The sequence below is a fragment of the Mycobacterium sp. TKK-01-0059 genome (assembly GCF_000709305.1).
Lineage (GTDB): Bacteria > Actinomycetota > Actinomycetes > Mycobacteriales > Mycobacteriaceae > Mycobacterium > Mycobacterium intracellulare.
In genome coordinates, this window is the sequence record NZ_KL446994.1 from 330,149 (window position 1) to 443,855 (window position 113,707).

Sequence of the window (113,707 nt, forward strand, 5' to 3'; positions counted from 1 at the left end):
CCGCCGGTCGGGCCGCCGGGGACGCTGCCGCCGCCGCCACCGGGACCGCCGCCGCCGGTCGGGCCGCCGGGGACGCTGCCGCCGCCGCCACCGGGGCCACCGCCCCCGGTCGGGCCGCCGGGCACGTTGCCGCCACCGCCACCGGGACCGCCACCGCCCTCACCGGGCGCAGTGGAGGGCGCGACGCTCGACGAGGGCGTGGTCGTCGGGGTGGTGGTGCTGCTCGGGCCCTCTTTATGACCGCCGCCGCAGCCGACCGCCAGTACGAGCATGGCCGCGCCGCCGAAAAGGGCGACCGTTGTCCTCGGTCCAGATCCCATCAGATCCCCCAATCTCCACTTGCGCCACACCGCGGCGCCCACTGTTTCTTACCCAGGGGCGTCGGCGCGCAAACTACTTCCGGCGCCGAGATTGCGACGGGAAAAGGATGGCCGTCACGCGGGTGGGCGTGGCCGGCCGGGAAAGTGGAGCGTGCGCGATCCCGTGGGCGTAGCCGCAGCGGCACAAGGGAATCTGGCGAACGCGGGAACATGACCATCGAGGCCTTTAAAAGCCGATGGCCCATCTCGGGCCTATGGACCATCGGCGAAACAAATCGTATCCGGGTGCGGGCCTTCCCGTGGGCGAAATGTCTGACTCGTAAATTAGAAAATTCCTTATATTCACTAAGTAGACCGTCCTCCGATCGGGCGCGGGCGGCCGCGCAAGCCCGTGACCAGGGCCGCAGCCGAAACCGCGGCTACCCCTCCTTGGTGATCAGCTTGCGCAGCGCCACACGGTCGGGCTTGAGCAGTTCGGCGATGCGGGGCTGATTCACCTCGGCGACGATGATCTCGCCGACCTCCTGGTAGACCTCGCTGAAGATGCCGTGGGATTTCATCTTCGAGGTCTGATAGAGGTTGTCCTCGGTCGGCGTCACATAGATCACCCCGTCGGCCTTGAAGCGGTGCACCAGCCAGAGGTGGATCAAGGTCATCAGCCGCTTCTGCCGGAGCTTCTCCGCGAAGGTGTTCTGGTCGCGCACCTGAAGGATGCTGCGGCCGTGCCGGTCCTTGATCGGGTCGACGACCACGTTGGCCAGCTGCTCGTCGTCGTTGCCGTAGATGCCGAGTTCGAGCACGTCCGAGCCGGCCCGGCGGGGCCGCAGTTGCACCCGCAGTTTCTCGCCGAGGTCGTAGTTCTCGCTCCACATCGCCAGCCACTCCTCGAGTAGCTTCTTCGGCACCTCGGTCTGCACCAGGTGCTGGTGCTGGGTCGAGCCTTCGCCCATCGACTTGGTGGTGGCGGTGCGGCCCGAGGAGGCCGTGAGCGCGGCGTCGCTGCGCGGTCCCCCGACGAGGGTTTGCGGTGTGCGGTAAGGAGATTCGACCAGGCGCATCTTGCGCTGCAGGCGGGCCAGCGCCAACATGCCGTCCTGTTGCAGCGAGGTGGCGAACTCCTCGGCGGCGACGCCGTCGATCTGGTGTCCGCCGTAGGTGATGAAGTTGAAGACGAAACCCATCTTGCCCAGTTCCTCGGGGAACTGCTTCATCTGCTCGTCGGTCATGCCGGTGGTGTCCCAGTTGAACGACGGGGACAGGTTGTAGGCCAGCATCTGGTCGGGGAACTTGGCGTGGATGGCGTCGGCGAACTGCCGGGCGTCGTCCAGGTCGGCGGTCTTGGTCTCCATCCACAAGAGGTCGGCGAACGGCGCGGCCGCCAGCGATTTGGCGATGGCGTACGGGATGCCGCCGCGGATCTGGTAGTAGCCCTCGGGCGTCTTCGAGAGTTCGCAGTCCCAACCGGGGTCGACGCCCAACTCCTTCGCCTTGGCCCTGGCCGAGTAGAGCGAGGCGGTCGCGGCGAACTCCCGCCACTCCTCGGCGCTCATATCGGCCGGTTCGCCCTCGCTGGCGGCGAACGCGAGCACATCGGCGACGGCCTCGCCGTAGGTCATCAGGCCGGCGTCGTCCTCCCAGGCCGCCACGAACCGCGACTCGACTTGGTCGAACAGGTCGTCGATCGACTGTTGACCGTCCTCCCGCCAGGCGTTGACGGCGTCGGAGACCAGGCCCTGGATCCCTTGGCGCTCAAGCCAAGCTGTGGCCTCGGCGTACTCCCCTTCGGGCAGCGCGTACAGCAGGTGGCCGTTGAGGTCTTTGACGCCCAGCTCGTAGAACCGACGCACCAACGCCAGGAAGCACGACTTGTACGACGGGATCTTGAGGTTGGTGGCTCCGAGCAGGAACGGCTGGTCACGCTCGTCGGCCCGGCTGTCCAGCAGGTTGGCGGCCTCGGCGTCGGTGCGCGCGACGATGATGCCCGGCACCTTCATGATGTCGAGCTGGAAGCGCGCGGTGTTGAGCCGTTTGATCTGTTCGTCGGACGGCACCAACACCTTGCCGCCCTGATGGCCGCACTTCTTGGTGCCGGGGCGCTGGTCCTCGATGTGGTAGCCGGGCACGCCGACCTCGACGAACCGGCGGATCAGGTTGCGCACGTGCGGGTCACCGCCGTGGCCGGTGTCCGCGTCGGCGATGATGAACGGCCGGTAGTCGTAGACCGGGGCCGCGGCGCGCTGCTTCTCGCTCATCTGCAGGCGCTGGTATTGCTGGTTGCGGTCGGCGGTCAGCAGGGCGCGCACCAGCACCGCGGCGTCGTCGGGCACCTGGCTCAGCGGGTAGCTGGCGAGGTCGGGTCCGGGATCTTCGGTGGTGGACCCCTTGGCCGAGGTGGCCCAGCCGCCCAGATAGATCCCCTCGATGCCCATCCGCTTCATCGCGACCGCCTGGCCGGGCGAGTACGGGCCGAACGTCGTGATGCTCTTCTTCTGGGCGAACAGCTCGCGCAACCGCTCGTAGAAGGCCGCCGCCGCGTTTCGTGCCACGGTGTAGTCGGTCGGGATGGTGCCGCGCTGCTCGGCCACCTGGCGGGCGGTGTACAGGCGGGTGATCCGGGAAAAGCGCGGATCGTCGAAGTATTGCTGCGTGGCAGCGACCTCGTCGTCGAACGATGGCCGGACTTGTGTGTCCTTGTCGATGATCGCCATGTCTTACGCCCCTCTCCGGCACGACTCCACTGAACGTGAGTCTATCCCCGCGAAGGGCGGTTCAATCAGGAGTCGAAAGACTCGGCTGAAACGGTCGAAAAACCACTGGGGCGCAGCGCATTTCGATGGTCCACCGATCACGGGACGCCTCCGCGCCGGGCAAGCCAGTCCCGCTGACGGGCCACGAATGCGGCGTCGACGACCTTGCCGTGGCCCGGGACGTAGATGGCGTCGGGTCCGCCGACAGCGAGCAGTCGCCCGAGGGTAGCCGGCCAGGCCGCCAGGTCGGAATCGGCGTCGATCGCCGGGTCGGCGGACTCCTCGACCAGGTCACCTGTGAACACCACCATCCTGTCGCCGGCGTTGGTCGCGGGCGCGATCACCACCAGGTCGGAGGCGGTGTGGCCGCGCCCGAGGTGCGTGATCGTCACCGTCCGGTCCCCCAGATCGACGCTGGCGTCGTAGACCCCGCGGCGCGGAGGGCGTAACGCGGCGATCGCCGCGTCCACCTCGGTGGCGTCGGCGCCGTACCGCAGCGCCTCGGCGCGGATCTGGTCGGTCGCCGAGCTGAGGTGCCCGACGACCTCGGGCGCGCAGTAGATCTTCGCGCGGCCGAAGAACGATGAGCCCAGGACGTGGTCGAAGTGCTTGTGCGTCAACACGATATGGCTCACCGGCCGCCTGGCAAGCCGTCGGACGTCGGCGTCGATGGCGGCGGCCTCGGCCAGCGTGGTACCCGAGTCGACGAGCAGCGTTCCGGTGCGGCCGCGCACCAGGCCGATTGTGACGTCGCAGAACGCGAGCCGGCAGCGGTGCACGCCGCTGGCCAGCGTTTCCCAGCCGAAATGCACACCAGCAACGTAGCGGCCACGCGTGGGCTGCGCCGGGCGGTGCGCCGGGACAATGTGTCGGAAATAGTTGACATGTCGGGATTGTCCGACATATGTTGTCGATCGTGACTGGCGTCGATCGCGTCTTTCTCGCCTTGGCCAACCCGGTGCGGCGTGAACTGCTGGAGATCCTGTTCCGGCAACCATTGTCGGCCGGGGAACTCAGCGAGCGGTTCGAACTCAGCCGGCCCGCGGTCGCCGAGCATCTCAAGGTGTTGCGTGACGCGAAGCTGGTGGCCGACGAGCCGCGGGGGCGCCATCGGATCTATCACCTGACCGCGGAGCCCCTGGCGGAGCTGGGTGAGTGGCTTCATCCGTTCGAGAAGTTCTGGCGTGCCCGGCTTGCCCGGCTCGCCGAGGTGGCAGAGGAGCTGGAATGACCGCAACGTCACGGTTCGCGACAATCCGGGTGGATCAATTCGTCGCGGCGCCACCGGAGAAGGTGTGGCGGTTGCTCACCGAACCCGCACTGATGAAACTCTGGTGGGCCGAGGGGCAGGTGGCCGCGGTGGTGGGACACACGTTCACGCTCGACATGCCGGGCTATGGCCAGCAGCCGTGCACGGTGCTCGAGGTCGACGCGCCGCACCGCTTCGTCTACACGTTCACCGCGGCCTGGACGCTGACCTGGCGGCTGGAAGCCGAAGGCGCCGGCACGCGAGTGTTCTTGGAGCACAGCGGCTTTGACCTCGACGACGGCCGTATGGCGCAGGCCTTCGAACGCATGGGACCCGGCTGGCGCGACGTGGTCCTCCCCCGGCTCACGCGGGCTGTCGCTCACGTGCGCCCCTAGGGTTTCGAGCGACGTCGCACCGGCTATCTCCCCGAGATGGCTATCACCGATTCCCGCGAAGTCGTCATCGAAGCGACGCCCGACGAAATCCTGGATGTGCTGTTCGACCTCGAGTCGTTGACCGAGTGGTCGTCGGCGCACAAAAAGGTCGAGGTGCTCGAGCGGGACGACCAAAACCACCCGACCAGATCCAGACAGGTGGTCAAACTCGTCGGCGTCAGCGACGAACAGGAGCTCGCCTACACCGTTCACGACGATGGCGTCGGCTGGACCCTGATCAGCTCCAAACAGCAACGCGCTCAGGAGGGCCGGTACACGTTGACTCCCGAGGGGGACTCGACCCGGGTCCGCTTCGACCTCACCGTCGACCTGGTGGCGCCCGTTCCCGGATTCCTGGTCAAGAGGGGTGCCAAAGCCCTCATGGACACGGCCACCGAGGGATTGCGCAAGCGGGTGCTGGAAGTCGAGAAGCGCGCCAAGTAGCCGCGGCCTCGCCCCGAAACGGGTGCTTTCGCGGCGCGCCCGCGCGGGTCAGACTGTTTTCATGGACTCGTCTTTCATGGACTCGTCGCACGTGTTTCGCCGAACCGCAGCGCTCATCGGAGCAGCGGTGCTGCTGGGGCCGCTGACCGGCTGCGGCGGAACTGGGGATAGCCACCCGACGTCGTCTCCGGCGCCGAACGTCACGACGCTGGGCAAGACGGCGCCCAAGGCGCCCGCCGGAGGCCCATTGACGATCAGCAGCCCGGCCTTCGACGACGGTGCGCCGATTCCGGTGCAGTACACCTGCAAGGGCGCCGACGTCGCACCGCCGTTGGTGTGGTCGGCGCCGCTGGGTGCGGCCCTCGTCGTCGACGACCCCGACGCCCCGGCCGGGTTGTACGTCCACTGGGTGGTGATCGGAATCGCCCCCGGACCCGGCAGCACGGCCGAGGGCCAAACTCCCGCCGGCGCAACCACTCTGCCGAACACGGCCGGCCAGTCGGCGTATCAGGGTCCCTGTCCCCCGAACGGAACAGGCACGCATCGTTACCGGTTCACCCTCTATCAGCTTCCCAATGACTACCAGCTGCCCGGCGGCCTGGCGGGTGTGCAGGCCGCGCAGACGATCGCCGGCGCCGCGACCGCACAGGCGCAGCTCGTCGGGGCGTTCGGCGGCTGATCGGCTCGCCTCAGGACGCGTCGTCGAGCACCTGGTAGCCGGCGTTGTACCCGGGGGTGAAGGTGATGCCCGGTCCGCCATGGCAGCCGGCGCCGGCGAGGTAGAGACCGTCGATCGGAATGGGTAGATCGAGGAAGCCGCGCGGTCCGGGTCGGTTGGGCCCCATCAGGTCTGGGTGCAAAAGCCCGTGGCAGAAGTCGCCGTCGGGCGCACCGAACATGGTGTTCATGTGGTAAGGCGCGAACGTGATGTGGCGTATCACGATGTCCTTGAAGTTCGGTGCCAACCTGGTGATCTTGTCGATAACCCGTTGCGCCATCTCATTTTTGAGGCGCCCGTGCTGACCGCGCTCGGATTCGACCGGAAACGCGTAGGCGAACGCGCTCGCCGCGTGCTTGCCCGGCGGCGCCATGGCGGGGTCGTGGACCGACGGGATCTGCATGCCCATCGACGGATTGTCCGGGACGATGCCCCGCCGGCAGTTCTCCCAGTGCAGCTGTTGGGATTCGGGCGACCCGAAGATGCCGATGGACTGTTGCATGCCGTCGTCGTTGAGAAACTCGTACGGCGGGGCGAATTCGGGCAGCCCGTCCAGGGCGAAATGGATCTGCACGAACGAGGCGCGGTGGTCGCGGCCGGATACCCGCGAGACGAGCTCCGCGGGAACGTGTTCTGGTGCGATGAGGTCGGTGAGGGTGACATCGGGTGACAGGTTGGACACCACGATCGGCGCCGAGATCGTCGACCCGTCGCGCAGCCGCACGCCGGTCACCTTCTGCCGGTCGACGAGGATCTGCTCGGCCTTGGTGCGAAAGCGGATCTCGCCGCCGTGGGAGACGAAGAGCTCGCGCAGGTGCTCGGTGAGGGCGCCGATGCCGCCCTTGAGCTTGGTCATCATCGCGGTGCTGCCGTCGGGCACCGCCAGCGCGAACGCCAAACATGTTGCGCTGCCGGGTGTATACGGACCGCGGTAGGTCGAGTTGACGGCCAGGAACGCCAGCATCCCGCGCATGACCGCGTGCTTTTCCCGGTCGGGCAGATAGCGGTCGATCACGTCCATCGCCGAGCCGAAGAGCATGTCGTGAATGGCACGGCGTTCGGCGTCGTTGGTCGCGCAGGCATACATTTCGTCCAGGGTCTTCGGCCGTTGGCGGACGTCGAAGCGGCCGAGCGCCCTCGCCGGTGCCTGGCTCCAGCCGATCAGTTCAGCCATGCCCGTGACGGCCTCGACTCCGTGTTTCTCGCCCAGATGCGTCATCAGTCGCATCGGGTCGCGATAGAAGATCATCGGCTCTTCGCCATGGTCGCCGATGTTTGTCGACATCACCTCGGGCTCCACCGCCGGCAGCGTGTCGAGGCCGAGGTCTTTGGTGAGCTGGCTTGCCATCGGGAACTGCACCGACCCGGCGATCTCGTATCGGAAGCCGTCGATCAATTCGACCGTCGCGGCCATGCCGCCCGCATAGGTGTTGGCCTCCAGGCACACGGTGCGCAGTCCCGCGCGTTGCAGGATCGCCGCCGCGGTCAGCCCGTTGTGTCCCGCCCCCACCACGATCGCGTCGTAATGATTTGTGCTCATGGTTCTCGCCTCCGTCGGGTACCCCGTGCAGAATATGTCAGTACTGACATAATTGGAAGATGTCAGTAGTGACCACTTCGGCTGGGATACCATCTCCCCTGAGATGACCGCCCCGGGCAACCGTCATGAACAACGACGACGATCGACGCATGAGGCCCTACGTCGCGCGGCGTTGAAGAGCTTCGCGCGCAAGGGCTTTGCGAATGTCACCGTCACCGAGTTGGCGCGCGAGGCCGGCGTCACCGAGCGCACCTTCTTCCGGCACTTCCCCACCAAGGAAGCCGTCCTGTTCCAGGATTACGAGACGCAGCTGGAATGGCTGGCCGAGGCGCTCGCGCAACGCCCGTCGTCGGAGTCGTTGTTCGATGCGGTGCTGGCGAGTGTTTCGGCGTTCCCGCACGACCTCGAGGTGGTTCGCCAGGCGGCGACGGCGCGCGCGGAGCTGATCAGCGCCGAGCGGATCGCGGGCCACCTGCGAGTGGTGCAGTCCTCGTTCGCCGGCGTGCTCGCCGACTTCGTCAGGAAGCGCAATCCGGATACGGCGGACATCGACCTGGCGGCCGAGGTCGCGGGTTCTGCGCTGGCCGCGGCCTTGGTTGCGGCAGTGGAGAATTGGGGCCGCAAGGGTTGTGCGGGCGACCTCGGCGCAGACGTGGCCGCAAGCCTGGATCTGGTGCGCTCCGGTCTGGCGCGGCTCGCCTGAGCGACCTTAGCAGTTCCCGCGCGCTATTCCCCGCCTCGACAAAGCGCGGCACGGCGTAGTGACCGCTTCGAAGACGCGAGTTCATGAGCGATGTGTCGCAGCACGCATCTCACGAGGGATTTCCGCGGGCCTACCGTCTGTTGGAGTAGACATCGAGATCCACGATCCACTCCGGCGATGGAGGACACATGCCGCTGTTGTACATCGACCTGATCGAGGGCCGCTCGCCGTCGGAGGTTCGCGCGCTGCTGGACGCGATCCACGAGACCGTGGTCGAAGCGTTCGGTGTTCCCGAGCGTGATCGCTATCAGGTGGTCCGCACTCATCCGGCCCACGAGGTCATCGCGCTGGACACCGGTCTAGGCATCGACCGCTCGGCGCGGCAGGTCATCCTGCACGTGGTCAGCAGGCGACGTCCGCGCGAACTCAAGCAGAAGTTCTACGAACTGCTGGCGTCCCGCCTCGCCGACCGGTGCGGACTCGACCCGGCGGACTTGATCGTCTCGGTCACCGAAAACAACGATGAGGACTGGTCTTTCGGCCACGGCCGCGCACAATTCCTCACCGGTGAGCTGAAGTGAGCGACACCGTGCCGTTGCGGACCCGCCTGACGGAATTCTTCGGTATCGAGCAGCCCGTCCTGCTCGCGCCGATGGCCCTGGTCTCCGGGGGTCGGCTCGCGGCGGCGGTGACCGGGGCGGGCGGCCTGGGCCTGCTCGGCGGGGGCTACGGCGATCCCGAATGGCTGCAGCGCGAATTCGACAACGCCCACAGCGCCCGGATCGGATGCGGGTTCATCACCTGGAGCCTGGCCGGCAACCCGCGGGCGCTCGACATCGCGCTCGCCCACCAAGCCGCGGCGATCATGTTGTCTTTCGGCGACTTACGGCCGTTCGCCGATCGCATCCACGCGGCCGGCGTCCCGCTCATCGCTCAGGTGCAAAACCTCGACCAGGCGCGCCGGGCCGTGGACGCCGGGGCGGAGGTCATCGTCGCGCAGGGCAGCGAAGCCGGCGGACATGGAATGAGCGGGCGGACGACGTTCACGTTGGTGCCCGAGGTGGTCGATTTCGTGGCCGAGCGCTCACCCAACACGCTGGTGGCGGCCGCCGGAGGCGTCGTCGACGGCCGCGGATTGGCGGCCGCGCTGGCGCTGGGCGCTGACGGCGCGGTCGTGGGTAGCAGGTTGTGGGCGTCGCCGGAGGCATTGGTGTCACCGCGTGCGCAGCGGCGGGCCGTTGCGGCCTGTGGCGACGACACCGTGCGCACCCGGGTCTATGACGTTGTGCGCCGCCTCGATTGGCCCGCCGGATACGACGCGCGGGCGCTGGGCAACGCGTTCCTCGACACCTGGCACGGTCGCGAACCCGAGCTGTCGGCCCAGCTGCCCCAAGCCGTCGCCGACTACGAAAAAGCCGTTGCCGCAGAGGATTTCGATACGGCAGCGATCCTGACCGGCGAAGGTGTGGGACGCGTTCGCGACGTCCGTCCCGCCGCTGACATCGTCGCCGACATGGTCGCCGAGGCCGCACACATCCTCAATCGGCGGGCGAGGGCCTAGACAGCCGAGCTCGGGGTCTGGTTTGCTCAGCTCGATACCTCAACTTCACGTCGCGATGATGGGCCGCACCTTTAACCACCCCCGCCGACACATCTAAGGATCCCATGGACATCGCCACCGTCGACGAACTGCTGAGCACCACCCGGTCGGTGCGTAAACGGCTCGACCTCACCCGGCCGGTCGGTCGCGACGTGATCCTGGAGTGCATCCAGCTGGCGATGCAGGCGCCGACGGCGAGCAACACGCAGGACTGGCGCTGGCTGGTGATCACGGACCCCGACAAACGCGCGGCAATCGCCGAGATCTACCGCAGCATCGGCGCGCGGTACCTGGCGTACGCGGCCGACAACGCGACGGATCCGCAGACGCAGCGGGTGTACCGGAGCGCGATGGGCTTGACCGAAACGCTCGGGCAAGTCCCGGTGCACGTCATCCCCTGCCTCAACCAGCGCATCGACACCGCGGAACCGGGCATCGCTGCCGCGGCGTGGGCGTCGATCATCCCGGCCGGCTGGAGCTTTCTGCTGGCGCTCCGCTCGCGCGGGCTGGGATCGGTGTGGACGACGATGCACCTGTTCAAGGAGCGCGAGGTGGCCGAGCTGCTGGGCATCCCACCCACCGTCACGCAGGCCGCGCTGTTCCCCGTCGCGTACACGATCGGCACCGACTTCCGGCCGGCCGCACGCCCGCCGGCGGCGACCATCACGTTCTGGGATGGCTGGGGAGAAGGCTGATGCAGTCCTACACCGTGCGATTCCACATCGACGCTCCGCCGCGGAAGGTCTGGCGGGCGCTGCATCCACCGGCCCCGCCGAACGCCCCGCGCCCCCGGGTGCTCGAGTGGCCGACCGGCAGCATGGAAATCCTCAACGAGGGCAACGAGGCCGGTGAGGGCCTGGTCCGCACATGCGTCTTCGAAGTGCCCAAATACCTGCTCACCGGCGGCCGGGCGCGTTCCTGGGAAACCGTGACCGAAGCCGAGATCGACAAGCTGTCGCGTTACGTGGCCGTCGGCGCACCGCTGTGGTCGCGCGCCGAGGGGTATCACCAGCTCGAGGAGCAGCCCGACGGCACCACCGTGCTGACGTTCCACGAGACGTATCGCGCCTACAACCCCGTGCTGCGCTTCCTCCTCGAACGCCTGGTTTACGCGAAGATTTCCCGTGACAACCTCGAGGCGTACCAGCATGCGCTCGCCCGCGCGGGCCGGGTCCGGCGTCTCGTCTAGCCGTTCTTTGCTGCCGGGTTCATTTCACAACGACATGAATTAGGTACTTGGCCCCGGTACCCTCGATTTCTATGGGTGGAGTAGCTACTGCGGCGCGACTGGCCGCCGCGGGTTTGATGGTCGCGGGGTTGGCCACTTCGACGGTCGTTGCCAGCGCCGATCCGGACGAGACACGGGGGCCCGCCCCGGGCCCGGCCGCGTCGCCGGCACCGGCACCAGCGCCTTCGGCGGCACCCGCACCGGCCGCGTCGCCGGCACCGGCACCAGCGCCTTCGGCAGCACCCGCACCGGCCGCGTCGCCCGGGGCTTCGCCGGCACCCGCCCCGCCGGGGCCGAAGACCAGCATCGACAAGGACGGCATCTACGCCGTGGGGACCGACATCGTCCCGGGCATCTACAGCTCCGGTGGCCCCGTCGGCAACGGCACGTGCTACTGGAAACGGACCGGAAACCCCGACGGCGCGCTCATCGACAACGCCATGACCAAGAAGGCGCAGGTCGTGCAGATCGACCCGGGTGACAAAGCCTTCAAGACCTCGGGCTGCCAACCCTGGCAGCTGACCCCGGACGCCGTTCCGCCGTCACAAACGCCGCCCGCGGGCGTGCAGGGTACGCTCGGCATCCTCAACGGTCTGTTGGGCGGAAACGCACAGCGGCCCCCGCAACCGTCGCCCGCTCCGCAAGCGCCCGCACCTGCACCGGCGCCGGCCTCGCAAGCGCCGGCGGCCCCGCAAGCCCCGGCGGCCGCGCCCGCAACTCCGGTAGCCCCACAAGCCGCGCATTCCTGATCGGCCCGCCGGCGCCGTGGCCAGTACGCACCAGATCGTCGTGGTAGGGGCTGGCGTCAGCGGGTTGACGTCGGCCATCTGCCTGGCCGAGGCGGGCTGGCCGGTGCGGGTCTGGGCGGACACGATGCCCAAGCGAACGACTTCGGCGGTTGCGGGCGCCGTGTGGGCGCCCCCGCGGCCCGCGGAACGCGCCGGCGCGACGCTGCGTTGGACCGAGCACTCTCTAGAGGTGTTCCGTGATCTCGCCCGCGATCCCGACTCGGGTGTGTTGCTGGCGCCGGCGCTGGCCGTCGGCGAGCTGACCGCGACCGAGGCGATGTCATCGGCGGCCGCGCTGATCCCCGACCTGCGGCCCGCCGACCCGGCCGACGTTCCGCCGGGTTTCGGCACCGGATTTCGCGCCACCGTGCCGATGATCGACATGCCGCACTACCTCGACTATCTGACCCGACGGCTCGCGGCGGCCGGCTGCGAGATCGAAGAACACCCCGTTCGATCCCTGGCCGAGGCCGCCGACACCGCTGACATCGTCGTCAACTGCACTGGTCTCGCCGCGGGCGCGCTCGTCGACGACCACACCGTGCGGCCGCTCTTCGGCCAGCACGTGGTGCTGACCAATCCCGGTCTGCAGCAACTGTTTCTGGAATTGAACGACGGCCCAGAGTGGACCTGTTTCTTCCCGCATCCACAACGGGTGGTGTGCGGTGGAATCAGCATCCCCGGTCGCTGGGACACGACCGCGGAACCCGACGTGACGGAACGCATCCTGCAGCGCTGCCGACGAATCGAGCCGCGACTGGGTGACGCCGAGGTGATCGAGGTCATCACCGGACTGCGCCCCGACCGTCCCTCGGTGCGCGTGGAGGCCGAACCGCTTGGGCGGGCGCGTTGCATCCACAACTACGGTCACAGCAGCAACGGCGTCACCCTGTCCTGGGGCTGCGCGCGCGACGTGGTGGCCCTGGCCGGCGGCCGCTGATCTCAGGCGCCGGTGCGGCGAATTATCAAGGACAGCAACCAACTGACGATCGACAAGACGATCGCCGCCCAGATGGCGGTCCACCAAAAGTGGTCGATCTGCAGCCCCCAGTGCGTGGTGTGCTCGGTGATCCACGCCGTGATCCAGAGCATCAACGCATTGATGACGACATGGAACAGACCGAGCGTCACGATGTAGAGCGGGATCGACAGGATCTGGACTATCGGCTTGATGAATGCGTTGACCAGACCGAAGATCACGGCGACGACGAAGATGATGCCGACCCGTTCCAGCCTCGTGCTGCCGCCCACGAAACTCAGGCCGTGCACGAAAAGGGTGACGATCCACAACGCAAAGCCGGTCAGCGCGGCGCGCACCAAAAATGGGCCCATGCGCCTAGATCCTGCCATCCGATCGGCCGGGAAGGTAAGCAAATCGGCGCGGGTGAGTTCTGACCGGGTGACCGGCTTCGTCCGTCGGCTCTCGCGCATACACGCGGGCGCGGTTTCGGATATCGGAAACGGATATTGAAATCCCTTGTGTCACTGTGGTTTCAGTGGTCACAATGCGGGGTTTTGTGTCGGTGGCGCTTCGTAATGTCTGCGGTATGAGTTCGGGCGGCATCATCGATCGGGACGCGATCAGCGCGGCCTTCGACGCGCTTGATGCCGCCATCGAGGGCGTGGCGGGGCTCAGTTTTGATGCGCTGACTCCGCGGGAATGCCTGGCGCTGTTGGAGCGCTGCGAAACCGTGCGCCGCCGATTGCCCGTGCCTGAGCATGCGTTGATCAACCACCTGGCCCGCCAAGCCGGCATCCAAGAGCTCGGCGCCAAACTCGACCAGGCGATCGCCGACCGCCTGCGGATCAGCCACACCGAGGCCGGCCGGCGCATCAAAGACGCCGCCGATCTGGGCCCGCGCCACGGCCTGACCGGTGAACCGTTGCCCCCGGCGTTGGCGGCCACCGCCGCCGCCCAGGCCCGCGGTGAACTCGGTGCTGCCCATGTGGCGGTGATCCGCCGATTCTTTCGCCGGCTGCCCGGCTGGATCGACCCGGTCACCCGCGAGCGCGTCGAAGCCGACCTGGCCGGTCACGCCGCGTATCACCGGCCCGACGAACTCGACGGCCTGGCCCACGTCCTGGAAGATTGCCTCAATCCCGACGGTCTCTTCACCGATGAGGACCGGGCCCGTAGCCGCGGGGTGACCCTGGGGCGCCAACGACCCGACGGCATGTCGGAGTTGCGGGGCCTGATCACCCCCGAACTACGCGCCACCTTCGAGGCCGTGGAGGCCAAACTCGGTGCCCCGGGCATGTGCAACCCGCTTGATGAGATGCCGTGTGTGGATGGCGCGCCCAGCCAGGCCGCTATCGACGGTGATACGCGCTCGGCTGCTCAGCGCAACCACGACGCCCTGCTTGCGGCGCTTCGTGGGCTGTTGGCCTCCGGGGAGTTGGGTCAGCACAACGGGTTACCGGCCTCCATCATCGTCACCACGACCCTGCAAGAGTTGGAGGCCGCCGCCGGGCGAGCCCTGACCGGCGGGGGCGCCATCCTGCCGATGAGTGAGGTGATTCGCCTGAGCCGCCACGCGCATCATTACCTGGCCATCTTCGATAAGGGCAAGGCCCTGGCGTTGTATCACACCAAGCGGCTGGCTTCCCCGGGGCAGCGAATCGTGTTGTACGGCAAGGACCGCGGCTGCACCGCCCCGGGCTGCACGGTGTCGGGCTACTACTGCGAGGTCCACCACGTCACCGACTACAGCAAGTGTCACAGCACCGACGTCAACGACCTCACCTTCGCCTGCGGCCCGCATCACCGCATGCTCGACCCCAGCGGCTGGACCACCCGCAAGAACACGCGCGGCGACACCGAATGGAAATCCCCACCCCACCTCGAACGCGGCCAACCCCGCACCAACACCTACCACCACCCCGAAAAACTCCTCCACCACGAACACGACGACGACGAAGAAGCCGACAATCCAGGCGCGGCATAACACTTTTTGCGGTCGCCGCTAGAACCGATGGCGCCGACCCGCCTCGCCCGGCTGCGCCCCGCTCGCGATCGCCGCTAGAACCGATGGCGCCGATCCGCCTCGCCCGGCTGCGCCGCGCTCGCGATCGCCGCTAGTTCAGGTTGTAGAAGCGCTGCGCGTTGCGCCCGCCGATCTTCTCGCGGGCCTCCTCGCTGATATCGGCGCGAGTGCGCAGGTGCTTGGTGCTTTCCGGCCACTCGCCGTCCCAGTGCGGATAGTCGCTGGCGAACATGATGAAATCGGCGCCCAGCACGTCGATCACCCCGGGCAGAATCGGCTCCTCCGGTTCACACGTCACCCAGATGTTTCCGGCGGCCAGATACTCGTGCGGATCGCGACGCCAGCCGCGCTCCACCCAGTCGCCACGCTTCTCGTAATGCTCGTGCAGCCGATCGATAAAAAACGGAACCCAGCCCGCACCCGCCTCGAGGAAGGCCACCCGCAACTCCGGATGACGCTCGAAGACGCCGCCGGAAACCATCGCGGTCATCGCCGTCATCTGGTCGAACGGGAAGCTGATGCAGTGCACCTGAATGTAATTCGTGAAACGGTCTACCCCGATCTTGGGCAGATGAATGCCGGGCGCCCCATGCACCCCCAGCGGCATCCCGAGTTCGACGGCGGCGGCATAGAACGGGTCGAGGTCGGGGTGGTCGAGGTTGCGTGTCTTGAGCGCCGGCGGCACCAGAGTCGCCACCAGCCCAAGGTCTTTGGCTTCGGTCATGACATCGATCGCCAGCCGGCCATGTTCTATCGGAGCCACCGCGACGCCGCGGAGCCGCCCACCCGAAGCGGCGCAGTAATCGGCGATCCACTCGTTGTAGAGGCGAGCGAATCCGGCCGCGAATTCGGGGTCCTCGATACTCGGCGCGCACAGGCCAAGGCTGGGATAGAGCACCATCGTGTCGATGTGATCGCGGTCGGCGTCACCCAGCACGCCTTCGGCCGACCGGCAGTTGATATCGGCCGCGCTACTGATCCCGTGTTCGGGCGGGCAGCCCGCGCCCGGGCCGCGGTCCTCGGGGTAGTTGCGTCCTTCAAGGGTCAAGCCGAGCCGCCCATGCCTGCCGGGTCTGACGTGCTCCGGCCACCGCTGCATCGCTTCGACTGCCAGTGACGAATTTTCGGCGACATGGCCGTCGGCGTCGATGATCCGCATGCATCCGGAACTTACTCCCGCACGACGGGCGGCGAAACAGGTCGCGCCGAAGCCCTCGGTACGCCACGATGCTGACGTGACCACACAGAGCCCTCGACAGAAGTTGACCGCCGACCAGCGAAATTCCTTCATCGCCGCCCTGTTGGGCTGGACGATGGACGCCTTCGACTACTTCATCGTGGTGCTCGTCTACGCCGACATCGCAAAGACGTTCCACCACAGCAAGGCCGAGGTCGCGTTCGTCACCACCGCCACCCTGATCATGCGTCCCGTCGGCGCATTGCTGTTCGGGCTGTGGGCCGACCGCGTCGGCCGGCGGCTCCCCCTGATGGTCGACGTCATGTTCTACTCCGTGGTCGGGTTCCTGTGCGCCTTCGCACCCAACTTCACCGTGCTGGTGATCCTGCGCCTGCTGTACGGCATCGGCATGGGCGGGGAATGGGGGCTCGGTGCCGCGCTGGCCATGGAGAAGGTTCCGGTCCAGCGACGCGGGTTCTTCTCCGGGCTGCTGCAGGAGGGTTACGCGTTCGGCTACCTGCTGGCCAGCGTCGCCGCCCTGGTGGTCATGGATTGGCTCGAGCTCTCGTGGCGCTGGTTGTTCGGCCTGAGCATCGTTCCCGCACTGATCAGCTTGATCATTCGCTACCGGGTGGAGGAATCCGAGGTGTGGGAGGCCGCCCAAGACCGGATGAGGCTAACCAGCACCAGAATCCGCGACGTGCTGCGCAGCGGCGCGATCATCCGGCGCTTCATCTACCTCGCGTTGCTGATGACGGCATTCAACTGGATGAGCCACGGCACGCAGGACGTCTACCCCACCTTCCTCGGCGCGCACGCCAACCGAGGCGCCGGGTTGTCGAGCACGACGGTCAGGTGGATCGTGGTGGCCTACAACGTCGGCGCCATCATCGGAGGGCTCGTCTTCGGAACGCTGTCGCAACGACTGAGTAGGCGCTACACGGTCGTCTTCTGTGCAATTCTGGCGCTGCCGATCGTGCCGCTGTTCGCATACTCACGCGGCGCGGCCATGCTGTGCCTGGGCTCGTTCTTGATGCAGCTCTTCGTGCAGGGCGCGTGGGGCGTGATTCCAGCCCACCTCACGGAGATGTCGCCGGACGCCATTCGCGGCCTCTACCCCGGTGTGACCTACCAACTCGGAAACCTGTTGGCGGCGTTCAACTTACCGATTCAGGAACGTCTCGCCGAATCCCACGGCTACCCGTTCGCCTTGGCGGCCACGATCGTGCCGGTGCTGGCCGCGGTGGTGGTCCTGACGCTGATCGGAAAGGACGCGACGGGAATCCGCTTCGGCACGACGGAAAGTTCTTTTCTCGCAACGGAAGCGACGTAAAGCTAGCCGGGGTCGGCCAGCAGGCGCCGCAGCAGGTGCATGGCCACCGTCGTCGAGCGTTCCCGGATATCGGACCGGTTGCCCGGAAGGCGCAGGGTGCGAGTGTCCGTGCGGCCGCCCGCCGCCTTCACGCTGAAGCAGACCGTCCCGACCGGCTTGTCTTCCGTGCCCCCGCCCGGTCCGGCGATGCCGGTGATCGCGACCGCGGTGTCGGCGCCGAAGCGTTGCAGCGCGCCCGCGGCCATGGCCTCGGCCACCGGCTCCGACACCGCGCCGTGCGCCTCGATCAGCGCCGGGTCGACGCCGAGCACCTCCGCTTTCGCCTCGTTCGAATAGGACACCACCCCGCCGGCCACGTAGTCCGACGACCCGGGCCGATCGGTCAGCCGCGCCGCCAGCAGTCCCGCGGTGCACGACTCCGCCGTCGCGATCCGGTGCCCGGTGAGAAGCTGCGCGACCAGATCGTCGACACGCGAGCCGTCTTCGGAGTACAGCTGATGCCCGTGCCTCTCGCGCAGCAGCTTCGTCAGTTGCGTGTACGCGTCGGCGGAGTCCGGCTCGTAGCGGGTGACCATTTCGATCTCCCCGCGCCGCAGGCAGGTGGTGATCTCGAGCCGGTCGAATCCGGGCACGGTCTTTTCGGCGTCGCGCAGCGTCTCGGCCAGCCCCGACTCGGGCAGGCCGAACATCCGCAGCATCTCCTGCCGATAAATGGTCCGGCCGGCAATCGCGTCCTGCGCCGCCGGTGTTTGGAGGGCCGTGTGCCACATCGGCTGCAGCTCGCGCGGGGGTCCGGGGAGCACGATCACCGCGGGCTTGCCTGGCACCACGACGCCGGGCGCGGTGCCGACCGGGTCGAGCACCTGCGCCCCAGCCGGGATCATGGCCTGCTTGCGGTTGGCGGCCCGCAGCGACTCGAAAGTGCCGGGGTCCAAGGCGGATTGGAAAGCGGGATTGCGCCCCATCAGCTTCTTGAGGATGTTCGCGATCTTCTCTTCGACCTCGGCGTCCAACACCAGCTCGCGCCCGCAGAAGCGCGCCACCACCTCGACGGTCATGTCGTCGGCCGTGGGCCCCAGGCCGCCGCTGGTGACGATCAGGTCCACGCCTTGATCGGCGAGAAACCGCAGCTGGGCTTCGATGTCGGCGGGCCGGTCGCCGCAGATCGTGATGTGCGCGAGCTCGACACCAAGCTCCAGGAGGCGATCGGCGATCCAGGGGCCGTTGGCGTCTTGGACGCGTCCGGTGAGGACCTCGGTTCCGGTGACAACGATGCCTGCACGTGCGCTCACCGCCATGAGCCTACGCATGGGCCTGCGGGACAATGAGCCGATGATCGAGTTAGAGGTGCTTGCGGCCGACGTGACCAAGCTCGACGTGGACGCGATCGCCAACGCCGCCAACACGCAGCTGCGGCACGGTGGCGGCGTCGCCGCGGCCATCTCGCGCGCGGGCGGGCCCGACGTGCAGCGCGAATCGACCGAGAAGGCGCCGATCGGGCTCGGCGAAGCGATCGAGACCACCGCCGGCGACATGCCCGCGCGCTACGTCATCCACGCGGCGACCATGGAACTCGGTGGGCCAACCTCGGCCGAGATCATCGGCGCCGCCACGGCTTCGACATTGCGCAAGGCCGACGAGCTCGGCTGCCGCACGCTGGGGCTGGTGGCCTTCGGCACCGGTGTCGGCGGTTTCCCGCTCGACCAGGCCGCCCGGCTGATGGTCGACGCCGTCCGGCGGCACCAGCCGGTCTCGCTGCGCAAGGTGGTGTTCGCCGTGCACGGCGACGCGGCGGAGCAAGCGTTTCGGGCCGCGCTGCGGGCCTAGCTCTCGGAGAGGTAGCGCTCGACGGAGGCGACCTTCTGCGTCATCGCGTCGTTGGCCCCGGTGCGCCAATCGGCCTTGATCACCGTGCTCACCCGCGGCGCCCGGGCCGCCACGGCCTCGACGGCGCGCTGCACCACCGCCATGACCTGCTCCCACGTGTCGCCCTCGATCACCGTGAACATCGAGTCGGTCTTGTTGGGCAGGCCGGACTCGCGAACCACCCGAACCGCCTCGGCGACGATCTCGCCGACACCCTCGCCCACCCCCATCGGGGTGACGGAAAACGCGACGAGCACGGACACCCTGTCGAGCGTACCCACCCCCGCCCCGGCCGGTCTGGCACCATCGAGGCCCATGCGGGTGTTGGTGCAACGGGTCTCGTCGGCGACGGTGTCGATCGACGGCGCGGTGGTGGGAGCGATCCGACCGGATGGCCAGGGGCTGTTGGCATTCGTCGGCGTCACCCACACCGACGATCGCGACAAGGCGCGCCGGCTCGCCGAAAAGCTCTGGAACCTAAGGATTCTCGCCGAGGAGCGGTCCGCGGCCGACGCAAGAGCCCCCATCCTGGTCATCAGTCAGTTCACCCTATACGCCGACACCGCCAAGGGCCGCCGCCCGTCGTGGAATGCGGCCGCCCCCGGGCCGGTGGCCGAGCCGCTGGTGGCGGAGTTCGCCGCGACGCTGGAGCGGCTGGGCGCCGAGGTACAGACCGGGGTGTTCGGCGCGAACATGCAGGTCGCGTTGGTCAACGACGGCCCGGTCACGGTGCTGCTCGAACTCTGAAGGGTACGTTGGCCCCCGTGGGCACGACACCTGAATTCGGATCGCTCCGCTCCGACGACGACAACTGGGACATCGTCAGCAGCGTCGGCTACACCGCGCTGCTCGTGGCGGGATGGCGTGCGCTGCACGCCGTGAGCCCGCAGCCGCTGGTGCGCGACGAATACGCGAAGGTCTTCATCGCCGCCTCGCGGGACCCGTATCTGGCGGGGGTCCTCGCGAACCCGGGCAGCACCGAGGACGAGACGGCCTTTCCGCGGCTGTATGGCGTGCAGACCCGCTTCTTCGACGACTTCTTCGTCGCCGCCTGCCAGGCGGGCATACGCCAGGCGGTGATCGTCGCCGCCGGCCTGGATTCGCGGGCGTTCCGCCTTGAATGGCCCGACGGCACAAGGGTCTTTGAGGTCGACCTGCCGAAGGTCCTCGAGTTCAAGGCGCGTGTGCTCGACGAGCAGGCTGCCGCGCCGAAGGCGAACCGGATCGAGGTCGCCGCCGACCTGCGCACCGACTGGTCGCGGCCCTTGGAGGCGGCCGGGTTCGACGTCGAGAGCCCGAGCGCCTGGTCGGTGGAGGGGTTGCTGCCCTACCTGACCGACGAGGCGCAACACGCGCTGTTCACCCGGATCAGCGGGCTCAGCGCGCCCGGCAGCCGGATCGCGATCGGCGCGCTGGGGTCGCGGCTGGACCACGACCAGCTCCACGCCTTGGAGGCGAATCACCCGGGGGTCAACGTGTCGGGCAACGTTGACTTTTCGGCCCTGACGTACGAACCGCAGTCCGATCCCGCGGAGTGGCTGACCGCGCACGGGTGGGCCGTCGAACCCGTCCGCAACACGCTCGATTTGCAGGCCGGTTACGGCATGACCCCACCGGAGGTCGACGTCAAGATCGACAGTTTCATGCGGTCCCAATACATCACGGCCACCCGGTGAAGGCCTAGGGCTGCAACAGGATCTTCACATCGTCGCCGGAGCGTGATTCCGCGGTCGCATAGCCCTTGGCCGCGTCGTCCAAAGGCATTGTCGTGGTGAAGATGCCGTCGACATCGAGGCGGCCGGACTGCAGCAGCGGGATCAATTCCGGCCACGTTCGCTGCACCGGCGCGGTGGTCATCCGCAACGTGATGCTGCGGATCAGGCAGCCCAGCGCGTTGAGCGGAAACGGATTCATGTCGTGCACACCGACGACCGAGACGGTTCCGCCCGCCCGGACGGCGTTGAGCGCCTCGGTCAGGGATGCGTCGGTGGCGACGGCGTCGATCACCGCGTCGACGCCGCGGCCGCCGGTGGCGGCGAGGATCTCCTCGAGCGCCGGCGCCTTCACGGGTGTCGCCCCCCACCGCGCGGCGCGCTGTAGCCGGCCGTCGACCTGATCGACGGCGAAAACCGTTGCCGCGCCCTGAAAAAGCGCGCTGCGCAGCGAGCACAGGCCGACCGCTCCGAGGCCGATCACCGCAACGGTCCCGCCGAACGGAATGTCGGCGCGCTGTGCCGCGGCCCAGCCGGTGGCGAGATTGTCGGTGAGTAGCAGCGCCTGCTCGGTGCTGATGCCCTCGGGCACCTTCAGGAGCTGGAAATCGGCGGCGGGCACCGCGAGCAGATCGGCCTGCGCGCCACCGAGCACTCCGCCGCCGAAGATCTGAAAGCCGGAGTGGCACATGACCGGATCGCGGGTGGCGCACCCCGCGCACGCGCCGCAGCCGGCGACCGACGACACCATGACCTGATCGCCGACCTTGACGTTGCGCACCTGGGGCCCGGCGTCCACCACCGTGCCGATGGCTTCGTGGCCGAGGGCGATGGGATCGGGCATCGGGAAGTCGGCCTCGTAGAAGTGCAGATCCGAGCCGCAGATTCCGGCGGCGGTCACCTCGACGATCGCTCCGTCCGGGCCCGGCAGCGTTGGGTCGGGGCGGGTGTCGACCCGGATGCTGCGGGGCCCATCGACGACTACCGTGCGCATATCGGTGTGCTCACTTCCCTTGTCACACTTGATCTTTCTGGCGCACTACAAATTGTGACCAGTCGGGTTCGCGCACCGCCGACCAGTACTCGTTGAGGCGCCACGGGCTGACGGTGTGAATCTCGCCGTCGGCGTTCTTGAAATACGAGTGCTTGACCGCCGGGTGTGACCACACCATCTTCTTGATCTGGGTCTGCGTCCGTCGGTGCCAGTCCGTGGCGGCGTCGGGTTTCGGCTCGACCGAGTGCACATCGGCGTCGGCCAGGCGCGCCAGGCACTGGTCGATGTAGCGCATCTGCAGCTCGGACTGGAAGATCAGGCTGCCCCCGTGGGCCAGGTGGGTTCCGGGCCCGTAGACGATGAAGAAGTTCGGGAACTGCGGGACGGTGATCCCGAGGTAGGCATACGGCCTGCTCCCCCACATCTCGTGCAGGTCAACGCCGTTGCGGCCGGTGATCTTCAGCGGCCACAGCACGTCGGTGTGCCGGAACCCCGTTGCGTAGACGATGACATCGACGTCGTGCGTCACTCCGTCCTCGGTGACGATGCCCTGCGGCGTGATCCGCTCGATGGCTGTGCGCACCAATTCGACGTTGTCGCGCTGCAGCGTTCTCAGCCAGCTGCCGTTGTCCTGCAGGGTGCGCTTGCCGCAGGCGGGATAGTCCGGCATCACCTGGGCCAACAACGGCGAGTCTTCGCCGACCTGGCTGGTGATCCACTGGGAGAACATCATGTGCGCGCCGGCGTTGATGTCGCTGACGGCGTGGTCCTGATCGGCGTAGTTCGGGTCGCCCTCGGCGGCGTCGAGGCCCTTGTCCGAGCCGGGCCACAGCACCAGGAAGCGGTACCACCGGCCGTAGAACGGCAGGTGGCGCATCGCCCAGCGCACACCGTCGCCGACCTCGTCGTGATACATCGGGTTCGGGAACATCCACTGCGCGGTCCGCTGGAACACCGTCAGGTGCTCGACCTCCTCGGCGATGGCGGGCGCGATCTGGAACCCGCTGGCGCCGGCGCCGACGAGCGCGACCCGCTTGCCTTTGAGGTCCACCGAGTGATCCCAGGCCGCCGAGTGAAACGACGGGCCCCGGAAAGTCTGTGCTCCGGCGAATTCGGGAATGTTGGGCCTGTTCAGCTGGCCCACCGCCGTGATGAGCGCGCGTGCGCGCAGGGTCGACGTGCGGCCGTCGGCCGATCGCAGCGACACGGTCCAGGTGCCGTCGTCGTCGTCCCATTCGGCCGCGAGAACCTCGGTCTGCCAACGTATCCGGTCGGCCAGGTCGTGTTCGTCGATGACTCTGGTGAAATAGTCCTGCAGCTCGTATTGCTCGGCGAAGAAATGGGTCCAGTCGTTGTTGGGTTCGAAGCTGTAGCAATAGAAATGGTTCGCGACGTCGACCCGGGCGCCGGGATAGCGGTTCTCCCACCATGTTCCGCCCGGGCCGGCGTTCTTCTCGACGATGGTGAACGGAATGTTGGCCTGCTTGAGGCGCACGCCGGCAAGGATGCCGGATTCGCCGCACCCGACGACCAGAACCGGAAGCTGCGCCGCGCGCTCGGCCGGCAACGCGGCCGGCCGCCGGGGGTCGACCCCTTCGAGGTCCAGCTCTTCGGACACCAGGGACAGATAGTCGTCGGGAACGTGCTCACACGCCGCCCAATCCATCATTTCCCTGATGAGCTCCGGGCTCAGCGGCGCCGGTTCGGGGCAGCCGCGATCCCGATACTCGGTGATCACCGTCAGCGCCTCGGCGCGGGCCCGCGCCTTGTCCTCCTCCGACATGAACCCCTGGACCTCGTTGAGGAAGATGCCCATCTGCTTGTAGTCGCGGATGAATCGGGGGTCGCCGGTGATGTGAACGAGGGAGAGCAGCAGCGTCGGGACGCTGACATCCTCTAGGGCGGCGGCGATCTCGGGCGTGGATGTGGTGAAGGGATCGCCGGCGTAGCGGCTGCGCATCAAGGCGGATCCTCTCGGTGGTTTGGAAGCCAATTACGCTACGCGTAGTTTCGTAATTGGCAGCACTACGCTACCTGGTCGCTCGGTGCGGGATCAAGGGATCGAAGGCGGTGGCGGGCCGAACGGCGTCGCGGCCGGCTCGGCGGCGACGGGCCGTAGTGATGGGACGCAGTTCAGGACCCGCTGGCCACGTCAGTGACGTCCGTACTAAACTAGAACACGTTCCAATTCGGCGAGCATCCCAGGAGTTGTAATGCACACCCCTATTTGCGACGAACTCGGCATCGAGTTCCCGATCTTCGCCTTCACCCACTGCCGCGACGTCGTCGTGGCGGTCAGCAAGGCCGGGGGGTTCGGCGTGCTCGGGGCCGTCGGCTTCACGCCTGAGCAGCTCGAGATCGAGCTCAACTGGATCGACGAGAACATCGGCGACCACCCCTACGGCGTCGACATCGTCATCCCCAACAAGTACGAGGGCATGGACTCGCACCTGTCCGCGGAGGAGCTGGCCGAGACGCTGCGCAAGATGGTGCCCCAGGAGCACCTTGACTTCGGGAAGAAGATCCTCGCCGACCACGGCGTGCCGGTCGAGGACAGCGACGGCGACACCCTGCAGCTGCTCGGCTGGACCGAGGCGACGGCCACACCCCAGGTCGAGGTCGCGCTCAAGCACCCGAAGGTGAAGATGATCGCCAACGCGCTGGGCACCCCGCCGGCCGACATGATCAAGCACATCCACGAGGCCGGACTCAAGGTGGCCGCGCTGTGCGGCTCCCCCTCGCAGGCCCGCAAGCACGCGGACGCGGGCGTCGACATCATCATCGCGCAGGGCGGCGAGGCCGGCGGGCACTGCGGCGAGGTGGGCTCGATCGTGCTGTGGCCCCAGGTCGTCAAGGAGGTCGCTCCGGTTCCGGTGCTGGCCGCCGGCGGCATCGGCAGCGGTGAGCAGATCGCGGCCGCGCTGGCGCTGGGCGCGCAGGGCGCGTGGACCGGATCGCAGTGGCTGATGGTCGAGGAATCCTCGAACACCCCGGTCCAGCAGGAGGCCTACGTCAAGGCCGGCAGCCGCGACACCGTCCGCAGCCGGTCGTTCACCGGCAAGCCGGCCCGCATGCTGCGCAACGACTGGACCGAGGCGTGGGAGGCCCCGGAGAACCCGAAGCCCCTCGGAATGCCGTTGCAGTACATGGTGTCCGGCATGGCGGTTCGTGCCACGAACAGGTACCCGAACGAATCCGTCGATGTCGCGTTCAACCCGGTCGGTCAGGTCGTCGGGCAGTTCACCAAGGTGGAGAAGACGTCGACGGTCATCGAGCGCTGGGTGCAGGAGTACCTGGAAGCGACCAACAGGCTCGACGAGCTCAACGAGGCCGCCTCCGTCTGACGGCGGGGCTTGCCCGGCCGGCGGGGCTAGACGTCGTCAACGTCCTGCCGGCCGGTGAACACTTCCTTCGTCCGGTCCAGGGCGTACGTGCCGATGTCGATGGAATTCTGAACGATTCCGCTGGCACCGCCGGCAAGGTCACCCCGGATGATGTCGCTGGCGTGCTCGACGATGTCGGAGGCTTTCTCGACGGCGTTGGTCGCGATGTCCCTCGCCGCGTCGACCGCATCTTTGGGATTGAAGGCCATCTCGAGTCTCCTTTGTCGCAGGTTCGTTGCCCTGAACTCTAGACGGGACGAGGCCCCATTTCTCGGCGGCGGTGGGCTTCAGTAGTGCACGAGGGTGCGCCAGTAGTCTTCGGGAATTTCGGCCCCCGAGCGCAGTATTCGGGCCAGACCGATGGCCATCGCGATGCCCAGCAGCCCCAACCACAGCCCTGCCACCGCGATGACGCCCCACAACACGGCGGTGACCGCGGGCCACGGCGAAAACACGGCCAGCACGGGCGCGAAGAAGAATCCGGTGCCGATGTACCACGCCGACCCGGCGCGATCCGAGGCCAGGACGAAACGCAGCCAGCGGGGCACGGGCGACGCGCCTTGCTCACCACGCTTCATCGTCGTACCGATCAGTCGGAGGGCGGGAAAAACCCTGCGCCGGTAAACCATCCGGGCTGCCACCCCTGCTCCCCCAGGCACAGCATCGGAAGCCCGTCCGGAGTCTGCGCCGCCGCCTGCGAGCCCGGGCATTTCGCGCCGGTCTGCTGGACCCCGTAGAGCGGATAGGAAGCGACCCAGTAACCGGTGGTGGCCGCCGGGAACTGGTTCGGCGGCGGGAAATGACAGGCCTCGGCCTGGCCGCTGGGCCCTCGTCCGAAGATGAAGCGCTCGTAGTTGTCGCACGGGGCGCCCAGCGAAGCTTGATAATTCATGCCCGGGACGTCGCCGTCGTAATGCGGGTCGGCGGCCGCGCACGGCGCCATGCCGATCGTGATGCCCGCTATCGAAGCGGCGCTCAGCAATTCCCGAATCATGTTCCACCCCGCCTGTCGTCGCCGGTGACCTGCACCAAAGCATATCGGTCGGGCCGCGGGCCACAAGACGGTTTCGGCGCGCGGCCGCGATCCCCGCCGGCGCACGACCGGGGCCGACAACGAGCACCCGCGGAACACGTTCCAATTTGCCCCCGACGATCTTGCGTCAATGCTTCCCAACCGTGGTCCGGCAATGGTTTCCTTGCACAAGGACGCCTAGACGACTTCGTATCGAGGAGTGCGCCATGTCAACCGTCGAGCCCAGCACCAAGCCGGTCCCCAATCTGCCCCCAGGCTTCGACTTCACCGATCCGGACATCCACGCCGAGCGATTGCCGGTCGAAGAACTGGCCGAGCTGCGCCGCACGGCGCCGATTTGGTGGAACGAACAACCGATCGGTGCCGGCGGGTTCGACGACGGCGGCTTTTGGGTGGTGTCCAAGCACAAGGACGTCAAAGAGGTCTCGCTGCGCAGTGACGTGTTCTCCAGCCTGCAGAAGACCGCGCTGCCGCGCTACAAGGACGGCACGGTCGGCGAGCAGATCGAGCGCGGCAAGTTCGTCCTGCTCAACATGGATGCGCCGCAGCACACCCGGCTGCGCAAGATCATTTCGCGGGCGTTCACGCCCCGGGCCATCGAGCGCCTGCGCGAAGACCTCGCCGAGCGGGCCCGCCACATCGTCGAGCAAGCGGCCGCCGAGGGCCGCGGCGACTTCGTCGAGCAGGTGTCGTGCGAACTGCCGCTGCAGGCCATCGCCGGGTTGATGGGCGTGCCGCAGGAAGAACGCAAGAAACTGTTCCACTGGTCCAACGAGATGGTCGGCGACCAGGACCCCGAATTCGCCAACAACGACGCCATCACCGCGTCGGTCGAACTCATCATGTACGGCATGCAGATGGCGGCCGAGCGGACGAAGAATCCGGGGGAAGACCTCGTCACCAAGCTGGTCCAGGCCGACATCGACGGGCACAAGCTTTCCGACGATGAATTCGGCTTTTTCGTGATCCTGTTGGCGGTGGCCGGAAACGAGACCACCCGCAACTCGATCACCCAGGGCATGATGGCCTTCACCGACTTTCCCGACCAATGGGAGCTGTTCAAGAAGGAGCGCCCCGGCACCGCCGCCGACGAGATCGTCCGGTGGGCCACCCCGGTCACGTCGTTTCAGCGCACCGCGCTCGAGGACTACGAACTGTCGGGCGTGCAGATCAAAAAGGGTCAGCGGGTCGTAATGGTCTACCGCTCAGCCAATTTCGACGAGGACGTCTTCGACGATCCGTTCACGTTCAACATATTGCGCGATCCCAACCCGCACGTCGGGTTCGGCGGAACCGGCGCCCACTACTGCATCGGGGCGAACCTGGCACGCATGACGATCGACCTGATGTTCAACGCGATCGCCGACGGCATCCCCGACCTCGAGTCCATCGGCAAGCCCGAACGTCTGCGGTCGGGCTGGCTCAACGGGATCAAGCACTGGCAGGTGGACTACCACACCGATGGCAAAGCGAAAGCCCCTGCCGCGCACTAAGCTAAGCCGATGCCCAAACATCAAGCTGTCCGGATCCAGTCCGCAGGCGGCCCCCTAGAGCTGGCCGAAGTCGAAACCCAATCACCCGGCCGCGACGAGGTACGACTGACGGTCGGCGCGTGCGGGATCTGTGGCACCGACGCGCATTTCGTCAACGGGGGGTTCCCGGGCATCTCGTGGCCCCTGACGCCCGGACATGAGATCGCGGGCAAGGTCGCCGAAGTCGGTGACGGCGTGCAGGATTTCGCGATCGGCGATCGCGTCGCGGTCGGTTGGTTCGGCGGATGCTGCTACCACTGCGATCAATGCCGCAAGGGCCTCTTCATTCACTGCGCGAACGGGAAGGTGCCGAGCTGGCAGTATCCCGGCGGATACGCGGAATCGGTGACCGTCCCGGTGAGCGCCCTGGCCCGGATACCGGCCGAGCTCTCCGACGCCGAAGCCGCCCCCATGGGGTGCGCCGGCGTCACCACCTACAACGCGTTGCGTCACACGAAAGCCTTGCCCGGCGATCGCGTGGCGATACTGGGCGTCGGTGGCCTGGGGCACCTCGGCGTGCAGTTCGCCCGGGCGATGGGCTTCGAAACCATCGCGATCAACCGCGGCAGCGGCAAGGCCGATGACGCCCGAAAACTGGGCGCCCATCACTACATCGATTCCACCGCCAACGATCCCGCCGAAGCGCTGAAGGACTTGGGCGGCGCGACCGTCGTCCTGGCCACCGCGGGCAATTCGACGGCGATGGCCGCCACCGTCGGCGGCATCGTCCCGCGGGGTGAACTGGTCACCATCGGCGTCACGCCCGAGCCGCTGCCGATCAGCCCCGTACAGCTGATCACCCCCGGCGTCAGCATCGTCGGGCATCCCTCCGGTACGGCCAAAGATGTCGAGGACACCATGCATTTCGCGGTCCTGTCCGGCGTTCGGGCGTGGATCGAGGAGTTGCCGCTGGCGCAGGCGGCCGAGGGCTATGCGGCGCTGGAACAGGGGCGGGCGCATTACCGCACCGTCTTGACCATGTGACAGCGTCGGTCCGTGACTTCTGAGAAGGGCGCGACGTGGACGATCGGCCCGCCCGACGGTGAACTGTTGCTCCACACCGGTGTTGCCGGGCGAGCGGCGCGGATGGGCCACCGCCTCACCATCGTGATGTCGCGCTGGCGTGCCACCGTGAATTGGGCGGGTTCGCGACCCGTCAGCGCCGAACTTGCGGTCGACGTCGGTTCCTTCGCCGTGGTGAACGCCGAGGGCGGCATCAAAGGGCTGTCCGCGACCGAGAAGGCGCAGGTGCGGTCCAATGCATTGAAGTCGTTGGACGCCAAGCGATTTCCCGAGATTCGCTACAGTGCGGACGTCATCGAGCGGGCCGGCGACGGGTACCGGCTCACCGGCGCGCTCGAGATCCATGGCACCTCGCGAGACCACGTCGTCGACGTGCGCACCGAAGATCTCGGAAACGCGTGGCGCATATCGGGTGAAACCGCCGTCCGGCAAACCGATTACGGCGTCAAGCCCTACTCGCTGCTGATGGGCTCGGTCCAGGTCGCCGACGACGTGTCATTGACGTTTACCGCGGTTCACGCCAAGGACGGGTGAACAAAATTTCCGGGCGAGATCAGGGCTGCCCGCCCGCCGCGCGCGGCGCCGAATCGGCCGCGTCGCCCGCGTCGCCGGGGATGTGCTCGAGCACGCGGGTCAAGTAGGGCTGCCCGTTACCCGGATCCGGCTGCCGATCGCCACCGACGCCCGGTTGCTCTTCCGGCGCGGCCGGCTCGGCAGCGGACTCGCCGGCGGCGGGCGGCTGGGTGGGTCGCTTGACCGGTGGGGGCGCAGGAAGCGGCGCGACGGCCTTGGCCGCCTCGGCGGCCTGGGGCGTGGACGGGTGGGTGGTGTGCTTGGACGCGGGCGCGCTGGCCGGGCCCACGTGAATCCCCACCGCCAGCGACACCGAGCCGACGAACGTGACCGCACCGGCGGCCAACGCCGTGAGGGCCCCGGCGTACGACAGGTGCCGCTGTCGTGCCGGCGCTGAGGAAATGGGTTCGCTGTGGTGCGCCACCAGCTGTTCGTCGGTGAACTCGGTGCTGCGGGCCGCGGACAGCGCCGCGCCCCGTGCGATCGTCACCTGGGCCATCGATTGCACGAAAACCGGCACCGGCAAGGCCTTTTCGAGTTGCCATGAGAAACCGTCGATGTCGCGGTGTGCGCCGACGACGACAACCCCGCCGGGTTGCCATCCGTCGCGGTCGAACATGCCGGTCAGCCACCGGGTCAGGCCGTCGAGGCCGCCGCGCACCTGCTTGGTCGCCGTCTGGGTCTCGCCGTCCTGAGTGTCGACCATGACGACGGTCGTGGCGTCATGGTCGAGAATGCAGACGGCGGTCTGTTCGTAACCGATGACGGGTGCGATGGCCTGCGCCAGGGTCTCGATGGCCTCGAGGAACCGGACCGGCACGACGTTGTCGAAACCCGCGTCGGTCAACGCCTCCAGCACCAGCGCCGCCTGAGCGGCTGCGTCGTCGTTCCAGGTCACCCCGATGACGCGCAGTCGTTGATCGCTCGCGGCCGCCGCCGTGTCGACCCGCAAGACCTCGTCGACGACTTGCTCCGCGGTGTTCACGGCGCGGACACCCCGGCCGGCGCGCAGCGCCAACTCCTGGTGATCCAGGATGGTGCCGTCTGCGCCGTGTCCCTCAGCGAGGACCCAGCCGACGGCGGTCGGCGTCACTGACAGGCCAAGTACCGTGTCCAAATCTATGCCCCAATCGGTCCCGCGCCTCGGCTCCCAGACGCACCGAAGCGCACCATCAAACCGCTGGTGCGGAGGTTCGTGAGGGCCGGAACAGACACGGGATAGCGTGGTCTTCATCGGCTTGCTTCGACAGAGCCTACGCGGTCGGCGCAAACCGGCCGGCGCCGGTCCACATCGCCTCGCGACACGCCGATAATCCCAATTGGGTTGATCGGAAGTGGACGCCGCGCCGTTCTTATCGGACATGCACACAATTCAGGTGTCGCTGTGCACCCGATGCCCGATTCAGACGGTCGACGGCGCGACACGCACCGCGGCTGACCGTCCGCCGAAAGCGCATCTCGGTCGATCGGTCGCGCGCTGTGTCTATCGCGCGGTCTCAAGGGCTTTCGGCGCCGCGCACACCGGAGGCCGCCGCCGGCCGGCGACTTTTGCGGCGGCTCGGTTAGGCGGACGCCGAGCGGGTACTCGCCGATGGTCGCCGCCCGGATCCCCGGGTGGCGAAATTGCGAGGTAAAAGCGATACGAAACCGAGACGCGTCCGCGTCCCAATCGACATTTGACGGACTTACACGGTAAATTCCTGTGAGACCGCGATCACATTCGATCACATCCGACAAGGGGCAGGTATGACAGATCTGAGCGAGAAGGTCCGGGCCTGGGGGCGCCGACTTGTGGTCGGTGCAGCCGCGGCTGCAACGCTGCCGGGCCTGATCGGTATTGCCGGCGGCGCGGCGACCGCGAATGCGTTTTCGCGTCCGGGCCTGCCCGTCGAGTACCTGCAAGTGCCGTCCGCGGGAATGGGTCGCGACATCAAGGTCCAGTTCCAAAGCGGTGGCAACGGCTCCCCCGCGGTATATCTGCTGGACGGGCTGCGGGCTCAAGACGACTACAACGGCTGGGACATCAACACCCCGGCGTTCGAGTGGTACTACCAGTCGGGTCTGTCGGTCATCATGCCGGTCGGCGGTCAGTCCAGCTTCTACGCCGACTGGTACCAGCCCGCATGCGGGAAGGCCGGCTGCTCGACCTATAAGTGGGAGACCTTCCTGACCAGCGAACTGCCGCAGTACCTCGCCTCGAACAAGGGCGTCAAGTCCACCGGCAGCGCCGCGGTCGGCATCTCGATGTCCGGCTCCTCGGCGATGATCCTGGCCGTGAACCACCCCAACCAGTTCGTCTACGCCGGCTCGCTCTCCGCGCTGCTGGACCCGTCCCAGGGCATGGGCCCCTCGCTGATCGGCTTGGCGATGGGAGATGCCGGCGGTTACAAGGCGGACGCCATGTGGGGCCCGTCGAGCGACCCGGCCTGGCAGCGCAACGACCCCAGCCTGCAAATTCCGGCGCTCGTCGGCAACAACACTCGGCTCTGGGTGTACTGCGGCAACGGGACACCGTCGGAGCTGGGCGGGGCGAACATGCCGGCTGAGTTCCTGGAGAACTTCGTGCGCAGCAGCAACCTGAAGTTCCAGGACGCGTACAACGCCGCGGGCGGCCACAACGCCGTGTTCAACTTCAACGCCAACGGAACACACAGCTGGGAGTACTGGGGAGCCCAGCTCAACGCCATGAAGCCCGACCTGCAGAGCGCGCTGGGCGCTTCCTCGGGCGGCGGCGGATAACCCATTCACCAGACGCCACTACTGCGCTTGACGCCACGTCAGGCGCAGTAGTGCATTAAGGGGCGGCGATTCACGCCAGAATCGTCGCTATGCCCCGCAGCGCGCGCCCGCACCGCGTCCGTCTCGTTCCCCTGTGTGTCGGCATGGTCGGTGGCCTGGCGGTGTGGGCGGCGCCGGCCCGCGCCGACGACGCGAATCCGCTGACCCCGTTGGTCGACGCCGCCGCGCAACGGCTACAGGTTGCCGACCCGGTGGCCGCCTATAAATGGAACAGCCACGGGGCAATTGAGGACCCCGTTCGCGTCCGGCAGGAATTGGCAAAGCTCGGCGACGACGCCGTCGCCGCACGCATCGACCGCGACTACGTCACCCGGGTCTTCGGTGACCAGATCAACGCGACCGAGGCCATCGAATACGGCCGGTTCGCGGACTGGAAACTCAATCCGGGTGACGCCCCGGCCGACTCCCCGGACCTCGCGGCCTCGCGGTCGACGATCGACGGCCTCAACCAGGCGATGCTGGCGCAGATATCGGCCAACTGGGACGTGCTGCACTCGCCGGCGTGCGCGCGCCAACTCGACGCCGCCAGGGGCGCCGTCGTCGCGAGTCGTCGGCTCGACGGCCTCTACCGACGCGCCCTTTGGTCGGCGACGCAATCGTATTGCCAGCAATAATTTAATTTTTCCTCACCATTTCCTAACCGTCGAATTTGGCCTGGCGATAACGCGATTTCCGCAGATAGAAGGCATATCTCGCGCCATTTTCGAATAGGTAACGCTTTGGCCACACGCGCCGAAAAGCTTGACATGAAGAATCTCTGCAAGCTTCTCGTCAAGTCCGTAGCGGTCGGCGGGTTCGTTGCAGCATCGATGGCTTCGTCCACGGGTGTGGTGAGCGCGGACGCCGCTCCCAACTGGGACGCGATCGCTCAATGCGAATCCGGCGGCAACTGGCATGCCAACACCGGAAACGGCAATTACGGTGGACTGCAATTCAAGCCGGCCACCTGGGCGCGTTACGGCGGCGTCGGCAACCCGGCGGCCGCCTCCAGGGAGCAGCAAATCGCCGTGGCCAACCGGGTTTTCGCCGAAGAGGGCGTGGAGCCCTGGCCGAAGTGCGGCGCGCAGTCCGGCCTGCCGATCGGTTGGTACTCGCACCCGGCGCAGGGCATCAAGCAGATCATCAACGGGTTGATTCAGGCGGCCGTCCCGCACTGATGACACGCCCGCGTGGTCTATGACCCGGCACGAAGCTGTGTTTGGATCAGCCCATGGAAGGTTCGGCGACTGTTCACATGGCGGCGCCTGCGGCCAAGATCTGGGATCTCATCGCGGACGTGCGCAACACCGGACGGTTTTCCCCGGAAGTTTTCGAGGCCGAGTGGCTGGGCGATGCGACCGGCCCGGCCCTCGGCGCGAAATTCCGCGGCCACGTCCGGCGCAACGAAATGGGACCCGTGTATTGGACGACCTGCAAGGTCACCGCGTGCGATCCGGGCCGCGAATTCGGCTTCACCGTGCTGCTCGGTGATCGGGAGGTCAACAACTGGCACTACCGCTTGGCGCCCAGCGGCGGCGGGACCGACGTCACCGAGTCGTTTCGGCTCAACCCCGCGCCGTGGCTGGGCGTGTACTGGTTGTTCGGCGGCTTTCTGCGCAAGCGCCGCAACATCCGCGACATGACCAAGACGCTGAACCGCATCAAAGACGTGGTCGAGGCCGACGCGTCGTGAAATCGGTCTTCATCACCGGCGCGGGTAGCGGCATGGGCCGCGAAGGCGCAAAGCTGTTCCACGCCAAGGGCTGGCGGGTGGGCGCGGTGGACCGCAACGACGACGGCCTGACCACGCTGCAGCAAGAATTGGGCGGCGACCGGCTGTGGACCCGCGCCGTCGACGTGACGGACAAGGCGGCCCTGGACGGCGCCCTGGCCGACTTCTGCTCCGGCAACGCCGGCGGCGGCCTCGACATGATGTGGAACAACGCCGGCGTCGGCGAATCCGGTTGGTTCGAGGACGTGCCGTATGACGCCGCGATGCGCCTCGTCGACGTGAACTACAAAGCGGTGCTGACCGGCGCCTACGGCGCGCTGCCGTACCTGAAGAAAACCCCCGGCAGCCTGATGTTTTCGACGTCGTCCTCGTCGGCGACTTACGGCATGCCCCGCCTCGCCGTCTACTCGTCGACCAAGCACGCGGTCAAGGGCCTGACCGAGGCGCTCAGCGTGGAATGGCAGCGGCACGGGGTGCGCGTCGCCGACGTGCTGCCCGGTCTGATCGACACCGCCATCCTCACCACGACGACCAACCACTCCGACGACGGCGCCGCGCCGAGAACCGCCGAGGAGTTGCGCGCCACCGCCCCCAAAAGAGGCCCGCTGCGGCTGATGCCGGCCAGCAGCGTCGCCGAAACCGCGTGGCAGGCCTATCACCATCAGAAGCGGCTGCATTGGTATGTGCCCAAAAGCATTCGCCTGATTGACTTCTTCAAGGGCCTGAGCCCCGAACTCGTGCGACGCAGTATCGTCAAGGCCCTACCCGCGCTAGCGCCGAAGCGGCAGTAAGGAGGTCGGCTGGTGCAAAACCGCTTGCCCACAGTCGCTTTGATCCTGGCGGCGGTCGTCGTCGGCGTCGCGGGGTGCAGCGCGGCGCAGACGACGCCCCGCCGCGCCGCCCGCCTGACCATCGACGGCGCCACACACACGACACGTCCCCCCGCGTGCCGGCAAGACCAGATGTATCGGACCATCAAGATTCCGGACCACGACGGCGGCGTCGAGGCGGTGATGCTGCTCAGTGGCTACCGGGTCATGCCGCAGTGGGTGAAGATCCGCAACGTCGACGGCTTCACGGGCAGCTTTTGGCAAGGCGGCGTGGGAGATGCGCATGTCGACCTCGCCCATGACGCGTACACCATCACCGGCAGCGCGTACGGCATCAACAGCAGCAATCCCAACAAGGTGGTGACCACCGAATTCAAAATCGTCGCGGAGTGCTGACTCCCCCGATGCGCGAGGCCTACGCTCGTAGCGACACCTGAGCGAGGGAGGGCCGGTGAAGGAACGACTGCACTGGTTCGCGATGCACGGCTTCATCCGCGGCGCCGCGGCGTACGGCGCGCGCCGGGGTGACGTCCAGGCCCGGTTGATCGCCGATCCGGCGGTGGCCGCCGATCCGGTGCGCTTCCACGACGAGGTCCGGGCCCGGGGCAAACTGGTGAAGGGCCGCGTCGCCTACCTGACCGCCGATCACGCGCTCGCCCACGAGCTGTTGCGGTCCGACGACTTCCGGGTGGTGATCTTCGGATCGAATCTGCCCGCGCCCTTGCGATGGCTCGAGCGCCGCACCCGCGACGACCTCCTGCACCCCCTGCGTGCCCCGTCCTTGCTGGCCGTCGAGCCCCCCGATCACACCCGCTACCGCAAGACGGTGTCGGCGGTGTTCACGCCCAGGGCGGTCGCCGCCCTGCGTGAGCGCGTCGAGCAGACGGCCGCCGACCTGCTCGAGCGGTTGACCGGTGAGTCCGGCGTCGTCGACATCGTCGGGCGCTACTGCGCGCAACTTCCGGTCTCGATCATCAGCGAGATCCTCGGCGTTCCCGAGTCGGACCGGCCGCGGGTCCTGGAATTCGGTGAGCTGGCCGCGCCGAGCCTGGACATCGGGTTGCCGTGGCGACAGTACCGCAGCGTGCAGGACGGGATCGCGGGCTTCAGTTCCTGGCTCGCCGAACACCTGCAGCGGCTGCGCCGGGAACCCAGCGACAACGTGATGAGCCAGCTGATCCAGACCGCCGAAAGTGGCTCCGCGGAGACCTATCTCAACGAAAACGAGCTTCAGGCGATCGCCGGACTGGTGTTGGCGGCAGGCTTCGAGACCACCGTGAACCTGCTCGGCAACGGCATTCGCACGCTGTTGGACGCGCCCGAGCACCTCGACGCGCTACGGCGACGACCGGAGCTGTGGCCCAACGCCGTCGAGGAGATCCTGCGGCTGGAATCGCCGGTGCAGCTGACCGCCCGGATGGCGCGGGGCGATGTCGAGATCGCGGGGCACCACGTCGCCCGAGGCGACCTGGTGCTGGTGTACCTGGCCGCCGCCAACCGGGATCCGGCGGTGTTCAGCGACCCGCACCGCTTCGACATCGAAAGACCAAACGCCGGGCGGCATCTCGCCTTCTCCGGTGGCCGGCACTTCTGTCTCGGGGCGGCGCTGGCACGCGCCGAGGGCGAGGTCGGGCTGCGGACGTTCTTCGACCGCTTCCCCGAGGTGCGCGCGGCGGGCGCAGGAAGCCGACGCGAGACCCGCGTGCTGCGGGGATGGTCGTCGCTGCCGGTGGCGCTCGGGCCGGCCCGGTCGATGGCCGCCGCCGAAAGCTGACCGATCGCGATTGCGGCGCGAACGGCCGCAGTAGTTGACACCGGCGCGGCAACCGAGTTTATTTGCCGGTATGACAGAGGTATCTATGATCACGGTCGAGGATGTCGTCCGTGGGCTGTGGCAGGCCCTTTCGCGCCGCGACTGGGAGGCGATCCCGACATTCTTGTCCGACGACTGCCTCTACGTCGACATGCCGGTTCCGGCCTTGTCGGCCCGCGGCCCCGAGGGCATCGTCAAACGACTCAAGATGGGCCTGGAACACCTGGCGGGCTACGAGAACCACACCGGCGTGCTGGTTTCCAACGGTTCCGATGTGCTCTACGAGCACTCGGAGACATGGACATTCGCGACCGGCGAACAGGGCGTGTTGCGATTCGTGACCGTCCACAAAGTCGTCGACGGCAAGATCACCGTCTGGAAAGACTATTGGGACATGAACAGCCTCGTCGCGTTCGCTCCCCCGAACCACTTCGAAGCACTGGCGACCGGCGACACGAGTTGGGTGTTCGACGCGTCAGCGCTGGTCTGAATCAAAGGGTCTTCGGCTGGTTCTAGCCGGGCACGCGCGCGTGATGTGCCACGCCATCGCTGCCCGCCAACATCCTGCTTCCTAACTTTGAAGGACGCTTGCAGCCAAGCTAGCCAGACACTGACCGATTGGCGCACCGCCCACACAGATCCGAGGGAAATATAGGCGTCAGTGCGACGATGGTCGGTGTGAAGCGAATCTCGCCGCAGGCCTACCAGGCGCTCCGGGACGCGCTGCCGACCATCACTTGGTACAAGCGCGCCTTTGAATCGTTTCTGCGCGACGCTTTGCACCGCAATCCTGAACTACTGGCGGGTCTAGACTTCAACGGCGCGACGAAACGCGAGACCGCAGACACGCTGATCAGTCGCCTGGTCGAAAAGGAACCCACCTACCACACGACAACGATTCAACTCATGCTGGACGTAGGCGCCATGACGCGGTTCCCGGACGTAGAACGCATTAAAGAACCCGAGGATCGCGCATTGCGCTTGAGAGAAGCTCACGACGCGGTTGGCCGACTCCGAACGTTGACGGCTCCGTACCGCGAAGCGGTCGATGCCAGGGCAAAGTCAGCCGCAACTAGAGCATCCCAGGCGGCGAAACGGGGTGTATTGAAGCAGTTTTCGGATGACCTCCGTGCACTGCACGATCGGTACGTAATACTCCACTCCTCCGATGACCCTCACGGACGCGGCAAGAAGTTCGAGTTGTTGCTGACAGACCTGTTCCTCCTGTTCGATATGGAACCTCGTCTGAGTTACAGCCTTGCCCACGAGCAGATCGACGGATCATTGAGCTTCGACACTGACGACTACATTGTTGAAGCACGTTGGAGAAAAGATCGAACGGAGCCTGGCGACCTCGAAATCTTCAAAGGCAAGGTAGAGCGAAAGGGGCGCAACGCTCTGGGCATCTTCATCAGTGTCGCGGGCTTTACCGCGGGTGCCCTTGACGAATACGCCACCAGAAGCCCGTTTGTGGTGTTCACCGGCGACGACATCTACATGGTTCTTGATGGCCGCATCAGGCTCGACCAGTTACTTCGCGCCAAAAAGCGGCACGTGAACGAAACAGGCAACTGCCACTTGCCAGCCAGAATTCTGCTGGGTTGACTGTTTGAGGGAACACCATCGTTTGGGAGCGGTGGCTGGTCCGTACCGAGCGCATGCTGGTCGCTCAGAAGGAGGGTTCACCGGCGTGCAGGTTTGACGCGCCAGACGCAACGTCTATCGGAGTGCTACCACATATTCCGCTCCCGGCGCTTGCGCTGGCCCTCCATTACGCACGTACTGCAAGCGGGATACTTGTCTATTGTGCCCGCCCTTAAGAGCGAGACGCACATGCGTTTGCGCCAGCAGTGCATTCAGCACAATATCCGTGATCCACACACTCGGTTTTGCAGCAATCACTAGTATTCGGCCCATGCCACTGGCGAACGGTTCAATTTTTGCTGGCTACACCATCCAGCGACTGCTCGGCACCGGGGGGATGGGGGAAGTTTACTTAGCCCAACATCCCAGGCTGCCTAGGCTGGACGCACTGAAAATCCTTCCTGCGTCACTAACCGAGGACGGCGAGTTTCGTGAGCGCTTTAACCGTGAAGCCGACCTGGCTGCGTCGTTGTGGCATCCCCACATCGTGGGCCTGCATGATCGTGGCGAGTTTGATGGGCAGTTGTGGATCGCGATGGATTATGTGGAAGGCACCGACGCTGTGCGCTTGCTGCGTGAGCATCATCGCGACGGCCTCGCCGTATGGGGCGCGCTCGAGATTGTCACCGCCGTCGCCGACGCGCTCGACTATGCCCACCAGCGCAAGCTACTGCATCGCGACGTCAAACCGGCCAATATCCTGCTCACGAGGTCCGACGCCGAACGGCGCCGAATCCTTCTGGCTGACTTCGGTATCGCCCGGCGAACCGACGATATCAGCGGCCTAACGGCCACCAACATGACCGTTGGTTCGGTCGCCTATGCGGCACCCGAACAACTGATGGGCGAATCGATGGACGGACGAGCCGACCAATATGCTCTGGCTGCCAGTGCCTTTCACCTTTTGGCCGGCTCGCCCCCATTTCAACATTCCAATCCTGCAGTGGTCATTAGCAAGCATCTCAATTCAGCGCCGCCCCGCCTAGCAGACCGACATCCGGAGCTGGCGCATCTTGACTCGGTACTGTCAAGAGCGCTCGCGAAGAATCCCACGGAACGCTACCCGCGATGCCTTGAATTCGCCCGTGCACTCACTGACTGCGTCGCCGCTGTGGCTCCTCGCCAAGATACGACTCCTCGCGATAACAGCCGTTCGGCCGAGAGAGTGTCTACGGTGGGCGAACTTCCAACCCACACAGCGATCACTCAGCCAGCGATGCCTGCCGCATCTAATCGGACAGCGCCCGTGACTGCGACGAAAAGGCCTATGGTGCGCGCGGCGACGGTCGTGCCGATGATCTTGGCTGTACTGCTTTGCAGCGGTGTCGCCTTCGCCGCCACACAGGTTCTTCGCCCGGATCCGCAGCCGTCCACCGTCACACCGCAGTGGCAACCGTACGTCGACTACGCCAAACAGTTCACGATCGCGCTTACCAGTCTCAGTGCTCAATCGGCGGATAGCGATATCCAGCGCATCATCGACGGATCGACCGGGCAGTTTCACGAAGATTTCGCGAGTAGAAGGTCCAGTTTCGCACAAACGGTCGTAGGTTCAAACGTAACGACCGAAGGAACCGTCAATAGCGCCGGCCTGGACTCCATCAACGGCACCACGGCTCACGTTCTGGTCGCCGCGACATCCAAAGTCACTAATAACGCTGGTCCGTCGCAAGGTCCACGAAGCTGGCGCTTGGTCCTACAAGTCGAAAAAATCGGCGACAGATACAAGGTGTCCAAAGTGGACGTGCAATGAGTGCGGCAAGTTTGCGGCGCGTCGTGTGGTGGGCTGCGGTGGTTGCACTTTGCGTCGCAACGTTAGCCGCTGCATTAGTAGGTGGCTGGCAGGTACAGGTCAAGAGCCGACAACTACCGCCCGTTGCCGACCAGCCCGCCGAGCGCCAGGCGGCCGTGCAGGCGGCGAGTTCAGGCACGGTAAAGATATTGAGCTATTCGCCTGACACGCTTGATCAAGACTTCAGCGCCGCCGAGGAAATGCTCGCCGGCGATTTCCTCGCTTATTACAAGCAATTCACCGCCGAAATCGTGAAGCCGGCTGCTTTGGAGAAGCGCCTCACTACCACCGCCACTGTTCTTCGCGCCGGCGTCGAATCCTTAACCAGCGAGAATGCATCAATCCTTATCTTCGTCAACCAAACGACGACGAGCCGGGAGAAAACGTCGCCATCAATCGCGTCAAGCTCGGTGCGGGTAAGTCTCAACAAGGTGAATGGAACGTGGCGCATCGTCAAATTCGATCCACAATGATCTCCACGCTAGGCCGGCGATACATAGCGCAATGAGCCACAAAATCGAACGCCGGGCAGCCCCGCATATGCCGAGTTTTGTAAAAATTCCTGAGACGCTTGATCACACGCCACAAACCCCAACTTCATTCGCCTAGCTACCATGCGCGATGGCCACGCCGGCATCATCACCCTCCAAGACACGCACGGCCACAGTGATTATCCGCACTTCCCCAACGACGGGTGGAACCCGCGCGACCAACTATGGTATCGCCCGCCGTCCTCGCGGGACTGGGTGTTCGACGCGTCAGCGCTCGTCTGACGATTCCCTATTTGCGGAGTAAGCTCGCGAATTGCGCTGCCGCCCACGGGAATACGCCGGCTTGGCACGCGCTGCCGTGGAATGCCGGCATGGCCACCCCTCATAGACCATTCCGGCACTCCCTCGGCACAACGGCGATAGGGCTTTGCTACAACCCGCCCTGGTGCGGATACGACACGTAGTCACCAGAACTGGTGGTGTGGCGACCCCCACTGCGTGACGCGTAGGGCGGAGGCGCCGAAGCGGCGAGGGTAACGATGGCTGCGTCGACGAACGCAGCGCGGGACAACATGTGCCCAAACCTCCTTGTTGCCTCAGTTTGGTGACGTTGCCCGATTCGTCTCCCGAAGCCTATGCGCCCCGGCGGCGGGTTACATCGGAATTTGTGAAAAATGTCGTGGCCGCGCTTTCGCGGCCGATGACCGGGCTACGCGAGGTCGTAGATCCTGCGGGCGTTCTCGCGGGCGATGAGATCGACCACCCGGATGGCGTCGGCCTCGCTCCAGTCGCCGCGGTCGACGAATTCGCGTAGCACCCGGTGCAGGCCCCGGCGCCACAGGACCGCCCCGAGGAAATGCAGTTCCGCGGGACCGAAACCGTCTGACGAGTAGAGGATCTTGGAAAAGGGCGCCAGCTCCAGCAGCCGCGCAAGGAATGCCGGCGACCGCGCCCCCAAGTGGTTCACGCTCAGTCCGCCGTCGAGGTAGACGTTGTTGAACGCCTGCGCCAGATAACCGGCCTCACGCTCGTAGGGGTAACAGTGCAACAGCACGATCGGGACGTCGGCCGACCGGCGCAGAAAGTCAAGCAGCAGGAGCGGATTGGCCTTGTGCAGGTCGCAGTCCCGATCGCCGAATCCGACGTGGAATTGCAATGGCTTGCCGAGTCGCAACGCCTGATGCAACCCGAACCGCAGCAGGATCCGGTCCCGCAATCGCGTCCCGCCGCGCTCGCGCCACCGGTCGGCGGCCTCGGCGACCTCCGCCGTCGACGGCTCGCTGAGGTCACCCTCGAAACCGCCCCGGTAGGCCAGGATCGATTTGGTGCCCACGGCGTCGGCCGCGCGCCGATGCAGGATCTCCTCGAACGCCGCCGCATAGTCACCCGCGGCTTGGGCGGCCTGTTCGGCCACCTCCTCGAGACGCACGATTTCGTGCGCACGGCCGCCCGACAACCGGGCGATCTGCCCGACGCCGGCGACCCCGCCCCCGCCGATCCCGGTGTCCACCAGCCAGTCCCCGACGCCGGCGGCCGATAGGAACACCCGCGCCAGTTCGTCTTCGGCGAACTGGCGACGACGGTCCCAATAGGCCTGCGGGTCGACGTGCTCGGGCAGGCCGAGGGCGGGGGCGCAGTGCGCGCGCACGGCGAACCCGAGTTGGGAGTCGAAACCCGAATCGGCGATGGGCTCGGTGTTGGCCTCGTTGAGGGCGTTCTCGAATCGCCGTCGGTCGCCGGCCGCCAACCAACAACCGTGGACGTGCTGATCGATCAGCGGCACGACGCCGATGTGCTCGGCCAGATCGCGGGTGTCGGCGCTCATCACCGGCCCGTCACAGGCTCCAGGCCATGCGGAATCGGTCCGCCAGCTGCTCGGGGCCCAGATCGCCGTAGCGTTCGTGTTCCAGTCGGCGAACCGCGACCACCATGTCGACCGCCGGATCGCCCAGGATGCACCGCATGCGCTCCGAAGCGTCCAGCGCCGCAATCGCCTCGGCCTGCGAATCGGTCAGGCGCACCACGCCGTCACGCGCGCGGTCGGCATCGGAGCGGGCCGCCGGGTCGACCGTGATCTCCGGCGGCAGCGGGGCCCCGGATTTGATGCCGTCCAGCGCGAGCCCCAGGATGGCCGCCGATGCCAGGTACGGATTGGCCGACGGGTCGACGATCTTGACCTCGACGTTTCCGCCGCGCGGGCTGGCGGGTCCGCCGGTGACGAATCGCACTGCGGCCTCGCGGTTTTCGGTGCCCCAGCAGGCGTAGGCGCCGGCCCAATTGCCGGGCCGCATCCGCAGACCCGAGACGACCGATCCGCACAGCACGCCCTGGGCTTCCGGCAGGCCCCGAACCACGCCCGCCACCGCGCTCTCCCCCGCCGGCGTCATGCCCGCGGCGGCCGCGCCGTCGCAGAACAGCGGACCTTCCGGCGTCGTCAGCGAAAAATGTTGGTGCGCACCGGATCCGACGGCACCGGCGAAGGGGGCGGGTGACAAGCTGATGCGCAGGCCGTGGCGGCGCGCCGCGCGGCCGATGATGAGCCGCATCAGTATCAGCTGATCGGCGGCGGCGACCGGCGGTTGCGGCGGCAGCGAGATCTCGAACTGGTTGGCGCCATACTCGGGGTGGAATTGTTCGATCGCGACGCCGGCTCCCGTCGCCGACCCGATCACCTCCCGGATGAACGCTTCACGCTCCAGCACGCCGGCGAGGCCGTAGGGGGCCCACACCGCCGACGGCAACGGGCCGCCGTCCGGCGCGACCAACAGGAATTCGATTTCGTGGCCGACGGCCGCCTCGAGGCCGGCGTCGTCGAGCGCCGTTTCGATGCGTCGCAGCGTTCCCCGGCCGCACGTGGGGACCGGCGTGCCGTCCTGGGAGAAAAACGCGGCGGGCGCCCACGCCAGGCCGTCGCCCACGATGCGCAACGCGGACAGGTCGATCCGGAGGCGTTGGTCCCCCACCACGCCGACGTCGGCGGTGAAGGCGATGCCGGTCTGGTCGATGGCGAACGCGTGCCAGGAGGGGCTGGCGCCCAGGCCGGGATCGGCGAAGGTGTTCGTCTGGCGGATCGGAACGGCCTTGGCCAGGGTGAGCCCGGCGGAATTGACGACGGTGCCGATGACCGTGTCGACGCCCTCGCCCTCCAGCTGGGCAATTGCCGCGGCGGCAAGCGGTGTGCCGGTCATGGCAGTCATTCTGCAGCCTCGTGGTGGTCCGGCCGGGTAATCGTCCCGCGTGGCCGGTCAGTTCTGGCGGCCGACGAGTTCGGAGACGAAGCGATCGAGGAATCCGTCCACGGGGGCCCGGCCGGCGGGACGGATGACGAATTTCGTCAACCCTGCCTCCAGGTACGCGTCCAGTTGGCGGTGCAGCTGATCCCACCCGGCGGCGATCAGCTCACCGGGGTCGAGGTCCGGCCGGCGCTTGCGGACCGCCGCGGCCAATTCCGCGGGCAGCTCGCCCTCGGTGACGGCCAGCGAGATGCCGAAGTGGTCGGGTTCGATGTGCCGGCCGGCCCGCTCCGCGGCCCGTTCGATCGCCTCGCGTCCGGTCCTGGCCTCCGCCGGGGTGAGGAAGCTGCCCAGCCAGCCGTCGCCGAGCTCCCCGATACGCCGAAACGCGGCGGGCGCCGAGCCGCCCAACCAGATGTCCAGCGGCGGCACCGGTTTCGGGGCGATCGCCGCGCCGGCGACGGTGAAGTATTGGCCGGTGAACGTGGCCGAATCCCCTTCCAGGGCCGCGCGCAGTACCCGTAGCGACTCGTCGAAGACCGCCGCCCGCTGACCGTCGGGAACCACGAACACCTCGCGCTCGGCCGGTATCGCCGATCGCAAGCCGAACACCGGAAGGACCCGCTTCGGGGCGACGGCCGCCAGCGACGCGAGCTGCTTGGCCACCAGCACCGGATGCCGGCCCGGTAGCACCGCCACCGAGGTGCCCACCTTCAGCCGGCTCGTCCGGGCGAGCGCGTACGCCATCCCGACCGTCGGATCGACGGCCGGTGAGTACACCAGCTCGGAAAACCACAACGAATCCACGCCGTTCGCCTCGAGGTGATCGACGATGGCGGCCAGCTGGTGTGGGGCGGTGTCCGCGCCCAGCCCGACGCCGAAGCGAACCTTCACCCGAGCCTCCTCCTGCGTGGTATCACCCGTCGCGCAACGCCGCGGCGCCCCGTTTTGTGCCCGCGGCGCGCGTCATCGCCCGCCGCCCGGAGTTCGGAGGGCGCAAACGGCTATGCGCGGCTGGGAATGGTGAGCTTGCAGGCCTGGCCGATGTCGAGGGTCCGCAACACCCGGCCCATACCCACCCACAGCGCGCAGGACAGCGCCAGGTCGGCCAGCAGCTCGTCGGAGAAGTGTTCGGCGCAGCGCGTCCAGAAGTCTTCGTCGTCGCGCAGGCCGGTGTGGTCGGTGGCGAAGCGGTCGGCGAACTCGGCCGCCAGCCGCTCCTGGTCGCTGTAGCCGGGCCACGTGCGCCATTCGTGGACGTGGTCGTACAGCTCCTCGTCGACACCCGCGGCGGGTCCGTCCTCGTCGCGGGTGTTGACGCAGACGACGCATTCGTTGCGGTGAGCGATCACGGCGCGCGCCAATTCGCGCGTGCGCAACGGCAACCGGTTCTTGGTGTAGACTGCCTGGCTGAAGGCGCCGAGCGCGCCGCCGATGTCCGGAGACTTCACAAACCAGCCGGCCAGGTCGTCGTCAGCAAATGCTCCGATTCGGCTCATGGCGTGATGGTACGCCCGCCTAAGGACCCGGGTCGCGGTTGTCCGCAAACGGGAGTAGCCACCGGCTAGCGGGCGGCCGGGCCGATCGCCGCGGTTGGCGTCTCCTCATGCCAATCACGTTGGGCGAGAACCCGATGCGCGACGCGTTCGAGCGCGGCCTGCACCGCGCGGCGGTCCGGGCGGCCCTCGAAGCCCGGCGACCGGGCGAGCTTGTCCACGAGCCAGGCCACCAGCAGCGAGTGCACGTAGCCGACTTGCTGGGCCCCGGCCGGGGTGAGCGACAGTTGTTCGCCGTCGCTTCGCGCGTAACCGCCGGCGGCCAGGCGCGTGAAGGTGGGCTCGAGAACCTCGAACGGTATCCGGTGATAGTCGGCCATGTCGGTGAGACGGGCGGTCCCGTACATCTGCGTGTAGCGATTGATGCGCAGGACCCCCCACAGCCCGGCCACGTCGAGCCGGCAATCGGGCCGCATGGCGATGCTGCGCAACCGCATGCCGGTTTCGCCGCGCAACATCCGTGCGATCCCGCTCTCCAGCATCTGGTCCGGCGTCTCGGAGGTCGGCATGCCGAACGCGTCGCCGAGATCGACTGTGCTGTCGTGGATATCCCGCAGCGGGACCTCGCGCAGGAACAGCGCCAGCACGAAACCGACCACGGCCACCGGCGCCGCCCATAAGAAAACCTCGGTCAGCGAATCGGCGTAGGCCGCGACGATGGGCGCGGCCACATCGTGCGGCTGCCGGTGCAGGGCCCCGGGAGAGCTGACCGCGTCGGGCGGCGCGCCGCTGGCCGCCAGGGCCGGACCGATGCGGCGGTCGAGGAAGTTCACGAACAGCGAGCCGAATATCGCCGCCCCGAAAGAACTTCCGATGGTGCGAAAGAACGTCACCCCCGAGGTGGCGACGCCGAGGTCTTCGAAATTCGACGTGTTCTGCACGATGAGAACCAGCACCTGCATGGACAATCCGATCCCGGCCCCCAGGATGACCAGGTACAGCGACTGGATCAGGGCGGACGTCGACGGCTCCATCCGCGACATCAGCAAAAACGCCAGCGCCATCAGCGCGGTGCCGGTCACCGGGAAAACCTTGTAGCGGCCGGTGCGGCCGACCAGGGTTCCGCTGCCGGTCGAGGTGATCAGCATCCCGACCACCATGGGCAGCGTGCGCAGACCCGAGGTCGTCGCCGAGACCCCGTTGACGTACTGCATATAGGTCGGCAGGAACGTCAGCGCGCCCAGCATCGCAAAACCTACGACGAAGGACAGCACGCAGCACACGGCGAACACCGGACTGGCGAACAACCGGATGGGCAGGATCGGCTCGGCGGCGCGACGTTCCACCACCACGAAAACACCCAGCGCCACCGCGGCGCCGACGAACAAGCCGATGATCGTCGGCGACCCCCACGCGTACAGCGTCCCGCCCCAGCTGGTGGCCAGCGTCAGGCCCGCCGCGCCCAGGCCGACAAATACTATTCCGGAGTAGTCGATGATCGGCTTGGCGGACGCGCCCAGCGCTGGAATCGCCGCGGCGGCAACGAAAATCACGACCACCGAGATCGGCACGTTGACCCAGAACGCCCACCGCCAGGTCAGGTAGTCGGTGAAGTAGCCGCCCAGCAACGGCCCGATGACCGTCGTGACGCCGAAGACCGCCCCGAGGATGCCCTGGTACCGGCCCCTTTCCCGCAGCGGGACGACCTCGCCGATGAGCGCGCTGGCGGTGACGGTGATGGCGCCGCCGCCGATCCCTTGCAGCGCACGCGCTCCCACCAGCATGGCCATCGACTGGGACAGCCCGCACAACGCCGATCCGACGACGAAGAAGACGATCGCCGCCTGGAATACCCGCTTGCGCCCGTAGGAGTCCCCGAGTTTGCCGGCCAGCGCGGTGACGACGGTCGATGCGAGCAGATAGCTGGTGACGACCCAGGACTGATGGCCGGCGTCGCCCAGGTTGGCGACGATCGTCGGCAGCGCGGTGGCGACGATGGTCTGGTCCAACGCCGCGAGCAGCATCCCCAGGACGATCGCGACGAAGATCAGGTTGCGCCGTTGCGGGCTGATCAGCTCGCCGCTGGGCGCGGAATTCGCCGCCGGGGTCGCCTGGGTCACCGCTGCTCTCGGGCTCGTCATGCCGGCCCGACGTTACCTACCTTGCCCGCCGCCCGCGTCAGCTGGGTGGCCGCGAGACGCACTGCGCCGAGTACAGCTCCACGCCCAGCTTGTCCATCAACTCCAGCTGCGTCTCGAGGTAGTCGATGTGCTTTTCCTCGTCGGCGACGATGTCCTCGAACAGCGTGGCGGTGGTGGAATCCTGCTTGTCCCGGCATAAGACGATGGCCGGCTTGAGGCGGTCCATCACCTCGTATTCGATGGCGAGGTCGGCCTCGAATTGCTCGCGCAAGGTCTGGCCGATGCGCAGCGAGAAGAGGCGCTGGTAGTTCGGCAACCCGTCGAGCAACAGGATGCGGTCGGTGATCGCCTCGGCGTGTCGCATCTCGTCGAAGGACTCCGCGCGGGTGTGCTCAGCTAACTCGGTGAAACCCCAGTTGTCCTGCATCTTGGAGTGCAGGAAGTATTGGTTGATCGCGGTGAGCTCGCTGGTCAACTGCTCGTTGAGCAGACGCAAAACTTCCGGATCCCCTTGCATTTTCACTCCTACGGTGTCTGCTGCTGGCATGTTCGGCCGCGATCCGTGCGCTGGGCTGGAGCGCACAAACCCGGCCTGTAGCAGCACTTTGCCACGGCCGCCGCAAATGTTCTAGCAAGGTTTGGCTGCACTCAGTGCGTTGTCGAGCTAGTCTAAGCACCCGGTTGTTAGGTTAGACTGCACTAAGCAGGTTAGGTTAGACTCTACTAATATGCGGCTTGTTGGTTTCGCACCTCCGGCCGGGGCCCCGAGTCCCCGGGAGGCCAGGCGCGGGACCGAAATCGGGTCGCTCGAACGACCCGTCGACGAAGGGGACGCCCACATGCGGGAGGTGCGCTGATGTACGTGTGTCTGTGCGTCGGGGCGACCAGCCAGACCGTGTGCGACGTCGTCGCGCAGGGCGCGTCGACCTCCAAGGAAATCGCCGCGGCATGCGGGGCGGGCGGTGACTGCGGTCGCTGCCGGCGCACCCTGCGCGCGATCCTCGCCGACGCGGCGAAGTTAGAGACAGCGCCGTCGGCCTGACGCCGGAACGCCGTTTCAGCCCTTATTGAAATCCGCCAGCGCCGCGGCGTTGGCCTGCGCGCCCATGAGCTCGGCGAAGTGCGCGTTTTCCCGCGCGGTGGCCGCCGTGATCTCAGGGCGGACCGGCTCCATCATCGTGTGTTTGACGGCCATCAAGCTCGAAATCGGCCGGGAGGCAAGTATTTCGGCGTGGTGGCGAGTCTGCGGCATCAGCTCGTCCGGTTGGCACACCCGCCAGACGAGGCCCATCCGCAACGCCTCGTCGGCGTCGATCCATTCCGACGACATCAACAGCCACGCGGCGTTCTGCCGGCCCACCAGCTGCGGCAGCAGATAGGACGACGCCGCTTCCGGGGCTACGCCCAGGCTGGTGAACGGGCACTTCAACCGGGCCGTCGACGACATGAACGCCAGATCGGCATAGCCCAGAATCGTGGCGCCGATCCCCACCCCGACACCGTTCACCGCGCAGATCAGCGGCTTGGGAAAGGCGCTGAGCGCGTTGATAAGTCCGATGAAGCCATGCTTGCCCGGGGTGAAGCCGGGGTCGGTGATGCGCGCCTGCATCTCACCGAGGTCGGTCCCGGCGCTGAACCCGCGACCCGCTCCGGTCAGCAGGACCACGGCCACCTCGGGATCGTCGGCGGCGGCCAGCAGCGCCTCGGCGGTGGCGTCATAGAGGGCTTCGTTGAAGGCGTTGAGCGCCTCCGGGCGGTTCAGCGTGAGGGTGCGCACCCGCTTGTCGTCATCGATCTGCAGCGTCACCCCCGCAGCGTAGCGAGGCTAGCCGTTGCTGTAGACGCGGGTCGGGGCGATCAGCACCACGGCGCGCCCCTCGGAAGCCATCACGCGGTCGTACTCGTCCCAGTTGTCGTGGGTACCGCCCGCCGCAACGAACACGTCGCGCAGCAGCACTCGCAACCGATCGGGATCGGTCAGCCACGGCTGGGTGTCGTCGGGGCCGACCAGCTCCGCGCGCCCCTCGACCGTCGCCCACTGCCACCCGTTACGGAAGGTGATGGCCAACTGCGGCCGGGCCCGCAGGTTGGCCAGCTTGACTTTTCCGTAGGTGGTAAACCCCAGCACCGGTTGACCATTCGCCGGGTGCGACAACAGGCCCACGTTGACCAGTGACGCCTGCACGGTCCCGTCAGCCCGGACGGTCGATACCACCGCCAATCCGTTTTCCGCCGCGGCCAATGCCACGGCGTCGCGCAGTGTCGTCATTCGGTGTCCTCAGTGCGTGAACGGCGTGCTGATGACGTAGCGGCTCGTCGGCACGGTGTCGATGTTCTCGTTGGCGCCAAAGGCCGTCGTGCTGGCCACCATTCGTCCTAACCGGTGTTGGAGATCGTTGTCGTCGGCGGCTCCGAAAAACGCCCGAAGATCGGTGATCGCCTCCGCAGGGAACAACTCCTCGACGATGCCGGCGATTCCCGGCGCGTCTTCGGTGAGCGCGCGCACCACCCAATTCTGGGTGTAGCCAAACGTCGACTGTGTCTCGATGGCTACCGGTGTATGGTCGCGTTGCCAACGGGTCAGCCACGTCGCCTGGTCCATGCCCGCGGGCCGGCGCAGCAACGCAATGTTGGCCAAACCCGGTGTGCGGGAACCGGACTCGACGGCGGGCGCGCTCAGCGGGACCGATTCCGTCACCAGGTACGCGGCGAGCTGCTCACACTCCTTTGCCAGCAGCTCGAGCGCGGACGTCATCTGCTCGCCGTAGCACTGCTGGGTCCACATGCTCACCACCGCGGCGACCGGTGGGTCCAGCGTCGTGAGCGTCATCAACGACTGGCGCACGGCGTCGTCGCGGACGTTGACCGACAATCCGGGCACACCCAGCTCCAGCAGCGCATCGGCGACCGGCCCCCGCTGCCGGGCGCACCAATCGTCGTCGGAGTCGGCGCGCATGAGCACCGCGATTACCTTTTCCATAGGCCGAACCTACCGGTGCGGGCCCGCCGGATAGGCCTACTTCACCAGGCGCACCTGATGCTGGCTGCTGATCAGCTTCCCGATGAGCCCGGCCAGCTGACGGTAGGACTCGTCGCGCCCGCTCGACGAGCGGTAGACCAAGCCGATTCGCCGGCCCGGGCGCGGCGCCGCGAACTGCGCCAGGCCCAGGCGGCTTCTCGAGGCCTCGACGGGCACCGCGCTCTGCGGAATCAGCGTGACGCCCAACCCGCCCGTCACGCATTGCACCGCAGTCGCCAGTGAGGCCGCCCGCGTGTTGGCCAGCTCCGCCCGGACCCCGGCCTTGTGGCAGACATCCAGCGCCTGATCGCGCAGGCAGTGCCCCTCGTCCAGCAGGAGCAGCGGCAGGTCGGCCAGCGCCGTCGCCGGAACCCGGCGCTTGCCCGCCAGCGGATGGCCGGGGGGCAGGGCGAGGACGAAATCCTCGTCGTAGATGGGGATCGCGCTGACCCCGGCGCCCTCGGCGGGCAGGGCGATCAATGCCGCATCCAATGCCCCTTCGCGCAAGACCGCCAACAACCGCTCGGTCTGGTCTTCGGTCACCCGCAGGGCCAGCCCCGGAAGCTGCTCGGCCACGCCGGCCAGCACGGTCGGCAGCACGTAGGGCGCCACCGTGGGAATCAGGCCCAGCCTCATGCCGACCCGCAACGGATCCGAGGCGCCCGCCGCGGCGGCGGTGAAGGCGTCGGTCGCCTCGACGACGGCCTGGGCGCGCGGCAACAGCTCCGTACCCTGGGGTGTCAAGAAGACACGCCGTGTCGAGCGCTCGACGAGACGGGTGCCCAGGCCCGCCTCCAGCGCCGAGAGCGCCTGCGACAACGTCGACTGGCTGACGCCGAGAGCCGTTGCGGCACCACTGAATTGATGCTTCTCGGCCACCGCCACGAAGGCGCGCAGGCCGGCGATCGTGGGCTGATAACTCTTATCGGTCATACCTATAAGTGTAGTGGGAAATATCACCTTTACTTCAACCAGGGTACGCGGCAACATGGTGGAAGAAAGCTAATCTTGAGTAAATCCAGATAAGGAGCGATATGCCTCTGCTGACCATCGGCGACCAGTTCCCCGCCTACGAGCTCACCGCGTTGATCGCGGGCGATCTGTCCAAGGTCGACGCCAAGCAGCCCGGCGACTACTTCACCACCATCACCAACGAGGACCACGCCGGCAAATGGCGCGTGGTGTTCTTCTGGCCGAAGGACTTCACCTTCGTGTGCCCGACCGAGATTGCCGCCTTCGGCAAGCTCAACGACGAATTCGCCGACCGCGACGCGCAGGTTCTGGGTGTGTCGATCGACAGCGAGTTCGTCCACTTCAATTGGCGTGCGCAGCACGAGGACCTCAAAAAGCTGCCCTTCCCGATGCTCTCGGACATCAAGCGGGAGCTGAGCCTGGCCACCGGCGTGCTCAACGCCGACGGCGTGGCCGACCGGGCGACCTTCCTCGTCGACCCCAACAACGAGATCCAGTTCGTCTCGGTCACCGCGGGTTCGGTGGGCCGCAACGTCGAGGAAGTGCTGCGCGTGCTGGACGCGCTGCAGTCCGACGAGCTGTGCGCGTGCAACTGGCGCAAGGGCGACCCGACGCTCGACGCCACCGAGCTGCTCAAGCAGTCGGCCTGATCCGGGGCTGATCCCGTAGGGTCTGAACAGGAGGCGAGATGAGCGTAGAGAACCTCAAGGAAGCGCTGCCGGAGTACGCCAAGGACCTCAAGCTCAACCTGGGCTCGATCACCCGCACGACCGAGCTCAACGAGGAGCAGCTGTGGGGCACGCTGTTGGCGAGCGCCGCGGCGACCCGGAATACGCAGGTGCTCAGCGAGATTGGCGCGGAGGCGGCCGACATTCTGTCCGCCGAGGCGTACAACGCGGCGCTGGGAGCCGCATCGGTCATGGCCATGAACAACGTGTTCTACCGTGGCCGGGGCTTCCTCGACGGCAAGTACGACGACCTGCGCGCGGGATTGCGGATGAACATCATCGCCAATCCCGGTGTGGAAAAGGCGAACTTCGAGCTGTGGTGCTTCGCAGTGTCGTCGATCAACGGATGCCCGGATTGCGTGGCGGCCCACGAGCACACGCTGCGCGAGGCCGGTGTCAGCCGCGAAACCATCCAGGAGGCGCTGAAGGCCGCGGCGATCGTTTCCGGCGTGGCCCAAGCGATCGTCGCTTCCCAGACGCTGGCGACCGTCGGCTGATCGCGCCGTCGTGACCAGCGCCGTGTCCGGACCCGACTGGGTCCAGCACGCCATCTGGTGGCAGGTCTACCCGCTGGGGTTCGTGGGCGCGTTCCCCGTACCGCAGTCAAACGAGCCGCCGCAACCGCATCAACACCGGTTGCGGCGGCTCGTCGACTGGTTGGACCACGCCATCGAACTCGGGGCGTCCGGCATCGCGCTGGGCCCGATCTTCGCCTCGCGCACACACGGTTACGACACCACCGACCACTACCGCATCGATCCCCGGCTCGGCGACGACGCCGATTTCGACCACCTCCTCGCCGAGGCGCACCGACGCGGCCTGCGCGTCCTGCTCGACGGCGTGTTCAACCACGTCGGCGTGGATTTTCCGCGCCACCGCGAGGCGGCCGAGGACGACGCCGCCGCGCGCTGGTTCCGCGGACGTCCCGGGCGCTTTCACACGTTCGAAGGCCACGACGGGCTGATCACCCTCAACCACGACAACCCCGCCGTCGCCGACTACACCGTCGAGGTGATGGCGCACTGGTTGGGCCGCGGCGCCGACGGCTGGCGCCTCGACGCGGCTTATGCCGTGCCACAACACTTCTGGGCCTCGACCCTGCCCCGGGTGCGCGAGCGCTATCCGGATGCCTGGTTCGTCGGCGAACTCATCCACGGCGACTACGCCGCGGTCGTCGAGGCCGCCACCTTCGACTCGGCCACCCAATACGAGCTGTGGAAGGCGATCTGGAGCAGCCTCAACGACGGCAATTTCTTCGAGCTGGACTGGGCGCTGCAGCGCCACAACGACTTTCTGAGCCGCTTCGCGCCGCTGACCTTCATCGGCAATCACGACGTCACCCGCATCGCCAGCCAGCTGGACAACCCCGCGCATGTGGCCCACGCGCTGGTGCTGCTGCTCACCATCGGCGGGGTGCCGAGCGTCTACGCCGGCGACGAGCTCGGGTTCCGCGGCGTCAAGGAAGAACGGTTCGGCGGCGACGACGCCGTGCGCCCCGAATTCGGCTCTCCCCCACTGCAACTGGATGACTTCGGCGTCCAGACCTGGGGGCTGCACCAGTACCTGGTCGGGCTGCGACGGCGCCACCCCTGGCTGCACGCGGCGTCCACCACCGCGTTACGGCTGGAAAACCGGCACTACGTCTACGAGGCGCGCAACGGCGACGACGCCTTGCTGGTGGTACTCAACATCGACGACGAACCGCTGCACGTGTCGCTGCCGGAGCTGGGCACGGGGCGCGCGCAGGTCATCGGCGGATCGGCGGCCCCGCCGCCGGAGGTCGTCGACGCAGTTACGGTCGAGCCGCACGGTTGGCGGATCCTAAGCTCGGTCTAGGGCCCGGTCAGCCGGTCCAGCGTCGGCTCGTCGTACCGGCCGCCGTAGTACTTGTCGAGCACCGCGACGAAGTCCTCGTCGTCCTTGGTGGCGTGGGCGAACAGGGTCATCGACGAGCACAGTTTGAGGTCGTCCGGCGAGCCGAAGATCTGCCCGATCGAGCGCCCCTGCACCGCGGTGACCAGTCGGGCGCACTCGCGCAGCCGCGGCCCCAGCAGCTCATGACGCAGGTACGCCCGCGCCTCGTCCAGCGAGGAGATGCCGTAATGGACCGCGGTCGGGCTGCCGCCCAGGCCGCGCAGTTGGGGGAAGACGAACCACATCCAGTGGCTGCGCTTTCGTCCGGCCCGCAGCTCGTCGAGGACGTCGCCGTACACCGGCTCCTGCGCGTCCACGAAACGCTGGAGATCGAACGGGTCGCCTGCACGTGTCACCTGACTACGGTTGCACATTATGGAACTCGAAAGACGGAAGGCCGTTCGCCGACGAGTACCCAAAGTGCGCGATCTCGCCCCGCTCATGCAGTTCAAGCGGCCCGAGCTGAACGCGACCAAGCGGCGGCTCGACGCCGCCTACACCATCGAAGACCTGCGGCGCATCGCCAAGCGGCGCACCCCGAAGGCCGCGTTCGACTACACCGATGGCGCGGCCGAAGACGAGCTGTCCATCGAACGCGCCCGACAAGCCTTCCGCGACATCGAATTTCATCCGACGATCCTGCGCGACGTCTCCCAAGTGTCCGCGGGGTGGGATGTGCTAGGCCAGCCGGTCGTGCTGCCGTTCGGGATCGCGCCGACCGGATTCACCAGGCTGATGCACACCGAGGGCGAGATCGCCGGCGCGCAGGCGGCGGCCAGGGCGGGGATCCCGTTTTCGCTGTCCACGCTGGGTACCTGCGCGATCGAGGATCTCGTCACGGCCGTGCCCCGAGGCCGAAAGTGGTTTCAGCTCTACATGTGGCGGGACCGCGAACGCTCGATGGAGCTGGTCAGACGCGCCGCCGAGGCCGGCTTCGATACCCTGCTGGCCACCGTCGACGTCCCGGTCTCCGGCGCACGGCTGCGCGACAACCGCAACGGCATGACGATCCCGCCCACGCTGACGCTGCGCACCGTGTTGGACGCGGTGCCCCACCCGAAGTGGTGGTTCGACCTGTTGACCACCGAACCCCTGGCGTTCGCGTCGCTGGACCGCTGGCCCGGCACGGTCGCCGAATACCTGAGCACGATGTTCGATCCCAGCCTGACCTTCGATGACCTGGAGTGGATCAAGGAGCAGTGGCCGGGCAAGCTCGTCGTCAAAGGGATTCAGACGCTTGACGATGCCCGCGCGGTCGTCGACCGCGGTGTCGACGGGATCGTGTTGTCCAATCACGGTGGGCGCCAACTGGATCGGGCCCCGGTGCCGTTTCACCTGCTGCCGACAGTGGCGCGCGACCTGGGTCAGCACACCGAGATCCTGGTGGACACCGGCATCATGTCGGGCGCCGACATCGTCGCGGCGATCGCGCTGGGCGCCCGGTGCACGCTGGTCGGTCGGGCCTACCTCTACGGCCTGATGGCCGGCGGTGCGGCGGGGGTGAGCCGCGCGATCGACATCCTCGCCGAGGGCGTGATCCGCACGATGCGCCTGCTCGGCGTCACGTGCCTCGAGGAGCTATCGCCGCAGCACGTCACGCAGCTGCGGCGCCTAGGGCCCGTGCCGCCGGTGTGAGGCCGGCCGCACCCCCGCGATGGCCGGGACGCGCGGGAACAAACCGGCGCCCGGCTGGGTTAAGCGCATCAGACTCAACTTTTGGAGGATTTGATGGCTGAAGCCAAGTCGGTGCCGGTGCTGTTTGTCACCGACACCATCGTGCTGCCCGGAATGGTGGTGCCGATCGCGCTGGACGACGCGGCCCGCGCGGCGATCGACGCCGCCCAGGCCAGCGAGTCGGGACAGCTGCTGATCGCCCCCCGGCTCGAGGACCGGTATCCGTCGCACGGTGTGATCGCGAAGATCCTGCAGGTCGGGCGCATCGCCGGTGGCGGCACCGCCGCGGTGGTGCGCGGCGAGCGCAGGGCACAGATCGGGGCGGGCGCATCCGGCCCCGGGGCGGCGCTGTGGGTCGAGGTGACCGAGGTCCCCGAGGCCGAGGCGACCGACGAGGTCAAGGCGCTGACCGCGGAGTACAAGAAGCTGCTGCTGGCCATGCTGCAACGACGCGAGGCCTGGGAGATCATCGATTACGTCAACCGGCTGTCCGATCCGTCGGCGCTGGCCGACACCTCGGGGTACGCGTCCTACCTGAGCAACGCGCAGAAGCGCCAGCTGCTGGAGACGGTCGACGTCGCCGAGCGGCTGCGCGTGCTGATCGACTGGACCAGCGACCACCTCGCCGAGGTCGAGGTCAGCGACAAGATCGCCGAGGACGTGCGCGAGGGCATGGAGAAGACGCAGAAGGAGTTCCTGCTGCGCCAGCAGCTGGCGGCCATCCGCAAGGAGCTCGGTGAAGGTGAGCCCGACGGGTCCGATGATTATCGGGCCCGCGTCGAGGCCGCCGAGCTGCCCGAGAAGGTGCGCGAGGCCGCGCTGCGCGAGGTCGGCAAGCTGGAACGCTCCAGCGACCAGAGCCCGGAGAGTGGCTGGATTCGCACCTGGCTGGACACCGTGCTCGACCTGCCGTGGAACGTCAAGACCGAGGACTCCACCGACCTCAAGGCGGCGCGGGAAGTCCTGGACGCCGATCACCACGGGCTGGACGACGTCAAGGATCGCATCGTCGAATACCTGGCCGTCCGGGCGCGCCGCGCCCAACGCGGGCTGCAGGTCGTCGGCGGCCGCGGCTCCGGTGCGGTGATGGTGCTGGCCGGTCCCCCGGGCGTCGGCAAGACGTCGCTGGGCGAGAGCGTGGCCCGGGCGTTGGGCCGCAAGTTCGTGCGCGTCGCCCTGGGCGGTGTGCGCGACGAGGCCGAGATCCGCGGGCACCGTCGTACCTACGTGGGCGCGTTGCCGGGCCGGATCGTGCGCGCGATCGGTGAGGCGGGATCGATGAATCCCGTTGTGCTGCTGGACGAAATCGACAAGGTCGGTTCCGACTACCGCGGCGATCCGAGCGCGGCGCTGCTCGAGGTGCTCGACCCGGCGCAGAACCACACCTTCCGCGACCACTACCTGGATCTGGACCTGGACCTGTCCGATGTGGTGTTTTTGGCGACGGCGAACGTGATCGAGAACATCCCGTCGGCCCTGCTGGACCGCATGGAGCTGGTGGCCATCGACGGCTACACCGAGGACGACAAGGTCGCCATCGCGCGGGACTACCTGCTGCCCCGGCAGCGGGACCGCGCGGCGCTGACCGAGGACGAGGTGGCGGTGAGCGACGCGGCGCTGCGCAAGATCGCCGCCGACTACACCCGCGAGCCCGGTGTGCGACAGTTCGAACGGCTGCTGGCCAAGGCGCTGCGCAAGGCGACCACCAAGCTGGTTGACGATCCGCGACCGATCACCATCGACGAGCCGGATCTGGTTGACTACCTGGGCCGTCCGCGGTTCATGCCGGAATCGGCCGAACGCACGGCGGTGCCCGGTGTGGCCACCGGCCTGGCCGTCACCGGCCTCGGTGGCGACGTGCTCTACATCGAGGCCGGCTCCACCGACGGTGACCCGGGCCTGCAACTGACGGGTCAACTGGGCGACGTGATGAAGGAGTCGGCGCAGATCGCGCTGTCCTACGTGCGCTCGCACGCCGCCGAGCTCGGTGTGGATCCCAAGACGCTGGACCGGCGCATCCACGTCCACGTGCCCGCGGGGGCGGTGCCCAAGGACGGCCCGTCGGCCGGTGTCACCATGGTGACCGCCCTGGTCTCGATGGCCACCGGACGCCAGGTCCGCTCCGACGTCGGCATGACCGGAGAGGTCACGCTGAACGGCCGGGTGCTGCCCATCGGCGGGGTGAAGCAAAAGCTGCTGGCCGCCCAACGTGCCGGGCTGTCAACGGTTTTCATTCCGCAGCGCAACGAGCCGGATCTCGATGACGTGCCCACCGAGGTGCTCGAGGCGCTGGACGTGCGGCCCATGACCGACGTCGCCGAGATCGTGGCCCAGGCGCTCGAACCGGCGGCCTCGGCCGCCACGGCCGCGGCCTGATCGCGCGGCCAGGCGAATCGCGGCCGCTGTTGAAGCCACGTTGAGTCAGACCCGGTGCGGTGTGCCGGGGCATGGTCGGAGTTTCAGGCTCCCCCCGGGACGGGTACGCAGCAACGCAGAGGGAAGACCAGCCGAGGGGGGATGACCTCTATCCGGCGTCGAAAAGACGCGGGTGACGAACAACAAATTACCGCTGTTAGGTGGCCCGATGGGCAGCCAAGCGGCTCGATAAGGAGTTCATCATGAGGTTGAACAGATTCGCTGCCAGCGCCGTAATCGCAGGTGCGCTGACGTCCGGCGCGCTCGGAGTAGGTGCCGGCCTGGCTCAAGCCGATCCGAATGGCCCGAATGTGCCGGGGCCAGTGCCTGGGCCGAACGTGCCGGGACCGGGCCCGGTGCCCGGCCAGAATGTGCCGGGTCCCATGCCGGGACAGGGGGTACCGATCTGTAACGCCGGACCGGGCGTCAACTGCACGGCCCCGGGCACGCCGCTTCCGCCCGGGCAGAACGGATTCCCGCCACCGGGCCACTACAACGACCCGATCGGCTACGGGCTTCCGGCCCGCTGGATGCCGCCGGGTCAACCGGGCGACTATCCGGTCGTATTCAACCCGGCCGTGAACCAGTGGGGCGTCTTCCTGCCCGACGGTCAATTCGTCGCGTACGCGACGTAACCCGGCCCAGCGAGACAGCCGCGAATGCGGCGGCTGTTTCTCGTCTGCGGCAGAATCTAGGGACTATGACGGATATCCGGATTCTCAAACGACAAGTGGTCCACCGGGTTCAACGCCTGCTGGTCAACCCGGTCGGCCGGCAGCTGCCGATGACCATGCTCGAGACCAAGGGACGCAAGAGCGGGCAGCCGCGGCGCACCGCGGTGGGCGGGCGCGTGGTGGACAACCAGTTCTGGATGGTCTCCGAACACGGCGAGCACTCGGATTACATCCGCAATATCAAGGCCAATCCGGCTGTGCGGGTGCGTGTTGGCGGCACGTGGCGCCACGGCACCGCCCACCTCCTGCCCGACGACGATGCGGTGCAGCGCCTGGGCAACCTGCCGCGGCTGAACAGCGCGATGGTGCGCCTGATGGGCAGCGACCTGCTCACCGTCCGGGTCGACCTGGACTGACCCGCGGATGGCCTACGACGAAGACCTGGCCAACCGGGTCCGCGAACTTCTCGGAGGCCAGCCGGGCATCGACGAAAAGCGCATGTTCGGCGGCCTGGCGTTCCTGGTCAACGGCAACATGTCGGTGGCCGTCAGCGGCCAGGGTGGACTGTTGGTGCGGGTGCCGCGCGAGGACACCGACAAACTCGCCGGGCGCGCGCACGTCAGCCCCATGGTGATGGCCGGGCGAGAGGCCCGGGGCTGGCTGCGCGTCGAGCCCGCCGGCGTGCAAACCAAACGCCAGCTTCATAGTTGGGTCAAACGCGGGGTCGACCACGCGCGCAGCCTGCCGCCCAAATAGCGGGCGCGGTTTGCCGTGGCGGCGTGGGGGTACGCGGTGCGGTATGGACCAGCGGGTGCGACGACTGCTCGACGTGGCCGGCACGACCTACGCGGCGCAGGCGCGCATCACGCTGAGCGACAAGCCGATGCCGCTGTTCCAGCTTTTGGTGCTGTGCATGCTGGCCAGCAAGCCGATCGATGCGACCATCGCCACGGCCGCCGCGCGCGAACTCTTCAAGGCGGGCCTGCGGACCCCCAAGGCCGTGCTGGCCTCGGACCGGCAAACCATGATCGACGCCTTTGGGCGCGCGCACTACGTGCGTTACGACGAGAGCTCGGCCACCCGGCTCACCGATATGGCCGAACGACTTCGAGACGACTACTCCGGCGACATGCGCGAATTGGCCGATCGCAGCGGGCATGACGTGGCAGCGGCGAAACGGATGCTCAAGCAGTTCAAGGGAATCGGCGACACGGGCGCCGACATCTACCTGCGCGAGGTGCAGGACGTGTGGACCTGGGTGCGGCCGTATTTCGATGACCGCGCCACCGGGACCGCCAAGCGGTTTGGCCTGCCCGCCGAACCGAAGAAGCTGGGAAGCCTTGCGCCGCAGGCCAATGCGCGACTGGCCGCCGCGTTGGTCAGGGCGTCGCTGGACGCCGATGTGCGTCAGCGGGTGGCCGGCTGAGCCGCGGTGACCATACGAATCGGTACCTCGGGGTGGTCGTACAACCACTGGATCGATGTGCTGTATCCGCCGGGAACGCCATCGGCGCGCCGGCTCGCCCGCTACGTCGAGGCGTTCGACACCGTCGAACTGAACGCCAGTTTCTACCGGTGGCCCAAGGATTCGACGTTCGAGGGTTGGCGCGATCAGCTGCCGGACGGCTTCACCATGTCGGTCAAGGCGCATCGCGGCTTGACGCACTACCGCCGGCTGGCCTCGCCCGAACCGTGGATCGAACGATTCGAACGCTGCTGGCAGCTGCTGGGTGATCGCCACGGCGTGCTGCTGGTGCAGCTGCACCCCGAACAGCAGCGCGATGACGCGCGCCTGGATTCGTTCCTGCAACTCATGCCCACGTCGATCCGCGTCGCCGTCGAACTGCGGCACCCGTCGTGGAATGACCCCGCGGTGTTCGAGCTGCTGGAACGCCATCGCGCCGCGTATGTGGTGATGAGTGGGCTGGGGCTCGAGTGCATTCCCCGCGCGACGACGGATCTGGTGTACATCCGGATGCACGGGCCGGATCCCGAGGCGAACTACGCCGGTTCCTACACCGCCGACGATCTGCGCCGCTGGGCCGAGCGGCTCACCGCTTGGGACGGTGAAGGGAAAGACGTGTGGATGTATTTCAACAACGACCTGGGCGGGCACGCGGTCCGCAACGCTCTCGACCTGCGCGAGCTGTTGGGCTGAGCGCCCGCGAGTAGGCTGAAAATTCCACAGAACGGAGCCCCATCCATGGCCAACTCGACCAGCTTCGTCATCATCGGTGGCGGACTCGCGGCCGCTAAAGCCGTAGAAGCATTGCGCGACAACGATTTTGATGGGCACATCATTGTGTTCGCCGACGAGGAACATCTGCCCTACGAGCGGCCGCCGCTGTCGAAGGAGTATCTGGCCGGCAAAAAGTCGCTGACCGATTTCACCGTGCAGAACTCCGACTGGTACCGCGACCACAACGTCGACCTACGGCTCAACACGCGGGTGGCCTCCCTGGACGCCGCCGGCCACACCGTCGGGCTGCCCGACGGCACCACCGTCGGCTACGACAAGCTGTTGCTGGCCACGGGATCGGCCTCGCGCCGGCCCCCGATACCGGGGTCGGACTCCGCCGGTGTGCATTACCTACGCACCTACGAAGACGCCGTGGCATTGAACGACGTTCTGTCCGAAGGCGCTTCGCTCGCGATCGTGGGCGCCGGGTGGATCGGGCTGGAAGTGGCCGCGGGTGCGCGCCAGCGAGGTGTGAACGTCACCGTGGTGGAAACCGCCAGGCAGCCGCTGCTGGCCGCGCTGGGCGAGACCGTCGGCGAGGTGTTCGCCACCCTGCACCGCGAGCACGGCGTGGATCTTCGCCTCGAAACGCAGGTCGAGGAGATCACAACGGCCGACGGCTCGGCCACCGGCCTGCGGATGCGGGACGGATCGACGGTGGCCGCCGACGCCGTGCTGGTGGCCGTCGGCGCCAAGCCCAACGTCGAACTCGCCGAGCAGGCCGGGCTCTCCCTGGGCGACGGCGGGGTGCTCGTCGACGCCTCGTTGCGCACCAGCGATCCCGACATCTATGCGGTCGGCGACATCGCCGCCGCCGAACACCCGCTGTTGGGCACTCGCATCCGCACCGAGCACTGGGCCAACGCGCTCAAGCAGCCCGCCGTGGCGGTGGCCGGGATGCTGGGCACACCAGGCGAATACGCGGAGCTGCCCTATTTCTTCACCGATCAATACGACCTCGGGATGGAGTACGTCGGACACGCCCCCAGCTTCGAGCGGGTGGTGTTTCGCGGTGACGTCGCCGGCCGGGAGTTCGTCGCGTTCTGGCTCGACGGCGACCACCGGGTGCTGGCCGGAATGAACGTCAACATCTGGGATGTGCTCGACGACGTCAAAGCGCTGATCCGGTCGAAGGCCGCCGTCGACCCCGACAAGCTGGCCGACCCGCGCTCACCCCTGGGCGAGCTGCTCGGCTGAGCCATCCTCGGCGGTGGTCCCGGCGCCCGGGTCGTCGGGGCTGTGCGGGGCCGGCGCCCAGGCCCCGTCGATAACGTCGGGTGGGAACTGCGCCTGCAGGCGTTCGCGTTCGGTGCGGCGGCGTTTGATCCGCAGCCGTGCGTCGCCCGGCATCGTGACCAGCTCATTGCACGTCAGGTAGTACATGTCGTCGACGGCGTCGATCAGGTCCGCCTCGACGCGCAGAGATCCCAACGCGCGCAACGTCATCCGCAGCTCGTGCGTGAAGCGCATCGTGGTGTCGTGGGCCAGCTCCCGCGAGCCGCGCGCGTTGGCGGTGAGCCGCTCGGCCAATGTGGCGGGCGTGGGCTCGGGGGGTGCGGCCGCCGCCGCGGCGGTCAGCAACATCGTCGGGTCGTCGGCGAAGGTCGTGCTGGCCAGTTCGGCCTCGCCCGGACCGCGGTGCCCGATGCGTGCGACGACCGCGTCCACGGTGGCGGCGGTCTTGGGCGACAGCGCACGAATGCTCGCGAGGTTGCCCTCGGCGGCCAGCGCGCGCAACGGCGGGTCGGCCCGCAGCGCCGACGCCAGCTCGGCGGTCTCCGCCGCGACGAGTCCGCTGTCGGTGATCATGCTGATCCCGGGCACGCTGCGCCCCGCCTGGCTGCGCGGCAGCGCCGCGGCGGTGACGCCGGTGTCGATCAACCAGAGCGCGTTGAGGATCCAGCCCTGGTGGATGCGGTCGCGCAACAGCCGCAGCCGCACTTCCAGGGCCTCTTCGGGCAGCAACGCCAGTTGCGCGGCATCGAGGTGCTCGGCTTCCGCGGCGGCGCAATACGCCCGGGTGTCGACCCGCAGGTGACGCAGGAGCGCGACCGACCGCCCCGCGGCGACGGCCTTGGCGACCGAGCCGAGCGCCCCGGCCGTCCAGGCCGGCTCGCCGAACGGCAGCGGATCGCCGACCTGGGGCTGGCCGACGAGGGCGTTGCGGGCGACGGCGTCCTCGTCCCAGCCGGGCAGCTGGCTGGCCGCGACCATGTTGACCGACACGCCGACGTAGGCGCGGTGGCCGAACACCGCGATGGCCCTGCTGCCCCATTCGGCATCGGCGACGCCGCCGAGGGCGAGCGCCTGTCCCAACACCCGGCTCGCGGTGCGCAGCCCGCTCAATTGGACGTCCAGCGTGATCGGGGTGAGCGGTCCGGGCAGCGCCTCGGCCAGTGCGGCGCCGCTGAAAACCGGGAACCGCGAATCGATCTGGTCGTCGAATTCGCCCTCCAGGCCTTCCGGCGCGGCGGTGCGCACGTCGTCACCGGCCGGTCGCCGAGATTGCGGCAGCACCTCGACGGGCAGCGCGAGCCGTCCCCCCTGGTTGATCGCGCCGGCGGTGTCCAGCCGGCGTCCGACGAGTCCCCGCGCGGTGTCGGCGACGGCGTCCAGCGCGTGCCAGCCGTATGAGAACATCCAGTCCTCTTGTGCCGCAGCGACATCGAACTCCGGCGTCAGCTGGGCCCAACTGCGCACCCGATGCGGCCGGATGCGCGGGTCGGCGGCTCGCAATACGCGCCAGGCGGTGACCATGTTGACGGTGTCCGGGCTGGCGAGGTCCACCACACCGGTGCGGTCGGTGTCCATCGCCAGGACCAAAAAGCGCATCAGGTCGTCGAGGTGCAGCACGCGCATGGGCTGCGCGGACACCTTGCTGCGCAACAGCGTGGCCACGGTGCGGCACACCATCCAGTCGAGCTGGCGCCCGACCGGTGGCGCGATCCGGATGACCGCGGTGGGTCCCCAGCTCGAGGACACCAGGTCCTCGGCCGGCCGATACAACTCGGGCCGTCCCGCGGCCTGCGACACGAACACCAGGCGGGAGCCGGCGCGCGCGGCCGCATCGGTGACCCGCGCCAGCCCGTCCATGCCGGCGCTGCCGGGCGCGGTGGGGTCGATGGGTGCCAGGTGGATGACCGCGTCGGCCTCGTCGGTGAGCTCCCGCAAGACGCGGTCGCGCAGCGATGCGCAAACAAATTCGACGTTGCGGTCGAGGCAGGGATGCGGGAGCTCAGCAATGCCGGTGACCGTGTGCCCGGCAGCGATGAGCTGCCCAGCGACCAGGCGCCCGAGTGCGCCGGTGGCGTCGGTAACCAGGATGTGCACCTGGGCTCACCTCCCCCAACCCTCAGCACTCAACAATAGGCAAGTCGGCATAGGCTACGCGACCGTTACCCAGGATCGGCGCCGCTGACCTGGCGCCATACGGGTGACAGGGCTACCGCAGCGTCGCGCTGCCGTCCGCGGCGACGGCGACCTTGGCGCCACCGAGATCTTCACGCACCGAGGCCTGCACCGCGTCGGCGTCGGTGACCACCGCCAGCGCGCGCGACCCGTCGGGGGTGCGCACCGCCACAAAGGCCTTTTCCGGCCGTCCCTCGCGGTCATACGGCGTCGTCCACGCCTCGAGGGTGCCCACGCCTTCCCATTCCACCACCGCGTCGGTCGTCGGCTCCGCGTCGACCTCTGGTTGCGTGTCCTCCCAACGGAATTCGGCCGGCGGTTCGGTGCCGTAGACACCGAAGCTGTGTTTGGTCAGGTAGCCGCCGTTGGCGGTGATCAGACCGCGCCGGCCCGGATTGGCCACCAGCAACTCCGCCATGGTGGCTATCGAATGCATCACGTAGTTGCTCCACGGGCCGCCGGCGAACGTCAGTCCGCCGGTCACGGTCAGCGGCCGGGCGGGGTCGTCGACGCTCAGCCCGAGTTCGGCCGCCGCGACTTGCACCGCGGAGGGAAAGCACGAGTACAGGTCGACGTGATCGATGTCGTCGATGCCCAGGCCGGCCAGCTCGAGCGTCCGCGCGCCGGCGATCCGGATGGCCATGGACCGGTGCAGTTCGTGGCGCTCGGCGATGGACGGTGTGTCGTGCGCGTCGGTGCCCGCGTGCGGGTACACCCAGCGTTCGGCGGGGATTTTCAGCCTCCTGGCCTGCTCGACCGAGGTCAGAACGAGCGCCGCGCCCTGGTCGACCATGTTGTTGGAGTTCATCAACTTGGTGTAGGGCCAGCTGATCATCCGGTTCCGCGGGCCCACCCGGCGGATGTCGTCGGCACTGGACGGCGTGCGGATCCACGCGTGCGGGTTGTCCACCGCCACCGCGTTGAACCGCGCCCACAGCTCCCCGATGCGCTGGAGGTGATCGTCGATCGACTCGCCGCGCGCCACCCGCAGCGCCTGCTCGAACAAGGGGTAGACGTAGGCCGGGCGGTCCAGGGAAATCCTGATCTCGGCGTCGCCGGCCATCGGGACGTCGTTGCCGCTCACCTCGGCCATCGGGACCGAGCGGTCCTGTTCGGTCCACACCAGCTTGCCGCCCTGGGCCCGCAGACCGCGCCTGGTGCGCCAGGTTTCGGCGCCGGCCAGCAGCACGACGCCAGCGCGGCCGCCCTGGATGTCCAGGCAGGCCTGGTTGAGCAGCGATTGCGGCACATTGCCGCCGACCGGGCTGTACAGCGTGGTGAAATCCGAGGCGCCGATGCGCTGGCCCAATAACAGCCCGGGATCCCGATACTGGGCCGACAGGATGTTGACCACCCGGATCGAGTCGACCGCCTCGATCACCGCGGCGTCGGCGGCCCGCTCGACCGCGGCGACCATCAGGTCCATCGGTTCGACGGACCGCGTGGCCGGATCGATCTCGTCGCGGTGGTTGACCTGGCCATAGCCGATCAAAACCGGGGTCCTGGGGTCAGCGGTCATGCGTCGAACCTATCGGACCCCCGGCGTGCGGCTCGCCGCACAGTGGGGCGCGAGGGTGCGGCCGGCCGCACATTCGGGCGATCGCGGGGCGGCTCAGGCGTCGGCGGCCGGGCCGAACAGCACGCGGTCGTCGATCAGCCGCTGGATGTCGGTGGTGTTCATTCCCAGCACGTTTCGGCAGATCTCGACGGTGTCCTGCCCGGGCTGAGGCGCCGGGGCCCGCCGGGCCGACGGAATGTGGCGGTAGGGCGCCGGTCCCGTCTCGGCGGGCAGCGGGTTCTCGATCAGCGGATGAGCCATGGCGCTGTAGACGTTTCGCGCGATCAGCTGAGGGTCCTCGAGTATGTCGGGCGGACGGTTCATCGGCCCGGCCGGAACACCCGCCGACTGCAGCAGTTCGGCGGCCCGCAGCGGGGTGCGGGTGCGGGTCCACGCCGAGGCCCGTTCCACCAATTCGTCCCGATTGTCCAGCCGCGCTTCGCCGGTGGCGAAGCGCGGGTCGTCCGCCCATTCGGGATGGTCGAAAACCGAAGCGGCGTGCCGCCATTCGTCGTCCGTTCGGATCGAGATGACGCACCATTCGTCGTCACCGGCGCAGGGATAGACCGCGTGCAGGCTGGTGTCCTGGCGGATCCGGTCGATGCCCGCGGCCAGCGCGGCTTGCGTGACATACAGGGTGTCGAGCTGGTTGACCACGACTTCGGCCTGCGAGATGTGGACGTGGGCGCCGTTGCCCGTCCGGTCGCGGTGGATCAGCGCGGCCAGCGCGGCGATCGCGGTGACCCGGCCGACCACGTGGTCGGGGAACACCGTCGTCGCGTCGTAAAACGCGTGCCGCGCCGCCTCGGTCCCCTCCCCCGGGCCGTCGCTAGTCCAGAGCCGGGTGACGCCGGTCGTGGCCCGCACGAGCGGGCCGTACCCCAGCCGCGCGCTCCACGGCCCCGTGTCGCCGAACGCGCTGCTCTCGGCGAGCACGATCCGCGGGTTGAGGGCGCGCAGCTCGTCGTAGGAAAAACCCAGTGCGGTAAGGGTTCCCGGCTTGAAGTTGGCGAAGACCGCGTCGGCCTCGGCGACGAGCCGGCCGAAGATCTTCTTGCCCTCGGCGCTGCGCAGGTCCAGCCCCAAACCGCGGTTGTTGCGGTGCGTCCAGGCGAAGGACTCGCTCATGGCCTCGCCGACGCGGGCCTGCCGCAATCCGTCGGGGTAATCGGCGCTCTCGATTTTGATCACGTCGGCGCCCAGGTCACCGAACAGCCGGCTCAGCTCACCGCCGGCGACGATGATGCCCAGATCCAAAATCCGCAGTCCCGCAAAGGGATAGTCGCCGAGACGGCCCGACGCCGACGGCACCACCGACGGATTGCCGCGCCAGTACGGTTCGTCGTGGCCCGCGGCGGGCACCGGCGTGCGGAAACCCGCGCGCCGGCCGTCGACCACGAAATACCCGGTCGGCACGGCGGTCCGCACGCCGGGGACGAGCTCTGCCTCGGTGATCGCGCCGACCGCCTGGAAGTGATCCGAACCCAGAATCCGCGCCGGCGTCAGCACCGCGGCGATGGGCACCCCGTGCGCCTGTCCGGCGGCCACCAGATCCTTCATGCTCTGTCCGGCGAAAAGCTTCTCCAGCAGCTCGCTGATCTGCGGCCACACCGCGAATCGCGCGCCGATCACGTCGTATTTGAGATCTTGGAAGTCTTCCGGCTCCCCCAGCCAGCGCCGCAGGCCGCGCCACTGCCGGGGCGCCATCACGCACAGCCGGACGTAGCCGTCCCGGCAGGGGTAGATCGGGTAGGCGTCCTGGTTCTTCGGACGGCCCCGCCACCGCCCGGTGCGCCGGACGCCTGCGGCGGCCTGCCCGTGCGCGCCGAAGGCCGGGTCGAGGGCCATGACGACCGCGTCCAACCACGAGAAGTCGATGTAATCGCCGGTGCCGCAACGCAATCGGTTGTAGTACGCCGCGAGCGCGGCCCACGCCGCCTGGACGGCCGCGGTGGCCGACGCGATGCCGTCCGGCGGCAGCACCGGGGTGCCGGTGGTGGGGCCGGACCGCGACAGCGCGCCGCACATCGCGTACAGCACCGGATCCGTGGCGCGCCACGAGGACCGCGGGCCGGTCGCGCCGAAGTCGGTGACCGACAGCACCACCAGGTGCGGGTAGCGGGCGGCGAGCTCCTCGCCGGAGGTTCCGAACATGGCGCCGCGCTCGTCGGCGCCGGTGTCCACGACGATGTCGGCGTCGGCGGCCAAATCGAGGAAGCGGGCGCAGTCCTCGTCGTCGAACGGGTCGAGCACCGCGCTGCGCTTGTTGGCGTTGCGCACGGCGAACGGGATGCTGGCGCCGCGCAGCGTCGGCAGCGCGTCACGCGCCAGGCAGCCGCCCGGCGGTTCCACCTTCAACACGTCGGCGCCCAGATCGGCGAACAGACGGGTCACCACGTCGGCGACCCCGCCCGACAAGTCGAGGACGCGGACGGCATCGAGCAACCCGTCGACCATCTGCACACCGTACCTGCCTGGTCAGGGCGCTGCACGGCGGGCGCTCGCCCGCCTGACGGGTCGAGCATGCGGCCAAAATGCCGGGTGGGCAAGCGGATTCGGCGCTCATCCCCTCGGGTCGGCCCGAACGGCCACTCGGGGACTCGCGTGGGCTATCGTCACAGGCCGACCGCGACCCGTCGTCTAATGGAGGCAACCCGCTATGACCGCGCACTTGAGCTACGTCGAGGCCGTGGTGGTTGGCGCGTTCCAGGGCGTCACCGAGCTGTTCCCGGTCTCGAGCCTGGGGCACGCGGTGTTGGTGCCGGCACTCGTCGGCGGGCGGTGGGCGCAGGACCTCAGCGTCTCGGCCCCCCACTCGCCCTACCTCGCCTTCATCGTCGGCCTTCACGTCGCCACCGCCGCCGCCCTGCTGCTGTTCTTCTGGCGCGACTGGCTGCGCATCCTGTCGGGGTTCTTCTCGTCGCTGCGGTATCGCCGCATTCAGACGCCCGACGAGCGGCTGGCGTGGCTGATCGTGGTGGGCACCATCCCGGTGGGCCTGGCCGGCCTGGCGCTCGAGCAGCTTTTTCGGACGACGCTCGGCAAACCGATCCCGGCGGCGACGTTCCTGTTGCTCAACGGCATCGCCCTGTACGTGGGCGAGGTGTTGCGCCGCCGCATCGCGCCCGCGCCCGCGCCGGGACAGCCGGCGCCGTCCGATGCGGAGCTCGAACACGGCGACGAGGCCTCGGATCAGCGGCTGGCCCAGCTCCCGCTGCCGCGCGGCCTGGTGATCGGGGCCGCGCAGATCCTGGCCCTGTTCCCCGGTATCAGCCGGTCGGGGATCACGATCGTCGCCGGCCTGTGGCGCGGCCTGTCGCACGAGGACGCCGCGCGCTTCTCCTTCCTGCTCGCGACGCCGATCATCCTGGCCGCCGGGGTGTACAAGATCCCGGAGCTCTTCGGGCCGCTGGGCGCCGGCATCGGCGGCCAGGTGCTGGCGGGCAGCGTCGCCTCGTTCGTCTGCGCCTACCTGGCCGTGCGCTTCCTCACCCGCTATTTCCAGACCCGGACGCTGACCCCGTTCGCGATCTACTGTGCCCTGGCCGGCGCCGCCAGCCTGGTGTGGCTGGCCGTGCGCTGAACCTCGCCCGGTCCGACCGGCTGTTGCGCGGCCAGACTTCGAGTGCTGTGCTTACCGGATTGTCTAGTTGACACCCGTCAAGAATCTGGAAGGCACCGAACATGGCAGACACGGGTTCCCTCGGCCTCAAGGTCGTCGGCGGAAGAGTTCGCGACAAGGTGGTAGTCATCACCGGCGGAGCGCGGGGAATTGGGTTGGCCACCGCGACCGCGCTGCACAATCTGGGCGCCAAGGTCGCCATCGGCGACGTCGACGAGGTGCGGGTGAAGGAGTCGGGCGCCGACCTGGGCCTCGACGTGTACGGAAAACTCGACGTCACCGACCCGCAGTCGTTCGCCGATTTCCTCGACCAGGTCGAACGCCGGCTCGGCCCGATCGACGTGCTGATCAACAACGCCGGCATCATGCCGGTCGGCCGCATCGTCGACGAACCGGACGCGGTCACCCGGCGGATTCTGGACATCAACGTCTACGGCGTGATCCTGGGCAGCAAGCTGGCGGCCCAGCGCATGGTGCCCCGCGGCACAGGCCACGTCATCAACGTCGCCTCGCTGGCCGGGGAGCTCTACATCGTCGGGCTGGCGACCTACTGCGCCAGCAAGCATGCGGTGGTCGCGTTCACCGACTCGGCGCGGCTGGAGTACCGCTCGGCCGGGGTGAAGTTCTCCGCGGTGTTGCCGACGTTCGTCAACACCGAGCTCACCGCGGGCACCAAGGGGGCCAAGGGGTTCCGCAACGCCGAGCCCGCCGAGATCGCCGACGCCATCGTCAAGCTGGTGGCCCACCCCAAGCCGCGGGTGCGGATCACCAAGGCCGCGGGGGCGATGGTGGTGTCCCAGAAATTCTGGCCGCGCCGCATCGCCGAGGGCCTCAACCGGATGCTCGGCGGCGATCACGTCTTCACCGACGACGTCGACGTCGAAAAGCGGCAGGCGTACGAAGCCCGCGCCCGCGGCGAGGAGTAGCGGGAGGGATCGGTGGGAACAATCGGTGAGATGACCCACGCAACCGCGCTCTCCGACGACGAACTCGCGCTGATCGACAAGTACTGGCGTGCCGCCAATTATCTGTCGGTCGGGCAGATCTACCTGCTGGACAACCCGCTGCTCACCGAGCCGCTGACCATCGATCACGTCAAACCGCGGTTGCTGGGTCACTGGGGCACCACCCCCGGGCTCAATCTCGTCTACGCGCACCTGAACCGGGTCATCCGCCACCGCGACGCCGACGTCATCTACGTGACCGGGCCGGGGCACGGCGGACCGGGGCTGGTCGCCAACGCCTACCTCGAAGGCACCTACAGCGAGGTCTACACGGGCATAGAGGAGGACACCGAGGGCCTGCGCAAGCTGTTCCGGCAGTTCTCCTTCCCCGGCGGGATCCCCAGCCACGTCGCCGCCCAGACGCCGGGATCCATCCACGAGGGCGGCGAGCTCGGCTACGCGCTGGTGCACGCCTACGGCGCCGCCCTGGACAACCCGTATCTGGTGGTGGCCTGCGTCGTCGGTGACGGCGAGGCCGAAACCGGGCCGCTGGCCGCCAGCTGGCACTCCAACAAGTTCCTCAACCCCGTCACCGACGGCGCCGTGCTGCCGATCCTGGCGCTCAACGGCTACAAGATCGCCAACCCGACGGTGCTGGCCCGCATCCCGCACGCCGAACTGGAATCGCTGCTGCGCGGCTACGGGTACCGCCCGATCACGGTCGCCGGTGACGACCCGGCCGATGTGCATCGGCAACTTGCCGCCGCCCTCGACGACGCCTTCGACGACATCGCCGCCATCCAGGGTGCGGCCCGCGGCGGCAACGGGGTCGAGCGGCCCGTGTGGCCGATGATCGTGCTGCGTACCCCTAAGGGCTGGACCGGGCCAAAGATGGTGGACGGCAAGAAGGTTGAGGGCACCTGGCGCTCGCACCAGGTGCCGCTGGCCGCGACGCGCGACAACCCCGAACACCGTGCCCAGCTCGAAGAGTGGCTGCGCAGCTATGGGCCCGGGGAGCTTTTCGACGAAAACGGCCGGCTGCGGCCGGAGCTGCGGGCGCTGGCGCCCAGCGGGGATCGCCGGATGAGCGCCAACCCCCACGCCAACGGCGGGGTGTTGCTGCACGACCTCGACCTGCCCGACTTCCACGACTACGCCGTCGCCGTCGAGCGACCGGCGGCCGTCACGCACGAGGCGACCCGGGTGCTGGGCGGGTTCCTGCGCGACGTGATCGCCCGCAACAAGGACCGATTCCGGCTCATGGGGCCCGACGAGACGGCCTCCAACCGGCTCGACGCCGTCTACGGATCGACCGACAAGGTGTGGCTGTCCGAGATCGAGCCCGACGACGAGCACCTGGCGCCCGACGGCCGCGTCATGGAGGTGCTGTCCGAGCACCTGTGCCAGGGCTGGCTGGAAGGCTACCTGCTGACGGGGCGGCACGGCCTGTTCAACTGCTACGAGGCGTTCGTGCACATCGTCGACTCGATGCTGAACCAGCACGCGAAATGGCTTGCCACCAGCCGGGAATTGCCGTGGCGGCGGCCGATCGCGTCGCTGAACTACCTGCTGAGCTCGCACGTGTGGCGCCAAGACCACAACGGGGCGTCCCACCAGGACCCGGGGTTCATCGACCTCGTCGCCAACAAGCGACCCGAGCTCACGCGGGTGTACCTGCCGCCGGACGGCAACACGCTGCTGTCGGTGGCCGATCACTGCCTGCGCAGCCGCGACTACATCAACGTCATCGTCGCCGGCAAGCAGCCCGCGCTGGCCTATCTCGACATGGATGAGGCCATCGCGCACTGCACCCGCGGCCTGGGCATCTGGGAGTGGGCGAGCACCGCTCAATCTGTGGGCGACGACCCCGACGTGGTGCTGGCGTGCGCCGGGGACATCCCGACGCTCGAGACGCTGGCCGCCGCCGACATCCTGCGTTCCGAGCTGCCGGAGCTGGCCGTCCGGGTGGTCAACGTCGTCGACCTGATGCGGCTGCAGCCCGACACCGAGCACCCGCATGGCCTGCCGGACCGCGAATTCGACGCGTTGTTCACCCCGGACAGGCCGGTGATCTTCGCCTACCACGGCTATCCGTGGCTGATCCACCGGCTGACCTACAGCCGCACCAACCACGCGCATATGCACGTGCGCGGCTTCAAGGAACGCGGCACCACGACGACGCCCTTCGACATGGTGATGCTCAACGATTTGGACCGCTTCCATCTGGTCATGGATGTCATCGACCGGGTCGACGGATTGGCCAGCCGCGCCGCCATGCTGCGGCAGCGCATGGTCGACGCCCGCCTGGCCGCGCGGATGTACACCCGCGAGCACGGCGAGGACGACCCGAAGATTTCGGGGTGGACCTGGCAGCCGAGCGACTGAGATTCGCGTGACGGCAATCGCATTGGCCCGTCGCGCCGTGGGCCGCCGGTAGACTGGCCGGATGCATGAGGCCGGCACAGTCGACGTTCACCCTGTGGCGTCCGAGCTTTCGGCGCTGCACCGGTTCCGCATCCACCTGGACATCGCCGTCGTCGTGGTGGTTCTTGTCCTGACGGATTTGATCGCGCATTTCACCACGCCGTGGGCGAGCGTCGGCACGGTCCCGGCCGCCGCCGTCGGGCTGGTCATCTTGATGCGGTGCCGCGGTTTGGGTTGGGCGGATCTCGGCCTCGGCCGCGAGCACTGGAAGCCGGGACTGGGCTATGCGCTGGCGGCCGTGGCGGTGGTGGCCTCGGTGATCGCGGTCGGCGTGCTGCTGCCGGCGACCCGGCCGATGTTCCTGAACAACCGCTACGCCACGATCTCGGGCGCGATGGTCGCCTCGATGGTCATCATCCCGCTGCAGACCGTCATCCCCGAGGAGCTGGCGTTTCGGGGCGTCCTGCACGGCGCGCTCAACCGGGCGTGGGGTTTTCGCGGGGTCGCGCTGGCGGGCTCGCTGCTGTTCGGGCTGTGGCACGTGGCCACGTCGTTCGGACTGACCAGCAGCAACGTGGGCTTCACCCGGCTGTTCGGCGGCGGGATCGTCGGAATGCTGGCGGGGGTGGCCGGCGCCGTGGTGGCGACGGGAGCCGCGGGGTTCGTCTTCAGCTGGCTGCGCCGGCGCAGCGGCAGCCTGATCGCGCCGATCGCCTTGCACTGGTCCCTGAATGGGCTCGGTGCGCTCGCCGCCGCGTTCGTGTGGCACCTGTCCACCTGAGAACGGTCACACCAGCAGCACCGCCGCGCCCGCGATGCGCCCGGCGCTCAGATCCGTCAACGCCCGATCGGCTTGTCCGAGAGGATATTCGGGCGTGGTCACCTCGATGTGGTGCTCGCCCGCGAAATCGAGGAAGGCCCGCGCGTCGGCCCGGGTGTTGGAGGTGACCGACCGGACCTGGCGTTCCTGAAACAGGTGACGCTGGTAGTTCAACGCCGGGATATCCGACAGGTGGATCCCGGCGATCGCCAGCGTGCCACCGCGATCCAGCGCCTGCAGCGCGGGCAGCACCAGATCACCGACCGGGGCGAACAGGATCGCGGCGTCCAGCGGCGCCGGGGGCGGATCCGCCGCGTCCTGCGCGGAGGCGGCGCCGAGTTCCAACGCCAGCTCGCGGGCCCGGGCTCCGCGCGTCATTACGTGCACCTCTGCGCCCTGCGCGAGGGCGACCTGCGCGGTGATGTGCGCGCTGCCGCCGAAACCGTAGAGGCCTAGCCGTCCGCCGGGCGGCAGCTCGGCGCGAAGCAGCGAGCGGTAACCGATGATGCCCGCGCACAACAACGGGGCGAGTTCGCTGTCGCTGTACCCGCCGGGCAGGGGGTGCGCGAAAGCGGCCGGGACGGTGGCGAATTCGGCGTAGCCGCCGTCGGCGTCCCAGCCGGTGTAGCGGGATTTCGGGCACAGGTTCTCGTCGCCGCGGCGGCAGTACTTGCACACGCCACAGGTGTGGCGCAGCCAGGCGATACCCACCCGGTCCCCCACCCGGAACTTGTCGCCGGCCTCGGCGCCGATTTCGACGACCTCCCCCACCACCTCGTGCCCGGGCGTGACCCGTTCGCGGTGGACGAGAAGGTCGCCTCCGGTGACGTGCAGGTCGGTCCGGCACACCCCGCACGCGCGCACGGCCACCAGCAGTTCGGACGGGCCCGGCCGCGGCACCTCGGTGGTGACCTGCTCGAGCGGGCCGGTATCCATCGGCCCGGGTCGACGAACGCGCCAGGCGCGCATTGCCGTGGTGGTCACCGGTGATGCCATCGCTCCATCATGCCGCTAACCACCACGGCCGCAACGGGTTCGGCCTGCTAGGTCCTGCGTACCATGCCGACGATCCAGAGCAGGAGCAACGAGCCGAGCAGGGCGGTGAAGAAGGTGAAGAAGTAGCCGCCGCTGGCGGTGTCGACGAAGAAGCTCAGGATGAAACCGCCGACCAGCGCGCCCACGATGCCGATCACGATGTCCATCAGGATCCCGGCTCCGCTACCGCGGATGATCTTGCTGGCGATCGCACCGGCGATACCACCGATGATGATGTAACCGATCCAGCCGACGCTGGTGAGCGTGCTTGATCGAGCGAGGAATTCCGTAGCTGCCATGATGTCCATTGCGGGTCTCCTTGCAATCGCTGGCAAAGCCCAGCGCTTTGCTGGGCCGTCACTTCGGTATACCCAGTTTGGGTCACGAAACGAGTGCCGAATCGGAGACGGTTGACCAACCGATTTTCCGTCGGCCTATGTCAGGCCGAGCGAGTTTGCTGCGGTGCCGGCGCGGGGGTGGGGCTGACCTCCACGGCCGGCGCCTGGCCCGGGACCGGTGCCGGTGCCCCCGGAGCCGCCGGCGCTGCGGGAGCCCCCGGTGCGGGTGCCGGCGCGGGCGCCCCAGGAACCGCCGGTGCCGGCGCGGGCGCACCCGGAGCCGGCGGGGCTCCCGGAGCCGCTGGCGGAGCCGCCGGCGGTGTCCAGGCCTGGATCGACTCGGTGAGCGCCTTGGCCGCGCCCCGGTCCACCGGGTCGTTGGAGGTTCCGAGCCACACCACAAACCAGCGTTGCGCGTTCCCGCCGTTGGCCGAGCCGATCACGCCCGTCCAGATCTGGCCGTTCGGCTTGGAGGCGTCACTGAATTTGACCTCGTAGTACGACCCGCTCCCGGTGCTGCCGTTGGCGCCGGCGAGCGGGGTGCTCTCCTGGTTGATCCGCGTTCCGGGATAGGGCATGAAGAACTCACCCATGTCCGAACCCAGCCGCACCGCGGCCTTGGCGTTGTCGGCTTCCGCACTGGCGTAAAGCTTTTGGTCGAGGCGACCCATCACGATGCGGGTGTCGTTGGCAACCTGCGGCGGTTGGTCAGGCATCGGCGGCGGGCCGGTCACCTTGCTCAGCAGCGCCGAGCCGTAGTCCAGGTGGGAGGCGTCCGACTCGACCCAGCCGGCGGGCAGGACGTAGCTGAATCCACCCACGGCGTTGTTGATCCGCCCCGCGTTCGGGTCGACGGGCGGTGGTGGCGGCGCGTTGGGGTCGACGGGCGGTGGTGGGGGCGCGTTGGGGTCGACGGGCGGTGGCGGTGCCCCGTTGGGGGCCACGGCCGGTGGGACCGCGTTGGGATCACCCGGTGCCGGTTGCCCATTCGGCGCCGGAGCCGCAGGTGGCGCCGGCGCGGCGGGAGCGGCCGGAGCCGCGGGTGGCGCCGGCGCGGCCGGAGCGGCCGGGCTCGGCGGGACGGGGGTCGGGACTTCGGGATCGGCGCTCGAGGTCGCCGGCAACGCGATGGCGAGTGCGCTGGCACCACTCATCGTGGTGATCGCCAGCGTCGTCCACAGTCCTTTGCGGCGTGTCGAAATCGGTTCCACCTGCTCCATGGCGACGAACCTACCGTGTTACGGCTGTGACGCAAGGAGCTTTGCGGACTATCGCAGCGCAGTTGTGTCGATGTTGCCAATGTGCAACCTGCCGACTGCCCCGCGGACGGCGGACGCCGCCGGGCACTCCGCCGGTGGGCTCAGTGCGCGGCCGGATACAGCGTCACCTCATGGGCTTTCACGGAGAACCACACCCGGTCCCCCGGTGCCAGCCGCAACTCCGCGCCGGCGTCCGCGGTGATCTCGGCGGCCAGGCCGGGGGCGCCATCGGGTTGCTGGGCGCCGCGCACCAGCACCGCCGACCCGCGGACATCCATCTCGGCCACGGTGACTTCCACGGCGTTGCGGGGGCTGCCGTGCGGCCGGTCGCGATAGACGGCGACCACCGTGGGCGGGAACACCGCGATCGCATGCTGCTCCGGTGAGACCAGTTCGCCCCGCTCGGGTGCGGCGGCGTACCAGCGGTCGCCGCCGTGCGCGACCAGCGAGCCGTCGCGGTCGACCGTCCCATTGACCAGGTTGACACCGGCGATGCGGGCCGCGAAATGGCTGCGCGGCGCGGTGAGCACGTCGGGCACCGGCCCGATTTCGGCGACCTTGCCGGATTCGAGCACCAGCACCCGATCGGCCAACGTGAACACGTCGAGCAGGTCGTGGGTGACCAGGATCGCGGCGCAGCCGCTGCGGGTGACGACCGCGCGCAGCACCGCCCGGATCGCCGCGGCCGCGGCGACGTCGAGCCCGGCCAGGGGCTCATCGAGCAGCAACACGTCGGGTTCGGCCGCCAGCGCCCTAGCAATGGCGACCCGCTGAGCCTGCCCGCCGGAGAGCTGTCGCGGTTTGCGGTCGGCGAGCCGCTCGGCGTCCACCTCGCGCAGCCAGCGGGCCGCCGTCGCTTTCTGCGTCGCGCGGCCCGGACGCAGGCTCGCGCGACGATTGTGCGGTCCGAACGCGACGTTGGCGGCAACCGTCATGTGGGGGAACAGCAATGCGTCTTGCAGCAGCAGCCCCACTCGGCGGTCGTGCGTCGGGACGTCGATCCCGGCCGCGGTGTCGGTCAAGACCCGATCGCCCAGCCGCACCGTCCCGTGGTCGGGTCGAAGGAGGCCCGCGATGACATGCAGGACAGTCGATTTGCCCGCGCCGTTGGGCCCGAGCACCGCAAGCACCTCCCCCGCGGACACCGAGAACTCCACATCCACCTGGCGGTCGGCGACGACCGCGCGCAGCTGCAATTCGCTCATGGCCCGGCCCTACCTCGCGTCCGCCCCGGTCAGCCGGCGTGTGCCCAGCCCCACCACCACCAGGGCCGCCACCACGACCAGCAGGAGCGACAACGCCACGGCCGCGTCGGCGTCAGTCACCCGCTGCAAATAGATCTCCAGCGGCAGCGTGCGGGTCACCCCCTGCCGCGAGCCGGCGAAGGTCAGGGTGGCGCCGAACTCCCCCAGCGAGCGGGCGAACGCCAGCACCGCGCCCGAAGCGACGCCCGGCGCCAACAGCGGCAAGGTGACGCGCCACCAGACCGCGCTGGGCCGCGCCCCGAGCGTCGCGGCCACCACCTCCAAGTCGGCCCCCGCGGTACGCGCCGCGCCCTCGAGGGAAATCACCAGGAACGGCAGCGAGACGAACGTCTGCGCCAGCACCACGGCGGTCGTGCTGAACGCGATGCTGATGCCCGCGGCCTGCAGGTACTGGCCGAGCAGTCCGAGCCGCCCGAACGCATAGAGCAAGGCGATGCCCCCGACGACGGGGGGCAGCACCAGCGGCAGCAGGATCAACGGCCGCAGCAACCGCACCAGTCGCGCCGTGCTGCGCGCCAGCACCAGCGCCATCGGCACGCCCAGCGCCACGCACAACACCGTGCTGGCGGTCGCGGTCCGAAGGCTGAGCGCCAGCGCGGTGCGCGACGAGGGGCTCGTGATCAGCGACCAGAAATGCGGCCAGTCGACCTTCACCGCGACGGCCAGCAATGGCAGCCCCACGAAGACGGTCCCGACGGCCGCGGGCAGGTACACCCAGCGGGGCAGATCCGTGCTGTGCGCGCTAATACCTAGCCTCCTGCCGACGGCCACCTTGACAAGTCCGCGGAACCCGCTCACCCGCTCCTCGCATTACACCGGAACGGCGTGCGCGGCGCGCCGCAGTGGGGCGGGACCCGCCGACGCCGGCGGTAAGTGGTGGCCCGGTGACTGGTGGTCACCCGGTGCGCGAGAATGGTTTTGCGCGGCCATCGCCGCGGGTAGCCGGAAGGTCACCGTCAGGACGAAGGTGCTTGGATGCCATCTGAACAGGCGCCGCCCCCGCCCAAATCGGCGCCGGGCTGGTACCCCGATCCCGCCGGGGTAGGCCATGGGCTGCAACGGTATTTCGACGGGACCAATTGGACCAGCGAATGGGCCTTCGCCACGGAACCGCCCAAGAAGGGCCTTTCCGGGAAGGTGGCCCTGGCGCTGTCTGTACTCACCGTGCTGGTTCTCCTCGTGATCGTCGGCAAAAGCTGGGGATTCGAACGAAACGACAGCCAACTGCCCTCGTCCGCACCGTCGACACCGACCGAGGCGGCGCCGTCGACGCCGGCCGGTCCCAAGAAGCCCGACGGCGTCACCTTCACGACCACTCAAGGCCCGGACGGCGAAATCGTCGACGCTCGATTCGCCATTCGGGACAACTACACCGAGCTGCTGATCAAAGACGGTGCGCGGCTGGACACCATCGACATTCTCAGGTACGCCCGAGCGACCTACCCCGATGCTTCCGCGGTGAACGTTCAGGGCACGTTCCCGATGACCGACCCGTACGGCAACACCTCGACCCAGGTCGCCATCGACCTCACCTACTCGCGGGCGACGTTGAACAAGATCAACTTCGACGGCGTGACCAAGAACAGCATCTGGGAGATCCGCGATTCCGGCTCGATTCTTCCGGCCTTCCAGCCCTAGCCGAGGGCGTTCGCCGCGTTGCGGTGAGGACGAAGGTCAGGGCTTGGCGAAGCCGGCCTGGGCCAGGATCTGCTGGCCGGCCGCGGAGGTCACCAGGTCGACGAACTTCCGCGCCTGGGTGGGATGGGCGGCCTTGTTCAGCACCGCGATGGGATAGACGTTCACCGCGCCGGCGGCCTCGGGGAAGGTCACGGTCGCGACCCTGCTCCCGGCCGTCTTGGCGTCGGTGACGTAGACCAGCGCGGCGTCGGCCTGGCCGCTGGTGACCTTGTTGAGGGCGTCCGTCACGCTGAGTTCCTCGCTGACCGGGTTGAGGCGCACCCCGGTGCTGTCTTCGACGCGATGGGTGGCCGACCCGCACGGCACCGGCCGCTGGCAGGTCACCACGTTCAGCCCGGGCTTGGCCAGATCGGCGAAGGATCCGATCTGCTTCGGGTTGCCCGGCGCGGTGACGATGACCAGTGTGTTCGACGCGAAGGTCCGCGGGGCGCCGCTGAGCAGGCCCGCCTTGTTGACCGTGTCCATCTGCGCGGTGTCGGCCGACGCGAAGACGTCGGCGGTCGCGCCCTGCGTCAACTGGGTGGCCAGCTCGGAGGAGCCGGCGAACTCGAATTCGACGCCGCTGCCCGGGTTTTCGGCCGTGAACTGCTGGCCCAGCCGGGTGAACACCGGCTTGAGCGACGCGGCGGCGAACACCATCACTTTCCCGGACGCCTGCGGCGACTGCGCCGGCGGCCGCGTGGACCCACACCCGACCACCGCCAGCAACACCGCCGAAAACAACCCGGTCAGGAACCCGATCCGACACATGGATGCACCCTAGCCCGCCGACGATGCGGACCCCCTGGCGGCCGAATCGCCGCAAAAAGTGACGCACAAATAGTTACCCAAATGATCCGCGCGTCGCGGCGGCAAAAATTTCGCCAGCTAGCTACTGTCCAGTAACATATACGGGGATTGACGCCATAACGCGCTGAGGTCCCAGGCAGAGGAGGTCATGGCAGTGGAGGTACTGGTTACCGGCGGAGACACGGAGCTGGGACGCGCGGTGGCCGAGGGCTTCCGCGACGACGGCCACAAAGTGACCCTCGTGGGCGCGCGCAAGAGCGATCTGGAGATCGCCGCCAAGGAGCTCGAGGTGGAGGCGATCGTCTGCGACACCACCGACCCGGCCAGCCTCGAAGAGGCTCGCCCGCTGTTCCCCCACCACCTGGACACCATCGTCAACGTGCCGGCGCCCACCTGGGAGGCCGGCGACCCGCGCACCTACTCGATCGCCGACACCGCCAACGCGTGGCGCAAAGCGCTTGACGCGACGGTGCTTTCGGCGGTGCTGACGCTGCAGACCGTGGGCGATCATCTGCGCTCGGGCGGGTCGATCATCAGCGTGGTACCCGAGAACCCGCCGGCGGGCAGCGCCGACGCCGCAATCAAAGCGACGCTGGCGAATTGGACCGCCGGGCAGGCGAGCGTCTTCGGCACCCGTGGAATCACCGTCAACGCCGTCGCCAGTGGGCGCAGCGCCCAGGCGGGCTACGACGGTCTCACCCGCACCCCCGCCCCGGTGGCCGCCGAGGTCGCCCGCCTGGCGCTGTTCTTGACCACATCGGCGGCACGCCACATCACCGGTCAGACGTTGCACGTGAGCCACGGCGCGCTGGCTCAGTTCGCCTGAGGCGTAACCCGCGCCCGTCGCAAACCCTTCTTCCGTGCCCGGCCGATCGCTACGGTGATCAGCGTCGTCGAGGCGGCCGGCGCGGCGGTGCGCCCGCTCGTCGGGCTGTGGGCCCTACGCGGCTCGCGGATTCGTCGTGGCGCGGTAATACTTCCCGAATAGCGTTTACCTGCGCCACGGTCGCGCAGCGCAGAAGAAAAGCCGGGGAGGCCATGAAGAAACGAGCATGGGCCGCGCTTGCCGTCGGCGTGGCGTTGGCGCCGGCCCCCCTCGCGCATGCTGACGACAACTGGATCGCCATGGCGATATCGGACTCCACCGGGCACATCAGCATCGCCGATGGCGCGGCCAGCCAGGGCGCAGCCGAAAAGGCGGCCATGGATACGTGCCGCAAGAGCATCAGCGACTGTCGTCTGCTGGCCAGCGGCCAGGGCGGCTGCATGGCGCTCGCCTTGAACGGCGCCAAATCCCGATATTTCGGGGGCTGGGGTCCGACCCGCGAGGACGCCGAGGCGGCGGCGCTGGCGCGCGCACCCGGGGGAATGGTCCAGGCCGGCCACGACCACTGCGCGGGAGAAGGCGCCCCTCAGTGACGGCCACGCGATGCGCGGCGCTGCTGTCTCTGCGGGATTGATAACTTCACCACAGTGCGGTCGACGACCAGGCGTGATGCGCACGGTGTGGTTGATCACACATGTTGCGAGTTAGGTTGCGGGGTATCCGCCTGACTAGCGTGGTTGCTAGTTGCAATCGCGCGTCCAAAAGCCCTCGTCAGGAGCAGCGGAAACATGAGCCCCCAGCCAGGTAACGCAGCTGGACCGAAGCGTCGCCACCAGGTCGTCATCATCGGGTCGGGCTTCGGGGGGCTCAACGCTGCCAAGAAACTCAAGCACGCCAACGTCGACATCAAACTGATCGCCCGCACCACGCACCACCTCTTCCAGCCGCTGCTGTACCAGGTGGCGACGGGCATCGTGTCCGAAGGCGACATCGCCCCGCCCACCCGGGTCGTGCTGCGCCGGCAGCGCAACGTCCAGGTGTTGCTCGGCGACGTCACGCACATCGACCTGGCGGGCAAGTTCGTCGTGTCGGATCTGCTCGGCCACACCTACGAAACCCCTTACGACAGCTTGATTGTCGCCGCGGGCGCGGGCCAGTCGTATTTCGGCAACGACCATTTCGCCGAGTTCGCCCCGGGCATGAAGTCGATCGACGACGCGCTCGAGGTCCGCGGGCGGATCCTGAGCGCCTTCGAACAGGCCGAACGGTCCCGTGATCCGGAGCGACGTGCCAAGCTGTTGACCTTCACCGTGATCGGGGCCGGACCCACCGGCGTCGAAATGGCCGGGCAGATCGCGGAATTGGCGACCTACACGCTCAAAGGCTCGTTCCGCCACATCGACTCCACCAAGGCGCGCGTGATCCTGCTCGACGCCGCCCCGGCGGTGCTGCCGCCCTTCGGTGACAAGCTGGGCCAGCGGGCCGCCGACCGGCTGGAAAAGATGGGCGTGGAGATTCAGCTGGGCGCCATGGTCACCGACGTCGACCGCAACGGCATCACCGTCAAGGACTCCGACGGCACCGTCCGGCGCATCGAATCCGCTTGCAAGGTATGGTCCGCCGGCGTTTCGGCCAGTCCGCTGGGCCGCGACCTCGCCGACCAGTCGACGGTCGAACTCGACCGGGCCGGTCGGGTCAAGGTGCTGCCCGACCTGTCCGTGCCGGGCCACCCCGACGTGTTCGTCATCGGCGACCTGGCCGCGGTCGAAGGCGTGCCGGGAGTCGCCCAGGGCGCCATCCAGGGCGCCAAGTACGTGGCCAGCACGATCAAGGCCGAGCTCGACGGCGCCAACCCGGCCGAGCGGGAACCGTTCCAGTATTTCGACAAGGGGTCGATGGCCACGGTGTCGCGGTTTTCCGCGGTGGCCAAGATCGGCCCGGTCGAATTCAGCGGCCTGTTCGCCTGGTTCGCGTGGCTGGTGCTGCACCTGGTCTACCTGGTCGGGTTCAAGACCAAGATCAGCACGCTGCTGTCGTGGACGGTGACGTTCCTGAGCACGCGACGGGGCCAGCTCACCATCACCGAGCAGCAGGCGTTCGCCCGCACCCGGCTCGAACAGCTGGCGGTGCTCGCGGCGGAGACCAAGCGCCCCGTCGCCAGGCGGGCGAGCTAGCGAAACTCGTTGCCCGGCAGCGGGATTCGACGCACCGGGCGTCCTCTGCTCAGCCCTCGCGAAGCTCGAGATTCTGCAGGCGCACCTGGCCCCGGGCGACCACGCGGTCGTCGTCGTCGGTGATGGTGACCAACCACAACTGCTGGCTCCGGCCCCGGTGGATCGGTTCGACCCTGCCGTACACCATGCCCGAGCCGATCGAGCGCAGGAAGTCGGTGTTGTTGTTGACTCCCACGACATTTCCGCCGCCGCGGGTGGCCAGCCAGGTATAGGCCGCCACGCTGGCCATGCTTTCGATCATCGAGCAGTAGACGCCGCCGTGCACCAGCCCCATCGGCTGCAACAGCTTGGGCGTCACCTCGAGTTGGGCGCGGGCGCCGTCGGGGCTGAGTTCGGTGAACTGCAAGCCGATCTCGCGGTCGAACGGCGCGGAGAAATGCGGCGGGATGATCGTTTCCTGCGGCTCTGGCACGTCCCTGTGTCTACACCATCGCGTGCGGGACGGCTTTGGCGGCAGCACAACTCGCGGGACACACCCCGAAAACGGCTGAGCCCCGTGCACAGGGCACGGGGCTCGCCGATCGAGTAAGACCGGGGGTCACTGCAGCCCTCAGGACTCTCACGCGGTCCGTTTATCGCTCGACTCGATTAGCATAGGCAAGGCTGCCCTAACTTTGCAAGGGGTATGGTTCGACTTGTTCGCGACGGGGCGTGCGCGGTGGCCGGCACAGAGATTTGTCAGCTTTCCGTACGACGGTCGGTAGTAAGCGGGAGTAGTCTGGTTTCGACGCTCAGGAGATGAACGAACTATGGCCAAACTGACACGGCTGGGGGATCTGGAACGGGCCGTCATGGACCATCTGTGGTCCGCGCCCGAGCCTCAGACGGTGCGCCAGGTCCATGAGGCATTGTCGGCGCAGCGCGACCTCGCCTACACCACGATCATGACCGTGCTGCAGCGGCTGGCCAAGAAGAACCTGGTCTCCCAGATCCGCGACGACCGGGCACACCGGTACGCCCCCGTGCACGGCCGCGACGAACTCGTCGCCGGCCTCATGGTGGACGCGCTGGCCCAGGCCGAGGATTCCGGCGGCCGGCAGGCCGCGCTGGTGCACTTCGTCGAGCGCGTCGGCGCCGACGAGGCCGAGGCGCTGCGGCGCGCTCTCGCCGAACTGGAAGCCAATCAACGCAACAACTCGCCATCTGCTGGCGCAGGCCCGGAGGGCTGAGAGACACTAACAGTGTGTCCGCGCTGGCTTTCACCATTCTCGCGGTGCTACTGACCGGTCCCGTGCCGGCCATGTTGGCACGCGCGCGGTGGCCGCTGCGCGCCCCCAGAGCCGCCATGGTGTTGTGGCAGGCCGTCGCGCTGGCCGCGGTCCTGTCGGCGTTCAGCGCCGGGATCGCGATCGCCACCCGGCTGCTCATGCCCGGTCCCGACGGGCGACCCACGACCAGCATCGTCGGCGCCGCCGACCGTCTCGGGTGGCCGCTGTGGGCGGCATACATCGGGGTTTTCGCGTTAACCGTGCTGGTCGGCGCCCGATTGATGGTCGCCCTCGCCCGGGTGGCCATCGCCAATCGGAAGCGGCGGGCCCACCACCGGATGGTCGTCGACCTGGTCGGGGTCGGCCACGACGCGGCGCTGTCGCAGTCCTGCACCCGCACCCGCGATCTGCGCGTGCTGGATGTCCCGCAACCGCTCGCCTACTGCCTGCCGGGCGTGCGCAGCCGGGTGGTGGTCAGCGAGGGCACGCTGAGCACGCTCGCCGACGCCGAGGTCGCGGCCATCCTCACCCACGAGCGCGCCCACCTGCGGGCACGGCACGACCTGGTGCTGGAGGCGTTCACCGCGGTGCACGCGGCCTTCCCGCGGCTGGTCCGCAGCGCCAACGCGCTGGGTGCCGTCCAGCTGCTGGTCGAGTTGCTCGCCGACGACGCCGCGGTGCGTGCCGCCGGCCGCGCTCCCCTGGCCCGGGCGCTGGTCGCCTGCGCCTCGGGACGGGCGCCGTCGGGCGCGCTGGCGGCGAGCGGTCCCAGCACGGTGCTGCGCGTGCGCCGGCTGGGCGGGCGCGGCAACAGCGCCGCGCTGGCGGCGGCCGCCTACCTCGCCGCGGCTGCGGTGTTCGTGGTGCCCACCATCGCGCTGGCCGTGCCCTGGCTCACCGAGCTGGAACGCCTGTTCAACCTCTGACGCCGCGCAGGGCCGATCACCCGGGGCGCGCATTCCTGCGCTGTGCCACAGTGTCACCGAAAGCTTTTGCCGAAACGTTCTCCCGATTGAGAGGCGAAGACATGAGTTCGTCGGACACCCAGGCGGGTTCCAAGACCGGCACCGCGCAGATCGGCGTCACGGGCCTGGCCGTGATGGGGTCGAACATCGCCCGCAATTTCGCCCGGCACGGCTACACCGTGGCGCTGCACAACCGGTCGATCGCCAAAACCGACGCGCTGCTCAAGGAGCACGGCGGCGACGGCAAGTTCGTGCGGTCGGAGACCATCGCCGAGTTCCTCGACGCGCTGGAAAAGCCGCGACGGGTGCTGATCATGGTCAAGGCCGGTGATCCCACCGACGCCGTCATCAACGAACTCGCCGACGCCATGGAAAAAGGCGACATCATCATTGACGGCGGCAACGCGCTCTACACCGACACCATCCGTCGGGAGAAGGCGATGCGCGAGCGCGGTCTGCACTTCGTCGGGGCGGGCATCTCCGGCGGAGAAGAGGGCGCGCTCAACGGGCCGTCGATCATGCCCGGCGGCCCGGCCGAGTCGTACAAGTCGCTGGGCCCGCTGCTCGAGGAGATCTCCGCGCATGTCGACGGGGTGCCGTGCTGCACCCACATCGGTCCCGACGGCGCCGGGCACTTCGTCAAGATGGTGCACAACGGCATCGAATACTCCGACATGCAGCTGATCGGCGAGGCCTACCAGCTCCTGCGCGACGGCCTCGGCAAGACCGCCGGCGAGATCGCCGACGTGTTCGACGAGTGGAACTCCGGCGACCTGGACAGCTTCCTCGTCGAGATCACGGCGCAGGTCTTGCGCCAGACCGACGCCAAGACCGGCAAGCCGCTCGTCGACCTGATCCTCGACGAGGCCGAGCAGAAGGGCACCGGCCGCTGGACGGTCAAGTCGGCCCTGGACCTCGGCGTGCCGGTCACCGGCATCGCCGAGGCGGTGTTCGCGCGCGCGCTGTCGGGGTCGGTGACCCAGCGCAAGGCCACCACCGGGCTGGCATCGGGCGGCTTGGGCACCAAGCCCGGCGATGCGAAGCAGTTCACCGAGGACATCCGGCAGGCGCTGTACGCGTCGAAGATCATCGCCTACGCCCAGGGCTTCAACCAGATTCAGGCCGGCAGCGCCGAATACGACTGGGGCATCACGCCCGGCGACCTGGCCACCATCTGGCGCGGCGGTTGCATCATCCGGGCGAAGTTCCTCAACCGGATCAAGGACGCCTTCGACGAGGACCCCGAGCTGCCGACGCTGATCGTGGCGCCGTACTTCCGCAGCGCCATCGAGGCCGCCATCGACGGCTGGCGCCGTGTCGTGGTGACCGCCACCCAGCTGGGCATCCCGATCCCCGGGTTCTCCTCGGCGCTGTCGTACTACGACGCGCTGCGCACCGAGCGGCTGCCCGCCGCGCTGACCCAGGGGTTGCGGGACTTCTTCGGCGCGCACACCTACGGCCGCATCGATGACGACCCTGACAAGCGCTTCCACACGCTGTGGAGCGGCGATCGCACCGAAGTGCCCGCCTAGCTGGGCCACACTGGAGGGCGTAAAGGGGGTTGGAGTTGCGATGAGGTTCCTCGACGGGCACCGGCCCGGATACGACTTGACCTACAACGACGTCTTCGTCATGCCCAACCGCTCGGAGGTCGCGTCGCGGTTCGACGTCGACCTGTCCACCGCGGACGGCTCGGGCACGACGATTCCGGTCGTCGTCGCCAACATGACGGCGGTGGCCGGCAAGCGGATGGCCGAGACGGTGGCGCGCCGCGGCGGCCTGGTGATCCTGCCGCAGGACCTGCCGATCACCGCGGTCGAGCAGACGGTCGAGTTCGTCAAGGGCCGCGACCTGGTTCTCGACACCCCGGTGGTGCTCGAGCCCGACGACTCGGTGTCCGATGCGATGGCGCTGATCCACAAGCGGGCGCACGGGGTCGCCGTGGTGGCTTTCGAGGGCCGTCCGCTGGGGTTGGTGAGCGAATCGTCCTACCTGGGTGTCGATCGGTTCACCCGGGTGCGCGACGTCGCGATGACCGACTTCGTCACCGCGCCGGTGGGCACCGAGCCGCGCAAGATCTTCGACCTGCTCGAGCAGTCCCCGATCGGTGTCGCGGTCGTCACCAACGCCGACGGCACGCTGGCCGGGGTGCTGACCCGCACCGGCGCCATCCGCGCGGGCCTGTACGCGCCGGCGGTCGACGCGCGCGGCCGGCTGCGGGTGGGCGCGGCCGTCGGCATCAACGGCGACGTCGGGGCCAAGGCGCGGTCCCTGGTCGAGGCGGGGATCGATCTGTTGGTCATCGACACCGCACACGGGCATCAGGTCAAGACGCTGGAGGCGATCCGCACGGTCGCGTCGCTCGACCTCGGCGTGCCGCTGGCGGCGGGCAACGTGGTCTCGGCCGAGGGCACCCGCGACCTGCTCGGCGCCGGGGCGAGCATCGTCAAGGTCGGCGTCGGTCCGGGCGCGATGTGCACCACCCGGATGATGACCGGGGTCGGGCGCCCGCAATTCTCGGCCATCGTCGAATGCGCTTCGGCGGCAAGGGAATTGGGCGGGCACGTGTGGGCCGACGGCGGCATCCGCCATCCCCGCGACGTGGCGCTGGCGCTGGCCGCGGGCGCGTCCAACGTGATGATCGGGTCATGGTTCGCCGGCACCTACGAGTCGCCCGGCGACCTGATGCGCGACCGCGAGGACCAGCCGTACAAGGAGAGCTACGGCATGGCGTCCAAGCGGGCCGTGGTCGCCCGCAGCGGCGCCGACACCGCGTTCGACCGGGCCCGCAAAGCGTTGTTCGAGGAGGGCATTTCGACGTCGCGCATGGGCCTGGACCCCGCCCGCGGCGGTGTCGAGGATCTGCTCGATCACATCACCTCCGGGGTGCGCAGCACCTGCACCTATGTCGGCGCCGCGAACCTGGCGGAACTGTATGAGCGGGTCGTGGTCGGGGTGCAGTCGACCGCGGGCTTCGCCGAGGGGCATCCACTCCCGCTGGGGTGGTGACACGCGCAGGGTAAGGCTAGCCTTGCCTAATAGGGCCTGCTAACCTACTGCGCCATGACCTCCTCTTCCCCCACCGTCAGCGCCGAGCTGCTGAGCATCCTGCGCGAGGACCTCAACGTCGACGCGTCCCGCCTGACCCCCGACGCGCGACTGGTCGACGACGTCGGGCTGGATTCGGTGGCCTTCGCCGTGGGCATGGTGGCCATCGAAGAACGGCTGGGTGTCTCGCTGTCCGAAGAGGAACTCCTGAACTGCGACACGGTCGGCGACCTGCAGGCCGCGATCGCCGCCAAACATCGCGATGAATGAGCTGGCCGCGGCGCTAAAGGCCGCGATGCGCGGCGGCACCAGCGATCTGGTGGTGTTCGACCGCGAGGCCTCGGCCTGGCACCGCCACCCCTGGCCCGAGGTGCACGGGCTGGCCGAGAGCGTCGCCGCATGGCTGCTGGACCGGGGCCGGCCGGCCGCCGTGGGACTGGTCGGCGAACCGACCGTCGAGTTCGTCGCCGCCATTCAGGGCGCGTGGCTGACGGGCGCAAGCGTCTCGATCCTGCCCGGGCCGGTGCGCGGCGCCGAGGGTCGCCGGTGGGCCGAGGCGACGCTGACCCGCTTCCGCGGCATCGGGGTGCGCACCGTTCTGAGCCACGGCTCCCATCTGGACGGCCTGCAATCGCTCGATCCCGCGAGCCTCGACGAGGACATGGTCGTCGAAGACGTTGGGCCCGCGGCGCGCACGGGCCGCTCGTGCGGCGAGCCGCCGCCCCGACGCGAGCATCCCGCGATCCTGCAGGGGACGGCGGGCTCGACCGGCTCGCCCAAGACCGCCGCGCTGTCGCCGCGGGCGGTGCTGGCCAACCTGCGCGGCCTCAATCACCGCCTCTCGGTCACCCCCGCGGACGTCGGCTGCTCGTGGCTGCCGCTCTACCACGACATGGGCCTGTCCTTCTTGCTCGCGTCGTCGCTGGGCGGCATGTCGGTATGGCTTTCCCCCACATCGGCTTTCACCGCCTCGCCGTTTCGCTGGTTGAGCTGGCTGTCGGAGAGCCGCGCGACCATCACCGCGGCGCCGAACTTCGCCTACAACCTGGTCGGCAGGTACGCCCGCCGGGTCTCCGACGTCGACCTGGGCGCCCTGCGGGTGGCGATCAACGGCGGGGAGCCGGTCGACTGCGAGGGATTCGAGCGCTTCGCCGACGCGATGGGCCCCTTCGGGTTCGACGCCGGCGCCGCCACCCCGTCCTACGGGCTGGCGGAGTCGACGTGCGCGGTGAGCGTGCCCGCCCCCGGCACCGGGCTGCGGTTCGCCGACGTCACCGACGAGGCGGGCTCACGCCGCCACGCGGTGCTGGGCGAGCCCATACCAGGCACCGAGATCCGGATCTCGCCGCGCGACGACACGCACGGCGACATCGGTGAGATCGAGATCCGCGGCGCGTCGATGATGGACGGCTACCTGGGACACGACCCCGTCGACCGCGAAAGCTGGTTTCCCACCGGCGATCTCGGCTTCTTCGCCGACGGCGGCCTGGTGGTGTGCGGCCGGGCCAAGGAGCTCATCACCATCGCCGGACGCAACATCTTCCCGACCGAGATCGAGACGGTTGCCGCCGGAGTCCGCGGGGTGCGCGAAGGCGCCGTGGTGGCGCTGGCCACCGGCGAACGTTCCGCGCGCCCCGGCCTGATCGTCGCCGCCGAATTCCGGGGGGCGGATCAGGCCGGCGCGCGCGCCGACGTCATCGCGCGCGTCGCGTCCGTGTGCGGCGTCGTTCCCTCCGACGTCATCCTCATGGCGCCCGGGTCGCTGCCCCGGACGTCGTCGGGCAAGCTGCGCCGCCTGGAAGTGCGGCGCTCCCTAGAGGCGGTGGATTAAGTGACGGCGATGCCTGAGACAACCCAGACCAGCCTCGACGGCTACCGTGGCCTGCTGGCGGACGCGTTCGACGAACAGGTCCTGGCGTGGACGACGGAAGCCGAAGCGCGGCAACAGTTTCCGCGTGAACTGATCGAACACCTCGGTGCGCGCGGCGTCTTCAGCGAAAAATGGGGCGACGGCGCGCTGCCCGACGTCGGCAAGCTGGTCGAGCTCGCCTTCGCCCTGGGCAGGTTGTCCTCGGCCGGCATCGGGGTGGGGGTCAGCCTGCACGACTCGGCGATCGCCGTCCTGCGCCGGTTCGGCAAGTCCGACTACCTGCGGGACATCTGCGAACGGGCGATCCGGGGGCAGGCCGTGCTGTGCATCGGAGCCTCCGAGGAGTCCGGCGGCTCCGACCTGCAGATCGTCGAGACCGAGATCTCCTCTCGGGACGGGGGTTTCGACGTCCGCGGGATCAAGAAGTTCGTCTCGTTGTCCCCCATCGCCGATCACATCATGGTGGTGGCGCGCAGCGTCGACCACGACTCGTCCAGCAAGTACGGCAACGTCGCGCTGATCGCGGTGCCGACGGCCCAGGTCGGCGTGCAGCGGCCCTACAACAAGGTCGGCGCCGGGCCGCTGGACACCGCCGCCGTGCACATCGACACCTGGGTCCCCGCCGACGCCCTGGTCGCGCGGGCCGGCACCGGGCTGGCGGCCATCAGCTGGGGGCTGGCCCACGAGCGGATGTCGATCGCCGGCCAGATCGCGGCCTCGTGCCAGCGGGCGATCGGGATCACGTTGGCGCGCATGATGACTCGTCGCCAGTTCGGTCACACGTTGTTCGAGCACCAGGCGCTGCGGCTTCGGATGGCGGATCTGCAGGCGCGCGTCGACCTGCTGCGGCACGGCCTGCTCGGCATCGCGGCCCAGGGCCGGCTGGATCTGCGCGCGGCCGCGGGTGTCAAGGTGACCGCGGCCCGCCTCGGCGAGGAAGTGATGTCGGAATGTATGCACATCTTCGGCGGCGCGGGTTACCTCATCGACGAGACGCCGCTGGGCGCGTGGTGGCGCGACATGAAGCTCGCCCGCGTCGGCGGCGGCACCGACGAGGTGTTATGGGAGTTGGTCGCCGCCGCAATGTCGCCCGATTACGCCGGCTACGCGTCGGTGGTGGGGGCTTCCAGCGCGTAGAGCGCCATGCGCCGGTTCGTCGTGTCGTGCTCGCCGAGGAACTCACATCCGACGTACTCGCACAGCCTGCGCGCGGTGGTGTTGCGGTGATCGGGGTCGAACATGATCCGGCGGCACCGCGGCTCAGCCGAAAAGGCACTGGCCACGATCCGGGGCAACAGCATCGGGCCCAGGCCCCGATTCACCAGCTTCACGTCGGCGATGGCGGCGTGCAGCCCCAGATCGTACGGCTCGGCGTCGTAATAGCGCGAGATCAGATCCTTTGCGCCCCAATACAGTTCGAGGTAGGCGATATCCCTGCCGCGCACACTCCCGATCAACGGCAGGGAGTAGGTGCCCTCGAGTTGGGCATCCAGGTGCTGCCGCCAGCGCGGGGTCGGCCAGTCGTACTCCCACGCCTCGGCCAGGTGCGGCCGGTTCATCCACTCGGCCACCATGTCCGCGTCCTCGAGCCGGGCGGCGCGCAGCCCGAAGGGGGCATCCAGGGCGGGCGTGGGTGGCCGGGGGATCTGTGCGACCTCGTCGGCGATGTCGAAGCGTTCGCGCGGCAGGATCTGGACCGCAGGCGTGTCCGGTGGGGCGTCGGGCATAGTGCGCAGAGCGTACCTGAGTAAGGGTAGGCATACCGTAGTTGCCCCGGGTCAGCGGCGGTTTCCGGCGCCAACCCCGGCGCCGCCGCGAGCGGTCGGCGCCGCGGCGCCGCCACCCGGGCTAGCATAAGGCAGCAAAGACGGAAGCAACCGCGTCCGCTCGGTCACCAGGCAGCGAAAGGATCGACGTGCCGCAGGCACCCGCGCAGGCCATCGGCTTGCCGGCGCACGGGCCGTCGGACGAGCCGCCCGATGCGGAGCCTCCCCCAGTCACCGGCCCACCACCGTCGACCCGCGGGCGGCGTAATTCATGAACGTCACCGTCACCGTGATCAGCATTGTGGCGATCGCGGTGCTGATCTTCGGCAACGCCGTCTTCGTCGCCGCCGAATTCTCGTTGACCACCCTGGACCGCAGCGCCGTGGAGGCAAACGCCCGCGGCGGCGGCCGCCGCGACCGCTGGATCCGCCGCGCGCACCAGCGGCTGTCGTTTCAGTTGTCGGGCGCGCAGCTCGGGATCTCCGTCACGACGCTGGCGGCCGGTTACCTGACCGATCCGATGGTCGAGGACCTGCCGCACCCCTGGCTGGACGCGCTCGGCATCCCCGACCGGGTCGGCGATGCGATCATGGCCGCGCTGGTGCTGGCGATCGTGACGTCGGTGTCGATGGTGTTCGGCGAGCTCGTCCCCAAATACCTGGCGGTGGCGCGGCCGGTGTCGACCGCGCGCGCCGTCGTGGGGGCTCAGGTGCTGTTCTCGCTGCTGTTGACCCCGGCGATCCGGTTGACCAACGGCGCGGCGAACTGGATCGTGCGCCGGTTGGGCATCGAGCCCGCCGAGGAGCTACGGTCCGCCCGGTCCCCGCAAGAGCTGTTGTCACTCGTGCGTTCGTCGGCGCGCAGCGGCGCCCTGGACGCCCCGACGGCGGCGCTGGTGCGGCGATCGTTGCAGTTCGGCACGCTCAGCGCCGAGGAGTTGATGACGCCCCGCTCCAAGATCGTGGCGCTGCAGACCGACGACACGGTCGCCGACCTGGTGACCGCGGCCGCCGAGTCCGGGTTCTCCCGCTTCCCCATCGTCGACGGCGACCTCGATGAGACCGTCGGCATCGTGCACGTCAAACAGGTGTTCGCGATCCCGCGCGCCGACCGCGGACGCACGCTGCTGACCACGGTGGCGCAACCCGTCGCGGTGGTGCCGTCCACGCTCGACGGGGACGCGGTGATGGCCGAGATCCGGGCCAACAGTTTGCAAACGGCACTCGTCGTCGACGAATACGGCGGCACCGCGGGCATGGTGACCCTCGAGGACCTGATCGAAGAGATCGTGGGCGATGTCCGCGACGAACACGACGACGCCACGCCCGACGTGGTGCCCGCCGGCACCGGCTGGCGGGTGTCGGGCCTGTTGCGCATCGACGAGGTGGCCTCCGCCACCGGCTTCCGGGCGCCCGAGGGCCCCTACGAGACGATCGGCGGGTTGGTGCTGCGCGAGATCGGTCACATCCCGGTGGCCGGTGACACGGTGAAGCTTCCCGGCCTGGACGCCGACGGCTTGCTGGACGCGGTGACGCGCTGGCAGGCGCGGGTCATCCGGATGGACGGCCGCCGGATCGACTTGCTCGAGTTGACCGAACTGAGCGGTCACGGCGACATTCCCGCGCCGGAGGCACACCGATGAGCGACACCATGGGCGTGCTGCTGGCGTGCCTGCTGATCGCGGTGAACGCGTACTTCGTCGGGGCCGAGTTCTCGCTGATCTCGGCGCGGCGCGACCGCCTCGAAGCGCTGGCGGAACAGGGCCGAGCCGCCGCCGTCACGGTGATCCGCGCCGGGGAGCAGCTGCCGTCCATGCTGGCCGGCGCGCAGCTGGGCGTCACGGCCGCGTCGCTGCTGCTCGGCCGGATCGGTGAGTCGGCGGTCTCGGACCTGCTGCGAACGGGGCTCGGGCTGACCGCGATTCACCCGGCGCTGCTGCACACGCTGTCGTTGGCGGTCGCCCTGGTCATCGTGGTGACGCTGCACGTGCTGTTGGGCGAGATGGTGCCCAAGAACATCGCGCTGGCCGGTCCGGAGCGCACGGCCATGCTGCTGGTCCCGCCGTACCTGGCCTACGTGCGGGCGGCCCGGCCGTTCATCGTGTTCTACGACAGGTGCGCCAGCGTGGTGGTGCGCGCGCTCGGGGTCGAGCGCAAGGAGGAGCTGGAGATCACGGTCTCCCCCGTCGAGCTGAGCGCCATGATCGCCGAGTCCGCGTCCGAGGGGCTGCTGGACCAGGAGGAGGGCACCCGGCTGGCCCGTGCGCTGCAGATCCGCCACCGGGTGGTCGGCGACGTGGCGGTGCCCCTGTCCGGGGTGCGCGCGGTGCCGGTGGCCGGCGCCGGCAAGGGCCCGACGGTCGCAGCGGTCGAGGAAGCCCTGGCCCAGAGCGGCTATTCCCGCTTCCCGGTGGCAAACGTCGACGGCAGCTTCATGGGTTACCTGCACATCAAGGACGTGCTGACGCTCGACGACGATCCCGAGACGGTGATCGATCTGGCAAAGGTGCGGCCCCTGCCGGGGCTGCCGAGGTCGCTGCCGCTGGCCGAGGCGTTGTCGCGGCTGCGCCGCAGCAACAGCCACCTGGCGCTGGTCATCGACGAGATCGGCGCCGTGGTGGCCATGGTGGCGATGGAAGACCTGGTCGAAGACTTCGTCGGGACGATGCGCGAGGCCTAGCGAGACTGGCCGGGCGGGCCCGACCGCGCGCAGCCCGTATGATCTTTCACGGCTACCAGTTAAGAAAGTGCTGGAGGGCGCCGGAGGGCACAGTGCCGCTTGCGCACGGAATGTGCGTTGCTGGACATCGATTCCGGTGACCGCCGCAGCATCATTCTTGGGGCTGTCAGCGCGTCCTGACCTGCTGTGGCAGGTCGGCGGATAACGCTCGCCAGGCTGTGCTCGGTAGGCTGATGACATTGCCAATCTGGGCCTTTCTGGTCCCTCGACGGCCCATGGAGGGTCCAGGGCGGCCCATGACGGAGGAGAATCATGACTGATCGCGTGTCGGCGGGGAACTTGCGCGTCGCCCGGGTGCTTTACGACTTCGTGAACGAAGAGGCCTTGCCCGGCACCGATATCGACCCGGACAGCTTCTGGGCCGGCGTGGACAAGGTCGTCACCGACCTCACCCCGAAGAACCAGGATCTGCTGCGCCGGCGTGACGAGCTCCAGGCCCAGATCGACAAGTGGCACCGGCAGCGGGTCATCGAGCCGCTCGACATCGACGCCTATCGCGAGTTCCTCACCGAAATCGGTTACCTGCTGCCCGAACCCGCGGATTTCACGATCACCACCTCGGGCGTCGACGACGAGATCACCACGACCGCGGGCCCCCAGCTCGTGGTGCCGGTGCTCAACGCCCGGTTCGCGCTGAACGCCGCCAACGCCCGGTGGGGTTCGCTCTACGACGCCCTGTACGGCACCGACGTCATCTCGGAAGACGACGGCGCCGAAAAGGGGTCGAGCTACAACAAGGTGCGTGGCGACAAGGTCATCGCCTACGCGCGCAAATTCCTGGACGAGGCCGTGCCGCTGGAATCCGGCTCGTGGGCCGACGCGACCGGTCTGTCCGTCGAGGACGGCCGCCTGAAGGTCGCGACCGCCGACGGCTCCGCCGGCCTGGCCGACCCGGACAAGTTCGCCGGCTACACCGGCGAGCTCGGCTCCCCCAGCTGGTCGGTGCTGCTGGTCAACCACGGCCTGCACATCGAGATCCTCATCGATCCGGACTCGCCGATCGGCAAGACCGACGCCGCCGGCATCAAGGACGTGATCCTGGAATCGGCCGTGACCACGATCATGGACTTCGAGGACTCGGTGGCCGCCGTCGACGCCGACGACAAGGTGCTCGGCTACCGCAACTGGCTCGGCCTGAACAAGGGCGACCTGTCCGAGGACGTCGACAAGGACGGCAAGACCTTCACCCGGGTGCTCAACCAGGACCGCACCTACTCCACGCCCGACGGCGAGGGCGAGCTGACCCTGCCGGGCCGCAGCCTGCTGTTCGTCCGCAACGTCGGCCACCTGATGACCAACGACGCGATTGTCGACGCGGAGGGTCACGAGGTGTTCGAGGGCATCATGGACGCGCTGTTCACCGGGCTGACCGCGATTCACGGGCTCAAGACGAGTGAGGCGAACGGGCCGCTGGCCAACAGCCGCACCGGGTCCATCTACATCGTCAAGCCCAAGATGCACGGGCCCGACGAGGTCGCGTTCACCTGCGAGCTGTTCAGCCGGGTCGAAGATGTCCTCGGGCTGCCGCAGGGCACCCTCAAGGTCGGCATCATGGACGAGGAGCGGCGTACCACCGTCAACCTCAAGGCCTGCATCAAGGCCGCGGCCGACCGGGTGGTGTTCATCAACACGGGCTTCCTGGACCGCACCGGCGACGAGATCCACACCTCGATGGAGGCGGGTCCGATGATCCGCAAGGGCTCGATGAAGAGCACCACCTGGATCAAGGCCTACGAGGACGCCAACGTCGACATCGGCCTGGCCGCCGGGTTCAAGGGCAAGGCGCAGATCGGCAAGGGCATGTGGGCGATGACCGAGCTGATGGCCGACATGGTCGAGCAGAAGATCGGCCAGCCCAAGGCGGGAGCCACCACCGCGTGGGTGCCCTCGCCGACGGCGGCCACCCTGCACGCGATGCACTACCACTACGTCGACGTGGGCGCCGTGCAGGAGGAGCTGGCGGGCAAGAAGCGCACCAACATCGACGAGTTGCTGACCATCCCGCTGGCCAAGGAACTGGCCTGGGCTCCCGAGGAGATCCGCGAGGAGGTCGACAACAACTGCCAGTCCATCCTCGGCTACGTGGTGCGCTGGGTCGCCCAGGGCGTCGGCTGCTCGAAGGTGCCCGACATCCACGACGTGGCGCTCATGGAAGACCGTGCGACACTGCGGATTTCGAGTCAGCTGCTGGCGAACTGGCTGCGCCACGGTGTGATCACCGAGGAGGACGTGCGGGCCAGCCTCGAGCGGATGGCCCCGCTGGTGGACGAGCAAAACGCCAAGGATGCGGCGTATTTGCCGATGGCGCCCAACTTCGACGACAGCCTGGCGTTCCTGGCTGCGCAGGACCTCATCCTGACCGGAACGCAGCAGCCCAACGGCTACACCGAGCCGATCCTGCACCGCCGTCGGCGCGAGGCCAAGGCGCGCGCCGCGCAGTCGAATTGAGCCTGCGCTCGAATCGGGTTCGCACGTGTAATAGTGCCGCGGATGACTAAAATCGGCGGCGAGTTCATTCGGATGGATCGACGGAAAGGCCGCGGGCACTGCTATGGGTAGGCACAGTGCGCCCGACCCTGACGACTCCCTCGACGAGCCTTCTCGCGACGACGTGGTCGACGAGCCGTCCCGAGGCGACGACGCAGGACATCAGCAGCGGGACGCCGGCGAGGCGGCCGATTACTACTCGGACGCCGACGACTACGCCGACGACGACTACGCGGACGAGGACTACTACTCGGACGAGCGCCACTACCCCGACGACGATGAGCCCTACGCCGACGACGAGCCGTACGCCGCGGGCGACGCGTTCGCCGACAGCACGGCCGACGAGTACCCGGAGTTTCCGCCGCGCCAGGGCGGACCGGCGAGTTCGGAGCCGCCGGCCGAATCCCCCTCGCTGTTTCGCGGCGGGCACCGGGGGCTCGCCGACTGGCGGGGCGGCCATCGCAGCGAGGGCGGTCGCCGCGGCGTCAGCATCGGGGTGATCGTCGCGCTGGTCGCCGTCGTCGTCGTGGTGGGATCGGTGATCCTGTGGAGCTTCTTCGGCGACGTGCTGTCCAAGCGGTCGCACAAGGCGGCCGGCCGTTGCGTCGGCGGTCAAGAGACCGTCGCCGTCGTCGCCGACCCGTCGATCGCCACGTCCGTTCAGGAACTCGCCGAAAGCTACAACAAATCGGCGGGACCGATCGGCGACCGCTGCATGGTGGTCAACGTCAAGCCGGCCGACTCCGACGCCGTGCTCAACGGTTTCATCGGCAAGTGGCCGGCGGAACTGGGCGGCCAGCCGGCGCTGTGGATCCCCGGCAGCTCGATCTCCGCCGCCCGGCTGGCGGGAGCCGCGACTCAGAAGACGATCAGCGAGAGCCATTCACTGGTCAGCTCCCCGGTGGTGCTTGCCGTGCGTCCCGAACTGGCACCGGCCCTCGCCAAGCAGAACTGGGCGACACTGCCCGGGCTGCAGACCAACCCGAATGCGTTGGCGGGGTTGAACTTACCCGCGTGGGGGTCGCTGCGACTGGCGCTGCCGATGGGCGGCAACGGGGACGCATCGTTTCTTGCCGGTGAGGCGGTCGCGGCCGCGTCCGTACCGCCCGGCGCCCCGGTGCCCCAGGGCACCGGCGCGGTGCGCTCCCTGTTGAGCGCGCAACCCAAGCTCACCGACAACTCGTTGACCGAGGCGATGAACACGCTGCTGAAGCCCGGTGACCCGGCGACCGCGCCGGTGCACGCCGTGATCACCACCGAACAGCAGCTGTTCCAGCGCGGCCAATCGCTCCCAGATGCCAAGAGCGCCTTGGCTTCCTGGCTGCCGCCGGGTCCCGCGCCGGTGGCCGACTATCCCACCGTGCTGCTCAGCGGTTCGTGGCTCACGCGCGAACAGGCCACGGCGGCCAGCGAGTTCTCCCGCTTCATGCACAAGCCCGATCAGCTGGCCAAGCTGGCGAAGGCGGGCTTCCGGGTCAACGGGGTCAAAACCCCCAGCAGCCCGGTGACCACCTTCCCGACGCTGCCGTCCACGCTCACGGTCGGCGATGACCCGATGCGCGCCACCCTTGCCGAGGCCATGGCCGCCCCGTCGACCGGGCAGGCCACGACGATCATGCTCGACCAGTCGATGCCCGGCCAGGAAGGCGCGAAGTCCCGGCTGGCGAACGTGATTGCGGCGCTTCAGGACCGGATCAAGGCCCTGCCCGCCAGCGCCGTCGTCGGCCTGTGGACCTTCGACGGTCACGAGGGCCGCTCCGAGGTGGCCAGCGGCCCGCTGGCCGATCCCGTCGGCGGCTCCAGCGGCCAGCCACGCTCGGCGGCGCTATTGGCCGCCCTGGACAAGCAGTACTCCTCGGGCGGCGGCGCGGTGTCGTTCACCACGCTGCGCATGATCTACCAAGACATGCAGGCCAATTACCATGCGGGCCAAACCAATTCGCTTCTGGTGATCACCTCCGGACCCCACACCGACCAAACCCTGGACGGTCCGGGGCTACAGGACTTCATCCGCAAGAGCGCCGACCCGGCCAAGCCGATCGCGGTGAACGTCATCGATTTCGGGGCCGATCCGGACCGATCGACGTGGGAAGCCGTCGCCCAGCTCAGCGGCGGCAGCTACCAGAACATCGCGACGTCGGCGTCCCCCGAGCTCGCGACGGCGGTCAACGCCTTCCTGAGTTAGCCGGCCCGGCGTCGGTCACGATGTGGCCGACGGCGCTGTACACGGAAAACCGGAAAATTAGAACACCGTCTATCCAATCGCGGTCGGCTGTGCCACACTCGTGATAGAACAAACCGTTCTTTCTATCAACGTTGATCCAGGAAGACGCAGCGCAACGATGTCCTCTGCACCGCTGGACGCCGCCGCGACACCGGCCTTGCGCCAGATCGGACCCCGTTCGGCCATCTGGCGGCGCGGGAGCGCCTGGCGCGCCCTGCTCGGCGGCCGCGCGGCGGCGCCCGAGCCTGCCAGCCTCCCCTTCCCACACCGCACCGAATCTCGTTGAGCCGTTGGCGAACCCAGGAAGGCACACCATGGCCCAGCCCCTGCCCACCGACCCGGAGGACGTCCCGGCCGGGCCCGAGCGGCGCGACCGGCGGGCGGACACGGATTCCGCCGACACCTCGTTTCTCGCCGAGGAGATATCGCCGTGGCTGTCCCCCGCCTACGGCGCGGCGAACGTCGTGATGCAGCTGGCGAATGCCGGTGTGGCCTATGGCGTGATGGAAAGCAAGGTGGACAGCGGCAACCTGTACAAGCATCCGTTCAAACGCGCCCGCACCACCTTCACCTACATCGCCGTGGCCATCGCCGGCAACGCGCGGGACCGCCGTGTGTACCGGGAGGCCGTCAACGCCGCACACGCCCAGGTGCGCTCCGGCCCGCAAAGCCCGGTGCGCTACAACGCCTTCGACCCGCAGTTACAGCTGTGGGTCGCCTCCTGCATGGCCGCGGTATTCGAGGACACCCGCAGGCTGCGGGGCGGCCGTTCCCGACGCGACCCCGACACCATCCACCGGGCGGCGTCGGTGTTCGCCACCACATTGCAGGTGCCGCCGGAAATGTGGCCCGCCGACCGCGAAGCCGCCGACCGGTACTGGCAGGAGCAACTCGACCGGCTCGACTTCGACGACCGCATGCGCAGCTACCTGATCGGCATCGCGCGCCTGGATTTTCTGCCCGCCCCCGTCTCGGCGCTGTTCGGCGGGTGGAACCTCTTCATGACGCTCGGGTACCTGCCGCCGCAGCTGCGCGAAAAGCTCGGGTTCGGCTGGACGGCCGCGCAGCAACGCCGGTTCGACCGCTGGCAGCGCCTCCTCGGGGTCCTGGACCTGTTCACGCCGCGGTTCTTGACGCGCCTCGGCGTGCAGGCGGTGGTGTGGGACATGCGTTTGCGGCACCGGATCGGGGCGACCGTCGTGTGACGGCCCACCGACGCGCACAAGGAGGAACGGGATGACGACGACAAGCCGAATCGACCGGCGCGGCAACGCTTCCGCGGCGACGTTCGTGCCCCCCGAAGCGGAATGGAATTCCGCGCACCGGGCGCTGGCCGACGACGTCAGGTGGTTCGCCGGGTCGCCGCTGGCCGCCGCGTTCGGCCGCCTGGCCCTCGACCAGGTCGCGCATCGCGAAATCGCGGCCGCGGTGGACCGCAGCGGACGCTTCGCCGACAACTTCACCGACCGTGGGATCCGCAGTGCGGCGTTCACCGCCCTCGCCGCCTTCGGCGACAGCTCGGACGTGAAGGCGTCGCGGGACGATCTCAAACGGTTGCACCGCGACGTCCGCGGCACGGGAAAGGACTCGTTCAGCGACACGCGCTACAGCGCGCTCAACCCCGAGGTGTGGACCTGGGTGGCCGTGAGCGGTCTCAACCTCTTGTACCAGGGTTACCTGCGGGTGTGCGGGCGTCGCCTCACCCTCGCCGAGAAAGAGGTCGTCTATCAGACCCTGCGTTCGGAACTGCAGTTTCTGGAACTGCCCAGCAAGCAGGGGAAGCTGCCGGCGACCCTGCACGACATGCTCGAACATTACGACGCCGTCGCGGCAAAAGACTTGGCCGACAACGAGTTTCTCCAATTCGCCAATCGCAGCTTCGTCGCCCCGCCGATCCCGAAGCTGCTGGTTTCCCGGCAACTGCGGCCCGTGCTGCAAGTGGTCTGGCCAGTGCTGACCACGCTGGCATCGCGCCCGGTGGTCGTGTGTTCGGCCGCCGTCGCCCACCCCACGATGCGCCGGCTGCTCAAGGTGCGGTGGGGCGCCCGCGAGCAGGTCGAGTTCGTCGTCTACGTCGCCGCGTTGCAGCTGGGCTGGCGATGGTTGCCGCGCCGGCTGACGTTGGAACCCCTGGCCTACAACCGCTACCAATACGAGCGGCTCCGCGACCGCTACCGTTCGGTGCTGCTGGATTCCTTCGCGGCGCCGAACCCCGGCTGATCCGCCGCGCTCGCGAACCTCGCGGCGAATACGCTGAGGTAGCGCAGAATTGACCTGATACCCCAACCGGCTGGAGGGCAGATGGCAGACCCCGCGATGCTGCTCGGCGCGCTGCCCGACGGCCTGGCCAGCCTCGATCCGACCGCCCGCACGATCGTCACCGCGGCACGCACCTGCTTCACCGAGCGCGGATTCTCCAACACCACCATGCAGGACATCGCCGAGGGCGCCGGTGTCGGCGTCGCCACCGTCTACCGCCGGTTTCGGCACAAGCGAAACCTGGTGCGGCTGACCATCATGGACGAATCGCTGCGGCTGAGCACGCTGGTCTCCGAGGTCGCGGGTCGCGCGGGATCACCGGAGGAAGGGATCGCCGAAGTCTTCGCCGCGTTCGTGCACGAGGCCTCCGCCCCCAAGTTGTTGACCCGAAGCATCCGCGAATCGCCCGCCGCCGGGGAGCTGTCCGCCTACCTGACCGACGAGCACCTGATCGCCATGACACGCGGCTACATCGCGACGTGGCTGCGCCGCTGGCAGGGGCGTGGCGAACTGGCCGCCGACCTGGACACCGAGATCGTCGGGGAGATGATCGGGCGCCTGATCATTTCGCTGATCAAGACGCCGGAGTCCGTCATCCCGATCTACAACCCGAACGAGGCCCGCGACTTCGCCCGCCGATACCTGGTGCCGCTGGCGTTGCAGGCCCCGGCGCGAACGCCGAGCTGATCCCGCACCGACACGGCCGTCAGGCGAACGCCTCCACGGGCGGGCACGAGCAGACCAGGTTGCGGTCGCCGTAGGCGCCGTCGATGCGGCGCACCGGCGGCCACACCTTGGGCCGGAAGTCCTTGCCCAGCGGATATGCGGCCTCTTCGCGCGTGTACGGGTGGTCCCACTCGCCGATGACCAGGCAGTCGGCGGTGTGGGGGGCGCCGCGCAGCGGGTTGTCGTCGACGGACCACTCCCCCGCACCCACCCGATCGATCTCGCGGCGAATCGCGATCATGGCCTCGCAGAAGGCGTCGACTTCGGTCAGGGTCTCGCTCTCGGTGGGTTCCACCATCAGCGTGCCCGCCACGGGGAAGCTCATCGTGGGCGCGTGAAAGCCGTAGTCCGCCAGGCGCTTTGCAACGTCGTCCACGGTCACGCCGGTGGCCTTGGTGATGCCGCGCAGGTCCAGGATGCACTCGTGGGCCACCATGCCGTTCTCGCCGGTGTAGAGCACCGGGAAGTACTCGTCGAGGCGACGGGCGATGTAGTTGGCCGAGGTGATCGCCGTCAGCGACGCCGCGCGCAGGCCCTCGGCGCCCATCATCCGGATGTAGGCCCAGCTGATCGGCAGGATCGAGGCGGACCCGTACGGCGCCGAGGACACCGGATGCCCGTGGGGCAGCTCGGGGGCGTGCGGGTGCCCGGGCAGGAACGCCGCCAGATGCGAACGCACGGCCACCGGCCCGACGCCCGGCCCGCCGCCCCCGTGCGGAATGCAGAACGTCTTGTGCAGGTTCAGGTGGCTGACGTCGCCGCCGAACTTCCCCGGCCGCGCGAGGCCGACCAGCGCGTTGAGGTTTGCGCCGTCCACGTAGACCTGGCCCCCCGCGTCGTGCACGGCGGCACAGATGTCGGCGATGTCGTGCTCGTAGACGCCGTGCGTGGACGGGTAGGTGATCATCAGGGTCGACAGCCGCTCCCCGTGTTCGGCCACCTTGGCGCGCAGGTCGTCGAGGTCCACGTCGCCGTTGGAGTGGCAGGCCACCACCACCACCCGCATCCCGGCCAGCGCCGCCGACGCCGCGTTGGTGCCGTGCGCGCTCGACGGGATCAGGCAGATGTCGCGGTGCGGTTCGCCGCGGCTGGCGTGGTAGTCGTGGATGGCCAGCAGGCCGGCGTACTCGCCCTGCGAGCCGGCGTTGGGTTGCAGCGAGACGGCGTCGTAGCCGGTGATGTGCACCAGCCAGGTCTCCAGGTCGCCGATCAGACGCCGCAGCCCGGGGGTGTCGGAGGCCGGCGCGAACGGATGCTGGCGGGCGAATTCCGGCCAGGTGATCGGCTCCATCTCGGCGGCCGCGTTGAGCTTCATCGTGCAGGAGCCGAGCGGAATCATGCTGCGGTCCAAGGCGATATCTTTGTCCGCCAGGGTGCGCAGGTAGCGCATCATCGCCGTCTCGGTGCGGTACTGGGTGAAGGCCGGATGGGTCAGGAACTCCGAGGTGCGGGTGATGATGCCGGCGCACACCGGCTCGGCCGGTTGCACCCCGAAGGCCTCGAGCACCGCGGCGACGTGTTCGTCGGTGGTGACCTCGTCGCAGGCCACCGACACGTGGTCGTCGTCGACGCGCCACAGGTTGATGCCCTTGGCTTTGGCTTCGGCGATCACCTCGGCGGCGCGGCCCGGCACGCGGGCCAGCACGGTGTCGAAGTACTTGTCGTGCACCAGCGCATCACCGAGCGCGGCGGCGATCGCCTCGGCGTGAGCGTGCACGCGGCGCGCGATCGCGGTCAGCCCCTCGGCGCCGTGGTAGCTGGCGTACATCGCGGCCATGACCGCCAGCAGCACCTGCGCGGTGCAGATGTTGCTGGTCGCCTTGTCGCGGCGGATGTGCTGCTCGCGGGTCTGCAGCGCCAGCCGGTAGGCCGGGTTGCCGTCGGCGTCCAGCGAGACCCCCACCAGCCGGCCGGGCAGTTGGCGCGCGTGGTTGGCGTGCACGGCCAGGTAGCCGGCGTGCGGTCCGCCGAAACCCATTGGCACACCGAATCTTTGGGTGGTACCGAAGGCGACGTCGGCGCCGATCTCACCGGGAGGCGTGATCAGCGTGCACGCGAGCAGGTCGGCGCCGATCGCGACCAGCGCGCCGCGGTCGTGGGCCTGCTGGACCAGAGCCGTCCAGTCGGTGACCCGGCCGCCGGCGCCGGGCAGCTGGGCGACGACGCCGAAGAAGTCGCCGTCGGGCAGGCCGTCGGCCAGGTCGGCGGTGACGAGCTCGATGCCCAGCGGCTTGGCGCGGGTGGCCAGGATGGCCGCGGTCTGGGCGAAGACGTCGGCGTCCACGGCCAGCCGGTTGCTCTTGCCGCGGGCTGCGCGGTGCATCAGCGTCATGGCCTCGGCGGCGGCGGTCCCCTCGTCGAGCATGGAGGCGTTGGCGACCTCCAGGCCGGTCAGGTCGGCGACCATCGTCTGGAAGTTCAGCAGCGCCTCGAGCCGGCCCTGGCTGATCTCCGGCTGATACGGCGTGTACGCCGTGTACCAGGCGGGGTTCTCCAAGATGTTGCGCAACAACACCGGCGGCGTGAGTGTGTCGTAGTAGCCCTGACCGATCATGGAGACGGCCACCGTGTTGGCGTCGGCCAACGCCCGCAACTCCGCCAGCGCCTCGGTCTCACTGGCCGGTGCCGGCAGGCGGTCAAGTCCCGGCGCGGCGCCGTTGTCGGCGAGCCGATCCAGGATGCCCGTCGGGACCGCCTTGGCCGCCAGCTCGTCGAGGGAGTCGACACCGATGACGGTGAGCATGGCCGCGATGGCCTGGCTGTCCGGGCCGATGTGCCGGGCGGCGAACGTGGATTGATCGGGCACTGGAAACTCCTGGGTAGGCGGGCGACGACGGATCGAGGCAGAGGACGAACGGCCCTCTCCCTCTGTCTTCACCCTGCGCCGGGCGCCTGAGAGATTCGGCGCCGGATGCTTGTCGCGGGCGCCTTTCCCCATCGGCGGGTGTCGACCGGCCGGGTCGTCACCGCTTTCCAGAGGCATCATTGTTTCGCGCGGTCCGGGTGCCTGAGAGGTTGACGGAGAGGTGTTGCTCCTTCGGCGTCCGTGACTGGCCGTCACGGAACTCTCCCGCTCGAATACGATGCGCGGCCCAGTTTACTCGGCCACGGGTGCGCGCGGTCGCGCTGTCGGGGCGCGCCGTCAGCCGATCTTGCGGTCGCGGTGCTTGCGCCGGGACGCCAGCTCGTCCTCGGGTTCGGCGATCGACTCGCCGCCGTCGGCCCGCTCGCCCGGGAAGTCGGCGATGACGCCGGTCAGCTCGCGCATGGCGCCGGACACGGCGATGCCGAACACGCCCTGCCCGCCCTGGAGCAGGTCGACGACCTCTTCGGCCGACGTGCACTCGTAGACGGTGGTGCCGTCGGAGAACAGGGTGATGTTGGCCAGATCCTGAACACCGCGCTGACGCAGGTGGTCGACCGCGACGCGGATGTTGTGCAGCGAGATGCCGGTGTCGAGCAACCGCTTGACGATCTTGAGAACCAGGATGTCTTTGAACGAGTAGAGCCGCTGGCTTCCGGAGCCCGCCGCGCTGCGGATCGACGGGACCACCAGCGAGGTGCGCGCCCAGTAGTCCAGCTGCCGGTAGGTGATGCCGGCGATCTGGCACGCGCTGGGACCGCGGTAGCCGACGAGTTCGTCGGGCACGGAGTCGTCCGGGAAAAGTCCGGGCTGCACGGGGGGGCCGGCCGCGGTGATGCTGCGGTCGCTACTCGCGTCGGTGCCCTGCTCAGCTAGGTTGAGCTGCTCTTGGCGTGGCTGCTCGCTCACGGTGGTTCCTCTCCGCGATCGCGCTCTCGTCGTTAGCTGCGTTGTTGGCTGCACCGCAGCCACGTCTGCTCAGGCCCGAGTGCTAGTGAGCTTACGCTTTCCGATAGCCGCCGCGCCTGAAGTCGTGATCAAAGTATGGCCGCCCAGGGGCCAACTGGGCGGGCTATCCGCCAGCGTGTCGACATCACGTTGCCAGTTGAGACGGATCCGTGATGTCCCCACCAGGCTAGTCGAGCGCGATCCGCCCGGAGCGCGCTAGGTGGCTTTGAAATCGTCGGGAGACACGCTGTCGAGAAATTCTTTGAACTTCTCCACCTCGTCCTCGCGGACGGCGGTGCCGCCCTCTTCGTCGGTCTCGTCGGGGATCAACAGCCCGGCCTGGGCAAGCACGGGCTCCTCGACGTAGATCGGGACGCCGACGCGCAGCGCTATCGCCACCGAATCCGAGGGCCGCGCCGACACGGTGATGTTGCGGTCGAACACCAGGTCGGCGTAGAAAGTGCCTTCCTGCAGATCGACGATCCTCACCTCTTTCAGCGAATGCCCAAGCGCGGCAATGACATCCCTGATCAGATCGTGCGTCAGCGGACGAGGCGGCTCGACACCCTGCTGCTCGAGGGCGATGGCGGCAGCCTCCGACTGGCCGATCCAGATCGGCAGGTAACGGTCACCGTCGGTTTCGCGCAGCAACAACACCGGCTGGTTTTGCGGCTGCTCTACGCGAATGCCGACAACACGAACCTCACCCATTTGTGTCTGTCCTCCGCATTCGTGGCGCCGGTTGGATTGGCATTTCCAGCGGCGGCGAGGTCAAAAATCCGCCCTACCGCCGAAACCAAGCTGTCGACCGAAGTCTAGTCCTCAGCGATCCAGAACGTCGCGAACGGCGGATTTGATCAACGACGTGTGCAACGTGATGGCCAGCGCCGCAACTTCACGCGCCAAATCGTCGGCGCGATCCCGGGCACCGGCCTTGTTGGCTTTGACTACCGGCCCGGCGATTTGGGCGATCAAATCCGACTGCCGGTCCGCCGCCGACCGGAATGCGCGCAGATGCCGCGGCTCGACGCCGTAGTCCGACAGCGCCCGCGCGCATTGCAGGATCACGACGGCGTGCTCGTCGAAGAAACCCGCGGGCCCGGTGGTGATGACGCCGGCCTTGAGCAAGGCCGTCAGCAGGTCGTCGTCCACGCCCGCACGCGCCAGTAGGTCTTCGCGGCTCAGCCGGACGTGCGTGGCCGCCACCGCCGAGGTGTCCGCTCCCGCGTCCGCGCCGGCGTCCCCGGTTCGGTTCACCGACACCAGGCGCGGGACGGCATAGGAGGTGTTGAACGGCGGTAGCTCGCCGTCGGGCTGGGCGTCCAGTTGCGCCCGGATGACCTTCAACGGCAGGTAGTGATCACGCTGCGCGGTAAGGATGAAGCGCAACCGCGCGCAGTCGTACGCGGTGAACCTCCGGTAACCCGACGCGGCCCGTTGTGGCGTCACCAGCCCCTCGGCCTCCAAGAAGCGAATCTTGGAGATGGTGACATCGGGGAAGTCCGGCCTCAACAATTCCAGGACCGCCCCGATCGACATCCCGGCCAGTGCCGAGCTATCGGGTGCGCTCACTAGCCCGAAGATCCTCCATCCTCACCCTGCTTGGGTCCGGTCAAAAACACCAAGCGGAACTTGCCGATCTGCACTTCGTCGCCGTTGGCCAGCACCGCGGAGTCCACGGGCTCACGGTTGACGTAAGTGCCGTTGAGACTACCAACGTCGACGACGCTGAATTCGTTGTTTTCCAACCTGAATTCGGCGTGGCGGCGGCTGACGGTCACGTCGTCGAGGAAGATGTCGCTGTCCGGGTGCCGGCCCGCCGACGTGGTGGGCTGGTCGAGCAGGAACCGCGATCCCGCGTTGGGACCCCGTTTGACGACCAGCAGCGCCGAACCCGCCGGGAGTCCCTCGACCCCGGATACCGCGCTTTCCGTGCCCGCCTGCGCGGGTGCGTCGAGCTCGTTGAGGAAGTCGGCGCGAAAGACAGAGGTCGTCTCTACCGTGACTTCGTCCGAATTCTGGTCTTGCTGACTTCCTGAGTCCATGTCCGTCACGCGCTGCTCCTCACTGGCCGCTGTGGCGTTGTCTGTCCGGGCCGCTCGGCCGGCCTCCGCACCAGGTCTTGTTGCCCGGTATGCCGGTCTTCAAAAGGTAGATCTGTCGACGGTACCGCGCACCCGCCTGCAATGCGCCCACCACTTGGCGATCCGAAACGTCGGTTCCCCCACGTGCCGGCTGCACCGTCGGCCTCGCCGTGCGAGGCTGCAGGGACATTAGCAATCGTCATTCGGTGAGTGTTCCGCGGTAGGCCTCCGCGTCGAGCAACGACGAAATGGCGGACTCCACTTCGGCGACGTCGGATACCTGCACATCCAGCAACCATCCGGCCCCGTACGGATCGGAGTTGACCAGTTGCGGGCTGCCTTCCAGATCGGTGTTGACGGCCGACACTTTGCCCGAGACCGGGGCGTACAGGTCCGACACCGATTTCGTCGATTCGACCTCGCCGAAGGATTCACCGGCGGTCAGCTCCGCGCCCACGTCGGGCAGCTGAACGAACACGACATCGCCCAACGCCGACTGTGCAAAGTCGGTGATGCCCACCCGCAGTGTGTCATCGCCGCTTCGACGAACCCATTCGTGTTCGGCGGTGTAGCGCAGATCGGGCGGGATATCGCTCACGAGTGATCCTGTCTGTTCGGGAATTGCTCACTTGACGGGCTGAGCGTATTGGTGCGGTTTTGGTTGCCGCAAGGTGGTCACGTCCACCCGGTCGGCCTGCTGGACGGACATCCGCGCCCCGACCCGCTTGACCGTGTCCTGCGCGCCGCCGGGAATGTTCATCGCCGCGGCCAGGGTGGGCGGATCACCAATCGCCAGAATCGAATACGCGGGCGACAGCGTTTTGGAGTCGACGGTCAGCGACCCGGGCGCACCCGCGACCCACGTGTCGACGCCCACGCGCACGGACTGGTGGGCGTCGTTGACCTCGATCGCCTCCGCGCCCGCGGCGCGCAACTCGTTGATCACGTCGAGCATCGCCTCGGGGGAAACCCCCGGCCCGGGGTCCTCGATCGTGACGGTGACGCCGGGCCCCGTGGCGCCCACGGCGCCGACCAGGATGGACAGCGCCACCAGCCGGGATTGGGCGGACTGGATGGCCGCCTGGTCGTTGTTGCCGGACGCCTGCAACGAATTCAGCGTGTTCTCCAGCTCGTTCACCTCGCTGCGGAGTGTGCCCTCGCGCTGCCGCAACGAATCCAGCAGCACCAACAGGTCGGCGGGGCGAGCCGTGTCCAGCGAATCGCCCGATTCGGTCTGGCGGACCTGGGTGACGATGGCGATCCCGAGAAGCAGACACAACAGGACGGCAAGCGTCCCGAAACCCAGGCGGGAGCGGCCGCCGCGCAGCATGCCGGACAACCCGCCGCGGGGGTGTTTCCCGCGCAGTTCGTGACGCCCGTGTGGCGCGGCCTGATCCGGCGCCGCGCCGGCGTCGCGATCCGTCGAGTCCTGGCTCACGCTGAGCTCGCCGGGATCATGGCGCCGCTCCTCTTCATCGCGTCGCTCTGCATCGTCGCCGGCAAGGTCATGGCGTCACGCCCCGAACAGCCGGCGGCGCAGGGCCGCGGCGTTGCCGAAGATGCGGATACCGAGCACGACGATGATGGCCGTCGACAACTGGGTGCCCACCCCCAATTGGTCGCCGACATAGACGATGAGCGCGGCCACGAAGACGTTGAACACGAACGAGATCACGAAGACCTTGGGGTCGAAGATCCGTTCCAGGTAGGCACGCAACCCGCCGAACACGGCGTCGAGCGCCGCCACCACCGCGATCGGCAGATAGGGCTGCACGACTTCGGGCACCGAGGGGTGGAAAACCAGGCCCAGCGCGATGCCGATCGCCAGCGCCGCGATACCGATCATGCTGGGTTTCCCGTCTCGCACAGGCGAAACTGTGTGTTCGGGACTTTTCTCACTATGGCCCAATCTGCTTGGCGAACTTGACATCCCGGACGGATCCGGCGGGCAGCGAAAGACCGTCGGCGATATCCACCGTAACCACCACACCGTAGGAAATCTCCAGCAGCCTCAGGCGCTGCAGCCCCGGGCTGTTGTCGAAGACGTCGCGCATCGACCGCGGCGGCCCGATCGCCAGGATGGTGTACGGACTGCTGGTCGGGTTGTTGTCGACGAGAATCGCGCCGCCGGCCTGCCGGATGGTCACGTTGGGCCCGATCCGCACGCCGCCGACCGAGATCGCCTCGGCGCCGCTGGCCCACAACGAGTTGACCACCAGCTGCAGGTCGCGGTCGAGGATGATCTGCCTGCTGCCGCCGACCCGCTGTTTGGACACGTCGGAAAGGTTCGGGCTCGCGCCCGGATCGGTCACGGTCAACTTCAGGCCGGGACCGATGATCGCCGTGCTGGCGGCCGCCACGCTGAGCGCGTCGAGCCGCTTCAGCAACCGCTGCCCCTCGGCATCGTCGGCCAGCACGCGGCGCTGCACGTCGTCGAGTCGTGTCGAGAGCTGGTTGCGCCGCTGCGCCAGCTGTGTCGCCGAGCCTTCCATCGCCCGCACGTTGCCCAACAGCAGTTGCTGGGCGTCGCGCACCCCGGGGGCGACCGAACGGGCCTGCGCGACCGCGGCGGCGAAGACCGTCGCGATGAGGAGCGCGGCCAGGGCCTGCCACAGCCAGCCGAACGCGCGCTGGCGGCCTTCGGTGGTAGCTCGCTTGGCCGCCGCCGCGGCGTAGCCGGGATCCAGGTGCTCGGACAGCAGCGCGCGCAACAGCGAGGGCACCGGAATCTGTTGCGGCCGGGCCGCCACGTGCGCGCTGTGACCGGCGTTGGGGTCATAGCCGCCGAGCCGGCGGTCCACGTCAGCCATGGTCGGTCGCTTTCGCCACGGCCGGCGGGCGCGACCCGCGATCGACCTTGGGCATGCGGCGCAACACCAGCGTCATCTGGACCGCATACTGCACGAACGCCCACAGGTAGCCGTACAAGCCCCAGATCAGGAAGGCCCACCCGCAGGCGCCCACCACCCGGCTCCACAGCGCGTCCCACGTGCCCAGCAGCACCAGCGGGAAACCCGACATGAGGGCGAACGTCGCGGCCTTGCCGATGTAGGTCACCGGCAGCGCCGAGAGACCGCGACTCCACAGCAGCGGCAGCGTCGCGGCCAGCAGGCCATCGCGTGCGAGCAGGATCGCGACGAACCACCACGGCACGATCCCGCTGAACGCCATCACGACGGGAACGGCGACCATGTAGAGGCGGTCGACGGCGGGGTCGAGCAGCACGCCGAGCCGCGACGACTGATTGAGCAGCCGCGCGATCTTGCCGTCGGCCCAGTCCGAGGCGCCGCTGAACATCAGGATCGCGACCGCCCATCCGTGGGCGTGCGCGACCAGCAAGGCGTAGATGAACACCGGAATGAGCGCCAGGCGGATGGCGCTGAGCGCGTTGGGGACCGTCAGCACCCGGTTGGGCGGAAGCACCGGCTCCATGAGCCGTGACCTTAACGCGACTCCACGCCGAACGCCCGGCTGGGCGCACACTCGAACGCGAACGCCCGGCTGGCCGCACGCTCGGCGAGTGGGTCTAGCGGAACACGCCGGGCAGGCTCAGCGTGGACAGCGTGTCATCCGACAGCGGGTTGTCGTTGACCATGTACGTCCACGTCGACGTCGGCCGCGCCAGCTTGGACAGGTCCAGTCCCGGCTCCTCCTCGAGGACGTTCGCGGTCTCGAAGGTCTGCTGGGCCGCCTCGATCGCGTCGGCGGCCAGCGACGCGAACGCGTCGACGGCCAACCGGTGAAACTCGTCCAGCGGGTTCTGCCGGCCCAGCGCCCGCAGGTGGATGCTCTCGCGGATGTCGGCCAGGTAGGCCAGATGGTCGGCCCAGCCGCGGTCCAGGTGATAGAGCATGATCTGCCGGCAGATCGTCTCGAGGCGTTCTTCGGAGATCTCCTCGGCCAGTTCCTCGTAGCGCTTGGGCGCCAGCTCGGCGAGCTCCTCGCGCGCGGTCGCGGTGCGCAGCAACGTATTTCGCCGATCGACGATGATGGCGCGCTGCTGGGCGATCAACTGGTTGTAGCGCCAGGTGTTCGCGTGCACGTCGAGCATGCGGCCCTCGGCGACCCGCTGGGCGTGGTCGAGGAGCCCGGCCGCCTTGGGGCTGACGATCCGGCCGTCCTCGTCGGTCTCCATCGGCAGTTTGTTGTGGTCCAGGTTGGCCGCCACGACGTCGTCTTCCCAGCTGGAGAAGAACACCGACGACCCCGGGTCGCCCTGCCGCCCGGCGCGGCCCCGCAGCTGGTTGTCCAGCCGCTCGGTGTGGTGCCGGCCGGTGCCCACGACGTGCAGCCCGCCCAGCTCGGCGACGCGGTCGTGGTCGGCCTCGTCGGAGCCGCCGAGCCGGATGTCGGTGCCGCGCCCGGCCATCTGCGTCGACACGGTGACCACGCCGAACTTGCCGGCCTCGGCGATGACCTGGGCCTCCTCGGCGTCGTTCTTCGCGTTGAGCACCACCGCGGGCACGCCGCGGCGCAGCAGCCGTTCGTGCAGGTCCTCGGACTCGGCGACATCGCGGGTGCCGACCAGCACCGGCTGCCCGGTCTCGTGGACGTCGGCGATGTGCGCGACGATCGCGTCGTTCTTGGCCGCGCCGGTGATGTAGACCCGATCGGACTCGTCTTCGCGAATGTTGGGCTTGTTCGGCGGGATCGGCGACACACCGAGCTTGTAGAACTGGCGCAGCTGCTCGCCGGCGGCCAGCGCGGTGCCGGTCATGCCGCACACGGTGGCGTAGCGGTTGATCAGCGCCTGCACGGTGATGGTGTCGAGCACCTCGCCGGTTTCGGTGGTCTCGATGCCCTCCTTGGCCTCGACGGCGGCCTGCAGCCCGTCGGGCCAGCGCTGCAGCTGGGCGATGCGTCCGCGCGAGGAGTTGATCAGGTGCACCGCGTCGTCGCGCACGATGTAGTGCACGTCGCGCTGCAGCAGCACGTGCGCGTGCAGTGCGACGTTGACCTCCGTCAGCGTGGTGCCGACGTGCTCCTCGGAGTACAGGTCGATGCCGCCGAGCGCCTTTTCGACCTTGCGCGCGCCGGCGTCGGTCAGGTGGACGTTGCGGCTGTCGGAGTCCGTGTCGAAATCGGTGTCGGCGTTGAGTTCACCGACCAGCTTGATGATTTCGAGCCGCGGGGTCTCCCGATGCGTGGTTCCCGCCAGCACCAGCGGCACCAGCGCCTCGTCGACCAGCACCGAGTCGGCCTCGTCGATGAGGGCCACGTCGGGGTTGGGCGACACCAGGTCGTCGACGTCGGTCACCAGCTGATCGCGCAGCACGTCGAAGCCGATCTCGTTGACCGAGGCGTAGGTGACGTCGCAGCCGTACGCCGCCCGGC

At 68.2% G+C, this 113,707-nt stretch carries 112 protein-coding genes, 1 pseudogene and 1 riboswitch (1 of these 114 only partly in view); of the genes and pseudogenes, 66 read left to right on the forward strand and 47 right to left on the reverse strand.

Translation table 11 applies throughout. The features are described from left to right. The 3 genes from K883_RS28415 to K883_RS20780 form a co-directional block, all read right to left on the reverse strand. Positions 1-320 (reverse strand): hypothetical protein (locus tag K883_RS28415; protein WP_255358945.1); only part of this gene is annotated, 320 nt, incomplete at its 3' end. Between the two features lie 419 nt (positions 321-739). Then, positions 740-3,028, reverse strand: a complete 2,289-nt coding sequence (gene aceA, locus K883_RS20775; RefSeq protein WP_008256786.1) for an isocitrate lyase ICL2 — start codon at positions 3,026-3,028, stop codon at positions 740-742. A gap of 137 nt (positions 3,029-3,165) precedes the next feature. Beyond that, on the reverse strand, positions 3,166-3,879 hold the full coding sequence (locus K883_RS20780; RefSeq protein WP_020822559.1) for an MBL fold metallo-hydrolase: 714 nt from the start codon (positions 3,877-3,879) through the stop codon (positions 3,166-3,168). Between the two features lie 92 nt (positions 3,880-3,971). Between K883_RS20780 and K883_RS20785 the strand changes: the two genes are divergently transcribed. The 4 genes from K883_RS20785 to K883_RS20800 all read left to right on the forward strand — a co-directional run bounded on the left by K883_RS20785 (position 3,972) and on the right by K883_RS20800 (position 5,873). Further along, entirely contained in the window at positions 3,972-4,298 is a 327-nt protein-coding gene (locus K883_RS20785; protein WP_008256790.1) for an ArsR/SmtB family transcription factor, read from the forward strand. Further along, on the forward strand, positions 4,295-4,711 hold the full coding sequence (locus tag K883_RS20790) for an SRPBCC family protein (RefSeq protein WP_020822560.1): 417 nt from the start codon (positions 4,295-4,297) through the stop codon (positions 4,709-4,711). The genes K883_RS20785 and K883_RS20790 overlap by 4 nt, the downstream gene beginning before the upstream one ends. Before the next feature lie 36 nt (positions 4,712-4,747). Further along, positions 4,748-5,194 carry an SRPBCC family protein gene (locus tag K883_RS20795; RefSeq protein ID WP_008256794.1) on the forward strand — a complete coding sequence of 149 codons (447 nt, stop codon included), beginning with the start codon at positions 4,748-4,750 and terminating at the stop codon, positions 5,192-5,194. A 61-nt stretch (positions 5,195-5,255) separates the two neighbouring features. After that, a complete protein-coding gene (locus K883_RS20800) occupies positions 5,256-5,873 on the forward strand; it encodes a YbhB/YbcL family Raf kinase inhibitor-like protein (RefSeq protein WP_051197723.1) in 618 nt (205 codons plus the stop codon). Positions 5,874-5,883: 10 nt separating this feature from the next. On the opposite strand, the gene K883_RS20805 is transcribed toward K883_RS20800, so the two are convergent. Further along, positions 5,884-7,452: a phytoene desaturase family protein gene (locus K883_RS20805; protein ID WP_020822562.1), complete on the reverse strand. Its 1,569-nt coding sequence runs from the start codon at positions 7,450-7,452 to the stop codon at positions 5,884-5,886. Between the two features lie 103 nt (positions 7,453-7,555). Here K883_RS20805 and K883_RS20810 point away from each other — a divergent pair, with 103 nt between their 5' ends. The 7 genes and pseudogenes from K883_RS20810 (at position 7,556) to K883_RS20845 (ending at position 12,711) form a co-directional block, all read left to right on the forward strand. Beyond that, a complete protein-coding gene (locus K883_RS20810; RefSeq protein ID WP_008256801.1) occupies positions 7,556-8,155 on the forward strand; it encodes a TetR/AcrR family transcriptional regulator in 600 nt (199 codons plus the stop codon). Positions 8,156-8,343: 188 nt separating this feature from the next. Continuing rightward, positions 8,344-8,736 carry a tautomerase family protein gene (locus tag K883_RS20815; RefSeq protein WP_014711639.1) on the forward strand — a complete coding sequence of 131 codons (393 nt, stop codon included), beginning with the start codon at positions 8,344-8,346 and terminating at the stop codon, positions 8,734-8,736. 8 nt (positions 8,737-8,744) lie between these two features. Beyond that, entirely contained in the window at positions 8,745-9,716 is a 972-nt protein-coding gene (locus K883_RS20820; protein ID WP_197095523.1) for an NAD(P)H-dependent flavin oxidoreductase, read from the forward strand. Between the two features lie 104 nt (positions 9,717-9,820). After that, entirely contained in the window at positions 9,821-10,450 is a 630-nt protein-coding gene (locus K883_RS20825) for a nitroreductase family protein (RefSeq protein WP_020822564.1), read from the forward strand. Then, positions 10,450-10,944: an SRPBCC family protein gene (locus K883_RS20830; protein ID WP_008256809.1), complete on the forward strand. Its 495-nt coding sequence runs from the start codon at positions 10,450-10,452 to the stop codon at positions 10,942-10,944. The genes K883_RS20825 and K883_RS20830 overlap by 1 nt, the downstream gene beginning before the upstream one ends. A gap of 98 nt (positions 10,945-11,042) precedes the next feature. Next, positions 11,043-11,612 (forward strand): annotated as a pseudogene (locus K883_RS27975) (hypothetical protein); the annotation flags it as partial. A 136-nt stretch (positions 11,613-11,748) separates the two neighbouring features. Further along, positions 11,749-12,711: an FAD-dependent oxidoreductase gene (locus K883_RS20845; protein ID WP_020822565.1), complete on the forward strand. Its 963-nt coding sequence runs from the start codon at positions 11,749-11,751 to the stop codon at positions 12,709-12,711. 2 nt (positions 12,712-12,713) lie between these two features. Here the strand turns inward: K883_RS20845 and K883_RS20850 are convergent, their stop codons facing one another. Beyond that, positions 12,714-13,103: a phage holin family protein gene (locus K883_RS20850; RefSeq protein ID WP_008256813.1), complete on the reverse strand. Its 390-nt coding sequence runs from the start codon at positions 13,101-13,103 to the stop codon at positions 12,714-12,716. 215 nt (positions 13,104-13,318) lie between these two features. On the opposite strand from K883_RS20850, the gene K883_RS20855 reads away from it, so the two are divergent. Beyond that, positions 13,319-14,716: an HNH endonuclease signature motif containing protein gene (locus tag K883_RS20855; RefSeq protein WP_036455773.1), complete on the forward strand. Its 1,398-nt coding sequence runs from the start codon at positions 13,319-13,321 to the stop codon at positions 14,714-14,716. Between the two features lie 130 nt (positions 14,717-14,846). On the opposite strand, the gene K883_RS20860 is transcribed toward K883_RS20855, so the two are convergent. Continuing rightward, positions 14,847-15,914 (reverse strand): amidohydrolase family protein, encoded by a 1,068-nt coding sequence (locus tag K883_RS20860; RefSeq protein WP_020822567.1) that lies wholly within the window; start codon positions 15,912-15,914, stop codon positions 14,847-14,849. Between K883_RS20860 and K883_RS20865 the strand changes: the two genes are divergently transcribed. Next, positions 15,913-17,265: an MFS transporter gene (locus K883_RS20865; RefSeq protein ID WP_231504870.1), complete on the forward strand. Its 1,353-nt coding sequence runs from the start codon at positions 15,913-15,915 to the stop codon at positions 17,263-17,265. The two genes, K883_RS20860 and K883_RS20865, sit on opposite strands and share 2 nt — an antisense overlap. A gap of 2 nt (positions 17,266-17,267) precedes the next feature. Here the strand turns inward: K883_RS20865 and K883_RS20870 are convergent, their stop codons facing one another. Further along, positions 17,268-18,563: a competence/damage-inducible protein A gene (locus K883_RS20870; protein ID WP_020822568.1), complete on the reverse strand. Its 1,296-nt coding sequence runs from the start codon at positions 18,561-18,563 to the stop codon at positions 17,268-17,270. Positions 18,564-18,597: 34 nt separating this feature from the next. Here K883_RS20870 and K883_RS20875 point away from each other — a divergent pair, with 34 nt between their 5' ends. Further along, a complete protein-coding gene (locus tag K883_RS20875; protein ID WP_179945119.1) occupies positions 18,598-19,092 on the forward strand; it encodes a macro domain-containing protein in 495 nt (164 codons plus the stop codon). On the opposite strand, the gene K883_RS20880 is transcribed toward K883_RS20875, so the two are convergent. Next, positions 19,089-19,394, reverse strand: a complete 306-nt coding sequence (locus tag K883_RS20880; RefSeq protein WP_008256827.1) for an MTH1187 family thiamine-binding protein — start codon at positions 19,392-19,394, stop codon at positions 19,089-19,091. The two genes, K883_RS20875 and K883_RS20880, sit on opposite strands and share 4 nt — an antisense overlap. 52 nt (positions 19,395-19,446) lie before the next feature. Here K883_RS20880 and dtd point away from each other — a divergent pair, with 52 nt between their 5' ends. Together dtd and K883_RS20890 are read left to right on the forward strand one after the other, a co-directional pair. Beyond that, a complete protein-coding gene (dtd, locus tag K883_RS20885; RefSeq protein ID WP_008256828.1) occupies positions 19,447-19,878 on the forward strand; it encodes a D-aminoacyl-tRNA deacylase in 432 nt (143 codons plus the stop codon). Positions 19,879-19,895: 17 nt separating this feature from the next. Then, positions 19,896-20,807 carry a class I SAM-dependent methyltransferase gene (locus K883_RS20890; RefSeq protein ID WP_008256829.1) on the forward strand — a complete coding sequence of 304 codons (912 nt, stop codon included), beginning with the start codon at positions 19,896-19,898 and terminating at the stop codon, positions 20,805-20,807. A gap of 4 nt (positions 20,808-20,811) precedes the next feature. Here the strand turns inward: K883_RS20890 and K883_RS20895 are convergent, their stop codons facing one another. Next, positions 20,812-21,837: an alcohol dehydrogenase catalytic domain-containing protein gene (locus K883_RS20895; RefSeq protein ID WP_008256830.1), complete on the reverse strand. Its 1,026-nt coding sequence runs from the start codon at positions 21,835-21,837 to the stop codon at positions 20,812-20,814. A gap of 22 nt (positions 21,838-21,859) precedes the next feature. Next, on the reverse strand, positions 21,860-23,797 hold the full coding sequence (locus K883_RS20900; protein WP_008256832.1) for a flavin-containing monooxygenase: 1,938 nt from the start codon (positions 23,795-23,797) through the stop codon (positions 21,860-21,862). A 253-nt stretch (positions 23,798-24,050) separates the two neighbouring features. Between K883_RS20900 and K883_RS20905 the strand changes: the two genes are divergently transcribed. Beyond that, on the forward strand, positions 24,051-25,181 hold the full coding sequence (locus K883_RS20905; protein ID WP_008256833.1) for a nitronate monooxygenase: 1,131 nt from the start codon (positions 24,051-24,053) through the stop codon (positions 25,179-25,181). A 26-nt stretch (positions 25,182-25,207) separates the two neighbouring features. Here K883_RS20905 and K883_RS20910 read toward each other — a convergent pair whose 3' ends face one another. From K883_RS20910 to K883_RS20920, 3 genes are all read right to left on the reverse strand, one after another. After that, on the reverse strand, positions 25,208-25,429 hold the full coding sequence (locus tag K883_RS20910) for an Rv1893 family protein (RefSeq protein ID WP_008256834.1): 222 nt from the start codon (positions 25,427-25,429) through the stop codon (positions 25,208-25,210). Positions 25,430-25,507: 78 nt separating this feature from the next. Beyond that, entirely contained in the window at positions 25,508-25,798 is a 291-nt protein-coding gene (locus K883_RS20915) for a hypothetical protein (RefSeq protein ID WP_008256835.1), read from the reverse strand. Between the two features lie 11 nt (positions 25,799-25,809). Then, positions 25,810-26,214, reverse strand: a complete 405-nt coding sequence (locus K883_RS20920) for a hypothetical protein (protein ID WP_008256836.1) — start codon at positions 26,212-26,214, stop codon at positions 25,810-25,812. Positions 26,215-26,459: 245 nt separating this feature from the next. On the opposite strand from K883_RS20920, the gene K883_RS20925 reads away from it, so the two are divergent. From K883_RS20925 to K883_RS20935, 3 genes are read left to right on the forward strand one after another with little or no spacing between them, the layout of a single operon-like run. Next, entirely contained in the window at positions 26,460-27,746 is a 1,287-nt protein-coding gene (locus K883_RS20925; protein ID WP_008256837.1) for a cytochrome P450, read from the forward strand. Between the two features lie 9 nt (positions 27,747-27,755). Continuing rightward, positions 27,756-28,769: an alcohol dehydrogenase gene (locus tag K883_RS20930; protein WP_008256838.1), complete on the forward strand. Its 1,014-nt coding sequence runs from the start codon at positions 27,756-27,758 to the stop codon at positions 28,767-28,769. A gap of 12 nt (positions 28,770-28,781) precedes the next feature. Continuing rightward, the gene (locus K883_RS20935; RefSeq protein ID WP_036428884.1) at positions 28,782-29,342 is read left to right on the forward strand and encodes a YceI family protein; all 561 of its coding nucleotides are present in this window, start codon (positions 28,782-28,784) and stop codon (positions 29,340-29,342) included. Between the two features lie 19 nt (positions 29,343-29,361). Here K883_RS20935 and K883_RS20940 read toward each other — a convergent pair whose 3' ends face one another. Further along, positions 29,362-30,498, reverse strand: a complete 1,137-nt coding sequence (locus tag K883_RS20940; RefSeq protein WP_036428886.1) for a DUF7159 family protein — start codon at positions 30,496-30,498, stop codon at positions 29,362-29,364. 629 nt (positions 30,499-31,127) lie between these two features. On the opposite strand from K883_RS20940, the gene ag85B reads away from it, so the two are divergent. The 12 genes from ag85B to K883_RS27980 all read left to right on the forward strand — a co-directional run bounded on the left by ag85B (position 31,128) and on the right by K883_RS27980 (position 40,743). Continuing rightward, complete coding sequence (gene ag85B / locus K883_RS20945; RefSeq protein ID WP_009952996.1) at positions 31,128-32,120, forward strand: diacylglycerol acyltransferase/mycolyltransferase Ag85B; 993 nt, start codon at positions 31,128-31,130, stop codon at positions 32,118-32,120. 143 nt (positions 32,121-32,263) lie between these two features. After that, positions 32,264-32,794 carry a chorismate mutase gene (locus tag K883_RS20950; RefSeq protein WP_008256845.1) on the forward strand — a complete coding sequence of 177 codons (531 nt, stop codon included), beginning with the start codon at positions 32,264-32,266 and terminating at the stop codon, positions 32,792-32,794. 105 nt (positions 32,795-32,899) lie between these two features. Beyond that, entirely contained in the window at positions 32,900-33,337 is a 438-nt protein-coding gene (rpfC, locus tag K883_RS20955) for a resuscitation-promoting factor RpfC (protein WP_020822571.1), read from the forward strand. 35 nt (positions 33,338-33,372) lie between these two features. Then, the gene (locus K883_RS20960; protein WP_170320593.1) at positions 33,373-33,852 is read left to right on the forward strand and encodes an SRPBCC family protein; all 480 of its coding nucleotides are present in this window, start codon (positions 33,373-33,375) and stop codon (positions 33,850-33,852) included. Then, positions 33,849-34,682, forward strand: coding sequence for an SDR family oxidoreductase (locus K883_RS20965; RefSeq protein ID WP_008256848.1), 834 nt, complete (start codon positions 33,849-33,851; stop codon positions 34,680-34,682). The genes K883_RS20960 and K883_RS20965 overlap by 4 nt, the downstream gene beginning before the upstream one ends. 12 nt (positions 34,683-34,694) lie before the next feature. After that, entirely contained in the window at positions 34,695-35,117 is a 423-nt protein-coding gene (locus K883_RS20970) for a lipoprotein LpqH (protein WP_008256850.1), read from the forward strand. 55 nt (positions 35,118-35,172) lie between these two features. Continuing rightward, positions 35,173-36,495 (forward strand): cytochrome P450, encoded by a 1,323-nt coding sequence (locus tag K883_RS20975; protein WP_020822572.1) that lies wholly within the window; start codon positions 35,173-35,175, stop codon positions 36,493-36,495. A gap of 85 nt (positions 36,496-36,580) precedes the next feature. Next, positions 36,581-37,024, forward strand: a complete 444-nt coding sequence (locus K883_RS20980; RefSeq protein WP_008256854.1) for a nuclear transport factor 2 family protein — start codon at positions 36,581-36,583, stop codon at positions 37,022-37,024. A 188-nt stretch (positions 37,025-37,212) separates the two neighbouring features. Next, positions 37,213-38,139 carry a restriction endonuclease gene (locus K883_RS20985; protein ID WP_157884943.1) on the forward strand — a complete coding sequence of 309 codons (927 nt, stop codon included), beginning with the start codon at positions 37,213-37,215 and terminating at the stop codon, positions 38,137-38,139. Between the two features lie 310 nt (positions 38,140-38,449). Then, positions 38,450-39,931 (forward strand): serine/threonine-protein kinase, encoded by a 1,482-nt coding sequence (locus K883_RS20990; RefSeq protein WP_036455775.1) that lies wholly within the window; start codon positions 38,450-38,452, stop codon positions 39,929-39,931. Beyond that, on the forward strand, positions 39,928-40,443 hold the full coding sequence (locus K883_RS20995) for a hypothetical protein (protein WP_081614487.1): 516 nt from the start codon (positions 39,928-39,930) through the stop codon (positions 40,441-40,443). Before K883_RS20990 ends, K883_RS20995 begins: the two co-directional genes overlap by 4 nt. 141 nt (positions 40,444-40,584) lie before the next feature. Further along, on the forward strand, positions 40,585-40,743 hold the full coding sequence (locus K883_RS27980) for a hypothetical protein (RefSeq protein ID WP_020822575.1): 159 nt from the start codon (positions 40,585-40,587) through the stop codon (positions 40,741-40,743). Between the two features lie 427 nt (positions 40,744-41,170). On the opposite strand, the gene K883_RS21000 is transcribed toward K883_RS27980, so the two are convergent. The 6 genes from K883_RS21000 to bfr all read right to left on the reverse strand — a co-directional run bounded on the left by K883_RS21000 (position 41,171) and on the right by bfr (position 47,848). Continuing rightward, entirely contained in the window at positions 41,171-42,286 is a 1,116-nt protein-coding gene (locus K883_RS21000; RefSeq protein ID WP_008256866.1) for an amidohydrolase family protein, read from the reverse strand. 10 nt (positions 42,287-42,296) lie between these two features. Beyond that, positions 42,297-43,649 carry a type I glutamate--ammonia ligase gene (locus K883_RS21005; RefSeq protein WP_008256867.1) on the reverse strand — a complete coding sequence of 451 codons (1,353 nt, stop codon included), beginning with the start codon at positions 43,647-43,649 and terminating at the stop codon, positions 42,297-42,299. A 57-nt stretch (positions 43,650-43,706) separates the two neighbouring features. Next, positions 43,707-44,588, reverse strand: a complete 882-nt coding sequence (locus K883_RS21010) for a TIGR03854 family LLM class F420-dependent oxidoreductase (protein WP_008256868.1) — start codon at positions 44,586-44,588, stop codon at positions 43,707-43,709. 110 nt (positions 44,589-44,698) lie between these two features. After that, positions 44,699-45,193, reverse strand: coding sequence for a carboxymuconolactone decarboxylase family protein (locus tag K883_RS21015; RefSeq protein ID WP_008256869.1), 495 nt, complete (start codon positions 45,191-45,193; stop codon positions 44,699-44,701). Between the two features lie 65 nt (positions 45,194-45,258). Then, entirely contained in the window at positions 45,259-47,331 is a 2,073-nt protein-coding gene (locus K883_RS21020; protein ID WP_170320565.1) for an MDR family MFS transporter, read from the reverse strand. 37 nt (positions 47,332-47,368) lie between these two features. After that, a complete protein-coding gene (bfr, locus tag K883_RS21025) occupies positions 47,369-47,848 on the reverse strand; it encodes a bacterioferritin (protein ID WP_008256872.1) in 480 nt (159 codons plus the stop codon). Positions 47,849-48,187: 339 nt separating this feature from the next. Between bfr and K883_RS21030 the strand changes: the two genes are divergently transcribed. Next, on the forward strand, positions 48,188-48,373 hold the full coding sequence (locus K883_RS21030; RefSeq protein WP_008256874.1) for a (2Fe-2S)-binding protein: 186 nt from the start codon (positions 48,188-48,190) through the stop codon (positions 48,371-48,373). 15 nt (positions 48,374-48,388) lie between these two features. Here the strand turns inward: K883_RS21030 and K883_RS21035 are convergent, their stop codons facing one another. The 4 genes from K883_RS21035 to K883_RS21050 are packed head-to-tail and all read right to left on the reverse strand — an operon-like array spanning position 48,389 to position 51,283. Next, the gene (locus K883_RS21035; RefSeq protein ID WP_008256875.1) at positions 48,389-49,138 is read right to left on the reverse strand and encodes an enoyl-CoA hydratase/isomerase family protein; all 750 of its coding nucleotides are present in this window, start codon (positions 49,136-49,138) and stop codon (positions 48,389-48,391) included. An 18-nt stretch (positions 49,139-49,156) separates the two neighbouring features. Continuing rightward, positions 49,157-49,600, reverse strand: a complete 444-nt coding sequence (locus K883_RS21040) for a TIGR03618 family F420-dependent PPOX class oxidoreductase (RefSeq protein WP_008256876.1) — start codon at positions 49,598-49,600, stop codon at positions 49,157-49,159. A gap of 9 nt (positions 49,601-49,609) precedes the next feature. Continuing rightward, positions 49,610-50,311, reverse strand: coding sequence for an EthD domain-containing protein (locus K883_RS21045; protein WP_008256878.1), 702 nt, complete (start codon positions 50,309-50,311; stop codon positions 49,610-49,612). A gap of 36 nt (positions 50,312-50,347) precedes the next feature. After that, on the reverse strand, positions 50,348-51,283 hold the full coding sequence (locus K883_RS21050) for a hydrogen peroxide-inducible genes activator (protein ID WP_008256880.1): 936 nt from the start codon (positions 51,281-51,283) through the stop codon (positions 50,348-50,350). Positions 51,284-51,384: 101 nt separating this feature from the next. Here K883_RS21050 and K883_RS21055 point away from each other — a divergent pair, with 101 nt between their 5' ends. The 3 genes from K883_RS21055 to K883_RS21065 are packed head-to-tail and all read left to right on the forward strand — an operon-like array spanning position 51,385 to position 53,886. Next, positions 51,385-51,972 carry a peroxiredoxin gene (locus K883_RS21055; protein ID WP_008256883.1) on the forward strand — a complete coding sequence of 196 codons (588 nt, stop codon included), beginning with the start codon at positions 51,385-51,387 and terminating at the stop codon, positions 51,970-51,972. Between the two features lie 38 nt (positions 51,973-52,010). Further along, complete coding sequence (locus K883_RS21060) at positions 52,011-52,547, forward strand: alkyl hydroperoxide reductase (protein WP_008256885.1); 537 nt, start codon at positions 52,011-52,013, stop codon at positions 52,545-52,547. A gap of 10 nt (positions 52,548-52,557) precedes the next feature. After that, the gene (locus K883_RS21065) at positions 52,558-53,886 is read left to right on the forward strand and encodes an alpha-amylase family glycosyl hydrolase (RefSeq protein ID WP_020822577.1); all 1,329 of its coding nucleotides are present in this window, start codon (positions 52,558-52,560) and stop codon (positions 53,884-53,886) included. Here the strand turns inward: K883_RS21065 and K883_RS21070 are convergent. After that, on the reverse strand, positions 53,883-54,320 hold the full coding sequence (locus K883_RS21070; RefSeq protein ID WP_008256888.1) for a DUF1810 domain-containing protein: 438 nt from the start codon (positions 54,318-54,320) through the stop codon (positions 53,883-53,885). The two genes, K883_RS21065 and K883_RS21070, sit on opposite strands and share 4 nt — an antisense overlap. A gap of 19 nt (positions 54,321-54,339) precedes the next feature. Here K883_RS21070 and K883_RS21075 point away from each other — a divergent pair, with 19 nt between their 5' ends. From K883_RS21075 to K883_RS21110, 8 genes are all read left to right on the forward strand, one after another. Further along, positions 54,340-55,599 carry an alpha-hydroxy acid oxidase gene (locus tag K883_RS21075; protein WP_020822579.1) on the forward strand — a complete coding sequence of 420 codons (1,260 nt, stop codon included), beginning with the start codon at positions 54,340-54,342 and terminating at the stop codon, positions 55,597-55,599. A gap of 93 nt (positions 55,600-55,692) precedes the next feature. Next, positions 55,693-58,014 (forward strand): endopeptidase La, encoded by a 2,322-nt coding sequence (lon, locus tag K883_RS21080; RefSeq protein ID WP_008256893.1) that lies wholly within the window; start codon positions 55,693-55,695, stop codon positions 58,012-58,014. A 362-nt stretch (positions 58,015-58,376) separates the two neighbouring features. Further along, positions 58,377-58,688: a hypothetical protein gene (locus K883_RS26285; RefSeq protein WP_225336684.1), complete on the forward strand. Its 312-nt coding sequence runs from the start codon at positions 58,377-58,379 to the stop codon at positions 58,686-58,688. A 65-nt stretch (positions 58,689-58,753) separates the two neighbouring features. After that, positions 58,754-59,143: a nitroreductase family deazaflavin-dependent oxidoreductase gene (locus K883_RS21090; RefSeq protein ID WP_008256897.1), complete on the forward strand. Its 390-nt coding sequence runs from the start codon at positions 58,754-58,756 to the stop codon at positions 59,141-59,143. Positions 59,144-59,150: 7 nt separating this feature from the next. Next, on the forward strand, positions 59,151-59,483 hold the full coding sequence (locus tag K883_RS21095; RefSeq protein WP_008256899.1) for a TfoX/Sxy family protein: 333 nt from the start codon (positions 59,151-59,153) through the stop codon (positions 59,481-59,483). A gap of 43 nt (positions 59,484-59,526) precedes the next feature. Beyond that, the gene (locus K883_RS21100) at positions 59,527-60,153 is read left to right on the forward strand and encodes a hypothetical protein (protein WP_020822582.1); all 627 of its coding nucleotides are present in this window, start codon (positions 59,527-59,529) and stop codon (positions 60,151-60,153) included. Between the two features lie 6 nt (positions 60,154-60,159). Next, positions 60,160-60,885 (forward strand): DUF72 domain-containing protein, encoded by a 726-nt coding sequence (locus tag K883_RS21105; protein ID WP_008256902.1) that lies wholly within the window; start codon positions 60,160-60,162, stop codon positions 60,883-60,885. A 45-nt stretch (positions 60,886-60,930) separates the two neighbouring features. Further along, complete coding sequence (locus tag K883_RS21110) at positions 60,931-62,163, forward strand: NAD(P)/FAD-dependent oxidoreductase (RefSeq protein WP_008256905.1); 1,233 nt, start codon at positions 60,931-60,933, stop codon at positions 62,161-62,163. Here the strand turns inward: K883_RS21110 and K883_RS21115 are convergent. The 3 genes from K883_RS21115 to K883_RS21125 all read right to left on the reverse strand — a co-directional run bounded on the left by K883_RS21115 (position 62,137) and on the right by K883_RS21125 (position 68,395). Continuing rightward, positions 62,137-64,296: an NAD-dependent epimerase/dehydratase family protein gene (locus K883_RS21115; RefSeq protein WP_008256907.1), complete on the reverse strand. Its 2,160-nt coding sequence runs from the start codon at positions 64,294-64,296 to the stop codon at positions 62,137-62,139. The two genes, K883_RS21110 and K883_RS21115, sit on opposite strands and share 27 nt — an antisense overlap. Before the next feature lie 112 nt (positions 64,297-64,408). Continuing rightward, entirely contained in the window at positions 64,409-65,893 is a 1,485-nt protein-coding gene (locus K883_RS21120) for an acetyl-CoA acetyltransferase (protein WP_008256909.1), read from the reverse strand. A gap of 93 nt (positions 65,894-65,986) precedes the next feature. Beyond that, positions 65,987-68,395, reverse strand: coding sequence for a CaiB/BaiF CoA-transferase family protein (locus K883_RS21125; RefSeq protein WP_020822583.1), 2,409 nt, complete (start codon positions 68,393-68,395; stop codon positions 65,987-65,989). A 196-nt stretch (positions 68,396-68,591) separates the two neighbouring features. On the opposite strand from K883_RS21125, the gene K883_RS21130 reads away from it, so the two are divergent. The 4 genes from K883_RS21130 (at position 68,592) to K883_RS21145 (ending at position 73,703) form a co-directional block, all read left to right on the forward strand. Further along, complete coding sequence (locus K883_RS21130) at positions 68,592-69,515, forward strand: undecaprenyl-diphosphate phosphatase (RefSeq protein ID WP_008256912.1); 924 nt, start codon at positions 68,592-68,594, stop codon at positions 69,513-69,515. A 101-nt stretch (positions 69,516-69,616) separates the two neighbouring features. Then, complete coding sequence (locus tag K883_RS21135) at positions 69,617-70,480, forward strand: SDR family oxidoreductase (RefSeq protein ID WP_008256916.1); 864 nt, start codon at positions 69,617-69,619, stop codon at positions 70,478-70,480. A gap of 30 nt (positions 70,481-70,510) precedes the next feature. Beyond that, positions 70,511-72,883 (forward strand): phosphoketolase family protein, encoded by a 2,373-nt coding sequence (locus K883_RS21140; protein WP_008256918.1) that lies wholly within the window; start codon positions 70,511-70,513, stop codon positions 72,881-72,883. Between the two features lie 61 nt (positions 72,884-72,944). Further along, positions 72,945-73,703, forward strand: a complete 759-nt coding sequence (locus K883_RS21145; RefSeq protein WP_008256920.1) for a CPBP family intramembrane glutamic endopeptidase — start codon at positions 72,945-72,947, stop codon at positions 73,701-73,703. A 6-nt stretch (positions 73,704-73,709) separates the two neighbouring features. Here K883_RS21145 and K883_RS21150 read toward each other — a convergent pair whose 3' ends face one another. The 5 genes from K883_RS21150 to K883_RS21170 form a co-directional block, all read right to left on the reverse strand. Then, positions 73,710-74,738 carry a zinc-binding alcohol dehydrogenase family protein gene (locus K883_RS21150; RefSeq protein WP_008256921.1) on the reverse strand — a complete coding sequence of 343 codons (1,029 nt, stop codon included), beginning with the start codon at positions 74,736-74,738 and terminating at the stop codon, positions 73,710-73,712. A gap of 47 nt (positions 74,739-74,785) precedes the next feature. After that, the gene (locus tag K883_RS21155) at positions 74,786-75,085 is read right to left on the reverse strand and encodes a GlsB/YeaQ/YmgE family stress response membrane protein (RefSeq protein WP_008256923.1); all 300 of its coding nucleotides are present in this window, start codon (positions 75,083-75,085) and stop codon (positions 74,786-74,788) included. A 131-nt stretch (positions 75,086-75,216) separates the two neighbouring features. Further along, positions 75,217-76,335 carry an alanine and proline-rich secreted protein Apa gene (locus K883_RS21160; protein WP_008256924.1) on the reverse strand — a complete coding sequence of 373 codons (1,119 nt, stop codon included), beginning with the start codon at positions 76,333-76,335 and terminating at the stop codon, positions 75,217-75,219. A 140-nt stretch (positions 76,336-76,475) separates the two neighbouring features. Beyond that, a complete protein-coding gene (locus K883_RS21165) occupies positions 76,476-77,579 on the reverse strand; it encodes a sulfate/molybdate ABC transporter ATP-binding protein (RefSeq protein WP_008256926.1) in 1,104 nt (367 codons plus the stop codon). Positions 77,580-77,588: 9 nt separating this feature from the next. After that, positions 77,589-78,386, reverse strand: a complete 798-nt coding sequence (locus K883_RS21170) for an ABC transporter permease (protein WP_170320594.1) — start codon at positions 78,384-78,386, stop codon at positions 77,589-77,591. 228 nt (positions 78,387-78,614) lie between these two features. On the opposite strand from K883_RS21170, the gene K883_RS21175 reads away from it, so the two are divergent. Further along, positions 78,615-79,277: a DUF2510 domain-containing protein gene (locus K883_RS21175; RefSeq protein WP_008256930.1), complete on the forward strand. Its 663-nt coding sequence runs from the start codon at positions 78,615-78,617 to the stop codon at positions 79,275-79,277. A 36-nt stretch (positions 79,278-79,313) separates the two neighbouring features. Here the strand turns inward: K883_RS21175 and modA are convergent, their stop codons facing one another. Beyond that, positions 79,314-80,087, reverse strand: a complete 774-nt coding sequence (gene modA, locus K883_RS21180) for a molybdate ABC transporter substrate-binding protein (RefSeq protein ID WP_008256932.1) — start codon at positions 80,085-80,087, stop codon at positions 79,314-79,316. A gap of 187 nt (positions 80,088-80,274) precedes the next feature. On the opposite strand from modA, the gene K883_RS21185 reads away from it, so the two are divergent. The 3 genes from K883_RS21185 (at position 80,275) to K883_RS21195 (ending at position 83,126) form a co-directional block, all read left to right on the forward strand. Next, positions 80,275-80,952: an SDR family oxidoreductase gene (locus K883_RS21185; RefSeq protein ID WP_008256934.1), complete on the forward strand. Its 678-nt coding sequence runs from the start codon at positions 80,275-80,277 to the stop codon at positions 80,950-80,952. A gap of 212 nt (positions 80,953-81,164) precedes the next feature. Then, positions 81,165-81,545, forward strand: a complete 381-nt coding sequence (locus K883_RS21190; protein WP_008256936.1) for a DUF4189 domain-containing protein — start codon at positions 81,165-81,167, stop codon at positions 81,543-81,545. Positions 81,546-81,740: 195 nt separating this feature from the next. After that, on the forward strand, positions 81,741-83,126 hold the full coding sequence (locus K883_RS21195) for an NAD(P)/FAD-dependent oxidoreductase (protein WP_008256938.1): 1,386 nt from the start codon (positions 81,741-81,743) through the stop codon (positions 83,124-83,126). Positions 83,127-83,175: 49 nt separating this feature from the next. Here the strand turns inward: K883_RS21195 and K883_RS21200 are convergent, their stop codons facing one another. Next, positions 83,176-83,598, reverse strand: coding sequence for a PaaI family thioesterase (locus K883_RS21200; protein WP_008256940.1), 423 nt, complete (start codon positions 83,596-83,598; stop codon positions 83,176-83,178). Positions 83,599-83,935: 337 nt separating this feature from the next. Between K883_RS21200 and K883_RS21205 the strand changes: the two genes are divergently transcribed. The 7 genes from K883_RS21205 (at position 83,936) to mbtN (ending at position 91,414) form a co-directional block, all read left to right on the forward strand. Continuing rightward, on the forward strand, positions 83,936-84,355 hold the full coding sequence (locus K883_RS21205) for a BlaI/MecI/CopY family transcriptional regulator (protein WP_008256945.1): 420 nt from the start codon (positions 83,936-83,938) through the stop codon (positions 84,353-84,355). 14 nt (positions 84,356-84,369) lie between these two features. After that, positions 84,370-85,320 (forward strand): M56 family metallopeptidase, encoded by a 951-nt coding sequence (locus K883_RS21210; protein ID WP_008256947.1) that lies wholly within the window; start codon positions 84,370-84,372, stop codon positions 85,318-85,320. 101 nt (positions 85,321-85,421) lie between these two features. Next, complete coding sequence (gndA, locus tag K883_RS21215) at positions 85,422-86,891, forward strand: NADP-dependent phosphogluconate dehydrogenase (RefSeq protein WP_036455778.1); 1,470 nt, start codon at positions 85,422-85,424, stop codon at positions 86,889-86,891. Between the two features lie 40 nt (positions 86,892-86,931). Further along, positions 86,932-88,368: a GuaB1 family IMP dehydrogenase-related protein gene (locus K883_RS21220; protein ID WP_008256949.1), complete on the forward strand. Its 1,437-nt coding sequence runs from the start codon at positions 86,932-86,934 to the stop codon at positions 88,366-88,368. A gap of 54 nt (positions 88,369-88,422) precedes the next feature. Continuing rightward, complete coding sequence (locus tag K883_RS21225; protein WP_008256950.1) at positions 88,423-88,677, forward strand: acyl carrier protein; 255 nt, start codon at positions 88,423-88,425, stop codon at positions 88,675-88,677. Next, a complete protein-coding gene (gene mbtM, locus K883_RS21230) occupies positions 88,670-90,238 on the forward strand; it encodes a long-chain-fatty acid--ACP ligase MbtM (protein ID WP_020822587.1) in 1,569 nt (522 codons plus the stop codon). Before K883_RS21225 ends, mbtM begins: the two co-directional genes overlap by 8 nt. Positions 90,239-90,247: 9 nt before the next feature. Beyond that, positions 90,248-91,414, forward strand: a complete 1,167-nt coding sequence (gene mbtN, locus K883_RS21235; protein WP_036455780.1) for a mycobactin biosynthesis acyl-ACP dehydrogenase MbtN — start codon at positions 90,248-90,250, stop codon at positions 91,412-91,414. Here mbtN and K883_RS21240 read toward each other — a convergent pair. After that, complete coding sequence (locus K883_RS21240; protein ID WP_020822589.1) at positions 91,381-92,004, reverse strand: GNAT family N-acetyltransferase; 624 nt, start codon at positions 92,002-92,004, stop codon at positions 91,381-91,383. The two genes, mbtN and K883_RS21240, sit on opposite strands and share 34 nt — an antisense overlap. Positions 92,005-92,314: 310 nt before the next feature. Between K883_RS21240 and K883_RS21245 the strand changes: the two genes are divergently transcribed. From K883_RS21245 to K883_RS21275, 7 genes are all read left to right on the forward strand, one after another. Continuing rightward, positions 92,315-93,685, forward strand: a complete 1,371-nt coding sequence (locus tag K883_RS21245; RefSeq protein ID WP_020822590.1) for a hemolysin family protein — start codon at positions 92,315-92,317, stop codon at positions 93,683-93,685. Then, positions 93,682-94,722, forward strand: coding sequence for a hemolysin family protein (locus K883_RS21250; protein ID WP_020822591.1), 1,041 nt, complete (start codon positions 93,682-93,684; stop codon positions 94,720-94,722). The genes K883_RS21245 and K883_RS21250 overlap by 4 nt, the downstream gene beginning before the upstream one ends. A gap of 312 nt (positions 94,723-95,034) precedes the next feature. Continuing rightward, a complete protein-coding gene (locus K883_RS21255) occupies positions 95,035-97,230 on the forward strand; it encodes a malate synthase G (protein WP_036455782.1) in 2,196 nt (731 codons plus the stop codon). A 103-nt stretch (positions 97,231-97,333) separates the two neighbouring features. Next, positions 97,334-99,454 (forward strand): substrate-binding domain-containing protein, encoded by a 2,121-nt coding sequence (locus K883_RS21260; protein ID WP_020822593.1) that lies wholly within the window; start codon positions 97,334-97,336, stop codon positions 99,452-99,454. Between the two features lie 353 nt (positions 99,455-99,807). Then, positions 99,808-100,698 (forward strand): oxygenase MpaB family protein, encoded by an 891-nt coding sequence (locus K883_RS21265; RefSeq protein WP_020822594.1) that lies wholly within the window; start codon positions 99,808-99,810, stop codon positions 100,696-100,698. 31 nt (positions 100,699-100,729) lie between these two features. Continuing rightward, a complete protein-coding gene (locus K883_RS21270) occupies positions 100,730-101,713 on the forward strand; it encodes an oxygenase MpaB family protein (RefSeq protein WP_020822595.1) in 984 nt (327 codons plus the stop codon). An 81-nt stretch (positions 101,714-101,794) separates the two neighbouring features. Then, positions 101,795-102,439 (forward strand): TetR/AcrR family transcriptional regulator, encoded by a 645-nt coding sequence (locus tag K883_RS21275; RefSeq protein WP_036455784.1) that lies wholly within the window; start codon positions 101,795-101,797, stop codon positions 102,437-102,439. A gap of 19 nt (positions 102,440-102,458) precedes the next feature. Here the strand turns inward: K883_RS21275 and gcvP are convergent, their stop codons facing one another. The 11 genes from gcvP to secA2 all read right to left on the reverse strand — a co-directional run. Next, positions 102,459-105,284, reverse strand: coding sequence for an aminomethyl-transferring glycine dehydrogenase (gcvP, locus tag K883_RS21280; protein ID WP_020822597.1), 2,826 nt, complete (start codon positions 105,282-105,284; stop codon positions 102,459-102,461). A gap of 179 nt (positions 105,285-105,463) precedes the next feature. Further along, positions 105,464-105,561, reverse strand: a riboswitch (glycine riboswitch). Between the two features lie 59 nt (positions 105,562-105,620). Next, a complete protein-coding gene (locus tag K883_RS21285; RefSeq protein ID WP_008256979.1) occupies positions 105,621-106,250 on the reverse strand; it encodes a MerR family transcriptional regulator in 630 nt (209 codons plus the stop codon). Positions 106,251-106,505: 255 nt separating this feature from the next. Continuing rightward, positions 106,506-107,000, reverse strand: a complete 495-nt coding sequence (locus K883_RS21290) for a bifunctional nuclease family protein (protein ID WP_008256980.1) — start codon at positions 106,998-107,000, stop codon at positions 106,506-106,508. 111 nt (positions 107,001-107,111) lie between these two features. Beyond that, entirely contained in the window at positions 107,112-107,861 is a 750-nt protein-coding gene (locus K883_RS21295) for a transcriptional regulator FtsR (RefSeq protein WP_020822598.1), read from the reverse strand. Beyond that, positions 107,861-108,334: a glycogen accumulation regulator GarA gene (gene garA / locus K883_RS21300; RefSeq protein WP_014382626.1), complete on the reverse strand. Its 474-nt coding sequence runs from the start codon at positions 108,332-108,334 to the stop codon at positions 107,861-107,863. The genes K883_RS21295 and garA overlap by 1 nt, the downstream gene beginning before the upstream one ends. A gap of 238 nt (positions 108,335-108,572) precedes the next feature. Continuing rightward, entirely contained in the window at positions 108,573-108,971 is a 399-nt protein-coding gene (gene gcvH, locus K883_RS21305; RefSeq protein WP_008256987.1) for a glycine cleavage system protein GcvH, read from the reverse strand. A gap of 27 nt (positions 108,972-108,998) precedes the next feature. Next, the gene (locus K883_RS21310; RefSeq protein WP_369798926.1) at positions 108,999-109,703 is read right to left on the reverse strand and encodes a DUF881 domain-containing protein; all 705 of its coding nucleotides are present in this window, start codon (positions 109,701-109,703) and stop codon (positions 108,999-109,001) included. 183 nt (positions 109,704-109,886) lie between these two features. Further along, a complete protein-coding gene (locus K883_RS21315; protein WP_008256991.1) occupies positions 109,887-110,219 on the reverse strand; it encodes a small basic family protein in 333 nt (110 codons plus the stop codon). Positions 110,220-110,271: 52 nt separating this feature from the next. Beyond that, positions 110,272-111,183, reverse strand: coding sequence for a DUF881 domain-containing protein (locus tag K883_RS21320; protein ID WP_036455786.1), 912 nt, complete (start codon positions 111,181-111,183; stop codon positions 110,272-110,274). Further along, positions 111,176-111,805 carry a CDP-alcohol phosphatidyltransferase family protein gene (locus K883_RS21325; RefSeq protein WP_014711692.1) on the reverse strand — a complete coding sequence of 210 codons (630 nt, stop codon included), beginning with the start codon at positions 111,803-111,805 and terminating at the stop codon, positions 111,176-111,178. Before K883_RS21325 ends, K883_RS21320 begins: the two co-directional genes overlap by 8 nt. A gap of 94 nt (positions 111,806-111,899) precedes the next feature. Beyond that, positions 111,900-113,707, reverse strand: the 3' portion of a protein-coding gene (gene secA2, locus K883_RS21330; protein WP_020822601.1) for an accessory Sec system translocase SecA2. 517 nt of this gene lie beyond the right edge of the window; only the last 1,808 of its 2,325 coding nucleotides appear in the window; its start codon lies off the right edge, out of view; it ends in the stop codon at positions 111,900-111,902.

Excerpts from the sequence above, each read along its gene's own strand:
- aceA (WP_008256786.1), bottom strand. The coding sequence starts at position 3,028 with ATGGCGATCATCGACAAGGACACACAAGTCCGGCCATCGTTCGACGAC.
- K883_RS20785 (WP_008256790.1), top strand. The coding sequence starts at position 3,972 with ATGTTGTCGATCGTGACTGGCGTCGATCGCGTCTTTCTCGCCTTGGCC.
- K883_RS20790 (WP_020822560.1), top strand. The coding sequence starts at position 4,295 with ATGACCGCAACGTCACGGTTCGCGACAATCCGGGTGGATCAATTCGTC.
- K883_RS20795 (WP_008256794.1), top strand. The coding sequence starts at position 4,748 with ATGGCTATCACCGATTCCCGCGAAGTCGTCATCGAAGCGACGCCCGAC.
- K883_RS20800 (WP_051197723.1), top strand. The coding sequence starts at position 5,256 with ATGGACTCGTCTTTCATGGACTCGTCGCACGTGTTTCGCCGAACCGCA.
- K883_RS20805 (WP_020822562.1), bottom strand. The coding sequence starts at position 7,452 with ATGAGCACAAATCATTACGACGCGATCGTGGTGGGGGCGGGACACAAC.
- K883_RS20810 (WP_008256801.1), top strand. The coding sequence starts at position 7,556 with ATGACCGCCCCGGGCAACCGTCATGAACAACGACGACGATCGACGCAT.
- K883_RS20815 (WP_014711639.1), top strand. The coding sequence starts at position 8,344 with ATGCCGCTGTTGTACATCGACCTGATCGAGGGCCGCTCGCCGTCGGAG.
- K883_RS20825 (WP_020822564.1), top strand. The coding sequence starts at position 9,821 with ATGGACATCGCCACCGTCGACGAACTGCTGAGCACCACCCGGTCGGTG.
- K883_RS20830 (WP_008256809.1), top strand. The coding sequence starts at position 10,450 with ATGCAGTCCTACACCGTGCGATTCCACATCGACGCTCCGCCGCGGAAG.
- K883_RS20850 (WP_008256813.1), bottom strand. The coding sequence starts at position 13,103 with ATGGGCCCATTTTTGGTGCGCGCCGCGCTGACCGGCTTTGCGTTGTGG.
- K883_RS20855 (WP_036455773.1), top strand. The coding sequence starts at position 13,319 with ATGAGTTCGGGCGGCATCATCGATCGGGACGCGATCAGCGCGGCCTTC.
- K883_RS20865 (WP_231504870.1), top strand. The coding sequence starts at position 15,913 with ATGCATCCGGAACTTACTCCCGCACGACGGGCGGCGAAACAGGTCGCG.
- K883_RS20860 (WP_020822567.1), bottom strand. The coding sequence starts at position 15,914 with ATGCGGATCATCGACGCCGACGGCCATGTCGCCGAAAATTCGTCACTG.
- K883_RS20870 (WP_020822568.1), bottom strand. The coding sequence starts at position 18,563 with ATGGCGGTGAGCGCACGTGCAGGCATCGTTGTCACCGGAACCGAGGTC.
- K883_RS20875 (WP_179945119.1), top strand. The coding sequence starts at position 18,598 with ATGATCGAGTTAGAGGTGCTTGCGGCCGACGTGACCAAGCTCGACGTG.
- dtd (WP_008256828.1), top strand. The coding sequence starts at position 19,447 with ATGCGGGTGTTGGTGCAACGGGTCTCGTCGGCGACGGTGTCGATCGAC.
- K883_RS20895 (WP_008256830.1), bottom strand. The coding sequence starts at position 21,837 with ATGCGCACGGTAGTCGTCGATGGGCCCCGCAGCATCCGGGTCGACACC.
- K883_RS20900 (WP_008256832.1), bottom strand. The coding sequence starts at position 23,797 with ATGCGCAGCCGCTACGCCGGCGATCCCTTCACCACATCCACGCCCGAG.
- K883_RS20905 (WP_008256833.1), top strand. The coding sequence starts at position 24,051 with ATGCACACCCCTATTTGCGACGAACTCGGCATCGAGTTCCCGATCTTC.
- K883_RS20910 (WP_008256834.1), bottom strand. The coding sequence starts at position 25,429 with ATGGCCTTCAATCCCAAAGATGCGGTCGACGCGGCGAGGGACATCGCG.
- K883_RS20915 (WP_008256835.1), bottom strand. The coding sequence starts at position 25,798 with ATGAAGCGTGGTGAGCAAGGCGCGTCGCCCGTGCCCCGCTGGCTGCGT.
- K883_RS20920 (WP_008256836.1), bottom strand. The coding sequence starts at position 26,214 with ATGATTCGGGAATTGCTGAGCGCCGCTTCGATAGCGGGCATCACGATC.
- K883_RS20925 (WP_008256837.1), top strand. The coding sequence starts at position 26,460 with ATGTCAACCGTCGAGCCCAGCACCAAGCCGGTCCCCAATCTGCCCCCA.
- K883_RS20930 (WP_008256838.1), top strand. The coding sequence starts at position 27,756 with ATGCCCAAACATCAAGCTGTCCGGATCCAGTCCGCAGGCGGCCCCCTA.
- ag85B (WP_009952996.1), top strand. The coding sequence starts at position 31,128 with ATGACAGATCTGAGCGAGAAGGTCCGGGCCTGGGGGCGCCGACTTGTG.
- K883_RS20950 (WP_008256845.1), top strand. The coding sequence starts at position 32,264 with ATGGTCGGTGGCCTGGCGGTGTGGGCGGCGCCGGCCCGCGCCGACGAC.
- K883_RS20980 (WP_008256854.1), top strand. The coding sequence starts at position 36,581 with ATGATCACGGTCGAGGATGTCGTCCGTGGGCTGTGGCAGGCCCTTTCG.
- K883_RS20990 (WP_036455775.1), top strand. The coding sequence starts at position 38,450 with ATGCCACTGGCGAACGGTTCAATTTTTGCTGGCTACACCATCCAGCGA.
- K883_RS20995 (WP_081614487.1), top strand. The coding sequence starts at position 39,928 with ATGAGTGCGGCAAGTTTGCGGCGCGTCGTGTGGTGGGCTGCGGTGGTT.
- K883_RS27980 (WP_020822575.1), top strand. The coding sequence starts at position 40,585 with ATGCGCGATGGCCACGCCGGCATCATCACCCTCCAAGACACGCACGGC.
- K883_RS21000 (WP_008256866.1), bottom strand. The coding sequence starts at position 42,286 with ATGAGCGCCGACACCCGCGATCTGGCCGAGCACATCGGCGTCGTGCCG.
- K883_RS21005 (WP_008256867.1), bottom strand. The coding sequence starts at position 43,649 with ATGACCGGCACACCGCTTGCCGCCGCGGCAATTGCCCAGCTGGAGGGC.
- K883_RS21015 (WP_008256869.1), bottom strand. The coding sequence starts at position 45,193 with ATGAGCCGAATCGGAGCATTTGCTGACGACGACCTGGCCGGCTGGTTT.
- K883_RS21020 (WP_170320565.1), bottom strand. The coding sequence starts at position 47,331 with ATGACGAGCCCGAGAGCAGCGGTGACCCAGGCGACCCCGGCGGCGAAT.
- bfr (WP_008256872.1), bottom strand. The coding sequence starts at position 47,848 with ATGCAAGGGGATCCGGAAGTTTTGCGTCTGCTCAACGAGCAGTTGACC.
- K883_RS21030 (WP_008256874.1), top strand. The coding sequence starts at position 48,188 with ATGTACGTGTGTCTGTGCGTCGGGGCGACCAGCCAGACCGTGTGCGAC.
- K883_RS21040 (WP_008256876.1), bottom strand. The coding sequence starts at position 49,600 with ATGACGACACTGCGCGACGCCGTGGCATTGGCCGCGGCGGAAAACGGA.
- K883_RS21045 (WP_008256878.1), bottom strand. The coding sequence starts at position 50,311 with ATGGAAAAGGTAATCGCGGTGCTCATGCGCGCCGACTCCGACGACGAT.
- K883_RS21050 (WP_008256880.1), bottom strand. The coding sequence starts at position 51,283 with ATGACCGATAAGAGTTATCAGCCCACGATCGCCGGCCTGCGCGCCTTC.
- K883_RS21055 (WP_008256883.1), top strand. The coding sequence starts at position 51,385 with ATGCCTCTGCTGACCATCGGCGACCAGTTCCCCGCCTACGAGCTCACC.
- K883_RS21060 (WP_008256885.1), top strand. The coding sequence starts at position 52,011 with ATGAGCGTAGAGAACCTCAAGGAAGCGCTGCCGGAGTACGCCAAGGAC.
- K883_RS21075 (WP_020822579.1), top strand. The coding sequence starts at position 54,340 with ATGGAACTCGAAAGACGGAAGGCCGTTCGCCGACGAGTACCCAAAGTG.
- lon (WP_008256893.1), top strand. The coding sequence starts at position 55,693 with ATGGCTGAAGCCAAGTCGGTGCCGGTGCTGTTTGTCACCGACACCATC.
- K883_RS21090 (WP_008256897.1), top strand. The coding sequence starts at position 58,754 with ATGACGGATATCCGGATTCTCAAACGACAAGTGGTCCACCGGGTTCAA.
- K883_RS21095 (WP_008256899.1), top strand. The coding sequence starts at position 59,151 with ATGGCCTACGACGAAGACCTGGCCAACCGGGTCCGCGAACTTCTCGGA.
- K883_RS21100 (WP_020822582.1), top strand. The coding sequence starts at position 59,527 with ATGGACCAGCGGGTGCGACGACTGCTCGACGTGGCCGGCACGACCTAC.
- K883_RS21110 (WP_008256905.1), top strand. The coding sequence starts at position 60,931 with ATGGCCAACTCGACCAGCTTCGTCATCATCGGTGGCGGACTCGCGGCC.
- K883_RS21120 (WP_008256909.1), bottom strand. The coding sequence starts at position 65,893 with ATGACCGCTGACCCCAGGACCCCGGTTTTGATCGGCTATGGCCAGGTC.
- K883_RS21130 (WP_008256912.1), top strand. The coding sequence starts at position 68,592 with ATGACCGCGCACTTGAGCTACGTCGAGGCCGTGGTGGTTGGCGCGTTC.
- K883_RS21135 (WP_008256916.1), top strand. The coding sequence starts at position 69,617 with ATGGCAGACACGGGTTCCCTCGGCCTCAAGGTCGTCGGCGGAAGAGTT.
- K883_RS21140 (WP_008256918.1), top strand. The coding sequence starts at position 70,511 with ATGACCCACGCAACCGCGCTCTCCGACGACGAACTCGCGCTGATCGAC.
- K883_RS21145 (WP_008256920.1), top strand. The coding sequence starts at position 72,945 with ATGCATGAGGCCGGCACAGTCGACGTTCACCCTGTGGCGTCCGAGCTT.
- K883_RS21150 (WP_008256921.1), bottom strand. The coding sequence starts at position 74,738 with ATGGCATCACCGGTGACCACCACGGCAATGCGCGCCTGGCGCGTTCGT.
- K883_RS21155 (WP_008256923.1), bottom strand. The coding sequence starts at position 75,085 with ATGGACATCATGGCAGCTACGGAATTCCTCGCTCGATCAAGCACGCTC.
- K883_RS21160 (WP_008256924.1), bottom strand. The coding sequence starts at position 76,335 with ATGGAGCAGGTGGAACCGATTTCGACACGCCGCAAAGGACTGTGGACG.
- K883_RS21165 (WP_008256926.1), bottom strand. The coding sequence starts at position 77,579 with ATGAGCGAATTGCAGCTGCGCGCGGTCGTCGCCGACCGCCAGGTGGAT.
- K883_RS21175 (WP_008256930.1), top strand. The coding sequence starts at position 78,615 with ATGCCATCTGAACAGGCGCCGCCCCCGCCCAAATCGGCGCCGGGCTGG.
- modA (WP_008256932.1), bottom strand. The coding sequence starts at position 80,087 with ATGTGTCGGATCGGGTTCCTGACCGGGTTGTTTTCGGCGGTGTTGCTG.
- K883_RS21185 (WP_008256934.1), top strand. The coding sequence starts at position 80,275 with ATGGCAGTGGAGGTACTGGTTACCGGCGGAGACACGGAGCTGGGACGC.
- K883_RS21190 (WP_008256936.1), top strand. The coding sequence starts at position 81,165 with ATGAAGAAACGAGCATGGGCCGCGCTTGCCGTCGGCGTGGCGTTGGCG.
- K883_RS21195 (WP_008256938.1), top strand. The coding sequence starts at position 81,741 with ATGAGCCCCCAGCCAGGTAACGCAGCTGGACCGAAGCGTCGCCACCAG.
- K883_RS21205 (WP_008256945.1), top strand. The coding sequence starts at position 83,936 with ATGGCCAAACTGACACGGCTGGGGGATCTGGAACGGGCCGTCATGGAC.
- gndA (WP_036455778.1), top strand. The coding sequence starts at position 85,422 with ATGAGTTCGTCGGACACCCAGGCGGGTTCCAAGACCGGCACCGCGCAG.
- K883_RS21220 (WP_008256949.1), top strand. The coding sequence starts at position 86,932 with ATGAGGTTCCTCGACGGGCACCGGCCCGGATACGACTTGACCTACAAC.
- K883_RS21225 (WP_008256950.1), top strand. The coding sequence starts at position 88,423 with ATGACCTCCTCTTCCCCCACCGTCAGCGCCGAGCTGCTGAGCATCCTG.
- mbtM (WP_020822587.1), top strand. The coding sequence starts at position 88,670 with ATGAATGAGCTGGCCGCGGCGCTAAAGGCCGCGATGCGCGGCGGCACC.
- mbtN (WP_036455780.1), top strand. The coding sequence starts at position 90,248 with ATGCCTGAGACAACCCAGACCAGCCTCGACGGCTACCGTGGCCTGCTG.
- K883_RS21240 (WP_020822589.1), bottom strand. The coding sequence starts at position 92,004 with ATGCCCGACGCCCCACCGGACACGCCTGCGGTCCAGATCCTGCCGCGC.
- K883_RS21245 (WP_020822590.1), top strand. The coding sequence starts at position 92,315 with ATGAACGTCACCGTCACCGTGATCAGCATTGTGGCGATCGCGGTGCTG.
- K883_RS21250 (WP_020822591.1), top strand. The coding sequence starts at position 93,682 with ATGAGCGACACCATGGGCGTGCTGCTGGCGTGCCTGCTGATCGCGGTG.
- K883_RS21255 (WP_036455782.1), top strand. The coding sequence starts at position 95,035 with ATGACTGATCGCGTGTCGGCGGGGAACTTGCGCGTCGCCCGGGTGCTT.
- K883_RS21260 (WP_020822593.1), top strand. The coding sequence starts at position 97,334 with ATGGGTAGGCACAGTGCGCCCGACCCTGACGACTCCCTCGACGAGCCT.
- K883_RS21265 (WP_020822594.1), top strand. The coding sequence starts at position 99,808 with ATGGCCCAGCCCCTGCCCACCGACCCGGAGGACGTCCCGGCCGGGCCC.
- K883_RS21270 (WP_020822595.1), top strand. The coding sequence starts at position 100,730 with ATGACGACGACAAGCCGAATCGACCGGCGCGGCAACGCTTCCGCGGCG.
- K883_RS21275 (WP_036455784.1), top strand. The coding sequence starts at position 101,795 with ATGGCAGACCCCGCGATGCTGCTCGGCGCGCTGCCCGACGGCCTGGCC.
- K883_RS21290 (WP_008256980.1), bottom strand. The coding sequence starts at position 107,000 with ATGGGTGAGGTTCGTGTTGTCGGCATTCGCGTAGAGCAGCCGCAAAAC.
- garA (WP_014382626.1), bottom strand. The coding sequence starts at position 108,334 with ATGGACTCAGGAAGTCAGCAAGACCAGAATTCGGACGAAGTCACGGTA.
- K883_RS21310 (WP_369798926.1), bottom strand. The coding sequence starts at position 109,703 with ATGCTGCGCGGCGGCCGCTCCCGCCTGGGTTTCGGGACGCTTGCCGTC.
- K883_RS21315 (WP_008256991.1), bottom strand. The coding sequence starts at position 110,219 with ATGATCGGTATCGCGGCGCTGGCGATCGGCATCGCGCTGGGCCTGGTT.
- K883_RS21320 (WP_036455786.1), bottom strand. The coding sequence starts at position 111,183 with ATGGCTGACGTGGACCGCCGGCTCGGCGGCTATGACCCCAACGCCGGT.
- K883_RS21325 (WP_014711692.1), bottom strand. The coding sequence starts at position 111,805 with ATGGAGCCGGTGCTTCCGCCCAACCGGGTGCTGACGGTCCCCAACGCG.